At 60.1% G+C, this 115343-nt stretch carries 105 protein-coding genes, 1 pseudogene and 1 riboswitch (1 of these 107 only partly in view); of the genes and pseudogenes, 55 read left to right on the forward strand and 51 right to left on the reverse strand.

Features of this window, described 5'->3' with window-relative positions; translation table 11 throughout:
- From PMA3_RS28135 to PMA3_RS28165, 7 genes are all read left to right on the forward strand, one after another.
- Window positions 1-640 carry the end of a TldD/PmbA family protein gene (locus PMA3_RS28135; protein WP_064680194.1) on the forward strand. The gene continues 803 nt to the left of window position 1, outside the view, so 640 of the gene's 1443 nt are visible here — the last part of the coding sequence; the start codon falls outside the window, past its left edge; its stop codon occupies window positions 638-640.
- Window positions 640-1977, forward strand: a complete 1338-nt coding sequence (locus PMA3_RS28140; RefSeq protein WP_064680195.1) for a TldD/PmbA family protein — start codon at window positions 640-642, stop codon at window positions 1975-1977. Before PMA3_RS28135 ends, PMA3_RS28140 begins: the two co-directional genes overlap by 1 nt.
- Before the next feature lie 148 nt (window positions 1978-2125).
- The gene (gene mdtD, locus PMA3_RS28145; protein ID WP_064680196.1) at window positions 2126-3553 is read left to right on the forward strand and encodes a multidrug transporter subunit MdtD; all 1428 of its coding nucleotides are present in this window, start codon (window positions 2126-2128) and stop codon (window positions 3551-3553) included.
- Between the two features lie 105 nt (window positions 3554-3658).
- Window positions 3659-4996: an ATP-dependent RNA helicase DbpA gene (dbpA, locus tag PMA3_RS28150; protein ID WP_237140749.1), complete on the forward strand. Its 1338-nt coding sequence runs from the start codon at window positions 3659-3661 to the stop codon at window positions 4994-4996.
- A gap of 161 nt (window positions 4997-5157) precedes the next feature.
- Window positions 5158-6336, forward strand: a complete 1179-nt coding sequence (locus PMA3_RS28155) for a BaiN/RdsA family NAD(P)/FAD-dependent oxidoreductase (protein WP_064680198.1) — start codon at window positions 5158-5160, stop codon at window positions 6334-6336.
- 264 nt (window positions 6337-6600) lie between these two features.
- On the forward strand, window positions 6601-8784 hold the full coding sequence (yccS, locus tag PMA3_RS28160; RefSeq protein ID WP_064680199.1) for a YccS family putative transporter: 2184 nt from the start codon (window positions 6601-6603) through the stop codon (window positions 8782-8784).
- A gap of 112 nt (window positions 8785-8896) precedes the next feature.
- Window positions 8897-9349 (forward strand): GNAT family N-acetyltransferase, encoded by a 453-nt coding sequence (locus PMA3_RS28165; RefSeq protein ID WP_064680200.1) that lies wholly within the window; start codon window positions 8897-8899, stop codon window positions 9347-9349.
- Between the two features lie 136 nt (window positions 9350-9485).
- Here the strand turns inward: PMA3_RS28165 and PMA3_RS28170 are convergent, their stop codons facing one another.
- From PMA3_RS28170 to PMA3_RS28180, 3 genes are all read right to left on the reverse strand, one after another.
- A complete protein-coding gene (locus PMA3_RS28170) occupies window positions 9486-9782 on the reverse strand; it encodes a winged helix-turn-helix domain-containing protein (RefSeq protein WP_064680201.1) in 297 nt (98 codons plus the stop codon).
- A gap of 92 nt (window positions 9783-9874) precedes the next feature.
- Window positions 9875-10366, reverse strand: coding sequence for a M48 metallopeptidase family protein (locus PMA3_RS28175; RefSeq protein WP_064680822.1), 492 nt, complete (start codon window positions 10364-10366; stop codon window positions 9875-9877).
- A 46-nt stretch (window positions 10367-10412) separates the two neighbouring features.
- The gene (locus tag PMA3_RS28180) at window positions 10413-12536 is read right to left on the reverse strand and encodes a putative bifunctional diguanylate cyclase/phosphodiesterase (protein WP_064680202.1); all 2124 of its coding nucleotides are present in this window, start codon (window positions 12534-12536) and stop codon (window positions 10413-10415) included.
- 323 nt (window positions 12537-12859) lie between these two features.
- Here PMA3_RS28180 and PMA3_RS28185 point away from each other — a divergent pair, with 323 nt between their 5' ends.
- Window positions 12860-13528, forward strand: a complete 669-nt coding sequence (locus tag PMA3_RS28185) for a polysaccharide lyase family 7 protein (protein ID WP_064680203.1) — start codon at window positions 12860-12862, stop codon at window positions 13526-13528.
- Between the two features lie 79 nt (window positions 13529-13607).
- Here PMA3_RS28185 and fba read toward each other — a convergent pair whose 3' ends face one another.
- The 6 genes from fba to tkt all read right to left on the reverse strand — a co-directional run bounded on the left by fba (window position 13608) and on the right by tkt (window position 19951).
- Window positions 13608-14672, reverse strand: coding sequence for a class II fructose-bisphosphate aldolase (gene fba / locus PMA3_RS28190; RefSeq protein WP_046045276.1), 1065 nt, complete (start codon window positions 14670-14672; stop codon window positions 13608-13610).
- Between the two features lie 232 nt (window positions 14673-14904).
- Entirely contained in the window at window positions 14905-15237 is a 333-nt protein-coding gene (locus PMA3_RS28195; RefSeq protein ID WP_064680204.1) for an MliC family protein, read from the reverse strand.
- A 56-nt stretch (window positions 15238-15293) separates the two neighbouring features.
- On the reverse strand, window positions 15294-15515 hold the full coding sequence (locus PMA3_RS28200) for a hypothetical protein (RefSeq protein WP_064680205.1): 222 nt from the start codon (window positions 15513-15515) through the stop codon (window positions 15294-15296).
- 34 nt (window positions 15516-15549) lie between these two features.
- Window positions 15550-16713 (reverse strand): phosphoglycerate kinase, encoded by a 1164-nt coding sequence (locus PMA3_RS28205; protein WP_052965040.1) that lies wholly within the window; start codon window positions 16711-16713, stop codon window positions 15550-15552.
- 16 nt (window positions 16714-16729) lie between these two features.
- Window positions 16730-17782, reverse strand: coding sequence for an erythrose-4-phosphate dehydrogenase (gene epd, locus PMA3_RS28210; RefSeq protein ID WP_064680206.1), 1053 nt, complete (start codon window positions 17780-17782; stop codon window positions 16730-16732).
- 171 nt (window positions 17783-17953) lie between these two features.
- Window positions 17954-19951, reverse strand: a complete 1998-nt coding sequence (tkt, locus tag PMA3_RS28215) for a transketolase (RefSeq protein ID WP_064680207.1) — start codon at window positions 19949-19951, stop codon at window positions 17954-17956.
- A gap of 273 nt (window positions 19952-20224) precedes the next feature.
- Between tkt and PMA3_RS28220 the strand changes: the two genes are divergently transcribed.
- The 4 genes from PMA3_RS28220 to PMA3_RS28235 all read left to right on the forward strand — a co-directional run bounded on the left by PMA3_RS28220 (window position 20225) and on the right by PMA3_RS28235 (window position 24882).
- Window positions 20225-21220 carry an ArsR/SmtB family transcription factor gene (locus PMA3_RS28220; RefSeq protein ID WP_064680208.1) on the forward strand — a complete coding sequence of 332 codons (996 nt, stop codon included), beginning with the start codon at window positions 20225-20227 and terminating at the stop codon, window positions 21218-21220.
- Window positions 21221-21238: 18 nt separating this feature from the next.
- Window positions 21239-22429, forward strand: coding sequence for a methionine adenosyltransferase (metK, locus tag PMA3_RS28225; protein WP_064680209.1), 1191 nt, complete (start codon window positions 21239-21241; stop codon window positions 22427-22429).
- A gap of 281 nt (window positions 22430-22710) precedes the next feature.
- Window positions 22711-24399, forward strand: a complete 1689-nt coding sequence (ligB, locus tag PMA3_RS28230) for an NAD-dependent DNA ligase LigB (RefSeq protein WP_064680210.1) — start codon at window positions 22711-22713, stop codon at window positions 24397-24399.
- A gap of 87 nt (window positions 24400-24486) precedes the next feature.
- Window positions 24487-24882, forward strand: a complete 396-nt coding sequence (locus PMA3_RS28235; protein WP_064680211.1) for a DUF1090 domain-containing protein — start codon at window positions 24487-24489, stop codon at window positions 24880-24882.
- Window positions 24883-25044: 162 nt separating this feature from the next.
- Here the strand turns inward: PMA3_RS28235 and PMA3_RS28240 are convergent, their stop codons facing one another.
- Window positions 25045-25494, reverse strand: a complete 450-nt coding sequence (locus PMA3_RS28240; protein WP_064680212.1) for a c-type cytochrome — start codon at window positions 25492-25494, stop codon at window positions 25045-25047.
- Window positions 25495-25621: 127 nt separating this feature from the next.
- On the opposite strand from PMA3_RS28240, the gene mltA reads away from it, so the two are divergent.
- Window positions 25622-26803, forward strand: coding sequence for a murein transglycosylase A (gene mltA, locus PMA3_RS28245; protein ID WP_064680213.1), 1182 nt, complete (start codon window positions 25622-25624; stop codon window positions 26801-26803).
- Between the two features lie 140 nt (window positions 26804-26943).
- Here the strand turns inward: mltA and PMA3_RS28250 are convergent, their stop codons facing one another.
- Window positions 26944-27327, reverse strand: coding sequence for an MAPEG family protein (locus PMA3_RS28250; RefSeq protein ID WP_064680214.1), 384 nt, complete (start codon window positions 27325-27327; stop codon window positions 26944-26946).
- A 56-nt stretch (window positions 27328-27383) separates the two neighbouring features.
- Window positions 27384-28217 carry an EamA family transporter gene (locus PMA3_RS28255; RefSeq protein ID WP_064680215.1) on the reverse strand — a complete coding sequence of 278 codons (834 nt, stop codon included), beginning with the start codon at window positions 28215-28217 and terminating at the stop codon, window positions 27384-27386.
- Window positions 28218-28544: 327 nt separating this feature from the next.
- Here PMA3_RS28255 and PMA3_RS28260 point away from each other — a divergent pair, with 327 nt between their 5' ends.
- Window positions 28545-29714 carry an MFS transporter gene (locus PMA3_RS28260; RefSeq protein WP_064680216.1) on the forward strand — a complete coding sequence of 390 codons (1170 nt, stop codon included), beginning with the start codon at window positions 28545-28547 and terminating at the stop codon, window positions 29712-29714.
- 115 nt (window positions 29715-29829) lie between these two features.
- On the opposite strand, the gene PMA3_RS28265 is transcribed toward PMA3_RS28260, so the two are convergent.
- The gene (locus PMA3_RS28265; protein WP_064680217.1) at window positions 29830-30717 is read right to left on the reverse strand and encodes a formate/nitrite transporter family protein; all 888 of its coding nucleotides are present in this window, start codon (window positions 30715-30717) and stop codon (window positions 29830-29832) included.
- A 111-nt stretch (window positions 30718-30828) separates the two neighbouring features.
- Window positions 30829-31233, reverse strand: coding sequence for an acyl-CoA thioesterase (locus tag PMA3_RS28270; RefSeq protein ID WP_064680218.1), 405 nt, complete (start codon window positions 31231-31233; stop codon window positions 30829-30831).
- A gap of 198 nt (window positions 31234-31431) precedes the next feature.
- Window positions 31432-31530: riboswitch (S-adenosyl-L-homocysteine riboswitch) on the forward strand.
- A 23-nt stretch (window positions 31531-31553) separates the two neighbouring features.
- Here PMA3_RS28270 and ahcY point away from each other — a divergent pair.
- From ahcY to PMA3_RS28290, 4 genes are all read left to right on the forward strand, one after another.
- Window positions 31554-32963, forward strand: coding sequence for an adenosylhomocysteinase (gene ahcY / locus PMA3_RS28275; RefSeq protein ID WP_064680219.1), 1410 nt, complete (start codon window positions 31554-31556; stop codon window positions 32961-32963).
- A gap of 154 nt (window positions 32964-33117) precedes the next feature.
- Entirely contained in the window at window positions 33118-33963 is an 846-nt protein-coding gene (metF, locus tag PMA3_RS28280) for a methylenetetrahydrofolate reductase [NAD(P)H] (RefSeq protein WP_064680220.1), read from the forward strand.
- 336 nt (window positions 33964-34299) lie between these two features.
- Window positions 34300-35115, forward strand: coding sequence for a substrate-binding periplasmic protein (locus tag PMA3_RS28285; protein WP_064680221.1), 816 nt, complete (start codon window positions 34300-34302; stop codon window positions 35113-35115).
- A 221-nt stretch (window positions 35116-35336) separates the two neighbouring features.
- Window positions 35337-37217: an RNA helicase RhlE2 gene (locus PMA3_RS28290; RefSeq protein WP_064680222.1), complete on the forward strand. Its 1881-nt coding sequence runs from the start codon at window positions 35337-35339 to the stop codon at window positions 37215-37217.
- Between the two features lie 276 nt (window positions 37218-37493).
- Here PMA3_RS28290 and PMA3_RS28295 read toward each other — a convergent pair whose 3' ends face one another.
- The 3 genes from PMA3_RS28295 to PMA3_RS28305 form a co-directional block, all read right to left on the reverse strand.
- The gene (locus PMA3_RS28295) at window positions 37494-38087 is read right to left on the reverse strand and encodes a YceI family protein (RefSeq protein WP_064680223.1); all 594 of its coding nucleotides are present in this window, start codon (window positions 38085-38087) and stop codon (window positions 37494-37496) included.
- A gap of 32 nt (window positions 38088-38119) precedes the next feature.
- Complete coding sequence (locus PMA3_RS28300; RefSeq protein WP_064680224.1) at window positions 38120-38671, reverse strand: cytochrome b; 552 nt, start codon at window positions 38669-38671, stop codon at window positions 38120-38122.
- 632 nt (window positions 38672-39303) lie between these two features.
- Window positions 39304-41064, reverse strand: a complete 1761-nt coding sequence (locus PMA3_RS28305) for an FAD-dependent oxidoreductase (RefSeq protein ID WP_064680225.1) — start codon at window positions 41062-41064, stop codon at window positions 39304-39306.
- A gap of 222 nt (window positions 41065-41286) precedes the next feature.
- Between PMA3_RS28305 and PMA3_RS28310 the strand changes: the two genes are divergently transcribed.
- Window positions 41287-42693, forward strand: a complete 1407-nt coding sequence (locus PMA3_RS28310) for an adenosylmethionine--8-amino-7-oxononanoate transaminase (protein WP_064680226.1) — start codon at window positions 41287-41289, stop codon at window positions 42691-42693.
- Window positions 42694-42887: 194 nt separating this feature from the next.
- Entirely contained in the window at window positions 42888-43607 is a 720-nt protein-coding gene (locus tag PMA3_RS28315) for a 16S rRNA (uracil(1498)-N(3))-methyltransferase (protein WP_064680227.1), read from the forward strand.
- Between the two features lie 98 nt (window positions 43608-43705).
- Here the strand turns inward: PMA3_RS28315 and trhA are convergent, their stop codons facing one another.
- On the reverse strand, window positions 43706-44323 hold the full coding sequence (trhA, locus tag PMA3_RS28320) for a PAQR family membrane homeostasis protein TrhA (protein ID WP_064680228.1): 618 nt from the start codon (window positions 44321-44323) through the stop codon (window positions 43706-43708).
- 248 nt (window positions 44324-44571) lie between these two features.
- On the opposite strand from trhA, the gene PMA3_RS28325 reads away from it, so the two are divergent.
- Window positions 44572-45486: a LysR family transcriptional regulator gene (locus tag PMA3_RS28325; RefSeq protein WP_064680229.1), complete on the forward strand. Its 915-nt coding sequence runs from the start codon at window positions 44572-44574 to the stop codon at window positions 45484-45486.
- Between the two features lie 153 nt (window positions 45487-45639).
- Here PMA3_RS28325 and madM read toward each other — a convergent pair whose 3' ends face one another.
- The 11 genes from madM to PMA3_RS28380 all read right to left on the reverse strand — a co-directional run bounded on the left by madM (window position 45640) and on the right by PMA3_RS28380 (window position 54218).
- Entirely contained in the window at window positions 45640-46404 is a 765-nt protein-coding gene (gene madM / locus PMA3_RS28330; RefSeq protein ID WP_064680230.1) for a malonate transporter subunit MadM, read from the reverse strand.
- A 1-nt stretch (window position 46405) separates the two neighbouring features.
- Complete coding sequence (gene madL, locus PMA3_RS28335) at window positions 46406-46822, reverse strand: malonate transporter subunit MadL (protein ID WP_064680231.1); 417 nt, start codon at window positions 46820-46822, stop codon at window positions 46406-46408.
- A 64-nt stretch (window positions 46823-46886) separates the two neighbouring features.
- Window positions 46887-47798: a malonate decarboxylase subunit epsilon gene (gene mdcH, locus PMA3_RS28340; protein WP_064680232.1), complete on the reverse strand. Its 912-nt coding sequence runs from the start codon at window positions 47796-47798 to the stop codon at window positions 46887-46889.
- Window positions 47795-48415: a malonate decarboxylase holo-ACP synthase gene (locus tag PMA3_RS28345; protein ID WP_064680233.1), complete on the reverse strand. Its 621-nt coding sequence runs from the start codon at window positions 48413-48415 to the stop codon at window positions 47795-47797. Before PMA3_RS28345 ends, mdcH begins: the two co-directional genes overlap by 4 nt.
- The gene (gene mdcE, locus PMA3_RS28350) at window positions 48409-49212 is read right to left on the reverse strand and encodes a biotin-independent malonate decarboxylase subunit gamma (protein WP_064680234.1); all 804 of its coding nucleotides are present in this window, start codon (window positions 49210-49212) and stop codon (window positions 48409-48411) included. Before mdcE ends, PMA3_RS28345 begins: the two co-directional genes overlap by 7 nt.
- On the reverse strand, window positions 49209-50060 hold the full coding sequence (locus PMA3_RS28355) for a biotin-independent malonate decarboxylase subunit beta (RefSeq protein ID WP_064680235.1): 852 nt from the start codon (window positions 50058-50060) through the stop codon (window positions 49209-49211). The genes mdcE and PMA3_RS28355 overlap by 4 nt, the downstream gene beginning before the upstream one ends.
- Entirely contained in the window at window positions 50053-50352 is a 300-nt protein-coding gene (locus tag PMA3_RS28360) for a malonate decarboxylase subunit delta (protein WP_064680236.1), read from the reverse strand. Before PMA3_RS28360 ends, PMA3_RS28355 begins: the two co-directional genes overlap by 8 nt.
- Window positions 50352-51227, reverse strand: coding sequence for a triphosphoribosyl-dephospho-CoA synthase (locus tag PMA3_RS28365; protein ID WP_064680237.1), 876 nt, complete (start codon window positions 51225-51227; stop codon window positions 50352-50354). The genes PMA3_RS28360 and PMA3_RS28365 overlap by 1 nt, the downstream gene beginning before the upstream one ends.
- Window positions 51227-52897 carry a malonate decarboxylase subunit alpha gene (mdcA, locus tag PMA3_RS28370; protein WP_064680238.1) on the reverse strand — a complete coding sequence of 557 codons (1671 nt, stop codon included), beginning with the start codon at window positions 52895-52897 and terminating at the stop codon, window positions 51227-51229. Before mdcA ends, PMA3_RS28365 begins: the two co-directional genes overlap by 1 nt.
- A gap of 303 nt (window positions 52898-53200) precedes the next feature.
- Window positions 53201-53626, reverse strand: a complete 426-nt coding sequence (locus tag PMA3_RS28375) for a hypothetical protein (RefSeq protein WP_064680239.1) — start codon at window positions 53624-53626, stop codon at window positions 53201-53203.
- Window positions 53589-54218: a nucleotidyltransferase domain-containing protein gene (locus PMA3_RS28380; RefSeq protein WP_064680240.1), complete on the reverse strand. Its 630-nt coding sequence runs from the start codon at window positions 54216-54218 to the stop codon at window positions 53589-53591. The genes PMA3_RS28375 and PMA3_RS28380 overlap by 38 nt, the downstream gene beginning before the upstream one ends.
- A gap of 438 nt (window positions 54219-54656) precedes the next feature.
- On the opposite strand from PMA3_RS28380, the gene PMA3_RS28385 reads away from it, so the two are divergent.
- Complete coding sequence (locus tag PMA3_RS28385; RefSeq protein ID WP_064680241.1) at window positions 54657-55034, forward strand: DUF6124 family protein; 378 nt, start codon at window positions 54657-54659, stop codon at window positions 55032-55034.
- Between the two features lie 62 nt (window positions 55035-55096).
- Here PMA3_RS28385 and PMA3_RS28390 read toward each other — a convergent pair whose 3' ends face one another.
- From PMA3_RS28390 to pilG, 6 genes are all read right to left on the reverse strand, one after another.
- Window positions 55097-55552: a chemotaxis protein CheW gene (locus PMA3_RS28390; RefSeq protein ID WP_064680242.1), complete on the reverse strand. Its 456-nt coding sequence runs from the start codon at window positions 55550-55552 to the stop codon at window positions 55097-55099.
- The gene (locus PMA3_RS33365; RefSeq protein WP_237140677.1) at window positions 55545-61466 is read right to left on the reverse strand and encodes an Hpt domain-containing protein; all 5922 of its coding nucleotides are present in this window, start codon (window positions 61464-61466) and stop codon (window positions 55545-55547) included. Before PMA3_RS33365 ends, PMA3_RS28390 begins: the two co-directional genes overlap by 8 nt.
- Before the next feature lie 49 nt (window positions 61467-61515).
- The gene (locus PMA3_RS28405) at window positions 61516-63573 is read right to left on the reverse strand and encodes a methyl-accepting chemotaxis protein (RefSeq protein ID WP_064680243.1); all 2058 of its coding nucleotides are present in this window, start codon (window positions 63571-63573) and stop codon (window positions 61516-61518) included.
- Between the two features lie 148 nt (window positions 63574-63721).
- Window positions 63722-64255, reverse strand: coding sequence for a chemotaxis protein CheW (locus PMA3_RS28410; protein WP_064680244.1), 534 nt, complete (start codon window positions 64253-64255; stop codon window positions 63722-63724).
- A gap of 10 nt (window positions 64256-64265) precedes the next feature.
- Complete coding sequence (pilH, locus tag PMA3_RS28415) at window positions 64266-64631, reverse strand: twitching motility response regulator PilH (RefSeq protein ID WP_007897961.1); 366 nt, start codon at window positions 64629-64631, stop codon at window positions 64266-64268.
- 56 nt (window positions 64632-64687) lie between these two features.
- Window positions 64688-65092: a twitching motility response regulator PilG gene (gene pilG / locus PMA3_RS28420; RefSeq protein WP_064680823.1), complete on the reverse strand. Its 405-nt coding sequence runs from the start codon at window positions 65090-65092 to the stop codon at window positions 64688-64690.
- A gap of 364 nt (window positions 65093-65456) precedes the next feature.
- Between pilG and gshB the strand changes: the two genes are divergently transcribed.
- The 7 genes from gshB (at window position 65457) to PMA3_RS28455 (ending at window position 71547) form a co-directional block, all read left to right on the forward strand.
- Window positions 65457-66428, forward strand: coding sequence for a glutathione synthase (gshB, locus tag PMA3_RS28425; protein WP_064680245.1), 972 nt, complete (start codon window positions 65457-65459; stop codon window positions 66426-66428).
- 106 nt (window positions 66429-66534) lie between these two features.
- Window positions 66535-67434, forward strand: a complete 900-nt coding sequence (locus tag PMA3_RS28430; protein ID WP_064680246.1) for an energy transducer TonB — start codon at window positions 66535-66537, stop codon at window positions 67432-67434.
- A gap of 194 nt (window positions 67435-67628) precedes the next feature.
- On the forward strand, window positions 67629-68201 hold the full coding sequence (locus tag PMA3_RS28435) for a YqgE/AlgH family protein (RefSeq protein WP_064680247.1): 573 nt from the start codon (window positions 67629-67631) through the stop codon (window positions 68199-68201).
- A complete protein-coding gene (gene ruvX / locus PMA3_RS28440; protein ID WP_005792259.1) occupies window positions 68201-68638 on the forward strand; it encodes a Holliday junction resolvase RuvX in 438 nt (145 codons plus the stop codon). The genes PMA3_RS28435 and ruvX overlap by 1 nt, the downstream gene beginning before the upstream one ends.
- Before the next feature lie 105 nt (window positions 68639-68743).
- Complete coding sequence (pyrR, locus tag PMA3_RS28445; protein ID WP_064680248.1) at window positions 68744-69247, forward strand: bifunctional pyr operon transcriptional regulator/uracil phosphoribosyltransferase PyrR; 504 nt, start codon at window positions 68744-68746, stop codon at window positions 69245-69247.
- Window positions 69248-69274: 27 nt separating this feature from the next.
- Entirely contained in the window at window positions 69275-70279 is a 1005-nt protein-coding gene (locus PMA3_RS28450) for an aspartate carbamoyltransferase catalytic subunit (RefSeq protein ID WP_064680249.1), read from the forward strand.
- Entirely contained in the window at window positions 70276-71547 is a 1272-nt protein-coding gene (locus tag PMA3_RS28455) for a dihydroorotase (RefSeq protein WP_064680250.1), read from the forward strand. Before PMA3_RS28450 ends, PMA3_RS28455 begins: the two co-directional genes overlap by 4 nt.
- A 122-nt stretch (window positions 71548-71669) precedes the next feature.
- On the opposite strand, the gene PMA3_RS28460 is transcribed toward PMA3_RS28455, so the two are convergent.
- Window positions 71670-72101: an NINE protein gene (locus tag PMA3_RS28460; RefSeq protein WP_064680251.1), complete on the reverse strand. Its 432-nt coding sequence runs from the start codon at window positions 72099-72101 to the stop codon at window positions 71670-71672.
- Window positions 72102-72352: 251 nt separating this feature from the next.
- On the opposite strand from PMA3_RS28460, the gene PMA3_RS28465 reads away from it, so the two are divergent.
- Window positions 72353-72988 (forward strand): C40 family peptidase, encoded by a 636-nt coding sequence (locus PMA3_RS28465; protein ID WP_064680252.1) that lies wholly within the window; start codon window positions 72353-72355, stop codon window positions 72986-72988.
- Between the two features lie 172 nt (window positions 72989-73160).
- Here PMA3_RS28465 and PMA3_RS28470 read toward each other — a convergent pair whose 3' ends face one another.
- The gene (locus tag PMA3_RS28470) at window positions 73161-74195 is read right to left on the reverse strand and encodes a type IV pilus twitching motility protein PilT (protein ID WP_064680253.1); all 1035 of its coding nucleotides are present in this window, start codon (window positions 74193-74195) and stop codon (window positions 73161-73163) included.
- 57 nt (window positions 74196-74252) lie between these two features.
- Between PMA3_RS28470 and PMA3_RS28475 the strand changes: the two genes are divergently transcribed.
- The 9 genes from PMA3_RS28475 to PMA3_RS28515 all read left to right on the forward strand — a co-directional run bounded on the left by PMA3_RS28475 (window position 74253) and on the right by PMA3_RS28515 (window position 81000).
- Window positions 74253-74939, forward strand: a complete 687-nt coding sequence (locus PMA3_RS28475; protein ID WP_064680254.1) for a YggS family pyridoxal phosphate-dependent enzyme — start codon at window positions 74253-74255, stop codon at window positions 74937-74939.
- 58 nt (window positions 74940-74997) lie between these two features.
- The gene (proC, locus tag PMA3_RS28480; RefSeq protein WP_064680255.1) at window positions 74998-75816 is read left to right on the forward strand and encodes a pyrroline-5-carboxylate reductase; all 819 of its coding nucleotides are present in this window, start codon (window positions 74998-75000) and stop codon (window positions 75814-75816) included.
- A gap of 10 nt (window positions 75817-75826) precedes the next feature.
- Window positions 75827-76417, forward strand: a complete 591-nt coding sequence (locus tag PMA3_RS28485; RefSeq protein ID WP_064680256.1) for a YggT family protein — start codon at window positions 75827-75829, stop codon at window positions 76415-76417.
- Between the two features lie 227 nt (window positions 76418-76644).
- Window positions 76645-77784: a homoserine O-succinyltransferase MetX gene (gene metX, locus PMA3_RS28490; RefSeq protein WP_064680257.1), complete on the forward strand. Its 1140-nt coding sequence runs from the start codon at window positions 76645-76647 to the stop codon at window positions 77782-77784.
- Between the two features lie 7 nt (window positions 77785-77791).
- Entirely contained in the window at window positions 77792-78412 is a 621-nt protein-coding gene (gene metW / locus PMA3_RS28495; RefSeq protein ID WP_064680258.1) for a methionine biosynthesis protein MetW, read from the forward strand.
- Window positions 78413-78437: 25 nt separating this feature from the next.
- Window positions 78438-78872, forward strand: a complete 435-nt coding sequence (locus PMA3_RS28500; RefSeq protein ID WP_064680259.1) for a DUF4426 domain-containing protein — start codon at window positions 78438-78440, stop codon at window positions 78870-78872.
- Window positions 78869-79465, forward strand: a complete 597-nt coding sequence (gene rdgB / locus PMA3_RS28505) for an RdgB/HAM1 family non-canonical purine NTP pyrophosphatase (protein ID WP_064680260.1) — start codon at window positions 78869-78871, stop codon at window positions 79463-79465. The genes PMA3_RS28500 and rdgB overlap by 4 nt, the downstream gene beginning before the upstream one ends.
- A complete protein-coding gene (hemW, locus tag PMA3_RS28510) occupies window positions 79462-80667 on the forward strand; it encodes a radical SAM family heme chaperone HemW (RefSeq protein ID WP_064680261.1) in 1206 nt (401 codons plus the stop codon). The genes rdgB and hemW overlap by 4 nt, the downstream gene beginning before the upstream one ends.
- A 9-nt stretch (window positions 80668-80676) precedes the next feature.
- Window positions 80677-81000 (forward strand): DUF3392 domain-containing protein, encoded by a 324-nt coding sequence (locus tag PMA3_RS28515; RefSeq protein WP_064680262.1) that lies wholly within the window; start codon window positions 80677-80679, stop codon window positions 80998-81000.
- Between the two features lie 138 nt (window positions 81001-81138).
- On the opposite strand, the gene trmB is transcribed toward PMA3_RS28515, so the two are convergent.
- The 4 genes from trmB to PMA3_RS28535 form a co-directional block, all read right to left on the reverse strand.
- Complete coding sequence (gene trmB, locus PMA3_RS28520; RefSeq protein WP_064680263.1) at window positions 81139-81864, reverse strand: tRNA (guanosine(46)-N7)-methyltransferase TrmB; 726 nt, start codon at window positions 81862-81864, stop codon at window positions 81139-81141.
- A 9-nt stretch (window positions 81865-81873) separates the two neighbouring features.
- Entirely contained in the window at window positions 81874-82668 is a 795-nt protein-coding gene (locus PMA3_RS28525) for a thiazole synthase (protein WP_027926552.1), read from the reverse strand.
- A 60-nt stretch (window positions 82669-82728) separates the two neighbouring features.
- A complete protein-coding gene (gene thiS, locus PMA3_RS28530) occupies window positions 82729-82929 on the reverse strand; it encodes a sulfur carrier protein ThiS (protein ID WP_007897898.1) in 201 nt (66 codons plus the stop codon).
- A 182-nt stretch (window positions 82930-83111) separates the two neighbouring features.
- Entirely contained in the window at window positions 83112-83483 is a 372-nt protein-coding gene (locus tag PMA3_RS28535; RefSeq protein ID WP_064680264.1) for a DUF423 domain-containing protein, read from the reverse strand.
- A 74-nt stretch (window positions 83484-83557) separates the two neighbouring features.
- Between PMA3_RS28535 and mtgA the strand changes: the two genes are divergently transcribed.
- Window positions 83558-84280: a monofunctional biosynthetic peptidoglycan transglycosylase gene (mtgA, locus tag PMA3_RS28540; protein ID WP_064680265.1), complete on the forward strand. Its 723-nt coding sequence runs from the start codon at window positions 83558-83560 to the stop codon at window positions 84278-84280.
- A 172-nt stretch (window positions 84281-84452) separates the two neighbouring features.
- On the opposite strand, the gene rpoH is transcribed toward mtgA, so the two are convergent.
- The 4 genes from rpoH to ftsY all read right to left on the reverse strand — a co-directional run bounded on the left by rpoH (window position 84453) and on the right by ftsY (window position 88703).
- Complete coding sequence (gene rpoH / locus PMA3_RS28545; RefSeq protein WP_007897890.1) at window positions 84453-85307, reverse strand: RNA polymerase sigma factor RpoH; 855 nt, start codon at window positions 85305-85307, stop codon at window positions 84453-84455.
- Between the two features lie 113 nt (window positions 85308-85420).
- Window positions 85421-86443, reverse strand: a complete 1023-nt coding sequence (gene ftsX, locus PMA3_RS28550) for a permease-like cell division protein FtsX (protein ID WP_064680266.1) — start codon at window positions 86441-86443, stop codon at window positions 85421-85423.
- Window positions 86440-87111: a cell division ATP-binding protein FtsE gene (gene ftsE, locus PMA3_RS28555; protein ID WP_064680267.1), complete on the reverse strand. Its 672-nt coding sequence runs from the start codon at window positions 87109-87111 to the stop codon at window positions 86440-86442. Before ftsE ends, ftsX begins: the two co-directional genes overlap by 4 nt.
- Window positions 87108-88703, reverse strand: coding sequence for a signal recognition particle-docking protein FtsY (ftsY, locus tag PMA3_RS28560; RefSeq protein ID WP_064680268.1), 1596 nt, complete (start codon window positions 88701-88703; stop codon window positions 87108-87110). Before ftsY ends, ftsE begins: the two co-directional genes overlap by 4 nt.
- Window positions 88704-89045: 342 nt before the next feature.
- On the opposite strand from ftsY, the gene PMA3_RS28565 reads away from it, so the two are divergent.
- The 7 genes and pseudogenes from PMA3_RS28565 to PMA3_RS28595 all read left to right on the forward strand — a co-directional run.
- Window positions 89046-90401, forward strand: coding sequence for a M16 family metallopeptidase (locus PMA3_RS28565; protein ID WP_064680269.1), 1356 nt, complete (start codon window positions 89046-89048; stop codon window positions 90399-90401).
- On the forward strand, window positions 90394-91884 hold the full coding sequence (locus tag PMA3_RS28570) for a M16 family metallopeptidase (RefSeq protein ID WP_064680270.1): 1491 nt from the start codon (window positions 90394-90396) through the stop codon (window positions 91882-91884). Before PMA3_RS28565 ends, PMA3_RS28570 begins: the two co-directional genes overlap by 8 nt.
- A complete protein-coding gene (rsmD, locus tag PMA3_RS28575; RefSeq protein WP_064680271.1) occupies window positions 91884-92489 on the forward strand; it encodes a 16S rRNA (guanine(966)-N(2))-methyltransferase RsmD in 606 nt (201 codons plus the stop codon). The genes PMA3_RS28570 and rsmD overlap by 1 nt, the downstream gene beginning before the upstream one ends.
- 137 nt (window positions 92490-92626) lie before the next feature.
- The gene (locus tag PMA3_RS28580; RefSeq protein ID WP_064680272.1) at window positions 92627-95041 is read left to right on the forward strand and encodes a M16 family metallopeptidase; all 2415 of its coding nucleotides are present in this window, start codon (window positions 92627-92629) and stop codon (window positions 95039-95041) included.
- A 211-nt stretch (window positions 95042-95252) separates the two neighbouring features.
- The gene (locus tag PMA3_RS28585) at window positions 95253-97679 is read left to right on the forward strand and encodes a M16 family metallopeptidase (RefSeq protein ID WP_064680273.1); all 2427 of its coding nucleotides are present in this window, start codon (window positions 95253-95255) and stop codon (window positions 97677-97679) included.
- 132 nt (window positions 97680-97811) lie between these two features.
- The gene (locus PMA3_RS28590; protein ID WP_064680274.1) at window positions 97812-98810 is read left to right on the forward strand and encodes a hydrolase; all 999 of its coding nucleotides are present in this window, start codon (window positions 97812-97814) and stop codon (window positions 98808-98810) included.
- Between the two features lie 58 nt (window positions 98811-98868).
- Window positions 98869-99222: pseudogene (locus tag PMA3_RS28595) on the forward strand (helix-turn-helix domain-containing protein); the annotation flags it as partial.
- Here the strand turns inward: PMA3_RS28595 and PMA3_RS28600 are convergent.
- Together PMA3_RS28600 and PMA3_RS28605 are read right to left on the reverse strand one after the other, a co-directional pair.
- On the reverse strand, window positions 99185-100039 hold the full coding sequence (locus PMA3_RS28600; RefSeq protein ID WP_064680275.1) for a sulfurtransferase: 855 nt from the start codon (window positions 100037-100039) through the stop codon (window positions 99185-99187). The pseudogene PMA3_RS28595 and the gene PMA3_RS28600 overlap by 38 nt on opposite strands.
- Window positions 100040-100078: 39 nt before the next feature.
- A complete protein-coding gene (locus PMA3_RS28605) occupies window positions 100079-100750 on the reverse strand; it encodes a TetR/AcrR family transcriptional regulator (protein WP_064680276.1) in 672 nt (223 codons plus the stop codon).
- A gap of 145 nt (window positions 100751-100895) precedes the next feature.
- On the opposite strand from PMA3_RS28605, the gene PMA3_RS28610 reads away from it, so the two are divergent.
- The 5 genes from PMA3_RS28610 (at window position 100896) to PMA3_RS28630 (ending at window position 105687) form a co-directional block, all read left to right on the forward strand.
- Entirely contained in the window at window positions 100896-102326 is a 1431-nt protein-coding gene (locus tag PMA3_RS28610; protein WP_064680277.1) for a coniferyl aldehyde dehydrogenase, read from the forward strand.
- Between the two features lie 28 nt (window positions 102327-102354).
- Window positions 102355-102900 carry a hypothetical protein gene (locus PMA3_RS28615; RefSeq protein ID WP_064680278.1) on the forward strand — a complete coding sequence of 182 codons (546 nt, stop codon included), beginning with the start codon at window positions 102355-102357 and terminating at the stop codon, window positions 102898-102900.
- 153 nt (window positions 102901-103053) lie between these two features.
- Entirely contained in the window at window positions 103054-104649 is a 1596-nt protein-coding gene (locus tag PMA3_RS28620) for a GMC family oxidoreductase (RefSeq protein WP_064680279.1), read from the forward strand.
- Window positions 104650-104764: 115 nt separating this feature from the next.
- On the forward strand, window positions 104765-105244 hold the full coding sequence (gene coaD / locus PMA3_RS28625; RefSeq protein ID WP_064680280.1) for a pantetheine-phosphate adenylyltransferase: 480 nt from the start codon (window positions 104765-104767) through the stop codon (window positions 105242-105244).
- 191 nt (window positions 105245-105435) lie between these two features.
- Window positions 105436-105687: a YfhL family 4Fe-4S dicluster ferredoxin gene (locus PMA3_RS28630; protein WP_003195146.1), complete on the forward strand. Its 252-nt coding sequence runs from the start codon at window positions 105436-105438 to the stop codon at window positions 105685-105687.
- A gap of 160 nt (window positions 105688-105847) precedes the next feature.
- On the opposite strand, the gene PMA3_RS28635 is transcribed toward PMA3_RS28630, so the two are convergent.
- From PMA3_RS28635 to PMA3_RS28645, 3 genes are read right to left on the reverse strand one after another with little or no spacing between them, the layout of a single operon-like run.
- The gene (locus PMA3_RS28635) at window positions 105848-106171 is read right to left on the reverse strand and encodes a hypothetical protein (protein WP_064680281.1); all 324 of its coding nucleotides are present in this window, start codon (window positions 106169-106171) and stop codon (window positions 105848-105850) included.
- 52 nt (window positions 106172-106223) lie between these two features.
- Window positions 106224-107036: a bifunctional DNA-formamidopyrimidine glycosylase/DNA-(apurinic or apyrimidinic site) lyase gene (gene mutM, locus PMA3_RS28640; RefSeq protein ID WP_064680282.1), complete on the reverse strand. Its 813-nt coding sequence runs from the start codon at window positions 107034-107036 to the stop codon at window positions 106224-106226.
- Between the two features lie 24 nt (window positions 107037-107060).
- A complete protein-coding gene (locus PMA3_RS28645; protein WP_191637769.1) occupies window positions 107061-107876 on the reverse strand; it encodes an HDOD domain-containing protein in 816 nt (271 codons plus the stop codon).
- Between the two features lie 403 nt (window positions 107877-108279).
- On the opposite strand from PMA3_RS28645, the gene PMA3_RS28650 reads away from it, so the two are divergent.
- The 3 genes from PMA3_RS28650 (at window position 108280) to ilvD (ending at window position 113039) form a co-directional block, all read left to right on the forward strand.
- Complete coding sequence (locus PMA3_RS28650) at window positions 108280-109476, forward strand: class I SAM-dependent rRNA methyltransferase (protein ID WP_064680284.1); 1197 nt, start codon at window positions 108280-108282, stop codon at window positions 109474-109476.
- Window positions 109477-109697: 221 nt separating this feature from the next.
- Window positions 109698-110918 (forward strand): MFS transporter, encoded by a 1221-nt coding sequence (locus PMA3_RS28655; RefSeq protein ID WP_064680285.1) that lies wholly within the window; start codon window positions 109698-109700, stop codon window positions 110916-110918.
- 279 nt (window positions 110919-111197) lie between these two features.
- Entirely contained in the window at window positions 111198-113039 is a 1842-nt protein-coding gene (gene ilvD / locus PMA3_RS28660; RefSeq protein WP_033060521.1) for a dihydroxy-acid dehydratase, read from the forward strand.
- A gap of 565 nt (window positions 113040-113604) precedes the next feature.
- On the opposite strand, the gene PMA3_RS28665 is transcribed toward ilvD, so the two are convergent.
- Entirely contained in the window at window positions 113605-115074 is a 1470-nt protein-coding gene (locus PMA3_RS28665) for a PAAR domain-containing protein (protein ID WP_064680286.1), read from the reverse strand.
- Window positions 115075-115343 lie beyond the last annotated feature (269 nt).

Genomic DNA, 115343 nt, shown 5'->3' on the forward strand with positions numbered 1-115343 from the left:
CGCCGGCACCAGTTTCGTCAAGGCTGAAGACTTCGGCAGCCTGCAATACGGCTCCGAACTGCTGAACGTTACCTTCGATCCGGACATCCCTGAACAGCTCGCCAGTTACGGTCATGACGACGACGGCACCGCCGCCAGCAAGCAATTCCTGATCAAGGAAGGTTTGCTGCTGCGACCACTGGGTGGCGCCCTTTCTCAATTCCGGGCCGGCATGAACGGCGTCGCCAACAGCCGCGCCTGTGGCTGGAATCGCCCGCCCATTGACCGCATGGCCAACCTGAACATCGAGCCCGGCGATCAACCGCTGGAGCAGCTGATCGGCAACATCGAGCACGGCATCCTGATGAGCACCAACCGCTCCTGGTCCATCGACGATGCGCGCAACAAGTTCCAGTTCGGCTGCGAATGGGCTCGGCTGATCGAAAATGGCGAACTCAAGGGCGTGGTGAAAAACCCCAACTACCGGGCAATTTCCGCGCAATTCTGGAAGAGCCTCAGCGCCGTGGGCGACGCCAGCACCGTCAAGGTCCTCGGCACACCGAATTGCGGCAAGGGAGAACCGAATCAGGTGATCCGCGTTGGCCATGCGTCGCCGGCCTGTGTGTTCAGCAATGTGGATGTATTTGGAGGAGACGCCTGATGAGTACGTCCAGCAATCAGGCCGAAGCGTTCAAGGCCTTGGTCCACTGGTTGCGCGATGCTGTGCGCGAACCGGAACAATTCACCCTCAGCTACGCCGCCGAGTCGTCGGCCTTCGTGCGTTTCAACCATGCCAAAGTGCGCCAGGCCGGCCAGGTGCAGCAAGCGAGCGTCGGCCTCAAGCTGATCGACGACGGGCGCCACGCGGACCTGAACATTACCCTCTGCGGTGATGCGCAAGTCGATGTTCAGCGCCTGGCCGAAGGGCTGCAACAGTTGCGCGACACCTTGCCTTTGCTGCCGCAGGACCCGTACCTGCTGCTCAACTACACCGGCTGGCAGAGCAGGAATGTGCAGGACCATCCGCTGCCGGACACCGAGCAAGTGGTCGCGCAAATCACCCAGGCGGCCGAAGGGCTGGACCTGGTGGGCTTCTACGCTGCCGGCCCGATCAGTCGGGGTTTCGCCAGTTCTTCAGGCGCGTTTGGCTGGCATCAGGCCAACAGCTTCAACTTCGATTTCAGCCTGTTCCATGACAATGGCCAAGCCGTCAAAGCCAGCTACGCCGGGCATGACTGGAACAGCGAAGGGTTCGCCAGCCGTTTTGCGCAAGCGCGCGAGCAGCTGGCGTTTCTGGGCAGACCGCAACGCACCCTGGCGCCGGGCCAGTACCGCGCCTACCTGGCGCCGGCGGCCATGGGTGAAATCATGGATATGCTGGGCTGGGGCGGTTTCTCGGCACAGTCGATTGCCAGCAAGAACAGTCCGCTGCAGAAGCTTTACGCAGGCGACAGCTCGTTCAGCCCGCTGGTGTCGCTCGATGAGAAGGTAAGCGGTTCATTGAGCCCGGCGTTTTCCGGCGAAGGTTATCCGCGCAGCGATCTTGGATTGATCGTCAATGGCAAGGCCGGCGCGCAGATGGTCAGTTCCCGCAGCGCTGCGGAATATGGCCTGACGGCCAATGGCGCCAGCGGCGGTGAAATGCCGAGCGCGTTGAACATGGCGGCCGGAGAATTGCCTGAGGCAGAGATTCTCAAGCAGCTGGGCACCGGGTTGTACATCAGCAACCTCTGGTACCTGAACTACTCGGACCAGCCGGCGGCACGCCTGACCGGCATGACGCGATTCGCGACCTTCTGGGTCGAGAACGGCGAGATCCAGGCGCCGGTGAGCACCATGCGCTTTGATGACAGCGCCTACAGTTTGCTGGGGTCGCAGCTGGAAGCGTTGACCGCGGAGCGTGAATTACTGCTGTCGGCCAGCACCTACAGTCAGCGCGCCACGGACTCGGCGTTGCTGCCGGGGGCGCTTGTCAGCCGATTGACGTTGACTCTGTAAACACGCATATCCCTGTAGGAGCGAGCTTGCTCGCGATGAATGTGAAGGCGACGCATTTTTCCAGGCAGCACGCGTCATCGTTCACGTCCATCGCGAGCAAGCTCGCTCCTACAGGATCGGTGGAATGCTCACACTGACAAGAGGCCCCATGCCCAACCGCCAACCTCTCGACGCTGTCACTGCCCGCTGGTTGCCCTGGGTTGTTGCCATCGCGTTCTTCATGCAATCCCTCGACGGGACCATCCTCAACACCGCCCTGCCCGCCATGGCCCGAGACCTGGCCGAAGATCCGCTGCGCATGCAAGGCGTGATCATCGCCTACATGCTCACCGTCGCCTTGCTGATCCCGGCCTCAGGCTGGATCGCCGACCGCTTCGGCACCAAGAAAATCTTCTTCGGCGCGATCCTGCTGTTCAGCATCGGCTCGTTGCTCTGCGCCCTGTCGAACACCTTGAGCATGCTGATCGGCGCCCGGGTGATTCAGGGCCTGGGCGGCGCGCTGATGCTGCCGGTCGGGCGCCTGGTGGTGCTGCGCGCCTACCCGCGCTCGGAGCTGGTGCGGATCATGGGCTTTATCACCATTCCCGGACTGCTCGGCCCCCTGCTAGGCCCGACCATGGGAGGCTGGATGGTGGAATACCTGACCTGGCACTGGATCTTCCTGATCAACCTGCCGGTGGGCGCCATCGGATGCTACGCCGTGTGGAAATTCATCCCTGATCTGCGCGGCACCGAGCGCACCCGTTTCGACAGCCTGGGGTTTTTGCTGTTTGGCGCGGCGATGGTGCTGATCACCATTGCCATGGAAGGACTCGGCGAACTGCACCTGCCGCACTTGCGCGTAATGTTGCTGCTGTTCGGCGGCATGGCCTGCCTGGCCGCGTACTGGCTGCGCGCCGGGCACATCGACAATCCACTGTTCGCACCCTCGCTGTTCAAGACCCGGACGTTTGCCGTGGGCATCCTCGGCAACCTCTTCGCCCGCCTGGGCAGCGGCGCGTTGCCGTTCCTCGTGCCGTTGCTGCTGCAAGTGGCCCTGGGTTATTCGCCCTCCCAGGCCGGGATGAGCATGTTGCCGCTGGCTGCCGCGGCGATGGTCGCCAAGTCGGTGGCCCGACCGCTGATCGAGCGCCTGGGCTATCGCATCGTGCTGACCGGTAACACCCTGGCGCTGGGACTGATGCTGGCGAGCATGGGCCTGGTCAGCGAGCAGACGCCGTACTGGTTGCTGCTGGGAATGCTGGCGATCCTCGGCGCCATCAACTCGCTGCAGTTCACCGCGATGAATACCGTGACCCTGATCGACCTCGACGACGCCAGCGCCAGCAGCGGCAACAGCTTGCTGTCGGTGGTCGCGCAATTGTCCCTCAGCCTGGGCGTCGCCTGCGCTGGCGCACTGCTCGGCGGCTTTACCGCAGAAGCCGGCAATGACGGCGTAGACACTGTTCTGGGTGCATTCCAGCTGACCTTTGTGACGGTTGGAATCATGGCGATGCTGGCCGCGACAATCTTCTCGCAGCTCTCAAAGGAAGACGGACGGCGCGTCAAGCGTCCGGAAGAACACATAGAGCCTTAGGGCGAATGGCCATGGGACTGATACACTGCGCGACATTTTGTTTTGCAGGCCAGTCCCGTGACCACCATCGCCACCGCTTTTAATACTTTGCCGCTGTCCGCCGCCATGCTGGCTAACCTCGACTCCCTCGGTTATGCCCAGATGACGCCGATCCAGGCGCAAAGCTTGCCGGTGATCCTCAAGGGGATGGACCTGATCGCCCAGGCGAAGACCGGCAGCGGCAAGACCGCCGCCTTCGGTATCGGCCTGTTGAACCCGATCAATCCGCGCTTCTTCGGTTGCCAGGCGCTGGTCATCTGTCCGACCCGTGAGCTGGCTGACCAGGTCGCCAAGGAAATCCGTCGCCTGGCCCGTGCCGAAGACAACATCAAGGTCCTGACTCTGTGCGGCGGCGTGTCGTTCGGTCCGCAGATCGGTTCTCTGGAGCACGGCGCGCACATCATCGTCGGCACCCCGGGCCGCCTCCAGCAGCATTTGCGCAAAGGTTCGCTGGTGCTCCATGGCCTGAACACGCTGATCCTCGACGAAGCCGACCGCATGCTCGACATGGGCTTCTACGACTCCATCGAAGAAATCATTGCCCAGACCCCAGAGCGTCGCCAGACCCTGCTGTTCTCCGCCACGTACCCGACGGGTATCAAGCAGTTGGCAGCGAAATTCATGCGCACCCCTCAGATCGTGAAGGCCGAGGCGTTCCACGACGACACGCAGATCGAGCAGCGTTTCTACGAGATTTCCCCAGAAGAGCGCATGGACGCCGTGGTCAAAGTCCTCGGGCATCATCGTCCGGCCTCCTGTGTCGCCTTCTGCTTCACCAAGCAGCAGGTTCAGGAAACCGTTGATCACCTGACCTCCAAAGGTATCTCTGCCGTCGGCCTGCATGGCGATCTGGAACAACGTGACCGTGACCAGGTACTGGCCATGTTCGCCAACCGCAGCACCTCGGTGCTGGTTGCTACCGACGTCGCCGCTCGCGGCCTGGACATCGATGCGCTGGACATGGTGATCAACGTCGAACTGGCCCGTGATTCGGAAATCCACATCCACCGTGTGGGCCGTACCGGTCGTGCTGGTGAGAAAGGTATTGCGATCAGCCTGGTCGCACCGTCCGAAGCGCACCGCGCCCAAGCCATCGAGCTACTGCAGAAGTCGCCGTTGAGCTGGGATCAGCTGGACAACCTCAAATCCCAGGGCGGCGCACCGCTGCTGCCGGTGATGAGCACGCTGGTCATTGGCGCTGGCCGTAAAGACAAGGTTCGTCCGGGCGACATTCTGGGCGCACTGACGGGCGATGCCGGGATTCCGGGGGCCCAGGTGGGCAAGATCGCGATTTTCGACTTCCAGGCTTATGTGGCTGTGGAACGCGGGATCGCCAAGCAAGCCTTGCAGCGCCTGAACGACGGCAAGATCAAGGGTCGTTCGCTGCGCGTGCGTATCCTGTAAAACCGCACCGCCCCCTGTAGGAGCGAGCGATGCGGCGATCCGACTTGCCCGCGAAGAACGATAACTCGGTATACCTGATGCACCGTGTAATCGTTCTTCGCGGGCAAGCCTCGCTCCTACAGGATCTGGGTTAGCCCTGAGATTTATGTGAGGACACCGTTTTGCGCTCTACCGAAGTCGTGATCATTGGCGCTGGCGCCGCAGGGTTGATGTGTGCGCTGACCGCCGCCGGGCGTGGGCGCAAAGTGATGTTGCTCGATCACGCAAACAAGGCCGGCAAGAAAATCCTGATGTCGGGTGGTGGTCGCTGTAATTTCACCAACATGTACACCGAACCGGGCAATTTTCTCTCGCAGAACGAGCATTTCTGCAAATCCGCCTTGGCGCGATACACCCAGTGGGATTTCATCGGCATGGTCGCCAAACACGGCGTGCCGTACCACGAGAAAAAACTCGGCCAATTGTTCTGCGATAACAAATCCAGCGACATCCTCGAGATGCTGCTCAGCGAGTGCGATCAGGTCGGCGTGAGCCTGCATCTGGACACGTCGATCCAGACCATCGAGAAACTCGAACAGGGTTACCTGCTGGACACCACATTGGGCCAGATCACCTGCGAATCGCTGGTGATCGCCACGGGCGGCCTGTCGATTCCGACCTTGGGCGCAACCGGTTTCGGCTATCAGGTGGCCAGACAATTCGGCCACGATTTGCTGCCGACCCGCGCAGGTCTGGTGCCGTTCACCATCACCGATCAGCTCAAGGAGCTTTGCACCGAGCTGTCCGGCACCTCGGTGGATTGCCTGGTGAGCTGTAACGACCAGAGCTTTCGCGAGAACATCCTGTTCACCCACCGCGGCCTCAGCGGCCCGGCGATTTTGCAGATTTCTTCGTTCTGGGAGTCCGGCGACACGGTGGAGATCAACCTGCTGCCGGATCACGACGTGCCGGGCTGGCTGCAACAGCAACAAGCCGAACGCCCGAACAGCGAACTGAAAACCCTGCTGGGTGAAATATTCACCAAGAAGATGGCCAACCTGCTGGCGGACAACTGGTTCGTCTCCAAGCCGATGAAACAGTACACCCATGCGGAAATTGCCGACATCGCGCAGAAACTGGCGAGCTGGACAGTGGTACCGGCCGGCACCGAAGGCTATCGCACGGCCGAAGTGACCCTCGGCGGCGTCGACACCCGCGAGGTTTCGTCCAAGACCATGGAATCGCTGAAAAGCCCTGGCCTTTATTTCATCGGCGAAGTGCTCGATGTCACCGGGCATCTGGGCGGTTTCAATTTCCAGTGGGCCTGGGCCTCCGGGTACGCTGCCGCGCAGTACGTCTGATAGACCGCGTTATCGTTCTTCGCGGGCAAGTCGGATCGCCGCATCGCTCGCTCCTACGGTTTTTGTTTCGTTTGGGATATTGCGTACGACAGAAACCCGTAGGAGCGAGCGATGCGGCGATCCGACTTGCCCGCGAAGGCGTCCGAACAGACAACAGAGAACAATCAAGGAACAGATTTTGCTGTCAGATGTGATCGGCGCCATTGCGTCGACGTCATTACTGGCTCAATTTAGCTTCATTGCCTCGGAAGGCCTTCGCACTTCATGTCATCGACCCCGTTCAGTCAGTCTCTGCGTCGCCTCTGGGCGCTGGATAAATTCAGCTACAGCGTGCGGGTGTTCATCGCCCTGACCGGCAGCATGGCCCTGTGCTGGTATCAGGATGAAATGGCGCTGCTGATCCCGTTGTTCCTGGGCATCATCGCCAGCGCCCTGGCCGAGACCGACGACAGCTGGCAAGGCCGTCTCAACGCCCTGGCCGTGACGCTGGTGTGCTTCAGCGTCGCCGCCGTCTCCGTCGAACTGCTCTTCCCCTACCCCATCGTCTTTGTCATCGCCCTCGCGCTGGCCAGTTTCGGCCTGACCATGCTGGGTGCCTTGGGCGAACGCTATGGTGCGATTGCGTCGGCAACGCTGATCCTGTCGGTCTACACCATGATCGGTGTCGAACAGCGTGGCGGTGCAGTCACTGATTTCTGGCACGAACCGGTGCTGCTGGTGGCCGGTGCGACCTGGTATGGCTTGCTCTCGGTGCTGTGGCAGGCGATGTTCTCCAACCAGCCGGTGCAGCAGAGCCTGGCGCGACTGTTCCGTGAATTGGGTTATTACCTGAAGCTGAAATCGTCGCTGTTCGAGCCGATCCGGCAGATGGACGTGGAAGCTCGCCGCCTGGAACTGGCCCAGCAGAACGGCCGAGTGGTGGCCGCATTGAACGCCGCCAAGGAAATCATCCTGCATCGGGTCGGCAATGGCCGACCAGGGTCAAAAGTCAGCCGTTACCTGAAATTGTACTTCCTCGCCCAGGACATCCACGAGCGCGCCAGCTCCTCGCACTACCCCTACAATGCCCTGGCCGAAGCCTTCTTCCACAGCGACGTGCTGTTCCGCTGTCAGCGCCTGCTGCGCCAGCAAGGCAAAGCCTGCCGCGCGCTGGCCGAGTCGATCCAGATGCGCCAGCCATTCACATATGACGCCAGCTTCGCCGAAGCCCTGAGTGACCTGCACGCCTCCCTCGAACACCTGCGCAACCAGAGCAACCCGGCCTGGCGCGGCCTGCTGCGTTCATTGCGCGCACTGGCGGCCAACCTCGGCACCCTTGACCGTTTGCTCAGCGATGCCAGCAACCCCGACGCGCTGGCCGATGCCACCGACAGCAGCCTGCTCGACCGTTCGCCACGCAGCCTCAAGGATGTGTGGATGCGCTTGCGCACGCAGCTGACGCCGACCTCGCTGCTGTTCCGTCATGCCCTGCGATTGCCCCTGGCCCTGAGCATCGGCTACGGCATGGTGCATTTGATCCACCCGTCCCAGGGTTACTGGATCATCCTCACCACGCTCTTTGTCTGTCAGCCGAACTATGGCGCGACGCGATTAAAGCTGGGTCAGCGGATCATCGGCACCGCCATCGGCCTGACCGTGGCCTGGGCCCTTTTCGATTTGTTCCCCAATCCCCTGATCCAGTCATGCTTCGCGATCGCCGCCGGGGTGGTGTTCTTTATCAGCCGCACCACCCGCTATACCCTGGCGACTGCGGCAATCACCCTGATGGTGTTGTTCTGCTTCAACCAGGTCGGCGACGGGTACGGGCTGTTCCTGCCGCGACTGTTCGATACCTTGCTCGGCAGCCTGATCGCCGGATTGGCGGTGTTCCTGTTTCTGCCGGACTGGCAAGGCCGACGCCTGAACAAAGTGTTGGCCAACACCCTGACCTGCAACAGCGTTTATCTGCGCCAGATCATGCAGCAATACGCTGTCGGCAAAAGCGACGACCTGGCGTATCGCCTGGCCCGACGCAATGCTCACAACGCTGACGCCGCGCTGTCGACCACCTTGGCGAACATGCTGATGGAACCGGGGCATTTTCGTAAGGAAGCGGATGTCGGGTTTCGGTTTCTGGTGCTGTCGCATACCTTGCTCAGCTATTTGTCCGGTCTGGGCGCCCATCGCGACACCCGGCTACCATCGGACGTGCGCGAGCATTTGATCGAGGGTGCGGGGGTGAAACTGGCCGCCAGCATCGATGAAATCGCCCAAGGCCTGGCGACTAAACAGCCGATTGCGATTCAGAGCGATGAGGAAGAGGCCCTGGCCAATGCGCTGGAGCACATGCCGGATGAGATCGATGAAGGGCAACGGCTGGTGCAGACGCAGTTGGGGCTGATCTGCCGGCAGCTGGGGCCGTTGCGCACATTGGCGGCGCATTTGATCAAGGATACGAGCGAGGCGTAGGAGGTGAACAATGACCCGTGACGTTTTGGCCTTTGTCACAGAGTTGTTCGTCATACAGACATCCTTGGCCTGTGCGCTTAGTATCGGAGCGAGTTGATCAAGGAATGTGAAGATGACAATCGATTGGGTCTGCAAACACCACACTGACCTGGGCAAAGAGCAGCTGTATGCCATTCTGCAATTGCGTGCGCAGGTGTTCGTTGTCGAGCAGAAATGCGCCTATCAGGACGTGGATGGCCAGGATCTGGAAGGCGATACCTGCCATTTGATGGCGTGGGACGGGGATCGGCTGGTGGCGTACCTGCGCTTGCTCGACCCGGAGCTACAGGGTGGCGATGTGGTGATCGGGCGGGTCGTAACCGCACCGGAGGCGCGCGGCAAGGGACTGGGTCATGAGTTGATCAACCAGGCATTGAAGCAGGCTGAAAAGCGCTGGCCAGAGGTACCGATCTATCTGTCGGCCCAGTCGCACTTGCAGGGGTATTACGGGCGGTACGGGTTTGTCGTGGCGGGCGAGGAGTTTCTTGAGGATGATATTCCGCATATAGGGATGCGTCGTCCCTGAGGCCCCCTTCGCGAGCAAGCCCGCTCCCACAGGTTCCGGGTTGGATTACAAATTTGTATTCCATCCGCGATCACTGTGGGAGCTGGCTTGTCGGATCGCCGCACCGCAGCGATGGCGTTAGCACAGGCGCCGAATATCAGGGGTAGTCCAACACCGCCTTGATCTGCCGCAAATGACGCTCGATCCATCCCCGGTCAATCGCCCCCCACTCGCGAATCCGATAACGCCCGGCATGATTGCGCGCGCCTTCTTCCTGTTCGAACTCGCAAACAATATCCAGGTCCGCCAGCGCCGCGATGGTGTCCTGCGCCGTGCGCCGGGGCATGCCGGTCACTTCGGTCAACGCCGGGACGCTGCTCGCCAGCCCGCTGTCGATAAGGTACGCCACGTACAACCGGCGGTAGAAGCTGCTCTTGGTCTTGCTGACATCCATCCCTGCGCTCCACATCATTCAGACGATCAAAAGATAGCAGCCCCGCAGGCGCTGCCGAAAGCTCGGGCGCCGTTCGGACGATCTGTTGATCTTTATTGCATATCCCGCCAGGTCAGATAAACCCGCAGGTCAAACTCCACCTGGTGATACCCCGGCAACATGTGTTCGCACAACTTGTAGAACGCCTTGTTGTGATCCGACTCCTTGAAATGCGCCAGTTCATGCACCACGATCATTTTCAGAAACTCGGAAGGTGCCTCCTTGAACAACGAGGCCACGCGAATTTCTTTCTTGGCCTTGAGCTTGCCACCCTGCACCCGGGAGATCGTGGTGTGCAGGCCGAGGGCACGATGGGTCAGGTCCAGGCGGTTGTCGAACAAGACCTTGTCGATGGCCGCAGCGTTACGCAAGAACGCCTGCTTCAAGTCCAGCGCGTACGTATACAGCGCCTTGTCGCTCTGCACGTCGTGCTTCTGCGGGTAACGCTGGCTCAGATAGTCCTCCAGCCGACCTGCGGCGATCAGCTGGCGCACCTGGTCCTGCAATGCAACGGGATAAGCCTGGAGGTATTTCAACACGGTCATCGGGGCGGGCAACATCAGAAACGAACAGGTCGCCAGTGTAGCGAATTCAGCGGACCAGCGTGCTCCAGTCGAACGGCTGCACAAAGTCACCGACGTCCTCGGCCATCATCGGTTGCCCGACCAGAAACCCTTGTACGTACTCGCAGCCATTCGCGTGCAGCCACTCATATTGCGCAACGGTTTCTACGCCTTCGGCGACCACCAGCATTCCGTATTGCCTGCACAGCTCGATCACATTGCGCACCAGTGCCGCATCCCGTGAAGACGCCGGCAGCCGGGAGATCAAATGCCGGTCGAGTTTGAGCGTGTCCAGCTCCAGGTCGCGCAGATGAGACAGCGAGCACGGCCCGGAACCAAAGTCATCCAGGGCGACCCGCACCCCCAGATTGCGCAGCAGGCGCACCTGTTTGCGGGTTTCGTCGGGATTGTGCATCAAGGCCTCTTCGGTGACCTCGACCTCCAGATGGCGTGCCTGCAGACCGTTGCGCTCCAACACCTGACGCAATTCGGTGACCAGATTAGGCATGCCGAACTGCGTGCCGCTCAAACTGACGCCCAGCACCAGGTCCTCGGCAAACAAGGTTTCCCAAGCCTTGCGCTGACCTGCCCCGCACTGGTAAATCCAGCTGCCCAACCGGCTGATTAACCGCGCCTCTTCCAGCAATGGCAAAAACAACCCGGGCGGCACATCGCCGACACTCGGGTGCTGCCAGCGCAGCAGTGCTTCGAAGCCGCGAATCTGTCCGCTGGCAATGGATACCTGGGGTTGATACACCAGATTGAAATCACGGTTATCGATGGCTGTCCGGACACTTTCTTCGAGCATCAAACGCGACCGTGCCCGGCCATTCATGTCGTGATCGTAGAAGCGATACTGTTGTCGGCCGGCACGCTTGGCTTCATACATGGCGATGTCCGACGCTCGCAGCAAGCCGTCGAGATTGGCCCCGCAATCCGGGAAAGTGGCAATACCGATGCTGGCGCCCAGGGCGATATCCAGACCGTCGATCTGCTGACAGATCGACACGCGCTCAATCAGCTTCTCGGCAATCTTTGCCGCTTGCTCGGGGAATTCCAGATCCAGCAACGCCGTGAATTCGTCGCCGCCCATGCGCGCCAGGATGTCGAAAGGTCGCAGACAGGCCTTCAACTGTTCGGAGACCCAGCGCAATACCCGGTCACCGGCATCGTGACCGAGCGAGTCATTGACCCGCTTGAAGCCGTCGAGGTCCAGATAGAGCAATACCCAGACACTGTCAGTACGTTCGCCACGCAGCAGAAGATTTTCCACCGTCTGGTAGAAACCCCGACGATTGAGCAGCCCGGTCAGCGGGTCGGTCACTGCCTGATACTCCAGCTGTTGGTGCAAATGACGCACGACCGACATGTCCAGCACCGTCACCACCATGGCCTGCTGCTCGGCGGGCAGAGGTGCGCAGGACAGCGCGACCGGCACTTGTTGACCCGGTGCCGTGCGCAGCAGCGCATCATGCAGGCGCAGGGTTTCACCGCGCCTGTAACCGTCGAGCAATTCGGAACCGGCCCAGACAGGGATGTGTGGCTTTTGCAGGTAATCCAGGAATTCCTTGCCCTGCAGGTCTTGCACGGTGGCGTTGAGCAGCCGCGACATTGCAGGATTGGCAAAACGGATCAGACCGTCCTCACCGACCACCACAATGCCTTCGGCGGCATTATCCAATACCGATGCATTAAACGCGCGAGCGACCTCCAGATCGTGGCTCAGGCGCTGCAACGCGCGGCGATTGCGCTGATGCTCAAGCACCGCCTGCACTTTCGGCTTGAGTATTTGCGGATCGAAGGGTTTGAACAGGTAATCCACCGCGCCGCTGGCATAGCCCTTGATCACGGCGGCCCGGGACTGTTCGTTGGCGGTGAGGAAAATGATGGGCGTGTGGCAAGTGCGTTGGCTGCCGCGCATCAGACGCGCGACTTCAAAGCCATCCATGCCCGGCATCTGCACATCCAGCAGCACCAGGTCCACATCGTGTTCGAGCAACAGATCGAGGGCTTCGAAGCCCGAGGCGGCGGTCAAGACCTGCCAGCCTGGGCGCTGGAGCAGCGCGCGCATGCTGATCAGGTTTTCCGGGTAATCATCGACGATTAAAAGAATTGAGCTGGCTTCGGCTGGCGTCGCTTGCGCGCATTCCATGCTGCTTCTCTTTTTCGGGGCGGCAGGCCGGCTTCTTGTGAACGCCGGACAAATACTAAGCCTTCACTCTAGTCCCGGATCTGTGAAAGCAGAAGGTGTCAGTACGCCACCATTTAACCATTGCGTACATTGCCGACTAACGGTCGCCCCTACAACCCCCTGAAACCGGGAAAGATGGCATTTCGACAGGATGTTGACGTCAACCATCTGTCAGACCGACATTAACAAATTGGCCGTGTGCGCTTATAAAGACCGCCCTCCAAGGCGTGTGCTAGAGCATCTGGCACGTGCGTGCAGCAAAAAATCGTGGAAGCTTTTTGACTATGATCGATCTCGCAACCTGGAACTTGAGTGTTCCCGTCGGCAATCCGCCGTACACCGTCGACACGCCCAAACTGGTGAACGGCTTCAAGGATAAATACTTCAACTCCGACTCCGGCACGCTTTTTTTCTGGACGCCAGTGACGGGTACTCGCACTGAAAACGCCTCATATCCTCGCACCGAGTTGCGCGAAACCTATAGCAATGGAGAGCTGCGCAATTGGCTGTATCCGGACGCCGATAACTCCTTGCGTGCCACGCTGGCGATCAACCAGGTGCCCAGTTCCGGCAAGATCGTCATCGGCCAGATTCACGCTTACAAAAGCCAGAAGCCCATGGTGAAGGTCGAGTACCAGTACAAGACCGAGACGCAGACAGGCAACATTGTCGCCAAAGTACGCATGCGCCCCGATGACGGCGACAGCCGGGTGATCACCATCGCCACCGGCGTGAAGCTGAATCAGCAATTTGCCTACATGATTCACCTGAGCCCCCACGGCGCACTGGGCATCAGTGCGGCGGGCTACAAGTGGGACACCGACATCAGCAAGACCTGGAGCGTCAAGCCGCTGTACTTCAAGGCCGGGGTGTATGTGCAGGACCACACCGGATACACCAGCGAAGGCGGGGAGGTGACGTTTACCAAGCTTGATATTGATCACGATAAATAACTGAATCGTGACCGGGTAACATCCCCCTCATAAAAAACCCGCCTCTCGGCGGGTTTAATGTCAATCAAACGCTGGAGGCTTAGTTGACCTTAGCGTTCAACTCACCCTTCAGGTAACGCTGATACATCGCTTCCAGCGAGATCGGCTTGATCTTCGAAGCGTTACCAGCCGTACCAAAGGCTTCATAACGAGCGATGCACACATCACGCATCGCAGTCACGGTCGCGCCGAAGAACTTGCGTGGGTCGAACTCGCTCGGGTTGGTGGCCATCAGGCGACGCATCGCACCGGTGGACGCCAGGCGCAGGTCGGTGTCGATGTTGACCTTGCGCACGCCGTGCTTGATGCCTTCGACGATTTCTTCTACCGGCACGCCGTAGGTTTCCTTGATGTCGCCACCGTACTGGTTGATGATCGCCAGCCAGTCTTGCGGCACCGAAGACGAACCGTGCATCACCAGGTGAGTGTTCGGGATGCGCTTGTGGATTTCCTTGATACGGTCGATCGCCAACACGTCGCCGGTAGGTGGCTTGGTGAACTTGTAAGCGCCGTGGCTGGTGCCGATGGCGATGGCCAGGGCGTCGACCTGCGTGCGCTTGACGAAGTCAGCGGCTTCTTCCGGGTCGGTCAGCATCTGGCTGTGATCCAGAACGCCTTCGGCGCCGATGCCGTCTTCTTCACCGGCCATGCCGGTTTCCAGCGAACCCAGGCAACCCAGCTCGCCTTCTACCGATACGCCACAGGCGTGAGCCAGGGCTACGGTTTGTTGGGTGACGCGGATGTTGTAGTCGTAGTCGGTCGGGGTCTTGCCGTCTTCACCCAGGGAACCGTCCATCATCACCGAGCTGAAGCCCAGTTGGATGGAGCGCTGGCACACGTCAGGGCTGGTGCCGTGGTCCTGGTGCATGCACACCGGGATGTGCGGGAATTCTTCGATTGCCGCCAGGATCAGGTGACGCAGGAACGGTGCGCCGGCATATTTGCGAGCACCGGCCGAAGCCTGGACGATCACCGGGGAGTCAGTCTTGTCAGCGGCTTCCATGATCGCGCGCATCTGCTCAAGGTTGTTGACGTTGAAGGCTGGAACGCCGTAGCCGAATTCGGCTGCGTGGTCCAGCATCTGGCGCATGCTGATAAGTGCCATTGTGTGTGTCTCTCCCGGTTTAGGGTCGTTAATCGTGTCAGCCTGCCGTAGCGACGGCGGCTATTCAAGTTATTGCAGATCGGGGGTTGGTCCGGGCTGCGAATTCGGTATTCGATTTCCTGTAGGAGCGAAGCTTGCTCGCGAAAGCGGTCGAACTGCCAACACATGTGTTGAATGTGATGACCTCTTCGCGAGCAAGCTTCGCTCCTACAGGTTTAACGCAATCCATCAATTACTCGGCCTTGCAACCGCGGCCGATCAAATCATTGGTGGCAACCCAGTAAGCCAGGCCTTCCTCACCTTTTATGTGAAATGCCAGTACGTCGTTGCTGTACAGCGAACCTTCGGCGCCCGGTTCAAGCTTCAAAGGGTAGACCTTATCGGTACCACCCAGGCGAACGTCGACGTCCTTGCGAGCGGCATCGGTATAGCGCCAAAGCACCTTGGCCTGGCTGTCGCAGGTCCAGGTGGTCCAGCTGTCCGTCGATTCGGCAGGCTTGAACAGGTTCAGACTGGAGCAACCTGCCAGCAGAGCCAGCGCCGTAATGGCGATAAAACCTTTCATCCATGTTCCTCGACTGACGGCGCACGCCGCCAGCCCTGAGTAAAGTGTCAGACCCGTCAAGGGCAACCATGTTCCTTGGCCGGGGTCTGGGTCTCGTATTTTTCCAGGCCATCAGGCCCGGAACGCTTGTTGATCACCGGGTTGGTTTCAGCCTGCCAGTCGGCCTGGTAGCAGCCTTTGTCCTGTTCAGACGTCTCGTGCACCGGCGGAGCTTTCGGGTTACTACCGCAAGCCGCCAGCACACCCGCCGCGATCAACAGCGCTAACGTCTTGACCATGTGAACACTCCCTTGCCTGGTCAAATGGGCAGCCTCAGGCCTTGGCCCGGCTTTCAAGCACTTCAACGGCCGGCAGCACCTTGCCTTCGACGAATTCGAGGAACGCGCCGCCGCCGGTAGAAATGTAGGAGATTTGATCGGCAACGCCATATTTATCGATGGCTGCCAGAGTGTCACCGCCGCCGGCGATGGAGAACGCCGAACTTTCAGCGATGGCCTGGGCCAGCACTTTGGTGCCATTACCGAACTGGTCGAATTCGAACACGCCCACCGGACCGTTCCACAGGATGGTCTTGGATGACTTCAGCAGCTCGGCGAAATTCGCCGCGGTCTGCGGCCCGATGTCCAGGATCATGTCGTCTGCGGCCACGTCGGCAATCAGCTTGACGGTAGCGGTCGCGCTTTCAGCGAATTCCTTGGCGACCACCACGTCCACCGGCAGCGGAACGCTGACCTTGGCGGCGATTTCGCGAGCGGTGTCCAGCAGGTCCGGCTCGTACAGGGACTTGCCCACCGGGTGACCGGCCGCAGCAAGGAAGGTGTTGGCAATGCCGCCGCCGACGATCAGCTGGTTGCAGATCTGGCTCAGGCTGTTGAGCACGTCGAGTTTGGTCGAAACCTTGGAGCCGGCAACGATAGCGGCCATTGGCTGCGCGGGGGCGCCAAGGGCCTTGCCCAGAGCATCCAGTTCGGCGGCCAGCAGCGGGCCGGCAGCGGCGACTTTGGCGAACTTGGCCACGCCATGGGTCGAACCCTCGGCGCGGTGAGCGGTGCCGAAGGCGTCCATCACAAACACGTCGCACAGGGCCGCGTATTGCTTGGCCAGTTCGTCAGCGTTCTTTTTCTCGCCCTTGTTGAAGCGCACGTTTTCAAACAGCACGATGTCGCCGGCTTTCACGTCGACGCCGCCCAGGTAATCGGACACCAGCGGCACTTCGCGGCCCAGCGCCTTGCTCAGGTAGTCAGCCACTGGCTTGAGGCTGTTCTCGGCCGAGAACTCGCCTTCGGTCGGACGGCCAAGGTGCGAGCAGACCATCACGGCCGCGCCTTTTTCCAGGGCCAGCTTGATGGTCGGCAGCGAAGCCAGGATTCGCGCATCGCTGGTGACAACACCGTCCTTGACTGGGACGTTGAGGTCTTCGCGAATCAGTACGCGCTTACCTTGCAGATCGAGGTCGGTCATCTTCAACACGGTCATGGGTCGCATTCCTGAGTTACTGTTTTTTGGAAATAGCTGCTTGCAGATAGTGTTCTGCAACATCCAGCATTCGATTGGCAAAACCCCATTCGTTGTCGAACCAGGCCAGGATGTTCACCAGCCGCGGGCCGGAAACTCGGGTCTGACTGGCATCGACGATGGCCGAATGTGGGTCATGATTGAAATCACAGCTTGCGTGAGGCAACTCGGTGTAGGCCAGAAGGCCTTTGAGCGGGCCATGGGTGGCGGCCTCGCGCAGAATCCGGTTGACCTCGGTGGCGTCGGTATCGCTCACGGTCTGCATCGTAATGTCGAGGCAAGACACGTTAACCGTCGGCACCCGCACGGCTTTGGCCTGAATTCGCCCGGCAAGTTCCGGCAACAGGCGTTCGATGCCACGCGCCAGACCAGTGGACACCGGAATCACCGACTGGAACGCCGATCGGGTGCGGCGCAGGTCTTCGTGGTGATAGGCGTCAATGACCGGTTGATCGTTCATTGCCGAATGGATGGTGGTGATCGAGACGTATTCCAGACCAATGGCCTGATCCAGCAGGCGCAACAGCGGCACGCCGCAGTTGGTGGTGCAGGAGGCGTTGGATACCAGCAGCTCGTCGCCGGTCAGGCAATCCTGGTTCACCCCATAGACGATGGTGGCGTCGACATCCGCCTCGCTGGCCATCGGCTGGGAAAACAGTACCCGCGGCGCGCCGGCATCAAGGAAACGCTGGCCATCTTCACGGGTGTGGTAAGCGCCGGAGCACTCCAGCACCAGATCGACGCCCAGCGACGCCCAATCGATGCCTTCGGGGGTGGCACTGCGCAGGACCTTCACGCAGTCGCCATTAATATGCAGACAATCGCCTTCAACCCTCACTTCGCCGGGAAAACGCCCGTGGGTGGAGTCGAAGCGTGTCAGGTATTCGATGCTGGCCATGTCGGCCAGATCGTTGATCGCGACAATTTCAAACCCGGCCTTTGCCCCTCGCTCGAACAAAGCGCGCAAGACGCAACGACCAATCCGGCCGTAGCCGTTGAGTGCAACTTTGTAGGGACGCGGTTGAGGCATGGGGTTCTCGATTACCGTGGTGAATCCGTCAGTTCTGCGTTGAATGTTCAATTGCCTTCGCGGGCAAGCCTCGCTCCTACAGGTTTTCGGTTGTTTTGAAAAACAACGCAATCCTTGTAGGAGCGAGGCTTGCCCGCGAAGACGTCAGCCCGGACAACGCAACTGTCGGATTTAGTCTTCCAGCAGCTCTTCAGCCTGACCCAGGATGTTTTCCAGGGTAAAGCCAAACTCTTCGAACAAGGCTGGCGCAGGCGCCGACTCGCCGTAGGTGGTCATGCCGATCACGCGGCCTTCCAGGCCCACGTACTTGTACCAGTAGTCCGCATGGGCGGCTTCGATGGCGATACGGGCGCTGACCTGCAACGGCAGAACCGCTTGCTTGTAGTCGGCATCCTGAGCATCGAACACGCTGGTGCAAGGCATCGAAACAACACGCACTTTGCGACCCTGTTCGGTCAGCTTGTCGTAAGCCTGAACCGCCAGGCCGACTTCGGAACCGGTAGAGATCAGGATCAGCTCAGGCTCGCCGTCGCAGTCCTTCAACACGTAACCGCCACGGGCGATGTCGGCGATCTGGAACGCATTGCGGGTTTGGTGCTGCAGGTTCTGACGCGAGAAAATCAGCGCCGAAGGGCCGTCCTTGCGTTCCAGAGCCATTTTCCAGCACACCGCTGATTCAACGGCATCGGCTGGACGCCAGGTGTCGAGGTTCGGCGTGCTGCGCAGGCTGGTCAGTTGCTCGATCGGCTGGTGAGTCGGGCCGTCTTCGCCCAGGCCGATGGAGTCGTGGGTGTAGACGAACACCACGCGCTTCTTCATCAGCGAAGCCATGCGTACCGCGTTGCGCGCATATTCCATGAACATCAGGAAGGTCGCGCCGTACGGCACCAGGCCGCCGTGCAGGGTCACGCCGTTCATGATCGCGCTCATGCCGAATTCGCGAACGCCGTAGTACATGTAGTTGCCGCTGGCATCTTCAGCCGTGACACCTTTGCAACCTTTCCACAGGGTCAGGTTGGAACCGGCCAGGTCAGCCGAACCGCCCAGCAGCTCCGGCAACAGCGGGCCATAGGCATTCAGGGCGTTCTGGCTGGCTTTACGGCTGGCGATGGTTTCGCCCTTGGCCGCCACTTCAGCGATGTAGGCATCGGCCTTCTCGGAGAAGTCAGCCGGCAGATCGCCGCTCAGACGACGAACCAGCTCGTTGGCCAGTTCAGGGAAGGCAGCGGAGTAGTCCGCGAAACGTTGATCCCACTCGGCTTCCGCCGCGCGACCGGTTTCCCTGGCGTCCCACTCGGCGTAGATATCGGCCGGGATTTCGAACGGACCGTGGTTCCAGTTCAGCGCAGTGCGGGTCAGGGCGATTTCCGCGTCACCCAGAGGGGCACCGTGGCAGTCTTCCTTGCCTTGCTTGTTCGGCGAACCGAAACCGATGGTGGTCTTGCAGCAGATCAGGGTCGGTTGCTCGCTTTTGCGCGCGGTCTCGATCGCGGTCTTGATTTCTTCCGGGTCGTGACCGTCGACGTTGCGAATCACCTGCCAGTTGTAGGCTTCGAAACGCTTGGGCGTGTCGTCGGTGAACCAGCCTTCGACTTCGCCGTCGATGGAGATGCCGTTGTCATCGTAGAAGGCGATCAGCTTGCCCAGGCCCAAGGTACCGGCAAGCGAGCCGACCTCGTGGGAAATGCCTTCCATCATGCAGCCATCGCCGAGGAACACGTAGGTGTGGTGATCGACAACGTTGTGGCCTGGACGGTTGAACTGCGCCGCCAGGACTTTTTCTGCCAGGGCGAAACCCACGGCATTGGCCAGGCCCTGGCCCAGTGGACCGGTGGTGGTTTCCACGCCAGGGGTGTAGCCGAATTCCGGGTGACCCGGGGTGCGACTGTGCAGCTGGCGGAAGTTTTTCAGGTCATCGATCGACAGGTCGTAGCCGGTCAGGTGCAGCAGCGAATAAATCAACATCGAGCCGTGACCGTTGGACAGCACGAAGCGGTCACGGTCGGCGAACGAAGGATTGCTCGGGTTGTGCTTGAGGTAGTCGCGCCAAAGCACTTCGGCGATATCCGCCATACCCATAGGGGCACCGGGATGGCCGCTGTTGGCTTTTTGCACGGCATCCATGCTGAGGGCACGAATGGCGTTGGCACGCTCACGACGGCTAGGCATCGCTGTTCTCCTGCGGGTTCTGAATCGAGAATGAATAAAACGAAACGGAAAAAAGGCGAGCATTTTCCCTCACCCACCGGCCTCGGGGCAATGACAGATAATCATCTGAAGAGGTTTTTCCAATGGATAACCCTGTATTCGACTGATGAAACCTTTCCGCAATTCGTCTGTTGACTGAATCCGGCCCTGAGAAGTGCCATCTATCGTTCAATATCAAAACTTTTTGATATTGCCCTTGCGATGCATTCTGAGCGTCACTAGACTGCTGGCCCTATGAATTTACGCGCGCGCTCCATTCGTCATGACCCTTGCGATGGGCTGTCGGCCCTGTGCAAGGCCGGTGGCGATCCTCTGCGCCTGACAGTATTGCGCGCGCTGGCCAACGACTCGTTCGGCGTGTTGGAACTGGCGCAAATCTTCGGCATCGGCCAGTCGGGCATGAGTCATCATCTCAAGGTACTGGCCCAGGCCGACCTGGTGGCCACCCGCCGTGAAGGCAATGCGATTTTTTACCGCCGCGCCCTGCCCCACACCGATCTGCCGGGTGGCAAGCTGCATGCCGCGCTGCTGGAAGAAGTGGATAGCCTGAGCTTGCCTGCTGACGTGCAGTCGCGCATCGCTCAGGTCCATGGACAACGAGCCGCGGCCAGCCAGGACTTTTTCTCACGGGTGGCGGAGAAGTTTCGTGCCCAGCAAGACTTGATCGCCGGCCTGTCGCAATACCGCGAAAGCGTGGTGGCATTGCTCGACAAGCTGAGTTTCAACCCAGGCGCCACCGCCATTGAAGTCGGCCCCGGCGACGGCGCCTTTCTGCCGGAGCTGGCGCGCCGCTTCACCCAGGTCACGGCGCTGGACAACAGCCCGGCCATGCTCGAACTGGCGCGCCAGGTCTGCGAACGCGAGTCCCTGCCTAACGTCAGCCTGCAACTGGCCGATGCATTGAACGGTGTGAGCCTCAAGGCCGATTGCGTCGTACTGAACATGGTGCTGCACCACTTTGCCGCGCCGGCCGATGCGCTCAAGCACATGGCCGGCCTGCTGCACCCGGGCGGCAGCCTGTTAGTCACAGAGTTATGTAGCCACAACCAGAGTTGGGCCAGGGAGGCCTGCGGTGATCTCTGGTTGGGGTTTGAACAGGACGATCTCGCCCGTTGGGCCACCGCCGCGGGACTCGTTCCCGGGGAAAGTCTCTATGTAGGCTTACGTAATGGTTTCCAGATTCAGGTCCGCCATTTTCAGCGACCGACTGGCGACACTCACCATCGGTAAATTCAGGAAAAAATCGAGATGAGCGAATACTCCCTCTTCACCTCCGAGTCCGTGTCTGAAGGGCATCCGGACAAAATCGCCGACCAGATTTCCGATGCAGTGCTGGACGCCATCATTGCTGAAGACAAGTTCGCCCGCGTGGCGTGCGAAACCCTGGTGAAAACCGGCGTTGCAATCATTGCCGGTGAAGTCACCACCTCGGCCTGGGTTGACCTGGAGCAGATCGTTCGTGACGTCATCACCGACATCGGCTACACCAGCTCCGACGTCGGGTTCGACGGTGCGACCTGCGGCGTGATGAACATCATCGGCAAGCAGTCTCCCGACATCAACCAGGGCGTCGACCGGGCCAAGCCTGAAGATCAGGGCGCCGGTGACCAGGGCCTGATGTTCGGCTACGCCAGCAACGAAACCGACGTGCTGATGCCAGCCCCGATCACCTTCTCTCACCAGTTGGTACAGCGCCAGGCCGAAGCCCGTAAATCCGGCCTGCTGCCGTGGTTGCGTCCGGACGCCAAGTCCCAGGTCACCTGCCGTTACGAAAACGGCAAGGTGGTGGGCATCGACGCGGTCGTACTGTCGACCCAGCACAACCCTGAAGTGTCGTACAAAGACCTGCGCGAAGGCGTGATGGAGCTGATCGTCAAGCACGTGCTGCCTGCCGAACTGCTGCACAAGGACACCCAGTTCCACATCAACCCGACCGGCCAGTTCATCATCGGTGGCCCGGTAGGCGACTGCGGCCTGACCGGGCGCAAGATCATCGTCGACACCTACGGCGGCATGGCTCGCCACGGTGGCGGCGCGTTCTCCGGTAAAGATCCATCGAAGGTTGACCGCTCGGCCGCCTACGCCGGTCGTTACGTGGCCAAGAACATCGTCGCCGCCGGCCTGGCCGAGCGTTGCGAGATCCAGGTCTCCTACGCCATCGGTGTGGCCCAGCCAACGTCGATCTCGTTGAACACCTTCGGCACCGGCAAGATCAGCGATGAGAAAATCATCAACCTGGTCCGCGAAGTGTTCGACCTGCGTCCCTACGCAATCACCACCATGCTCGACCTGCTGCACCCGATGTACCAGGAAACCGCTGCGTACGGCCACTTCGGTCGCACCCCGGACACCAAGACCGTCGGTGACGATACATTCACCACCTTCACCTGGGAAAAAACCGATCGCGTCGACGCCCTGCGTTCGGCTGCCGGTCTGTAAGGCTTTCCTGGCAGTACAAAAGCCCCGCACGGTTCGTCGTGCGGGGTTTTTTATTGTCTTTCGCTTCACATCGTGTCGCCGCTTTCGCCGGAACGCCGCCCGGAGTAAGCCGATCCAGGTGAGCGCTGGATTCGTGGACGACGCAGATCCACTGTGGGAGCGAGCTTGCTCGCGAAGAGGCCAGCCAGATCACCACAGAAACACCAGGCAAAACACCCACCCTGCTCGCCAGCCAATACTGACTAACCTTCGAACATCCCCAACGAGCAAGGACGCTCTAGATGCTCCCCACCCTGCGTGCATTACTCGGTTTCATACTGAGCTTTCTCAGTCTGACCACCCACGCCACCGAATGCCCGGACTGGCCGCCGACTCGCGCCCAAGCCGAAATCAGCACACTGCAAAAACAAATCGACCTCTGGGACGACAGCTATCATCGCGCCGGCCGCTCCCTGGTCGCCGACGAACTCTATGATCAAGCCCGTTTGCGACTGAGCGAATGGCAAGAATGCTTCTCTGCTGGCACCTCCCCCGAACCCTTGCGCACGGCAGGTGGCCCGGTTGCTCACCCCATCGCCCACACCGGCCTGGGAAAGCTCCATGAGGGTCGTGCTGTCGACACCTGGCTCAAAGGTCGAAGCAATGTCTGGATTCAGCCCAAGGTCGACGGTGTGGCGGTGACACTGATCTACCGCAAAGGCCAGTTGGTTCAGGCGATCAGTCGCGGCGACGGGCTCACTGGCCAGGACTGGACCACCCCGGCGCGCCAGATTGCCAGCATCCCCCGGCAACTGTCACAGCCACTGGATCTGCTGGTGCAAGGCGAACTCTATTTGCGCGTGACCGACCACGTTCAAGCGCAGGCCGGCAGCCTCAGTGCCCGCGGCACCGTGGCCGGCTTGATGGCCCGCAAGACGCTGAGTGCCGAGCAAGCTGCCGGGATCGGCCTGTTTGTCTGGGACTGGCCCCAAGGCCCGGCCAGTTTGCCCGCACGCATAGCAGCCCTGGATGAGTTGGGGTTCTCGAGCACTGCGCCTTATAGTCACTCGATCAAGACATTCGCCGAGGCCGAACGCTGGCGCGATCACTGGTATCGCTCGCCCCTGCCCTTCGCCAGCGATGGCATCGTGCTGCGCCAGGACCAACGCCCAGCCGCCGAACGCTGGCAGGCCAAAGCACCTTATTGGATCGTCGCCTGGAAATACCCCGTTGCCCAGGCGCTGGCCGAGGTGCGCAGGGTCGACTTCAAGATCGGCCGGACCGGGCGCATCACGCCGGTGCTGGAATTGACGCCGCTGAGGCTCGATGACCGGCAGATCAAGCGAGTCAGTGTGAGCTCCCTGCAACGCTGGGAAGCGATGGACATCCGGCCTGGTGATCAGGTCGCCATCAGCCTGGCGGGCCTGACCATCCCCAGGCTCGATGGTGTCGTCCTGCGCAGCACCGAACGCGCTGAATTGAACGTGCCGCGGGCAGCGGACTTTCATCCGCTCAGTTGTTGGCAGCCGACACCGGGATGCGAAAGTCAATTTCTTGCACGCCTGGCCTGGCTGAGTGGTAACCAGGGGCTGGCCTTGCCCCATGTCGGTACCGGCACTTGGGAGAAACTTCTCGAAACAGGCCACCTGAACGGACTGCTGGATTGGTTAACCCTCGATGCCCAAGAGCTTGCTAACATTGACGGCTTCGGCGAGCGCAGCAGCGCTCGTCTGTTGAACAGTTTCAGCATCGCCCGGCAACGTCCGTTCGTCCGCTGGCTCAAAGCCCTGGGCATGCCGCCGACCGGCCAGGCACGCCTCGGCGCTTCATGGCAGGCACTGGCGCAACGCAACACTGAACAATGGCAGGCCGAAACCGATATCGGTCCGGGACGCGCAGCGCAATTGAGCGCATTTTTCCGCGACCCGCAGGTCCTGGCCTTGAGTGAAACTTTACGTATGGCGGGGATTGACGGTTTCCAGGGCCGTTGATGCCCGTCCACCTCGGAACCCAATGGTGCCGGCGGGCTCAAACGATCCATCGCCACATCGACCCGATTGCCTTCACATGGAGCTTTTATGAAACTTCTTTCACACCTCGCCCTGTTGACCCTATGCAGTGTGATGGCCGCTCCGCTGATGGCCGCCGAAGAAGCTCCGGGCCTGACCGGATGCGCCGCCAAGAAGCAGGGCATCATCAACCAGATCGAACTGGCCAAATCCCGCGGCAACGCCGATCAACAGGCTGGCCTGGAAACGGCTCTGAGCGAGGTCACCGCCAACTGCACCGATGCCTCCCTGAAGAAAGAGCGGGAGAACAAGGTGCTCGACGCCAAGCACGAAGTCAGCCAGCGCCAGGCCGACCTCGACAAGGCGATGAAGAAGGGCGATGCAGAGAAAATCAACAAACGCAAAGACAAACTCGCAGAGTCCCGCAAGGAGTTGCAGGAAGCGCTCGACGAACTGGATAAGTGACCCCTTGTAGGAGCGAGCGATGCGGCGACCCGACTTGCCCGCGAAGAACGATAACGCGGTGTACCTGACAGACCGGGGCGTTCCTTTCGCGGGCAAGTCGGGTCGCCGCATCGCTCGCTCCTACAGTGGGAAACGATCGACCCGGTCATGAACACCATCAGATCAATGATCCCGAAACTCTTTATGGCAAGCACTGCAGGCATCTTCGACTTTCTGCACGGCCGGCCCCAGGTTACTGGCCTTGTAGGGCTGAACCTTGCTGGCAACCACCAGGTCACCAGTGGCGGCTTCAAGGCTGCGGGCCAATTCCTGGAAGCGTGCCTGCTGCTGCCAGACATCATCCTTGGCGCTGGTGTGATCTTCTTCGCGCACCTGGGGGAAATGTTTCCACGGCTCACGAGACAGGGTATCCAGTTTCACCGCCCCCTCAGCGAATCGCCCGCCGTCGAATGGAATACGGCCACGCAACATGCCGCCAAGGTCTTCACTGGTCTTGAGCATTTGCTTGAAGATCGCCTTGCGCTGGCCCAGCGGCGAATTGGGGTCCACACCGCCGCACGCGGACAAGGTCAGGCAGGCCAGCAATACAATGGAAAGTCTTTTAAAAGTCATGGTGGCTTCAGGTCACTGGAAACGGCGGCCAGTATCCTCGCGTCACCCGCAAACACCAATAGCCCTATTATCAATACGGGTTGCATGAGCGCAGTTAGCACTCAGGCAACCGCAAAGGAATTACTCCATGAACAGCCGTAACACGTCATGGCGTCACCGCCTGACCTGGACCCTTCCAATGGTGGCCGTGCTGGCGGGCTGCACCGGCGGTGAACCCGACAAACCGAAAACCCACGCCCTGGCGACCTACTCCAGCGCCACGTGGGAAGCACTGCCCGCGGTGTCCGACGCCGATCTGGTGGCCGGCTTCGGTTCGTGGCGCAGCGCATGCACCCGACTCAAGGCCGACCCGGTCTGGGGCTCGACCTGCGCCGCTGCCGCCAGCGTGCCACAAACCGCCAGCGAGATTCGCGGGTTCCTCAAGCAGAACCTCGACGTCTATGGCCTGCGCGCAGCCAATGACAACCCTGACGGCTTGATCACCGGCTACTACGAACCGGTTTATCCGGGCAGCCTGACCCAGACCGACGTAGCGAATATCCCGGTGTACGGCGTACCCGAAGACATGATCATCGTCTCCCTGGACAGCATCTACCCCGAACTCAAGGGCAAACGTCTGCGAGGACGGCTCGAAGGTCGCGTGCTCAAGCCCTACGACGATGCGGCAACGATCGAGACCAAAGGGGTCAAGGCACCCGTCGTAGCCTGGCTGACCGATCCGATGAACCTGCAATTCCTGCAGATCCAGGGTTCGGGACGCATTCAGCTCGACAGCGGCCGCCAGTTGCGCATTGCGTATGCCGACCAGAATGGCCATCCGTATCGACCTATCGGTCGCTGGCTCGTAGAACAGGGCGAGCTGAAGAAAGAAGACGTGACCATGGGCGCCATCAGCAATTGGGCCAAGGCCAACCCGGCACGCATTCCCGAACTGCTCGGCAGCAACCCGAGCTACGTGTTCTTCACCCAAAACCCGGACAGCAATGAAGGACCTCGCGGCTCGCTGAACGTACCCCTGACCGCCGGCTACAGCGCGGCAGTGGATCGCAAGGTGATTCCGCTGGGCAGCCTGTTGTGGTTATCCACCACTAAACCGGACGGTTCGGCCCTGGTTCGTCCGGTGGCTGCTCAGGACACCGGCGGTGCGATTGCCGGCGAAGTGCGAGCGGATCTGTTCTGGGGCACTGGCGAGGCGGCCGGGCAGTTGGCCGGCGACATGAAGCAGCAGGGGCAGATCTGGATGTTGTGGCCTAAAGGTGCGGCGTTGCCACAGGTGCCGCAGGTTGCCGATGCGAAGAAAAATCCGTGAGCCATGCTTTGGCAGTCAGATAGCTTTCGCGAGCAAGCCCGCTTGTGGATCTCTTTAGTGCACAAATTCTTTGTTCACCGGAGATCTCCTGTGGGAGCGGGCTTGCTCGCGAAGGGGCCAGAACAAACACCGCAGATCCGTCAGGCAGACACCACAAACAACCCGACAATCAACCCCATCCCCACCAACCACACCAACGACCGCAAAATCGCCCAGTCGACCAGGTAGCAAATTATGTACAGCAGCCGGCTGGTGATGAACAACACCGCCATCACGTCGATTGTCACCAACTCGGCATTGCCCGCCAGATGCGCCACGATCACTGCCGCGGCAAACGCCGGGGTCACTTCGAAACCGTTCAGTTGCGCCGCATAGGCACGCCGGCCCAACCCATTTAACGAATCGAGAAAATCCCGGGGATCATGGTTGTCTTTCAACCTGAACCCGCCACTGATCTTGGCCACGTAAGTGCACAGGTAAGGCAGTAAAAACGCGATCAAAATGCACCACAGAGCAACCGTCATAAAGCCATCCCTTCTTCAAGTTTCGTGCGTCGATGTTTTCGTCGACGGTGAGCCAGTCAAAATTTCATCACCAGCATGCCGATCAACACCAGCCCACAAGCTAAGAGCCGGGGCCCGCCAAAAGGTTCTTTCAGGTAACGCATGCCGAACACCACCACCAGAATCACACTGATCTCGCGCAACGCCGCCGCTTCGGCAATCGAGCCCAGTTGCATCGCCCACAGCACCAGAGCGTAGCTGAACAATACGCAGAACCCGACCGCCAACCCCAGTCGCCATTGTTCCCGCCAGAACAACATGAACGCCGGCCGCTTGCGCACCAACGCCAGCAATGGGAATGGCCAGGCGCTGAGTAAAGTCACCCAGACCAGGTAGTCCAGTGGATGGGACCAGCGCCGCAAAGCCTGGCCATCGATGAAGGTGTAGCAACCGATGCACAGGCCGATCAACGCCACCACCGGCAGCATCGACCATGGCAGCCGTGCGCCGCCACCGCCTTGCCATAGCAGACAAAGCATGCCGAGCGGGATCAAAAGGATTCCGAAAATTTGCTGGTTCGACAGCACCTCCCCGGCAAATATCAGCGTCAACGCCAGCACCACCAATGGCGACAAACCCCGCATCAAGGGATAGACAAGCCCGAGGTCGCCCACCCGATAAGCCTGGATCAGCAGGTAGCGATAGAGCAGTTCGAACGCCGCCGACGCGAAGATCCACGGCCAGAGTTCAAGGGGTGGCCATTCCACGAAGGGCAGCATCAGCGCGACGAAGAGCATCGCCACACTGTCCATGCAGGCCACCACCAACAGGCGTTCGGCACTGAATTTGATCAGGGTATTCCACGCCGCGTGCAGCAGCGCCGCCACCAACACCAAAACCGTTGCAAGCACGGCACACTCCTTTTGTTGTCCCTGCACCCCCCCTGTAGGAGCGAGCTTGCTCGCGATGGTCGTCAACGATAACGCGTGTTTTCTGCTAAAACGCGGTGCCCTGACGTTCTTCGCGAGCAAGCTCGCTCCTACAAGGTCCGGAAGGTCCGGGCAGAGAATTGATTCGCCATATGTCCGCAGCTGTTTATACTGCAAGCGACCACGCCGCACTCAGTTGCGCACAGACTAATTCCAATAATTCCTGCCACCGCCCGCTCTCGTCGAGAACGGTCATCGGCATGCGTATGCCTGATCAAAGCGTCAAGACTACCCACAGAGACCTTGTGCATGCCACTCGCCTTGCTTGCCCTCGCTGTTGCCGCGTTCGGCATCGGCACCACTGAATTCGTCATCATGGGCTTGTTGCCCGATGTCGCCCGGGACCTTGCCGTGAGCATTCCCCAAGCCGGCCTGCTGATCACTGGCTATGCCCTGGGCGTGGTGTTCGGCGCACCGATCCTCGCGGTCGGCACCGCCAATATGCCGCGCAAAGCGACGCTGCTGGGCATGACGCTGATGTTCATCCTGGGCAACATCCTCTGCGCCCTGGCCCCGAACTACGCCACGCTGATGGCCGCGCGCGTGATCACTGCGCTGTGCCATGGCGCCTTCTTTGGCATCGGCTCGGTCGTCGCGGCCGGCTTGGTGGCACCGAACAAACGCGCCCAGGCGATTGCCATGATGTTTACCGGCCTGACCCTGGCCAATGTGCTCGGCGTGCCGCTGGGCACCGCGCTCGGACAATACGCCGGCTGGCGTTCGACCTTCTGGGCCGTGTCAGTGATCGGCGTGATCGCGGCGATCGCACAGTGGGTCTGGCTGCCGAAAGACATCACGATGGAAAAGGCCAACCTGGCCAGTGAGTTCAAAGTGCTGGGCAAGGTTAACGTGTTGCTGGCGCTGGGCATGAGTGTGCTGGCGTCGACCAGCCTGTTCAGCGTGTTTACCTATATCGCCCCTATCCTTCAGGACATCACCGGCGTCAGCCCTCACGGGGTGACGATCATGCTGCTGTTATTCGGGGTCGGGCTGACGGCGGGCAGCATGCTCGGCGGGCGGCTGGCGGACAGTCGTTTGTTGCCGTCACTGGTGGGGATGGCGCTGGCGGTAGTCGTGGTCCTGGCGGCTTTCAGCCAGACCAGCCATTCGGTCATTCCGGCGGCGATCACGTTGGTGTTGTGGGGGATTTTCGCGTTTGCGCTGTGCCCGATCCTGCAACTGCTGATCATCGATGAAGCACATGAGGCGCCGAACCTGGGTTCGACCTTGAATCAGAGCGCATTCAACCTGGGTAATGCGGCGGGCGCATGGATTGGCGGGTTGGTTGTCGCCAGCGGGGCGGATCTGGCGGACTTGCCGTGGACCGGGGCGCTGGTCAGCGGGTTGACGGTGCTGGCGGCGCTTTTCTTTATTTATCTGCAACGTCGCGGTGTCACTGCGGTCAATGTGTCTGGCTGAATAATTACATCGCGCCTGACTCTGCTTTCGCCGGTAAGCCGGTCCTGCTGTCGCGCCTGTCAAACATGTCACCCGTGATGAGCCTGCACCAGTGGCACAGGCCGGGCATCACTGATTACTTCCTGGTCTTCTGCGGGTCAGGCTCCTGGCCTTGATCTGCAGATTTCTTTGGCGGCCCGCTCTCACTGCGAATCTGCGCGTGGCTGATCAGCGCGAAGATAAAGCTGCCGCCGACGATATTGCCCACCAGGGTCGGCCCGGCGAATATCAGCCAGAAGTCCTTCCACGGCAACTCGCCGGCAAACACCAGATACGACACCTCGGCCGAACCGACCACGATGTGGGTGAAGTCCCCCAGCGCCATCAGGTAGGTGATGAGGATGATGATCCACATCTTGGCGCTCTCCATGGATGGGATCATCCAAACCATGGTTGCGATCATCCAGCCTGACACGATGCCCTTGGCGAACATCTGACTGGCGTCGTTCTCCATGATCTTGCGGCCGATATCGAGGAAGGCCAGGTCGGTCTTGCTGTCGAAAATCGGCAGGTGCAGCATCACATACGCCACCAGTATCGTGCCGCACAGGTTGCCCACCAGCACCACCGACCACAGACGCAGCAATCGCCCGAAATTGTTCAATGAAGGTTTGGTCATGACCGGCAACACAGCCGTCAGGGTGTTTTCGGTGAACAATTGCTGGCGGGCGAGAATCACTGCCAGAAAACCCGCGCAGTAACCGAAACTGGCAATCACCTTGAAGCCTTCGCCGTCCGGCAGGCGGGAATTGAGCAGGCCCATGGCCATCAGGGATAGCCCCATGGTCAGGCCGGCAGCGAGGGCCGACCACCATAAGGCGGCGACGCTACGCTCGAGCTCCATATCGCCCTGGGTTCGGATGATTTCGTGCAGTACCGCGGCGCGCGGTGGCTGGCTCTTGTCGACTTCCTTTTTCTCTTGCGCCGAAAGGTTCGGGGTCTTGCCGTCTTTTTGCGTGTCCATATAGCTCCGGAACCGGTGGCGTGCGATGTAGGTAGGACACGCAGGGTACGGAGCTGTTCAGTACCCTGTTAAATCATCATTGCAGGGCCGGCGAAGGGCGCGCCGCCGATCTCATTCGTCGATGCCATCACCCTTGAACTGGTCCTTAACGTACTTGATCTCGGTCTGGCCATGAGGTGCGGGCAAGCCGTCTTCACCCAGGTTGACGAAGACAATCCTGTCCACCGTCAGGATGCTTTTGCGGGTGATTTTGTTGCGCACTTCGCACTTGAGGGTGATCGAGGTGCGACCGAACTCGGTGGCGGTGATGCCCAGCTCGATGATGTCGCCCTGGCGCGAGGCGCTGACGAAGTTGATTTCGGAAATGTACTTGGTGACCACGCGCTGATTGCCCAGCTGGACGATGGCGTAGATTGCCGCTTCTTCGTCGAGCCAGCGCAACAGGCTGCCGCCGAACAGCGTGCCGTTGGGGTTGAGGTCTTCGGGTTTTACCCATTTGCGGGTGTGGAAATTCATGTTCACTCCTGACCGTCTTGCCGATTGATGCCGGCCATCATGGCAGAGCCCGGGCCAGAGCTCTATTGAGCATCGCCTATGGCCTCGATTACCGTTCGGACATTGATCAACAGAAACGCTTTGGAAGATAAGAATAGCCCGCTATAATCGCCACCGTTTCAAAACGGTCATCTCCAGTTGATACCGTTTTCCCGCCACCTGTCCGAGGGGCGCTGCAGCAGGTTCGACCTGTCAGGCTCGGATGGGGCGTTGCCTGGCCACGGCCAGACACTAAACGCACAACGGCGCCCATTCGCATACATTACGAATGGAGGCTCATCATGAGCGCTGTTATCACGCCTGCAGATTTTAACGATTACAAAGTCGCCGACATGTCCCTGGCTGCCTGGGGCCGTCGCGAAACCATCATCGCCGAATCCGAAATGCCAGCCCTGATGGGTCTGCGCCGCAAGTATGCCGGTGAGCAACCGCTCAAAGGCGCGAAGATCCTCGGCTGCATCCACATGACCATTCAGACTGCCGTGCTGATCGAAACCCTGGTTGCCCTGGGTGCCGAAGTGCGTTGGTCGTCCTGCAACATCTTCTCGACTCAAGACCAGGCCGCTGCCGCCATCGCCGCTGCCGGCATCCCGGTGTTCGCCTGGAAAGGCGAGACTGAGCAAGAGTACGAGTGGTGCCTGGAGCAAACCATCCTGAAAGATGGCGCACCATGGGATGCCAACATGATCCTCGACGACGGCGGCGACCTGACCGAGCTGCTGCACAAGAAATACCCGGCGATCCTGGACCGCGTCCACGGCGTCACCGAAGAAACCACCACCGGCGTTCACCGCCTGCTGGACATGCTGGCCAAGGGCGAGCTGAAAATCCCGGCCATCAACGTCAACGACTCGGTGACCAAGAGCAAGAACGACAACAAGTACGGCTGCCGTCACAGCCTGAACGACGCGATCAAGCGCGGTACCGACCACCTGCTGTCCGGCAAGCAAGCGCTGGTCATCGGTTATGGTGACGTGGGCAAGGGTTCGGCCCAGTCCCTGCGTCAGGAAGGCATGATCGTTAAAGTTTCCGAAGTCGACCCGATCTGCGCCATGCAAGCCTGCATGGACGGCTACGAGCTGGTTTCGCCGTTCATCGACGGTATCAACAACGGTACTGAAGCAAGCATCGACAAAGCGCTGCTGGGCAAGATCGACCTGATCGTGACCACCACCGGCAACGTCAATGTTTGCGATGCGAACATGCTCAAGGCCCTGAAGAAGCGTGCTGTCGTCTGCAACATCGGCCACTTCGACAACGAAATCGACACCGCTTTCATGCGCAAGAACTGGGCATGGGAAGAAGTGAAGCCACAGGTTCACAAGATCCACCGTACCGGCCCTGGCGCATTCGACGCCCAGAACGATGACTACCTGATCCTGCTGGCCGAAGGCCGCCTGGTTAACCTGGGTAACGCCACCGGTCACCCAAGCCGCATCATGGACGGTTCGTTCGCCAACCAGGTTCTGGCGCAGATCTTCCTGTTCGGCCAGAAGTACGCCGACCTGTCGCCAGAGCAGAAAGCCGAGCGCCTGACCGTTGAAGTACTGCCGAAAAAACTCGACGAAGAAGTGGCCCTGGAAATGGTCCGCGGTTTCGGCGGCGTAGTGACTCAACTGACCAAGACCCAGGCCGACTACATCGGCGTGACCGTCGAAGGCCCGTTCAAGCCGCACGCTTACCGTTACTGATCGGACCTGCTCGGCTCCCTGTAGGAGCGAAGCTTGCTCGCGAACGCTTCACCGCGGTGTGTCTGAAACACCGCGGTGCCTGCTTCGCGAGCAAGCTTCGCTCCTACGGAGAGCACGGCTCCTGCAAGGCTTATGTGTTTCCAAGGATATGACCATGTCCCAAGACCGTCGCTACAGCTTCGAGTTCTTCCCTACGAAGACCGATGCTGGGCATGAAAAGCTGCTCGCCACTGCTCGTCAGCTGGCCACGTACAACCCTGATTTTTTCTCCTGCACCTACGGCGCTGGCGGTTCGACCCGTGATCGAACGCTCAACACCGTGTTGCAACTCGAAAGCGAAGTAAAGGTGCCTGCCGCACCGCATCTGTCCTGCGTTGGCGACAGCAAGGACGACCTGCGCGGCCTGTTGAAGCAATACAAGGCAGCCGGCATCACCCGTATCGTTGCCCTGCGCGGTGACCTGCCGTCGGGCATGGGCATGGCCAGCGGTGAACTGCGCCACGCCAATGACCTGGTCGAATTCATCCGTGAAGAAACCGGCGATCATTTCCACATCGAAGTCGCCGCCTACCCGGAAATGCACCCGCAAGCGCGCAATTTCGAAGACGATCTGGCCAACTTCGTGCGCAAGGCCAACGCCGGCGCCGACAGTGCGATCACCCAGTATTTCTTCAACGCCGACAGCTACTTCTACTTTGTCGAGCGTGTACGAGCGCTGGGCGTGGATATCCCGATCGTGCCGGGCATCATGCCGATCACCAACTACAGCAAGCTCGCACGATTCTCCGACGCCTGCGGTGCGGAAATCCCGCGCTGGATCCGCAAGCAACTGGAAGCCTACGGTGACGACACCGCAAGCATTCAGCGCTTCGGCGAGCAGGTCATCACTGAAATGTGTGAGCGTTTATTGCAGGGCGGCGCACCAGGGCTGCATTTCTATACCCTGAACCAGGCCGAGGCGAGCCTGGCCGTGTGGAACAACTTGAAGCTACCGCGCTGACAGTGACCACGTCGCACCCAAAGGCCCTCTTCTGAGGGTCTTTTACATTCAACGGCCAACACGGATCACCGGTCATACACCGACCCCTGTAGGAGCGAGGCTTGCCCGCGAAGAACGATGACGCAGTATGTCTGTTAAACCGCGTCATCGTTCTTCGCGGGCAAGCCTCGCTCCTACAAGGGGGGGGTGTTATTTCAGGGCAGCGAGGATCGCATCCGGGTCATTTGCTCAAATCATCTCGCAAATAGAGGCCTTGCGCACAATATCCCTGAAAGTCAGCGTTAAACATGCATGCCAGAGCTTCTCATTAAGCCTTGAGAGTACTAACCTCAGGCCATGCCCCTTTTCTCCCAGTTGCTGACAGTCATGCTTTTTACTTGCCTGAGCTTTGCAGCTCGGGGCGAGAAACTGCGCATTGTCACAGAACCCTGGGCGCCCTACGTGTATGAAGAAAACGGCAAAGCCCTGGGCCTGGACTACGAAACCACGGCAATTGTCTTCAAACGCCTGGGGATAGAAGTCGACTGGCAGTTCCTGCCGTGGAAACGCTGCCTGTCCATGCTCGAACAGGGGCAGGCGGACGGCGCACTGGATATCTTCCACAGCGAGGAACGCGAAGCGACCCTCCTCTACCCCGGCGAACCCCTCTCGGAAGTCGAGTTCGTGATGTTCTATGCCAACGAGCGGCCCCATCCGTTTCAGACCCTGGAAGAACTGCGCGGCCTGACCATCGGCACCTCGCCGGGTTATCTGTACAGCGAGGATTTTCGCGAATCGTCGCTATTCACCCGGGAGCCGGCACCGAGTCATGAGGCCAACTTCGGCAAACTGGTGCGCGGGCGGATCGATCTACTGATCACTGACCGCCGCGTCGGCCAGCATTTACTCGACGAGTTGAACATTCGCCACAAGATCACGGAAAACCCGGTCGTTATCAGCCAGCAAAGCCAGTTCCTGGCGGTGCGTCGCAACGCGGGCATGGACTTGTTGGTACAGCGCTTCGGCGCCGAGCTCAAGCGCTTCAAGCGCGAGCCCGCCTACGCTGAGTTGAGCGCCCGTTACGGTGCAGACCCTGCGACCGGGGCAGAGGCCGTCAAGGCCGCGGTCATGCACCAGAAAACCGTTGAGCAGCAGGAAAGCGGCGCACAGTGATTGCTCTGTTATACTCCGGCCTTCCCGCCAGGCTCACGCCCGGACGCTCGGACTCGTTCAAGGCATCTCGATCCCGCTACAGCGCAGCTTTCAGCCCGCGCGAGCGCTCCAGATGAGCCTTCGAGGCCCAGCAGGACCGGACGGGATTGCGTCCCCTTAAACGCCATTCGCGCCAGGCAAGACTCCCATTGGGCCAAGCCCTAACTAAAACAGGATTACTCATGTCCTTTGCTTCCCTCGGTCTCTCCGAGGCTTTAGTCCGCGCCATCGAGGCAGCGGGCTATACCGAGCCTACTCCGGTGCAACAGCGGGCCATTCCCGCCGTGTTGCAAGGTCGCGACCTGATGGTTGCGGCACAGACAGGTACGGGTAAAACCGGCGGCTTCGCCCTTCCGATCCTGGAACGGTTGTTCCCCAACGGTCATCCGGACAAGTCCCAGCGTCACGGCCCGCGTCAACCGCGCGTACTGGTCCTGACCCCTACCCGCGAACTCGCGGCTCAAGTGCATGAAAGCTTCAAGGTCTATGCCCGTGACCTGAAGTTCGTCAGCGCCTGCATCTTCGGCGGCGTCGGCATGAACCCGCAGGTTCAGGCCATGTCCCGCGGTGTCGACGTGCTGGTGGCTTGCCCCGGCCGTCTGCTCGACCTCGCCGGCCAAGGCAGCGTCGACCTGTCCCACGTGGAAATTCTCGTGCTGGACGAAGCCGACCGCATGCTCGACATGGGCTTTGTCCATGACGTGAAGAAGGTCCTGGCCCGTCTGCCGAGCAAACGTCAGAACCTGCTGTTCTCGGCGACCTTCTCCAAAGACATCACCGACCTCGCCGGCAAGCTGCTGCACAACCCGGAACGCATCGAAGTCACGCCGCCGAACACCACGGTCGAGCGTATCGAACAGCGCGTGTTCCGTCTGCCAGCCAATCACAAGCGTTCATTGCTGGCGCACTTGATCACCGCTGGCGCCTGGGAACAGGTGCTGGTGTTCACTCGCACCAAGCACGGCGCCAACCGTCTGGCCGAATACCTGGACAAACACGGTCTCACCGCCGTTGCCATCCACGGTAACAAGAGCCAGAACGCCCGCACCAAAGCCCTGGCCGACTTCAAGGCCGGTGAAGTGCGCATCCTGGTCGCCACCGACATCGCCGCTCGCGGCCTGGACATCGACCAGTTGCCCCACGTGGTCAACTTCGAACTGCCAAACGTCGACGAAGACTATGTGCACCGTATCGGCCGTACTGGCCGTGCCGGTCGTTCGGGCGAGGCGATCTCGCTGGTGGCCCCGGACGAAGAAAAACTGCTGAAAAGCATCGAGCGCATGACCCGGCAGAAAATCGCCGACGGCGACCTGATGGGCTTCGATTCCAGCGCGGTGGAAGCCGAGAAACCTGAAGTGCGCGAGCGTCCGGATGTGCGTAACCCGCGCAACCCACGTGGCCCGCGCGGCGACGGTCCGAACGGCACTGGCGGTGGCGGCGGTCGTAAAGACAAAGGCAAGGACAAGGGCGGCAAGGAAAAACCTGCGGCCGCTGGCCGTGGCGAGCGTCCGGCCCGTGAACAGAAGCCACGCGAAGGCACTCCGGCTCGCGAACAGCAGCGTCCGGCCCCTCGCGCCGCCGCTGATCGTGCTCCGGACGAGTTCCTGGACGACGATGTCGATAACTTCGGTAACCGTGTCGACTACGTGCCTCAAGCCAAACCGGCTCAAGGCCGCGGTCGCCGTCCGGGTGCTCCGGCACCAGGCGCGGCAGCTGGCGCAGGCGCAGGCGCTCCGCGCGGCGGCAAGCCACAGGGTCGTCAGAGCGGTCCGCGCAGCAGCGACGGTGCTACCACCGGCACGCCGCCGGCCAAGCGCAGCGGCCCGCGCAATGGTGCTCCACGTGACGGCCAGGCCCGTCGCGAAGAGTCCCGCAACCGCCGCCCGGCCCGTAGCGACGACAAGCCGCTCTCGGAACCGGCCGTGCAAAACCCTCGCGGTCCAGCGCCGAAGATCATTCACAAGGAGTCGAAAACCGATCGTTTCCCGACACCTGAACAACTTGATCAACTGCCAGGCCGTCCGCGCGGTGAGAAACCAGCGTTGCTGACGCGCAATCGCTGATTTAGCGCTGCAATAAAAAATGCCCCGGATCTCACAATCCGGGGCATTTTTTTGGACCCACCCAAAACCCTGTGGGAGCGGGCTTGTCGGATCGCCGCACCGCCGCGATGGACGTTAACGATAACGCGTACTACTTGGATGAACGCGTCGCCCTCAGGTTTTTCGCGAGCAAGCTCGCTCCTACAGGGGATTTACGTGGCCGTGCGGATTTCATTCGGCAATAAAAAACGCCCCCGACCGTGAGATCGGGGGCGTTTTTTGTTATAGCGGCGAAAGTTACTTCGCTTTCACACCTTCAAACGTAACGTACAACTCGACCGCATCGGACGCTGGGCCCAGGTCTTTCTGCTTGCCGAAGTCCGAACGCTTGATGCTGGTGGTGCCTTCAAAGCCGGCACGGTAGCCGCCCCATGGATCCTTGCCTTCACCCAGGAAAGTGGCCTTGACCACGATTGGCTTGGTCACACCGGCCAATGTCAGGTTACCGCTTACGTCAGCAGTGTCTTTACCTGCGGCATTTTTACCTGTGGATTTGACGCCGGTGGAAACAAACGTGGCTTTGCCGAATTTGCTCACGTTCAGGAAATCACCGCTGGCGATGTGCTTGTCGCGCTCGGCATGGTTGGTGAACACGCTGGCGGTGTTCACGTTGAACTCGATCTTGCTGTCTTCCGGCTTGGCAGCGTCGAAGCTGAACTTGCCGTCGATATCCTTGAAGGTACCGGTGATGTAGCTGTAGCCCAGGTGGCTGATCTTGAAGTCAACGAAGGCGTGCTGGCCTTCCTTGTCGACGACATAGTCAGCAGCCATTACGTTTGCGGACAGCAGAGCAGAACCAATTGCCAGAGCGGCGAGCGTCTTTTTCAACATGCTTTCTATTCCTTTGGAGTCGAGGTTGAACTTCAAGCTTTGCGACCCAGCATTCGTGTCAGGGTCGCATCACGATCGATAAAGTGGTGCTTCAATGCTGCCAACGCATGGAGGCCGGAAAAAATTACCAGCACCCACGCCAGATAGAAATGAATCACACCGGCGGTGTCTGCCTGGTCCGGCAGTCCGGACACCAGCGCAGGAACTTCAAACAGGCCAAACACCGGAATCCCGACACCGTCTGCGGTGGAAATCAGGTAACCGGCAATCATCACAGCGAACAGACTGAGGTAGAGGAACCCATGGCCGAAGCTGGCGCCGATGCGCGTCATCCGGCTGTAGCTTTGCAATGCCGGCGGCGGTGGGCTGATAAAACGCCACAGCACCCGTAGCAGCATCACGGCCAACAGCACCAGGCCAATGCTCTTGTGCAGGTCCGGCGCGTCTTTGCGCCAGCTGCTGTAGTAGTCGAGACCGACCATCCACAAGCCCAGGGCGAACAGACCGAAGACTGCCAGCGCCACGCCCCAGTGCATGAAGATGCTGACCCAACCGTAGCGCGAAGAAGAATTACGTAGCTGCATTGCCCAAATCCTGTGAGAACTGCGATCAAGACTATCGAGTTATCTATCGATTTAAAGCGGAAAATTTCGCTTTGAAATATCGAGAAATACGATGAAGAGTATGAAACAGGTGAGTTAAGGAAGGATTAAAGGCGAATTTGTGGCCGGATGTTAGCGGTAGTCGAGGAAAAACCTGGTGTTCGGGAAGCCCCCTTCGCCATGGTCGCAGCGGTTACAGCCTTCTGACCGACTTGGCCATCACCGCACTCTAATTATGGAAGACTGAAGGGGGCTGCAAGCAATCATGGTGGTACGGATCTATCTGGCATTTGTGGGCTAGTTCAGTGCCATGATTTGTTGTCATTGGACGACCGTCTACACAGCCAGATACGGTTATTAATATTATTGCCGCCAGTGCTTTCATGATGCTCTCCAGTGTTTTGAAGAACATAGAATTTAAGGTCAGGCGCTATCTATCATTTCGATCTGATTCCCTTGTGGGAAGCATCCGATATATCGCTGAGACGTGTAGGACCCGGATCGTGGATTGCGCGACTTCAGGGCGCCGCGCAGGCAAAGCCGGATGTCACATGCTTGATAAATGAGCAAAAAAAAGCGCGGCCCTTGAGCCGCGCTTTTTTTACGCCTGAACGTTACTGAGCCTTGGTCTCAGTGGTCGCCGCGGGTTTGGTCGCTGGCTTCTTCGCCAATTCAGCCTTTTTCGTCGGAGCCTTTGCCGGAGCCTTTTTAGTCTCGGTTTTCGCCGCAGGTTTCTTCACCGGTGCCTTGGCCGGCGTTTTTTTAGACGGTTCGGCCTTCACAGGTACCGCTGGTTTTGGAGCTTCAACCGCAGCAGCAGGCGTCGGTGCTGGCGCTGGAGCCGGCGTCGGAGCAACCGGAGCTACTGGCTCAGGCGCCTTGACCGGTGCTGGCTTGTCATCCGAACCGCCAAACAGGTTACTGAAGAAGTTGCCCTTCTTCGCCGCCACTGCACCAGCCGCCACAGCGGTCGCTGCCGGAACAATCTTCGCAGGCTCGAAGGATTTGCCCGCCGCCAGGTCTTCCACCTGGCTGGCCGCTCGCTGCCCCGTGCGCAAGGCACCTTCCAGCGTGCCCGGGTACAAGGTGTCCGTGTGTTCGCCCGCGAAAGCTACTCGCTGGATCGGACGTTCCCACAGGCGCCAGTACTTGCTGATCTGCCCCGGACCGAAAGCCAGGTAAGCGCCGCCCATCGACGGATCGGTGCTGTAGCGGCGGATTTCATAACCGGTGAACGAACCGCGCGCCTGTGGATAAAAAGCGTGCAGGCGGATCAATACCTGATCGGCCATCTGCTTGTCGCCGAAGGCCTGCATGACGCGAGCGTTGTCGCCGGACAGGTTGATCACCACGTTGGCGCCGCCCTTCAGCGCAGGTTCGACCCACAACATACCCAGGCCGGTGTTGCTGTAGATTTCGCCGGACATGCGCGCTTTGCTTTCCCACACTGGCGTCTTGAACTTGAGCAGGATCTGGTCGCGCCAGCCGTAGTTGGTGCCTTTGATCGCGGCCAGGTGCTGGGCATCCAGCGCCGGGGTCATCTGGATCTTGTTCAGTGCGCGCAACGGCACGGCCACGACGACGTAGTCGGCCTGATAACCGACGCTGCCGACTTTGACGGTCACGCCGTCCTTCTCCTGGATAATGGCCGAGACCGGGGCGCTGGTCTTGATGGTTTTCAGTTGTTTGACAAAGGCCTGGGCCAATACCGGACTACCGCCGAGCAGGCGTGAGGCGCGCAGGTCACGGTCGGAAAAGCCGCGGTACACCCGGCTCTGCTGTGCGAAGTACAGCAGCGACAGGCGCGAAGGTTCGTCATAGCGGGTACGGATCTGCTGGTTCACCAGCTGGCGGGCGGTCGCTGGCAACGTCAGCCGGTCGAGCCAGTTGGAAACGTTGATCTGATCCAGCGCATGCAGCGTACTGTTTGCCGAGGGGTTCTGCGGGTCTTCGATCGAGCGCGCCAGATCGTCCAGGGTCTTCTCATAGCGCTTGAGCGCTTCGGCCGTGGTCGGGTCCTTGGTGGCCAGATCGGCCGCGGAGTAATACACACCGTCGATCAGGTAGCCCGGCGTGCGCACGAACTCAGGAGCCGGCGTGATGCCCAGCTTGAAGGTCGAGACATATTTGTTCAGTACCGGCTGAGTCTTGTCGTTGCCGATCCACTCGCTGGTGGCCATGCCGGAGCGGCCACCCAGGCTCGACTTGGCTTCGAGCAGAGTGACCTGCCAGCCTTTGTTCTGCAGTTCATAAGCAGCCGTGAGGCCCGACAGGCCGCCGCCGATCACGATCGCCGTTTTATCCTTGGCCAGCGCGGACACGCTGAACAGCCCCATCATCACCAGCGCACAGGCGCGCAGCCAACCAGCAGACATTCAGAGAACTCCGGAAATATACGAGGAAATAGCGGTTTTACGAGTCAGGCGACCCAAAGAACCGCGAAGAATACGTCAGCCATCAAAACGCCGCCACTGACGTATACCGTCCTATACAAAGTAGCTCAAACCACACAATGGGTTGTCCCCGTGACGCGCATTGCATAGGCTTGCCCGATTGTTTGCCCGCGCCTGTCGCGAGCCGCCTCGAGGAGACTGAACATGGGCTTGAATAATCAGTGGATGCAACGCGATCTCGCCGTGTTGTGGCATCCCTGCACCCAGATGAAAGATCACGAACAGCTGCCGCTGATCCCGATCAAGCGCGGTGAAGGCGTGTGGCTGGAAGACTTCGAAGGAAAACGCTACCTGGACGCCGTCAGTTCCTGGTGGGTCAACGTGTTCGGCCATGCCAACCCGCGGATCAACCAGCGCATCAAGGATCAGGTCGATCAACTGGAACACGTGATCCTCGCCGGTTTCAGCCATCAGCCGGTGATCGAGCTGTCCGAGCGCCTGGTAAAAATGACGCCCGAGGGACTGACCCGGTGCTTCTACGCCGACAACGGCTCGTCCTGCATCGAAGTCGCGCTGAAAATGAGCTTTCACTACTGGCTCAACCGCGGCCAGCCTGATAAGAAGCGCTTTGTCACCCTGACCAACAGCTACCACGGCGAAACCATGGCGGCGATGTCGGTGGGCGATGTGCCGCTGTTCACCGAAACCTACAAGGCCTTGCTGCTGGACACCATCAAGGTGCCGAGCCCGGATTGCTACCTGCGCCCCGAAGGCATGAGCTGGGAAGAACACTCACGCACTATGTTCGCCGCTATGGAACAGACCCTGGCCGAGCACCACGACACCGTGGCTGCGGTGATCGTCGAGCCGCTGATCCAGGGCGCCGGCGGCATGCGCATGTACCACCCGGTGTACCTCAAGTTGCTCCGCGAAGCCTGCGATCGCTATGGCGTGCACCTGATCCACGACGAAATCGCCGTCGGCTTCGGCCGCACCGGGACGATGTTCGCCTGCGAACAGGCCGGCATTCGCCCGGACTTCCTGTGCCTGTCCAAGGCCCTGACCGGCGGTTACCTGCCGCTGGCGGCCTGCGTGACCACCGAAGATGTCTACAGCGCGTTCTACGACGACTACCCGACCCTGCGCGCCTTCCTGCATTCCCACAGCTACACCGGCAACCCGCTGGCGTGCGCGGCGGCATTGGCGACGCTGGACATCTTCGAGGAAGACAACGTCATCGAAAACAATAAGGCCCTGGCGCAGCGCATGGCGTCCGCCACCGCGCACCTGGCCGATCACCCGAACGTTTCCGAAGTGCGTCAGACCGGCATGGTGCTGGCTATCGAGATGGTCAAGGACAAGGCCACCAAGGAAGCCTATCCGTGGCAGGAACGTCGCGGTTTGAAGGTGTTCCAGCACGCGCTGGAGCGTGGTGCTTTACTTCGACCGCTGGGCAGCGTGGTGTATTTCCTGCCACCGTATGTGATTACCCCGGAGCAGATCGATTTTCTGGCGGAAGTGGCCAGTGAAGGCATCGACATTGCGACCCGTGATAGCGTCAGCGTTTCGGTGCCGAAGGACTTTCATCCGGGCTTCCGTGATCCGGGTTGATTGATTTCACTTGAGCTTGTGGGTGCCTGGACTGCCGCCTTCGCTGCGGTGCGGCGATCCGACAAGCCAGCTCCTACAGGTTAGATGTCGTGCACAAGATTTTCGGTAGCCACAAATCCATGTAGGAGCTGGCTTGCCAGCGATAAGGTCGGCACGACCTTCAGACGATTACACCTTTTCTCCAGAGAACCCGCATGAGACTGTCCCGCTTCTTTATCGACGCCCCCCTGAGCACCGGCGAGCACGAACTGCCCGAAGCCCAGGCCCATTACATCAGCCGCGTGCTGCGCATGGCCGAGGGCGATGCGTTGCAATTGTTCGATGGCTCGGGCCACGAGTTTCGCGCCACACTGGTAGACGTCGGCAAGAAGCGCGTCGTGGTGCAGATCGATGAAAGCTTCGCCGGGCAAGTCGAGTCGCCGCTGCAGATCCATCTCGGCCAGGGCCTGTCCCGTGGCGAGCGGATGGATTGGGCAATCCAGAAAGCCACCGAACTGGGCGTGACTGAAATCACCCCGATCTTCAGCGACCGCTGCGAAGTCCGCCTCAAGGACGAACGCGCCGACAAGCGCCTGATGCACTGGCGTCAGGTAGCGATCAGCGCGTGCGAGCAGTGCGGGCGTTCACGGGTGCCGGTGATTCATCCGCCGCTGCTGTTGGCGGACTGGTTGAAGCAGACTCAAGCAGAATTGAAGCTGGTGCTGCATCCGGTGGCCGAGCCGCTGGTGAATCATGCGAAGCCCGCGACCCTGGCGTTTCTGATCGGGCCGGAGGGTGGGCTGTCGGATGCCGAGGTCGATCAGGCGCAGTCTGCCGGGTTTCATGCCGCCCGCCTCGGCCCTCGGGTGTTGCGCACAGAGACTGCGCCGGTGGTGGCATTGGCGGTGGCCCAGCAGCTTTGGGGTGACTTTTAAGACGCCACATAACCTGTAGGAGCGAGGCTTGCCCGCGAAGGCCGCACCGCGGTTTTACAGAATCACCGCGGCGCGGCCTTCGCGGGCAAGCCTCGCTCCTACAGGACATAAAACATAATCGCCACAAAGTGCAGCAGACTCCCGGCAATCACAAACAGATGCCAGATCCCGTGCGCATGCCGCAGCCGGTGATCCAGGGCAAAAAAGACAATCCCCACGGTATACAACACCCCGCCCGACGCCAGCCAGGCAAACCCGGTGCTGCCCAGCGCCGCGAGCAGGGGCTTGACCGCCACCAGCACGATCCAGCCCATCACCGCGTAAATCACGATCGACAGGACCCGCGCTTCCGAACGCGGCTTGATCTCTTGCAGGATGCCGATCAGAGCCAGCCCCCAGACAATGCCGAACAAAGTCCAACCCCAGGGCCCGCGCAATGTCACCAGGCAGAACGGCGTGTAGCTGCCGGCGATCAGCAAGTAGATCGAAAAGTGATCGACCTTCTGCATGATCTCTTTCTTGCGCCCGCGCACGCTGTGGTAAACGGTCGACGCGCTGTAGAGCACCAGCAAGGTGAATCCGTAGATCGCCACGCTGACGATTTTCCACGGACTGCCGTCCATCCCGGCGATCACCAGCATCCACACCACCCCGACGCACGCCGCTACCGCGCCGACCAAATGCGTCCAGGCGTTCAATCTTTCCCCGTGATACATGTGTTGCTCACCTCGAAGTTCGTTACAACATTGCACAAGGCTCAGCCCTCAAGGGTAAAAGCGCAATGTTTCAGCATGCAATCAACCCTGTAGGAGCCGGCTTGCTGGCGAAAGGTCCTTGAGATTTGTGGTGTTCTTCAGGACGCCTTCTCTGGCAAGTCGGATCGCCGCACCGCAGCGCCTACAAAGGCCTGCGTGCCCCTGGGGAATTGGGCACAATCGAACCATTCGAACAAGAGTCACGCCACATGCTGATCGACGAAGAGTTGACCCTGAAAAAACTCGAGGTGTTCCTGGCCTTCATGCGCACCGGCAACCTGGCCCGGGCCGCGGCCGAATTGCAGACCAGCAACGTCAGCGTGCACCGGGCGATCCACTCCCTGGAAAGCGCCCTGCGCTGCCCGCTGTTCAAGCACGAAGGCCGCAACCTGACGCCGCTGGAAAGCGCTTATGTGCTGGAAGAACGGGCGCAGAAACTGATTCAGGACGTGCTCGAAAGCGTTCGCCTGACCCGTGAAGCGGCCGGTTTTTCCGCAGAACGCTTCAAGCTCGGCTCGCTGTATTCGCTGACGGTGAAAACGGTGCCGCAGCTGATCATGGGCCTGAAGATCCGCCGCAGCGAGCTCAACATCGACCTGATCCTCGGCTCGAACTTCGACCTGTTGTACAAACTCAAGAACATGGAGGTCGACGCTATCCTGGTGTCCCTGGACGAGAGCATCAACGATCCGGATTGCGAGCAGATCCCGTTATTTTCCGATGATATTTTCCTTGCCACCCCGGCCGACTCGAAGTTCGCCCAACGAACCGAAGTGGATCTGGCCGAAGTGCGCGACGAGACGTTCATTACCCTGACCCAGGGCTTCGCCACGCATCAGGACGGCAAACGGGTGTTCCAGCAGGCGGGGTTCGAGCCCAAGGTGGCGATGCAGGTCAATGACATCTTTACCTTGCTGAGCATGGTCAGTTCGGGGGTGGGTTATGCGTTGTTGCCGGGGCGGATCGCGGCGGTGTACGAGAACCGGGTGAAGCTGATTCCGTTGCAGGCAAAGTATCGGTTGCAGCAGCACATCGGGGTGGTGTTTCTGAAGGCCAAGGAGCGGGATCCGAATCTGCTGGCGTTGTTGGCGGAGTGTCGGATGTATGCCAATCGCCAGGCCTGAGATCGAGTTGCGGCCTTCGCGGGCAAGTCGGATCGCCGCACCGCTCGCTCCTACAGGGATCTTGGGTGTACACACAATCTATGTTCACCTCAAAACCTGTGGGAGCGAGCTTGCTCGCGATGGCGTCATTACAATCAGCGTAGATCCCGCGGTTTAACCAACAATCCCGCGAACAATGAAGTACAACAACGAAGGCCCAAGCAGACACCCAAGCCCGGTATGGAAGGTCGCGGTCAACGCGCCATAAGGCACCAACCGCCGATCCGTCGCCGCCAGCCCGGCCGTCACGCCACTGACGGTACCCGCCAGGCCGCCGAACACCATCGCCGAACGCGGGTTATCCAGGCCCATCCAGCGCGCTGCCATCGGTGTGCCGACCATCACCAGAATCGCCTTGATCAACCCGGTGGCAATCGACAGCGCCATCACATCCGAGCTGGCACCAATCGCCGCGCCGGTCACCGGTCCGACGATGTAGGTCACTGCGCCCGCACCAATGGTGGTCATGCTGACCGCATCGCGATAGCCGAACGCCCAGGCAATGCTCGCCCCGACAATGAACGGCAGAATCGTGCCGAGCAGCAGGGCAATGACGCCGATCAACCCGGCTTTTTTCGCTTCGGTGGCCTGCACTTCAAAGGCCGTGGCCACGATCGCAAAGTCCCGCAGCATGGCGCCGCCCATCAAACCGATGCCGGAAAACAGGGTCAAATCCGCCAAGCCTTTTTGCCCGCCCGTCATGGTGCCGCCGACCCAGGCCAGCACCAGCCCGATCACGATGGCAATCGCCGAACCATGGATGCGTCCGAACGTCAGGCGCTTGGACAAAATCACCGACACCCACATGATTACGCCAACGAACGCGAACGCCGTGACCAGACCGTTATGCTCCAGGCCTTTCTCGATGAGATCCCACATATCAGCGACCTCCTACGGGTGTGCCGGCGGGGGTTATTTCCACCGGTTCATCGGGCAAGGGTTCGCCTTTATGAGTCCGACTGATCAGTGCAATGGTGCCACCGCAAATCACCACCGAACCAATCGCCGCGAGTACCGCCACCGGACCGCCGTGCAGCGCGGTGACGACGTTCTGTTGCGCCGCCATCGCGACCACCACCGGAATGTACATCGCGCCCCAGAAGCCGACGCCCAGCTCGCAATCCTTGGTCATGCCGCCGCGCTTGTGCATCCACAACCGCGCGCAGATCAGCAGGATCATCGCGATCCCGACGCCGCCGACGTTGGACTTCACCCCCAGCAATACGCCGAGCATGTCACCCATGATCACCCCTGCCAGCGTACAGATCGCCAACAGCGCCACACCGTAAATAATCATTCTTGTCGTCCTCAAAATGCATCGTCGAATGTTGTTTTTGTTGTTCGAAGGCCTGAGTCGTGATCTAGGGTTGGCGGCGACCCTCCTCACGCAACAGCGCCTGCAAGGTGTCCAGCCGTGCACCGTCGAAGGCAATCACCGTGCCCTGCTCGAACACCCGGCGCGCCAGCCCGGTCAGCACCGCACCGGGCGGCAGTTCGATCTGTAGCCGTACGCCGCGCTCGTAGGCGCTTTGCACCGTGCCGCGCCAATCCACCACGCGGCACATGTTGAAAGCCAGGTCGTCGCGCAACGCCTCGATGTTGGTCACCGGCCGCGCGCGGCTGCCGCTCAGATAGCCAAGCGCTGGTGTTTTCAACGGCACGTTGGCGAAGGCTTCAGCCAGGGTTTTTGCCGGCGCATCCAACAGTGGACAATGTGACGGCACGCTCACGGCCAGACGTTTGGCCAGTCCTGCACCGCAACCTTTAGCCAGCCCGGCCACCGCGTTCATGGCGTAGTCGCTGCCGGCGATGACCACTTGGTTATCGGCGTTGATGTTGGCCAGGTATACCGGCGTGTCGACGCTGTGAACCTGCGCCAGCAAGCCCTCCACCGTCGCCAGCTCCAGACCGATGATCGCGGTCATGCCATAACCTTGTGGGTAAGCCTGCTGCATCAGCTCACCGCGCAGGCTGACCAGATGCAGCGCATCGCTGAAACCCAACGCACCAGCGACCACCGCCGCAGGATAGGCACCGATGGACAAGCCGGCGACGTAATCCGTCGGCACCCCCAACTGTCGTGATGCAGCCACTCCGGCGACCAGCAGGCAAAGCTGAACCGCTCGTGTCGACGTCAACGCTTGTGCAGTATCCAGAAGCAAAACGTCTTCCCCGAGGACATCACTGGCTTCGCTCACCGTTTCCCGAGGCAAACGATGAAGCATGCCCGGCTGCTGCGCGCCCTGGCCCGGGAACACAAGCAGACTGCTCACGCTGCTTGCTCCCGGGAATGCCAGGGATCAATCACCAGGCAGGCCTGGCGCGCATTTTTCAGCAAGACCCGACGTGCCGGGCGGGCCCATTCGCGCAGCGCGACAGCGCCCAAGGGCGTCTGCAACTGCATGTCCACCCGACACGCAGCGGTGTCGAGAATATTCACCAGCTCCTGCGCTCGAGCACGGCTCAACGGTTGCGGTGTGCGCAGGATCAGGTCGAGGTCGCTGCGCTCGTGCAATGCCGCAAAGCCGCTCGCCAGCTCGAACCCGGCGCTGCCACTGACGCCCCACACCCAGCCACAGCCATCGAGCAGCGGACGCAGTTGATCGAGGGCACGCACCGCCGGCAAATCCCGGTCGATCGCGACATGACAAAGCGCTTCCGGCTGCACCCGACGCTGGATCGCCTCGATCGCCATCGACGTTGCATACCGCTGCTCGCGCAACCGCCCGCGCACGCCGACCGCGATTTGATTGGCCTCGCTCAACGCACGCCGAACCACCACCGGCTGACCCGCGCTGACCGACTCGATCACCCACGAAGGCGCATCCGCAGGCAGCTGCTCCGGGGTCATCCCCCAGAGCAGGTCGTGGGCCAGAAACGTACTCACCACTGCGCCCTCAACAGTTGGCGAACCTTGCTCGACGCCGCGCGGTTGCTCGCGCCCAGGCGGCCGCTGAGGTCGCAACCGGTGGCAGCGACATCGCCAATCGCCTGCTTGAGGCATTCCATTACTCGCGTCAGGTCGGCCGCGGTCGGCTGCTCGATCTGCTCCACCGACAAGGTCTCCCACAACAAGCCCAGGCTGGCATAGCTGTCGATGTCATACGCCATCGGCGGCACGCTGGCGGCCAGGGCTTCGAGTTCTTCGACACTGCGCAAGGTCACCCGCGCCGCCGACGCCTTGCCCATTGCATGCACCATCACCCCCGGATCCCGCAGGGCGATCAGCCGATTGGCCTGATAACCGTGAGCCAGAAACGCCCCGGACATGGCCTTGCCCACCAGCAAACCGATCACCGCGTGACCGGCCAGGCGTGCCCGGGCATAACTGTCCGCCGCGGCGGCCAAGGCCAGATGAATGCCCAGCGCTTCTTCCCGTCGACCGTAAGCCTGGCTGGGTACATCGACGATGGCGATCAAGGCGCGTTTTTGCGGTTGAGCCCGATCGGCAGCGATGACTTCATCCACAGCCTTGGCCAGGCCCCAACCTTCCAGCAGACCAACCTCGCCATTACGGGCGCGGACGAAGCGGTTGTCGGGGTCGGCCACCACCGCGATAAAACGAACGGGCTGGTCACCCAACGCACCGTCGGCCACCTTCAACGAAGCTGGCAAACCCGCCACCGGTTTCGCGCCTGCACTCAAGGCATTGAACCAGTGCAAGCCTCTCAGGGAATACGAACTCATGAGCGCTCTCCTTGATACAGATCGCGAACCGTCGCCGGCTCGATTTGCGGCTCGGCATCCAGGCGGGCCAGCCGTTGCAGGAACAGCTCGGCCAGACGGCTGCGTTGTTGCTCAGGCAGGCCCTTTTGCAGCAACTGGCTGACGTGCTGCTGAATCTGCGCCACATCGTCGGCGACAAAAGCATCGGCCAAGCCACTGGCAAAACGCTGCTCGCCACCGGTCAGGCTCCAGATGAAGGGCCGGTCACGGGAGTCGTATTCCTCAAGCCCGGCTTCCTGTTCGATCACCTGCGGACCGTTCAGGCCGAGACGTGCTTCCTGGGTCACCAGCAAATAGCTGCACAACCCGGCGGCAATCGACATCCCGCCGAAGCAACCGACACTGCCGGCTACAACGCCGACCACCGGTTGGTACTGGCGCAGATCGACAATCGCGGCATGTATATCGGCAATCGCCGCCAACCCGAGGTTGGCTTCCTGCAAGCGCACGCCGCCGGTCTCCAGGAGCAACACGGCGCGGGTGGGAATGCCGTTGCGATTGTCTTCGGCGGCCAATTCCAGTGCGCCGGCAATCTTCGCTCCGCCGACTTCACCGAGGCTGCCGCCCTGGAATGCGCCTTCGATGGCCGCGATCACCACCGGCAGACCGGCGATGCTGCCCTTGGCGATCACCACGCCGTCATCGGCTTGCGGCACCACGCCCTGGCGCGACAGCCATGGCGACATGACGCGCTGAAACGGGTCGAGCAGTTCGCGGAAGGTGCCGGCATCGAGTAAAGCTTTCGCCCGTTGCCGGGCACCGAGTTCGACGAAGCTGTGCTTATTAAGGAGGGCTGCGCTGTCAGTCATGACCAATCTCCTCGAAGCCTTGTTCCAGCCGCAGGCGCACCACGCCAGGGGTCGCGCCGAAATCGTGGATATCGATCGCCATCGCCGGTGGGTTCTGGCCGTCGAACATCCGCGCGAACAGATGCTGCCAGCGCTGTTCGGCGCCATTGACCGAGGTCTGCACCTTGATCGTCAGCGTGCCGGCCTGACCCGGTTCGATCAGCACTTCCAGATCGCCCGAGCCGACACAGCCCACCAGCGTGCGACCGCGTGGCGGCTGCCCGGCGGGGAATTCAAAAGATAAGGTTTCCATCAGAAAACTCCCTGGATGATGCTGTCGCCAGACTCGATACGGTCGAGGAACAGACAGGCTGCGAGCAAGTCGGCAGCGCCGCCGGGCGAGGCATTCAACGCGATTAATTGTTCGTCCAGTCGATGCAAGCGGCGGCGCCCTGCGAGGCTGGCGCTGCCACCCGCCTCGAGCACCGCTTGGGCGCCGAGCTGCATGGTCTGCAGGCCCGTTTCGCCTGCGCGGTAGAGCACGCAGGTGTCGGCCAGGCTGCTCATGATCGCCAGCAAGGCATCGAGCCGGGCGTTCTGCTCGCCATGGCCGGCCGCACGGCTGTGTTTGAGTTGCGGCAACGCCCGTTGAATCACCGCCGGGAAACCCAACTGAGCTTCCTCACGAGCACCGCGCGCGCCGTAACGTTGGGCGACTTGCGCGCCGTGGCTGAGCGGATGCGGCGCGTAACGGTCGTCGAGTAACGCCAGGCGTGCAGCGCGCAAAGCAATCGCGCCTGGGGCCGTGGATTCGGGTTCCAGCGCGGCGGCAGTGACCAACAAGCCCAAGGCCCAGATCGCCCCGCGATGAGTATTCACGCCGTGGGTGGTGGCGAGCATCGCTTGCTCCCCTTCCCGACCGATCAGCCCAATGGCTTCACGCAGCGGCAAACCGACCTCGCCAAACTCGCTGGCCGCTTGCGCCATTTCCTTGAACGCCGGCCACAGCGACAGTGCCGAAGCGTGCATCAGTCCCAGGTGCAAATCGGTATGAGCGCCATTGCCGCGACGGTCGACCAGCGCCGGTTTCGGCGACAGGTCGGCTTCGTCGATCAGCGCGTCCACCGCCATGTCCGCCAGGCGTTCGGCCAGTGACAGCGGTTTGGGTTGCAGGTTGAATGCGTGCATTACCAGCTCCTGAATTTGGCGGGCGGGTTGTACAGGCCACCGGACCACTCGACCAGATCGGCGACGCTTTTGGCGGCGAGCAATTCGCGGGTGGCGTCGGTGCGGCGGATGCCGAGGTCTTCGGGCAAGGCGATCAGGCCTTCGCGGCGCATGCGCGCGGTGTCTTTCGGGTTGTGTCGCAGGCCAATCACAGTCACCCCGGCGACGGCGGCGATCATCGCCTGGCGTTCTTCAAGGGACCGAGCCTTGTACAGATAGGCGATGCCTTCCTCGGTCAGCAGGTGCGTGACGTCGTCGCCGTAAATCATGATCGGCGCCAGCGGCATGCCGCTCTTCTTCGCCACCTCGACGGCGTCGAGGGTTTCGACGAAGGTCGGTTTGCCACCCTCCTGGAAGGTCTCGACCATTTGCACCACCAGCTTTTTGCCGCGTTCGAGCAACGCCTCGGGCGCGTCGTCGTGGCGCATGTCGAGCCAGGCCGGCGTGCCGTGGCGACGACCGCGCGGATCGTGGCCCATGTTTGGCGCACCGCCGAATCCGGCCAGGCGGCCGCGGGTCACGGTGGAGGAATGCCCGTCGCCGTCGACTTGCAGGGTCGCGCCGATGAACAGGTCCACCGCGTATTGCCCGGCCAGCTGGCAGAACATGCGGTTGGAACGCAGGGAGCCATCGCGTCCGGTAAAGAACACGTCGGGCCTGGCGGCGATGTAGTTTTCCATGCCCAGTTCGGTGCCAAAGCAATGCACGCTTTCGACCCAGCCGCTTTCAATCGCGGGGATCAGGGTCGGGTGGGGATTGAGGGTCCAGTTGCGGCAGATCTTGCCCTTCAGGCCGAGGGACTCACCATAGGTCGGCAGGATCAGTTCGATGGCGGCGGTGTTGAAACCGATGCCGTGGTTGAGGGACTGGACGTTGTGCTTTTCGTAGATCCCGCGGATCGCCATCATCGCCATCAACACGTGAACGGGCTTGATGTGCCGCGGGTCGCGGGTGAACAAGGGTTCGATGTAGAACGGCTTGTCGGCCACCACCACGAAGTCGACCCAGGATGCCGGGATGTCGACCCGCGGCAGTTCACTGACATCGTCCACCAACTGATTGACCTGGACGATGACAATGCCGTCGCTGAAGGCCGCGGGTTCGATCAGCGCCGGGGTGTCTTCGGTGCTCGGGCCGGTGTAGATATTGCCGGCACGGTCGGCCATGAAACCGGCCGAGAGCACGACGTTGGGGATCAGGTCCACCACCAGCCGCGCATAGAGCTCGATGTAGGTGTGGATCGCACCGATTTCCAGCAGGCCGTCTTCGAGCAACTGGCTGATGCGCAGGCTCTGGGTGCCGGCAAAGGAGAAGTCGAGCTTGCGGGCGATGCCGCGTTCGAACAGGTCCAGGTGCTCGGCGCGACCGACACTGGGCATGATCATGTGCAGGTCATGCAGCTTGGCCGGGTCAGCCTTGGCCAGGGAGCGCGACAGGAAATCCGCCTGCTTCTGGTTATTGCCTTCCAGCACCACACGGTCGCCTGGCAGGATCAAGGCCTCCAGCGCCGCCACGATTTTGTCGGTGGGCAACACCACACCGTCGGCGAGACCCCGCACCAGCTCGAGACGCCGCTGCTTTTCGCTGCGCCGCCGCGTCCATCGCGAGTCGGGGGATATTGTTGTTGTCATGACCACTCCACGGGTTCGCTGTCGTGGGAGTCACATTAGGAGTGTTGGGTGGGGGCATCAATCAAGCAGGGAGACGGATCGTTACGGTCAGAGTAATGATCGACAGGAGATCTCTGTAGCCGGTACTGCCGTCATCGCGGGCAAGTCGAATCGTCGCACCGCCGCTCCCACAATGTCCGTGCAGCGATTCAATTTTTTGGCCAGACACAAAAACCTGTGGGAGCGGCGGTGCGACGATTCGACTTGCCCGCGAAGGGCCAGTACAGACTCCACATGTTTCGAGATCAGGACGAACGCCAGCCTTTACAATCCAGTCACCTGCTGCTGTACGCGAATCAGAAGCTGCGCGGTGCTTTCCAATAGCTGCGCCAGCAACGCCGGATCTTCATCCATATACCCTTCGTACTCCGCCAGGTTTCGTCGCTCGTGGCACAGCGCGAACAGCCTGACCTGTACTTTGCCAATATCAGCCGTATGAACGAGACACTGGAACACCAGATATCGCTTGTCTGACCGGTAGCCACACAAACGAAGAGCCGTCAGTGCAAGGGCGTGGGCAGCGTTGTAAGCCAGATCGAAACGACTTGCGAAAGACAGCGATGATGTCTGCGCGTCTTTCAATCGATCCACAGCCGAACGCATCAAACCTTCGCATTCCTTGCGATCCGGCGGCTCGGCTTTCAGTCCACCGCTACGTAACAGGTTTTCCAGATTCTCGTTGCTGCCCATCCTTGGACTCCAAAGGGTTTTCCCCCATCAGATTGATCTTGTTCTGCTGCGCAACCCGCACGACAAAATTGTTTTCAGCCGTCAGTTTTGCGGCCCAGTCATCGGGGGTGTAGAGCGTCGGGCTCAGGACTCGGCCCAGTTGCTCCTCCAGAGGCATGAGCCGCTCCATCACTTCACTGTAGTGCAGGCCTTCGCCAATCAGCATGAGATCTATGTCACTGGATGCGTTTGCCTGATCCTTGGCGATGGAACCGTACACAAATGCCCAGGTGATCTGTTCGGCAAAGGGTTGCAGCGCTTGGCGCAGGGGCTCGGCAATACCAAAGGTTTTGCGGGCGATGCCCAACAGTTCGGCATAGATCGGGCAGTCGGGATTGGCTTGGTAGTGAGTCTGGTTACCCTGACGAATCAGGGTCAACACGCCTGCCCGCTGCAATCGGTCCAACTCACGCATGAGGCTGCCTTTACCGATTTGCGCCCAGCGGGCGATCTCGTTGGCGTAAAAACTCCGGTCCGGCTTGCCGAATAATAAGCCCAGTACTTTTTGCTGAGTGGTTGTGAACAAGGCTTCGCTGAGGGAAAGATTTTTCACAATGGCAACCAAAGAGTCCCAAAAAGGGAACGATAGGTCCCTTTTTGGGAATCTTCAACTTTCGCCTGGTGATGGGTTTTGTGTTTAAACATATATCCGCAGGTACGGAGAGAGGCTACGTAGCCTGGCGTCGCTGCCTACAGAAATGCCGGAATCTGCTGACTGGTGCGATTTTGCGTTGATGTTTATCGTTTGTGTGTCGTTGCCAACCTCAGCGACCGGGCCTGGAATCCCGAGGTGTTAACGAGGCAAAAGCGCCTTTCATAACGTATGCTTGCGCACCTTTAATGTGTGCACTCCGTTATGGCGGCTGTGCGCGGGAGACCTTTGTGTCTGCCGGGTTTTGTCCGTTTGCCCGGGTTCCAGCCTGCGTACAGCTGCCACCCCTTTGGCTGGAACCGAATGGAGCAGCTGAAACTCATTAAATAGAGCTTCACTATGTTCAAAGCTACTCCCAATCCCCCGGAAACCGACACCGGTTCCGAAGCTTCCCTCGAAGGCGAAAAACTCAAGGAAGCCGCCGACCGCCTCCTCGCGCACTTCTTCCCCCCGGCTGACGAAAAACCGGCCAAGCACCGAAAATTTCAGCTCTTCACCGTCTCTCCCGATATCAACACCGAAGCCCTTCTGGCCAACGCCTCCGAAGACCTGCTGTCCATCAGCGCCATTGCCGCCGATCTGGCGGACGATGTGGAAGGTTCGCGCCGTTCGGTGGCCTTGGCGCTCAGCCGAATGGCGGATGGTGTGCAGTTGTTGGTGGAGCGGGTGATGGATCATCATGAGGCGTTGCAGATGACAGCTCAGGCCAGCGCTTAGCAGTCAGGTCTGCGGTGAGTTGAAGGCCGCCTTCGCTGCGGTGCGGCAGCGAAGGCGTCCGGTCATATGAGCCCGGCACTCACCAACAACGCCTCCAGCGCCAACAAATCCGGCACCTTCGCCACCTGATCCCCCACCTGCACCGCCGCCTGTTCCAGGGAACACAACGGCACATCCACATAGCTCAATTGACTGTCGAGCTTGTACGAGCGCGGAATCCCCTGCACCAGCAGCGCAATGAACTTCAACTCCGGCCGCCCGCCAAGGGCATTGAGGATGACAATCCGCGCCCGCTCACCAATGACGATCTTGTTGCCACACGCCGACTCGAAACTGAGCAATGGAATCTGCCGGTTACGCCACGCGACCCGCCCGAGATACCAGGGCGGCGTATCAAGATCCAAGGTCCCCGGCTGGTAGTCGATCAGCTCCGCAACGGCGACGTTGGGCAAGATCAGGTGACGGTCGGCCAGGGGCAACAGCAGTCCGGTGAGGTTGCTGGTGCGGTGCTCAAGCATGGGTCTTGCTCCACAGGGCGATGCTTTCGAGCAGTACCGATTCCTGGTACGGCTTGCCGAGGTAGTCGTTGACGCCGATGGCCATGGCGCGGTCGCGGTGTTTCTGGCCGGTGCGCGAGGTGATCATGATGATCGGCAGGTGCTGCAAGCGTTCGTCCGCGCGCACCCGGGTCGCAACTTCGAAGCCGTCCATGCGCGGCATTTCGATGTCCAGCAGCATCAGGTCCGGCTGGTGTTCTTCGAGCAACAGCATGGCGTCGACGCCGTCCTTGGCGGTCAGCACGTTCATGCCGTGGCGTTCGAGCAAACGGCTGGTGACCTTGCGCACAGTGACCGAATCGTCGACCACCAGCACCAGCAACGGCTTGTGCGGTTCGGGTTCCGTGTCCTGAGCCAGTGGTCGTGGCGGCACACGCGCCTGCATGGCGCGGATCGGTGCCAGCAGATCGACAATCAGCACCACCCGGCCATCCCCCAGGATCGTTGCCCCGGACAAACCCTGTACCGCTGCGAACTGCGGACCGAGACTCTTTACCACGATCTCGCGAGTGCCGGCCATGGCATCGACCTGCACGGCAATGTGTCGCTCGTTGCACTGCACCAGCAACACCGGCAGCGGCAGGCTCTGGCCCAGCAGCTTCGGCCGGCTGGTGGTCTTGAGCAATTCACCGAGGTAGCGCAGCTCGTAGTGTTGCCCGGCGTATTTGTAGGTCGGCGGATCGAGCCGGTAATGCCCTTCCAGTTCGTTGGGCAACACGCGCACGATACCGTCGATGGTATTCAGCGGGATCGCATATTGATCCTCCCCGCACTGCACCATCAGCGCCCGGTTGACCGATACGGTGAACGGCAAGCGAATGCGAAAGTGCACGCCCTGCCCCGGCACGGAGTCGATGCTCATCGTGCCGCCAAGTTGCCGGACTTCTTCGTGAACCACGTCCATGCCGACGCCCCGCCCGGAAATCTGGGTGATTTTCTCTGCGGTGGAGAACCCCGGCTGCAGGATGAATTGCAGCACGTCGCGGTCGCTGATGTCGCTGTCCGGCGCCAGCAGGCCGCGCTTGATCGCCTTGCGCCGGACCGCGTCCAGCGGCACACCGGCACCGTCGTCGCGGATGTCGAAAATGATGTCGCCGCCCTCTCGCGACAGGTCGAGGGTGACCCGTCCCTGAGCCGGTTTACCCGCCGCGATACGCACCTCGGCGGACTCCAGACCGTGGTCCACGGCATTGCGCAGCATGTGCTCCAGCGGCGGCGCCATGCGTTCGAGCACGTTGCGGTCCATCTCGCCTTCAGGGTTGCCGACGACGAACTCCACGTCTTTGCCCAGTTCGCTGGAGACTTGACGGACGATGCGTTTCAAGCGCGGCAGCATGCGCTCGAACGGCACCATGCGCGTACGCATCAGGCCTTCCTGCAGTTCGGTGTTGATGCGGCCCTGCTGTTGCAGCAGGTTGTCCGCGTCCTGATTGCGCCGGTCGAGCGTTTCCTTGAGGTCGAGCAGGTCGGAGGCGGATTCGAACAGCGCACGCGACAGTTGCTGCAACTGCGAATGACGGTCCATTTCCAGCGGATCGAATTCTTCGTAGCCCAGGCGTTCGGCGTCGACCTGCTGACGGCTGAGAATCCGCCCCTGGGTTTCGGTATCGAGGCGGCGCAACTGGTCGCGCATGCGCTCGATCGTGGTTTCCATCTCGCTCAAGGCCACGCGCGCATCGTTGACCTGTTGCTCGATCCGGCCCCGGAAGATCGACGTTTCGCCGGCCAGGTTGACCAGGTCGTCGAGCAGTTCCGCCGAGACCTTGACCATGTCGGCGCCGGCCTCTGGCGGCAGCGCGACGGGCTCGGGCTTGGGCGTTGCGAGTGCTGCAACCGACGCTTCAGGCACGGCTGGGTGGCTGAAATTCCTGATCGCGTCGATCAGTTGATCGGCCGCGGGCAACGGGGTCCCGGCGCGAGTTGCGTCGAGCATTTGCGCCAGGCGGTCATGGCTGCTCTGCAGCAGCGCGAACAAGGCGGGGGTGGGTTGCAGCACGCCAGTGGACAGGCCTTCGTAGAGAAATTCCAGCTCATGGGCGAGGTCGCCGATCGGGACGATCTCCACCATCCGCGCGCCACCCTTGAGGGTGTGCAGGTCGCGCAACAGGGTTTCCACTTCCTGATGATGGGTCGGTTCGGCTTGCCAGCGCGCCAATGCCGCGCCAGAGTTTTCAATGATGTCGAAACCTTCCTCGAGGAAGATGTCCTGCAGCTCGGGGTCATGGGCGGCCGAATCATTCGCCGGCTCGGGCTCGACCCGCTCGAGGGTACTGACATTGTCCTGACGGAATTGGCGTATGAGGTCGATCAGTTCGCCCGGATCGGCCAATGGCTGCTGGTTTTGTAATTGTTCAAGCATCGCTGCGAGCCGGTCATGGCTGTGTTGCAGCAGTTGCGCCAACACGTCGCCATGACTGAAACGGCGATCGACCAGGCCTTGGTAAAGGTTTTCCAGCTCGTGGGCCAGGTCTCCGACGGGCTCGACTTCGGCCATTCGCGCACCGCCCTTTAGGGTGTGCAGGTCTCGCTGCAGGGACAACAGCGGCGCGGCGTTGTCCGGGTCGCCCAGCCAGCGCTGCAGGGCCTGGCCGGCGCTTTCGAGGATGTCCACCGCTTCTTCGAGGAAGATGGCGACGATCTCATCGTCCAGCTCGACTCCGCGACCCCCTGTAGGAGCTGGCTTGCCAGCGAAGGTCTCAAAGGCACCGCGTTTATCCACTAAAAACGCGTCATCGTTAACGCCACGATCCCCTGTAGGAGCTGGCTTGCCAGCGAAAGGCTCACAGTCGCCGCGTTTGTCCATTAAAAACGCGTCATCGTTAACGCCACGATCCCCTGTAGGAGCTGGCTTGCCAGCGAAGGACTCACAGTCGCCGCGTTTATCCATTAAAAACGCGTCATCGTTAACGCCACGATCCCCTGTAGGAGCTGGCTTTCCAGCTCCTACAGGGGTCTGTGCCAGTTCAGCCGTGACGCTGCCGAGCTCGCGAATGCTCAGGGTCCGGCTGCCGTCGCTACGGATCAGGCCCATGGCCGAGGGATCGAGGCTCTCATCGAGCAAGCCGCGCAAGGCCTGGATCCGCTCTGGCTGCGGGCTGACTTCCTGGCCCGCGGCCAGCTCGTCGAGCATGTTGATCAGCGCTTCGTGGGCACTTTGTGCCTCGTGAAAAAACCGCTCACTGACCGCCAGGCTGCTTTCCTCCACCGCACCGTAGAGGTCGAGCAAGGCTTCGCAGAGTTCATCCACCGGGTGCAGATCGGCCAGGTGCGCGCCTTCCCCCAGGGTGGTCAATTCGTCCAGCAGTGCGCTGAGTTCCTGGCGCTCGCCGGGATGTTGCTGCCAACGCCGCAACAGGCTTTCGGCGTCCAGCAGAATGTCCATGCCCTGGGCGAGAAAGTTGTTGATCAATTGCGGATCACGCTTGATGCGCAGCCTGGTATTGGGTGCGCTCGACAGGCTTTGCAGACGCTCGGCCAGCAACGCCTGGGTGCGCTCGATCAATGAGGAGGCTCCGGCAATCCCGGCCAATGGATTGCGCTTGAGTTGCCGCAGCCCGAGACGGAACAATCCTTCAGCCTCCCGCAACAGCTCGATTTCATCCAGATCCAGCGCGAGCAGGTGTGCCTTGTACTCCCTGGTCAGTTGATCCAGCGGCGCCGCCAGCTCGGCAATCGGCAAAACGCCGGCCATCGAGGCACTACCCTTGAGGGTGTGCAAGGCCCGCTGCAACTCATCGCTGGCCTGCAGCGGCAGCTGCTCGGCGGCCCGATCGAGAAAGCGGTTGAGGCTGCCCAAATGGGTTTGCGCTTCGTTGCGGAAAATCTCCAGCAACACCGGATCAAGGGCCGCAACCTCCTGCGTGATCTCATCCGCCGGTGGTTCATCGCCCTTGACCGGTGCTTGGGCAGGCGCGGCCAACTGATCGAAATCGTTGCGATGGCGCTGCTCCAGGACCTCGGCGGTTTCGTCGAGGAACACTTCCCGCCGCTCTTCATCCACCCGCTCTTCGCCGACCGGCGGCGGCAACAGGCTGCCGGGGGTGGTCAAGGCAGGCGGGTTGACGGCAGATACGGGACTGGCCAGCACATCGGCCAGGGTCTGCAGGATGGCAGGATCGTCCAGTTCCTGATGATCGCGCATGAGCCGTGCCTGCGTCGGGCTGAGCACCTCTTCGAGCACCGGCACCTGTTGCTCGCTGGGGAAAAAGCCGAGGGAGGCCAGGCTTTTTTGCGCGACGTCGAGCAGGTGTTCGCCCGGCGCCTCCGGGTCGTCGCCAAGGCGCTCCAGGTAGTAATCGATGCTGGTCATGACGTCAGCCAGGCTGTCGAGATCCTGCCATCCAGGGTGACCCGGATCCAGCAACAAATGCTCGTGGATAAACTGGTTGCAGGTTTCGATCAGGCTCGCCGCGCGGCTCAATCGAATCATCGCCAGCGCGCCGCGAACCTGGGTCAGCAAGGCTGGCAATGCCTGCAGGTGCTGGCGATCCCAATCGGCGTCGATGTAGTCGACGATCATGTCCTTGGCCTGTTGCAGGCAAATGCGCGCTTCCTTGATCACGATCTGGTGGATCTGCGTCAAATCGGTGGTCGGCAGGCGGCTTTCTTCCTGGCTTTGCGGCTCGACGGTGCCGACCATGCCGGCCAGGGTCGCTTCGACGTAGAGCAAGGCGCCGGCGACGTCCATCAGGATCGCGTCATTGGGCTCACGCTGGCCTTGGGCAAGGCTCAGCACCACCGCCAACTGATCGATGATGACCTTGCGTGGCTGGCCGAAACCAAGCACCGCCAGGGTGTCGGCGATTTGCCGCAGCGGCGCCAGCAAGCTGTCGAGGTCCGAGGTGTGCTGGCGGTCGCTGCGCACAAACAGGTCGAGGCGCTCCTTGACCCGCACCAGTTCTTCGCACAACGCCGCCAACACCGAGCGCATGGCGTCGCGGTCGGGGCCGGCCAGCCGTGCCCGTTCTTCTTCGACCATTGCACTGTCAGGCAGCGCATCGTCCAGTCCGTAGCGATCTTTCATGGTCAGCATCTGCCCGGTGGGATGTTCGGTCTTGGCAATGTAAAACAGCAAACGCTTGAGCAACGCCGGCGGTGCCGGCTGATTGATGCCGGGCATGCCTTGTTCAAGCAGGCGTTTGAGCTCCAGGTCGGTCTCCTTGAACAGGCTACGCAAGGCCGGGCTGTTGGCAATCACCCCGGCGCGCATGCCTTCGACCAGCGCCGAAGCGACTTGCCACAACGGCCCCAGGGGCGCAGCGCCACACAGCCCTTCCAGACGCGAAAACACCTTGGTCAGATACCCGAGAACAGTCTCGTCATCCTGCTCGCGCAGCAATCCGGTCAGGGCCATCTGCAACATCTGCCGCAGCTTGCGTAGCACATCAGGTAAATCCGCCGGTTCCAGCAAGGCCAGAGCCTCTTCATCCAATGGCGGCAGGTCCGGCAATTGCGCAAGGAACAGACTGGTTTCCGATAACAGGCTTTCGCCTCGGGCGCCACGCAGATCGTTGATCAGCGGCAACATCACCAGCGGCAGGTCCCGACGGGCGCCCTGCACCCGGTCGAGGTAGATCGGCAGTTGCCCGAGGGCCTGCAGCAACAGATGGATCGCCTCATCGCGATGGCCGACGCGGTTATGCAACAGGGCACTGGTCAATTGCTCCATTTCTTCGGCGAACAGCGCCGCGCCGTAGAACTCGACCATCCGCAAGCTGCCATGAACCTGATGGATGCAGGCCAGGCATTCGCTCAGGGCGTGCGTCGCCTGCGGATCATCCAGCAAGGTCACGATCGCCTGATGCGCCACTTTCAACGTTTCGGCAATCTCGCCCTTGACCCACTCGAGGGCCACATAGTCGTGCCGATCACCCATAACCACTCCACTTTGCACCCCAATCAGGAATCAAATGCCCCAGGGCCCTTCACACTTTATCAGCAGGCTGCGTCCTGGTGGCCGGCAAGGTGAAACCGGATACCGAACGCCGCAACTGACTGGCCATTTTCGCCAGGTTGCCGATGCTTTCGGCGGTGGCCGTGGAGCCGGACGACGTCTGCGTGGTGATCTGCTGGATCACGTTCATCGTCAGGGAAATCTGCCCGGCCGAAGAGGTCTGTTGCTGCGCCGCGTTGGAAATACTCTGGATCAGCGCCGCAAGGGTCTTCGACACCCCTTCGATTTCTTCCAGGGCCACGCCGGCATCCTGCGCCAGACGCGCGCCACGCACCACTTCGGTGGTGGTCTGTTCCATGGAAATCACGGCTTCGTTAGTGTCCGCCTGGATCGCTCGCACCAGGGTTTCGATCTGGCGGGTCGCGGCGGACGAACGCTCGGCCAATCGTTGCACTTCATCAGCCACCACTGCAAAACCGCGCCCGGCGTCACCCGCCATGGACGCCTGGATCGCCGCATTCAGGGCGAGGATGTTGGTCTGGTCGGCAATGTCATCGATCAGGCTGACTATATCGCCGATTTCCTGGGAAGACTCACCTAGTCGCTTGATGCGCTTAGCGGTGTCCTGGATCTGTTCGCGAATGTTGTCCATGCCGTGGATGGTGTTGTGCACCACCTCGTTGCCCTTGTTGGCGATCTCCACCGAACGCTCGGCCACCGCCGAGGATTCGGCCGCGTTGGCAGAGACCTGGTCGATGGACTCGGCCATGTCATTAATCGCCGTGGACGCTTCGGCAATCTGCTGGGCCTGATGCTCCGAGGCCTGAGCCAGGCGCATGGCGGTGGCCTGGGTTTCCTGCACGGCGGCGGCAACCTGGCCGGCCGTGAGGTTGATCGTCGCCACCAGGTCCCGCAATTGATCGACCGAGTAGTTGATCGAGTCTGCGATGGTCCCGGTAAAGTCTTCGGTCACCGTAGCGGTCACGGTCAGGTCGCCGTCGGCCAGGTCTTCGATTTCATCCAGTAGCCGCATGATGGCGGTCTGATTGCGCTCGTTCTTCTCGGCAGTCTCGCGCAGCTGACGATTGGTTTCGCGCACCATCACCAGCCCGATGAGGATGATCGACATCAGTGCCGCCAGGCCCAGTACATAGCCGCCAATGGTGTCGGTGTTGCGCCCGCCGGCGAGGTTTTCGAACCCGGTGGCCAGGAGCGAGGCTTCGTCGAGCAGGGTTTGCGACAAGGTAAAAATGTTGCTGGCCGACTCCCGGACCTTGAACAGCTCTGGCGAGGTTTCGAGGATTTCGTCCACTGAACCGGAGACGAACTGGAATAGCTCGGAAATCTCGATCAACCGGGCGCGGGCATCGCGGTCTTCTACCTGGCTCACCTTCAGCGCGGGGTTGCCGTGAAGCATGCCGGTCAGCACCTGGCCGAATCGCGCGGCGTCGCGACCGAACGCGTCGGCGGCCTGTTGCGAGTTTTCGTCTCCGGAGAGCACGGTGTTCACCGCGCCGAGGATACGTTCAGCCAGCAGGGTCTGCCGCTGGGCCATCGCCACCTGAGCGGCCGGCGCACCGCGTAGCAGGAGGATTTCGACCACCTTTTCGTATTCGACCTGCAGCTGCGGCACGGTTTCGGCCAGGGTGGCGGCGACCTGATGCAGGGATAGCACGGTCTGTTCGCTTGCGAGGATCGTGTCGGTGTTTTTCAGCAGGCGCTCCCAATCCAGCTGCACGGCGCGCATTTCCGGGCGCACGGTGGATGGCGCCGGCGGCAGGCCGGTGGAAGGGTCGCCATTCTTCAAATAGCCCCAACGCCGGGCAAAATCATTGCGCGCGTCGCTGAGCAGCTTGAACGCCGCCGCCTTGCCCGCCGCCGCTTCAGTGGCATTCTTGGCAATGCGCTGGGACAGCACGCGCAGCTCGCCGGCGTGGCCGATGTACTGCTTGTCGTACGTGGCCTGGGTATTGAGGTAAGCAAAGTGGGCGAACAGCAGCATAATGAAGACGATCAGCGCGATGAACAACGCGATGATCTGCGAGCGGCTGCGCGACGCTTCGGGCTTGGCTGTTTTTGCTTTTGTCATCGGTTCTCGCCTTTAACCACCTTTAGAACCCACCGAAGATCCCTTGTGGGAGCGAGCCTGCTCGCGATGAACCTGAGAACACCGCGGGGTGTCAGGCTTGCAGCGTTATCGTTGACGACCATCGCGAGCAAGCTCGCTCCTACAGGGGTCAAACGGCGACGTTCAGGAAACTTTGCGACTGCACCAACGCAAACGGGCTGAACACCTGCCAGCTCTGCTCGCGTTGGAATTGGCCGGTGACGAACGCCGAAACAGGCCCGTGCTCATTGTCCACTGGCTCCAGGCTGTCCTGGGCGAAGTGTTGCAAGCCGAAGACCTCATCGACCAGCAACCCGGCGAACATATCGCCATGCTCGACCACCAGCACCCGCCGCTGCTTGCGCAGAGGCGACAGTTCATGACCGAAGAAGCCACACAAATCCATGATCGGCAGCAATCGTCCGCGCAAGTTGGCGACGCCCTTGACCCAGGGCTTCACGCCCGGCAGCTGAGTGCACCGCGGCTCGTGCAACACTTCGCTGACTTCGCCCATGGGCGCGACGTACCAGCGCTCGCCCAGGCGAAAACCGATACCGCTCCAGCTGTCCTGTCGGAACGGCTGGGACGGCAGATCCGCCGCCAGCAGACGACAACGCCGATCGATCTGCAGCAGCAGCTCGAAGGCGGTCAGCGACTCGGTCATGGCCGGACTATCAACCGGCCAGCACGTTGTTCAGGGTCTTGATCAGGGTGTCTTCGTCGACCGGCTTGGTCAGGTAATCCTTGGCCCCCTGGCGCGTGCCCCAGACTTTGTCGGTTTCCTGATCCTTGGTGGTGATGATGATCACTGGAATGTGTCCGGTTTCCGGGTCTTTGGTCAGCTGACGGGTTGCCTGAAAACCGTTGAGGCCGGGCATGACGATATCCATCAGCACCGCGTCGGGTTTTTCCTGGCGGGCCAGGGCCACGCCGTCGGCGCCGTTTTCGGCTTTCAACACTTCATGACCGTGCTTTTCCAGCATGCCGGTCAGTTTGTACATTTCGGTCGGCGAATCATCGACGATCAGAATACGTGCCATGGTCTTCCCCATTCTTGTCGACACCGGGCCCGCTGGCCGAGCGTCACTGTGGTGTCTTACTGCGGCAAAACGGCGGCGAAGCCCGGTACATGGGCCTGGATCGCGTTCAGCAGTTCTTCCTTGCTGAAAGGTTTGGTCAAAAACTGGTCGGAGCCGACGATGCGCCCCTTGGCCTTGTCGAACAGCCCGTCCTTGGACGACAGCATGATGACGGGTGTGGACTTGAACGCGCTGTTGTTCTTGATCAAGGCGCAGGTCTGATAACCATCCAGACGCGGCATCATGATGTCGACGAAGATGATGCCGGGGTGATTGTCGGCAATCTTGGCCAGGGCATCAAAACCATCGATGGCCGTGATGACCTCACAACCGGCGTTTTTCAACAGCGTTTCGGCGGTGCGGCGAATCGTCTTCGAATCGTCGATCACCATGACCTTCAAGGCGCTGGAATGCTGTTCCATAAATGCTCTACCGTCGCCTTTGCGAATCAAATTGTCCATTTGCGCCAACCGCAGGCTTCAAACCCTTGATGCTCAAGGCCCAGCACGATATGGCAGCCTTTTTAGCACAGTCTCCAAATCCAATCTATCGGGCGACTGGCGCGGCGGTTTTTCCTTGACCCGGAACCCACTCGGCGCCACTCTGACGCCACTTTTATACGGTCCTGTGGATTGATCTTTGTAGGAGCGAGGCTTGCCCGCGAAGCAGGCGGCACGGTTTTGCAGGCACACCGCGTCATCGTTCTTCGCGGGCAAGTCGGATCGCCGCACCGCTCGCTCCTACAAGAGGATCGGCATAGCCCCCCAAATCTTCGAGGAAACACCCATGAGCGTTCGCGTCGGGATTGTCATGGATCCCATTGCCAGCATCTCCTACAAGAAGGATAGCTCGCTGGCCATGCTGTTGGCTGCGCAGAAGCGCGGCTGGGAACTGTTCTATATGGAACAGCGGGATTTGTACCAGGCCGAAGGCGAAGCGCGGGCGCGGATGCGCCCGCTGAAAGTCTTCGCCAACCCGGAAAAATGGTTCGAACTGGACGCCGAGCAGGATTCGCTGCTGAGCGATCTGGACGTGATCCTGATGCGCAAGGACCCGCCGTTCGACATGGAGTTCGTCTACTCCACGTACCTGCTTGAGCAGGCCGAGCGCGCTGGCGTCCTGGTGGTCAACAAACCGCAGAGCTTGCGCGACTGCAACGAAAAACTGTTCGCCACGCTGTTCCCGCAGTGCACGCCGCCGACCATCGTCAGTCGTCGCCCGGACGTATTGCGTGAGTTCGCCGATCACCACGGCGATGTGATCCTCAAGCCGCTGGACGGCATGGGCGGTTCGTCGATCTTCCGTCACACCGCCGGCCACCCGAACCTGTCGGTGATCCTCGAAACCCTGACCCTGCATGGCAACCAGCAGATCATGATCCAGGGTTACCTGCCGGCCATCGTCGATGGCGACAAGCGCATCCTGATGATTGACGGCGAACCGGTGGATTACTGCCTGGCGCGAATCCCGGCGGCGGGCGAAACCCGGGGCAACCTGGCCGCCGGTGGGCGTGGCGAAGCGCGTCCGCTGACCGAAAAAGATCGCTGGATCGCCGCGCAAGTCGGCCCGACCCTGCGCGAAAAAGGCCTGCTGTTCGTCGGCCTGGATGTGATCGGCGAGCACCTGACGGAAATCAACGTCACCAGCCCGACCTGCATTCGCGAGATTGATAACGCGTTCGGCACCGACATCGGTGGCCTGCTGATGGATGCCATTGCGAAGAAGCTGCAAGCTGCAAGCCTCAAGCCGCAAGTTTGAAGCAAGCGGTCTACAGTTTGTCGCTCGAAGCTCGTCGCTTGAAGCTACAAACCAACATTGCGTTATCATGCCGTGCCCGTAAAAACGCGATGTTGGTTTTTTTGTCATGACGCTTCCGTCCGATCTGCCCGCTGAACTCGCCCATCGTGGTGTGCGCCCGGCCGATCGCCTCGGTTTTACCCTGTTCCTTGCAGCGCTGATTCACCTGGCCTTGCTCCTGGGTGTCGGCTTTACGATGGTCGAACCCAAGCAGATCAGCAAAACCCTGGAAATCACCCTCGCCACCTTCAAAAGCGAAAAAAAGCCGGAAAAAGCCGATTTCCTTGCCCAGGAAAACCAGCAAGGCAGCGGCACCCTGGATAAAAAGGCGATTCCCAAGACCACCGAAGTCGCGCCGTTCCAGGACAACAAGGTGCAGAAAGTCACCCCACCGCCAGCGGCCAAGCCTGAAGTGCGCAAAGCCCCGCCCAAGGCAGCCGTGACGACCGTCGCGCCGAAGCCGAAAAAAGCCCCGGCGAAAACCGCAGAACCCAAGACCGACACCAAACCCAAGGTGGCGGCGCCGACGTTCGACAGTGAACAGCTGTCCAGCGACATCGCCAGCCTCGAAGAAGAACTGGCCAACGAACAACAGCTGTACGCCAAGCGCCCGCGCATCCACCGCCTGAGCGCCGCCTCGACCATGCGCGACAAGGGCGCCTGGTACAAGGACGAATGGCGCAAAAAGGTCGAGCGCATCGGCAACCTCAACTACCCGGACGAGGCCCGCCGCAAACAGATTTACGGCAATTTGCGCCTGATGGTCTCGATCAACCGCGACGGCTCGCTGTATGAAGTGCTGGTGCTTGAGTCTTCCGGGCAACCGTTGCTGGACCAGGCAGCGCAACGCATCGTGCGGCTTGCAGCGCCGTTCTCGCCGTTTACCGGGGACTTGTCGGACATCGACCGGCTGGAAATCATCCGCACCTGGAAGTTTGCCCGCGGCGACAGGCTCTCCAGCAACTGACCAGCGCAGAACCCCTGTAGGAGCGAGCTTGCTCACGATGGTCCTGAGAACACCGCGGGGTGTCAGGCGTTCAGCGTTATCGTTGACGACCATCGCGAGCAATCGAGCGTCGACCGGCTGCTCCTACAGATTTACGGTATTTCCTGTGCATCCCCGGCTTGTCAGTTCGCCCCTCCAACGCCACACTAGCGCTCATGAAGAACGTCAGCCCCAGTTACCTCAAGCATCACTTCCTGATCGCCATGCCTCACATGGCCGACCCGAACTTTGCGCACACCTTGACCTACATCGTCGAGCACACGGCCAATGGTGCCATGGGGCTGGTGGTCAACCGTCCGCAAGACCTCAACCTGGCCGATATCCTCGAGCAACTGCGCCCCGACATCGAGCCCCCGGCCCTCTGCCAGCATGTGCCGATCTTTATCGGCGGGCCGGTGCAGACCGATCGCGGCTTTGTCCTGCATCCGTCGGGAAAAACCTTTCAGGCGACCGTTGATCTGGAAGGCGAGCTGTCTCTGTCGACCTCCCAGGACGTGCTGTTCGCCATCGCCGACGGCGTCGGTCCCGCGAAAAGCGTGATCACCCTGGGCTACGCCGGTTGGGAAGCCGGGCAACTGGAAGCCGAACTGGCCGCCAATGCCTGGCTGACCTGCCCGTTCGACGCCGACATCCTGTTCAATACCAGCAGTGAATTGCGCCTGGAAGCGGCGGCCAAACATCTGGGCGTCAATCTCAGCCTGCTGACCAGCCAGGCGGGGCACGCCTGATGGCCCTGCGGTTGATTCTGGGTTTTGACTATGGCACCAAACAGATCGGCGTCGCGGTCGGCCAGGTGATTACCGGCCAGGCCCGCGAGCTGTGCACACTGAAGGCACAGAACGGCATCCCCGACTGGAACCAGGTCGAAGCGCTGATCAAGGAGTGGAAACCCGATGCCGTCGTAGTCGGGCTGCCATTGAACATGGACGGCACGCCGAGCGACATGTGCCTGCGCGCGGAAAAATTCGCCCGGCGCCTGAACGGCCGCTACAACCTGCCCTTCTATACCCACGACGAACGCCTGACCACCTTCGAAGCCAAGGGGGAGCGGCGTGATCGCGGCGGGCAAAAGGGCAGTTACCGCGACAACCCTGTCGACGCCATCGCGGCCGCCCTGTTGCTGCAAGGCTGGCTCGACGAAAACACCGCGCTGTTCGAATCCTGACTGCAACACATCCTGATGAGCCGCTGCGCGTCTCTTTTAGCTACAACCCGAGCCCGACCAAGCGCTATCCCAAAAGCCGGGTTCGGGCCGAAGAAGGAGCAAACCATGAGCCTGCCTAATCCCGGCGAACTGATCAGCCAGATGGCGATACGCCTCAAGGACCATCTGGAACACCGTGGCATCGTCGAACCGCGTTACATCGGCATTCGCACCGGCGGCATCTGGGTCGCCCAGGCGCTGCTCGATGAACTGGGCAGCGATTCACCCTTGGGCACGCTGGACGTTTCCTTCTACCGGGACGACTTCAGCCAGAACGGCCTGCACCCGCAAGTGCGCCCGTCTGCCCTGCCGTTCGAGATCGAAGGCCAGCATCTGGTGCTGATCGACGACGTGCTGATGAGTGGCCGAACCATCCGCGCCGCCCTGAACGAACTTTTCGACTACGGCCGCCCGGCGAGCGTGACCTTGGTCTGCCTGCTGGATCTGGACGCTGGCGAGTTGCCGATTCGCCCGGATGTGGTGGGCGCGACCCTGTCGCTGGCCGCCCACGAGCGGGTGAAGCTGTCCGGTCCGGAACTCAAGCTCGAACTGCAAGACCTCGCCTTTTAATTTGCCCTATTGAGAGTCCCCCTCGCGATGACGCCTCTAGAAACCAAGCGCCCGCTGCAGCTCAATGATCAGGGCCAGCTGCGCCACTTCCTCTCGCTCGACGGTCTGCGCCGAGAGTTGCTGACGGAAATCCTCGACACCGCGGACTCGTTCCTCGAAGTCGGTGCCCGGGCGGTCAAGAAAGTCCCGCTGCTGCGTGGCAAGACCGTGTGCAACGTGTTCTTCGAGAACTCCACCCGCACCCGCACCACCTTCGAACTGGCGGCACAGCGGCTGTCGGCCGACGTCATCACCCTGAACGTGTCGACATCGTCGGCGAGCAAGGGGGAAACCCTGCTCGATACCCTGCGCAACCTGGAAGCCATGGCCGCCGACATGTTCGTCGTGCGTCACGGCGACTCCGGCGCAGCCCACTTCATTGCCGAGCACGTCTGCCCGCAAGTGGCGATCATCAATGGTGGCGACGGTCGGCATGCCCACCCGACCCAGGGCATGCTCGACATGCTCACGATTCGTCGACACAAGGGCGGTTTTGAAAACCTTTCGGTGGCCATCGTCGGCGATATCCTGCACTCGCGGGTGGCGCGCTCGAATATGCTGGCCCTGAAAACCCTCGGCTGCCCGGACATCCGCGTGATCGCACCGAAAACCCTGCTGCCGATCGGCGTCGAGCAATACGGGGTGAAGGTCTACACCGACATGACCGAAGGGCTGAAAGACGTCGACGTGGTGATCATGCTGCGCCTGCAACGCGAGCGCATGACCGGCGGCCTGCTGCCGAGCGAAGGCGAATTCTACCGCCTGTTCGGCCTGACCACCGCCCGCCTGGCCGGCGCCAAACCGGATGCCATCGTCATGCACCCGGGGCCGATCAATCGTGGGGTGGAGATCGAGTCCGCCGTGGCGGACGGCCCGCACTCGGTAATCCTCAACCAAGTGACCTATGGCATCGCCATTCGTATGGCCGTGCTGTCCATGGCCATGAGCGGGCAGACTGCGCAACGTCAATTCGAGCAGGAGAACGCCCAGTGAAGCTCAGCATTCTCGGCGCCCGCGTTATCGATCCAAGCAGCGGCCTGGATCAAGTGACTGATATCCACGTCGAAGCCTGCAAGATCGTCGCCCTTGGCGCCGCACCAGCGGGCTTTGTCGCCGTCGACACCATCGACGCCCAAGGCCTGGTGGCCGCGCCTGGCCTGGTTGACCTTAACGTCGCCCTGCGCGAACCGGGCTACAGCCGCAAAGGTTCGATCATCAGTGAAACCCGCGCCGCCGCAGCCGGCGGCGTGACCAGCCTGTGCTGCCCACCGAAGACCAAACCGGTGCTGGACACCTCGGCCGTGGCCGAACTGATCCTCGATCGCGCCCGCGAGGCCGGCAACACCAAGGTGTTTCCGATTGGCGCCCTGAGCAAAGGCCTGGACGGTGAACAGCTGGCAGAGCTCGTGGCGTTGCGCGATGCCGGCTGCGTGGCATTCGGCAACGGCCTGGAGAGTTTCCGCAATACCCGCACCTTGTGCCGGGCGCTGGAATACGCTGCGACGTTCGACCTGACGGTGATTTTCAACTCCCAGGACCATGACTTGGCCGAAGGCGGCCTGGCCCATGAAGGCCCGACCGCCAGCTTTCTCGGTTTGCCCGGCATTCCGGAAACCGCCGAGACCGTGGCTCTGGCCCGGGACCTGTTGCTGGTCGAGCAAAGCGGCGTGCGCGCACACTTCAGCCAGCTCACCAGCGCCCGCGGCGTCGCCCTGATCGCAGAGGCCCAGAAACGCGGCTTGCCCGTAACGGCCGACGTCGCGCTGTACCAGCTGATCCTGACCGACGAAGCCCTGATCGACTTCAGCAGCCTCTATCACGTCCAGCCGCCGTTGCGCACCCGCACCGACCGCGATGGCCTGCGTGAAGCGGTGAAGACGGGCGTGATCTCGGCTATTTCCAGCCATCATCAGCCACATGAGCGGGATGCGAAGCTCGCGCCATTCGGCGCCACCGAGCCGGGCATCAGCAGCGTTGAGCTGTTGCTGCCACTGGCGATGACGTTGGTGGAAGATGGTTTGCTGGATTTGCCAACGTTATTGGCGCGCCTCAGCGCCGGACCTGCCGAGGCCTTGCGCCTGCCGGCGGGCAAGTTGGCGGTGGGTGGTGCGGCGGATATCGTGCTGTTCGACCCGGCGGCTTCGACCGTGGCCGGTGAAACCTGGCTGTCCAAGGGTGAAAATTGCCCGTTCATGGGGCACAGTTTGCCGGGTGTGGTGCGCTATACCCTGGTGGATGGGCGTATCAGTCACCAGGCTTAAAACCGCGTCGCCTGCATTCGCGAGCAAGCCCGCTCCCACAGGGTTTGAGTTGACCGCAAATCTGCGGTCAACCAATAAACCTGGGGGAGAGGGCTTGCTCCGGGCGGCGTTCCGACGAAGACTTACTGGAAGGCGCCTCTGTTCTGGGCATTGCGAATCGACACCTGGTCATTCAGCGTCCAGAAGTCATACAATACCCCCAGAAAGAACAACCCGCCCGTCAACAGGTACAACAACCCGCTGATCCACTTGCCCTGATACATCCGGTGTACGCCGAACACCCCAAGAAACGTCAGCAGAATCCAGGCGACGTTGTACTCGATAGGCCCGGCGGTAAATCGCAGGTCCGCTTCACGGTCCATGGCCGGGATCAAAAACAGATCGATCAGCCAGCCGATACCCAACAAACCCAAGGTGAAGAACCAGATCGTCCCGGTCACCGGCTTGCCGTAATAGAAGCGGTGAGCCCCGGTGAAGCCGAAAATCCACAGGAGGTAACCGACCACTTTGCTGTGAGTGTCCTGATGCGGAACGGGGTGTCGATAGGTGTTCATGGAGGACCTCGATTCACACGATAGATAAATATTCTTTAAAACTTTGTGACTTTTTTACAGGCGGCCGACGCATGGCATCCGGCCATGTCATTTTGCGCCAAAGCCTTGTTCGCAAAAGGATTCTTGCAAAAAACCGCGTCAACTTTTTGCTTATTTGGTTCCGCTTCGACCCTGCGGAATCGACCAACGGACTTAAAAAAGACCAAAAAGCTGTTATAAAGTTGCGCGTTCACCCATATGAGCCCTGCCTAATGCGTCCATTTTTCAAGACATGGCTAACCATTTGCCTATTATTGCCCCTGGCCGCCCACGCCACCAACCGTGAGCAACGTCTTCCAAACGTTAATGGTTACACCACTAAATCCCATGTATCTGTTCCTTCGAGCAAGTACAAGAAAGCCGGACCACGGTCCCCTTACCTGAACGTCAGCAAGACCAGCAAGAACAAAAGCAGCCTGGTTCCGCCAATGGCGAGCAAGGAAAGCAGCAATGTGTTGAGCCGCGCGGTCAACGTGCTCGGCACTCCGTACCGTTGGGGCGGCAGCAGCCCAAGCAAGGGTTTCGATTGCAGTGGCCTGGTGAAATACGCGTTCAACGACGCCACTTTTGACCTGCCGCGCACGTCGAATGCCATGGCCAGCGGTCATGGAGAGAAAGTCGATCGCAAGGATCTGAAGCCTGGCGACCTGATTTTCTTCAACATCAAGAGCCGCAGGGTCAATCATGTTGCCATCTACCTGGGCAACGACCGTTTCATCCACGCACCGCGCCGTGGCAAATCGGTCAGCATCGACACCCTGAACAAACCGTATTGGGAAAAACACTACGTGGTTGCCAAGCGGGTTCTGCCGAAAGAGCAGAACACCATACAGGTTGTTCAGCGCTGATCTGAAGTATCGTGTTCTGATCCAGAACACGCTTCGATCATGATGACCCCTTCGCGGGCAAGTCGAATCGTCGCACCGCCGCTCCCACAGGATCGATGCAGTCCTTGTGGGAGCGGCGGTGCGACGATTCGACTTGCCCGCGAAGAGGCCCTTGAAAGCGCCACAAATCCCCTCAAAAACTATCCGGCGACCGCGCCTTCTCCCGCGCATGCTCCCGGCTGATCAAGCCCTTGTTCACCAGATCCTTCAAACACATATCCAGTGTCTGCATCCCGATCGATCCCCCGGTCTGAATCGACGAGTACATCTGCGCCACCTTGTCTTCGCGGATCAGGTTACGAATCGCCGAGGTGCCCAGCATGATTTCGTGGGCCGCTATCCGCCCGCCACCGATCTTTTTCACCAGGGCCTGGGAAATCACCGCCAGCAGTGACTCGGACAGCATCGAACGCACCATCGACTTCTCATCCCCCGGAAACACATCCACGATCCTGTCGATGGTTTTTGCCGCCGACGTGGTGTGCAGTGTGCCAAACACCAGGTGACCGGTCTCGGCAGCCGTCAGCGCGAGACGGATGGTCTCCAGGTCGCGCATCTCCCCCACCAGAATCACGTCCGGGTCTTCCCGCAGCGCCGAGCGCAGGGCCGTGGCGAAACTGCGGGTATCGCGATGGACCTCGCGCTGGTTGATCAGGCATTTGCGCGATTCGTGAACGAACTCGATCGGGTCTTCGACAGTAAGAATGTGATGGTGGCGATGGTTGTTCAGGTAATCGATCATCGCCGCCAGGGTGGTGGACTTGCCGGACCCGGTCGGGCCGGTCACCAGCACCAGGCCACGGGAGGATTCTGTAATCTTGCGAAACACTTCCCCCATCCCCAGGTCTTCCATGCTCAGCACTCTGGACGGGATGGTCCGAAACACCGCGCCAGCACCGCGGTTCTGATTGAACACATTGACGCGAAAACGTGCCACACCAGGCACTTCAAAGGAAAAATCGGCCTCCAGGTGCTTTTCAAACTCCACCCGCTGGACATCGTTCATGACATCGTAGATCAACTCATGGACCTGCTTGGCGTCCAGTGCCGGCAGATTGATGCGCCGCACATCGCCATCGACGCGAATCATCGGTGGCAGGCCGGCCGACAGGTGCAGGTCGGATGCACCTTGTTTGGCGCTGAAGGCCAGCAGCTCAGTGATATCCATAGCGCTCCTCAATTCCAGTAGAATGCCGCGACCCTCAGACCCGCTGGCGCCTTTTGAATGTCCACGATAGCAGACAACGTCACTCAGGTTAGTTCACGCATCCACGCCGCGGCTGTCGCCGCCCATCGTGACGAACACAGCGTCCAGTTGCTGGCTGTGAGCAAAACCAAGCCCGCTGCAGCAGTGCGCGAAGCCTATGCCGCCGGGATCCGCGACTTTGGCGAAAACTACCTGCAGGAAGCCCTGGGCAAACAGCTCGAATTGGCCGACCTGCCCTTGATCTGGCACTTCATCGGCCCCATTCAATCGAACAAGACTCGCGCTATCGCCGAGCACTTCGACTGGGTGCACTCCGTGGATCGTTTGAAAATCGCACAACGCCTGTCCGAACAACGTCCCGCCGATTTACCGCCACTGAACATCTGCATCCAGGTCAACGTCAGCGGCGAAGCGAGCAAATCCGGCTGCACCCCGGCCGACTTGCCAGCCCTGGCCAACGCCATCAGTCAGCTGCCACGGCTCAAGCTGCGCGGGTTGATGGCGATTCCCGAGCCTACCGAAGATCGCGCCGCCCAGGACGCTGCTTTTGCTGCGGTACAAAGCCTGCAAGCCGGTCTCGATCTGCCGCTCGACACACTTTCCATGGGCATGAGCCACGACCTTGAGTCGGCCATCGCCATGGGCGCCACCTGGGTCCGTATCGGTACGGCCCTGTTCGGTACCCGTGATTACGGCCAGCCCTGAACATGAACATGAACATGAACATGAACATGGCTGACACCCCTCTCTATAAGGACCTGACATGAGCAAGACTCGTATTGCCTTTATCGGTGCCGGCAACATGGCCGCCAGCCTGATCGGTGGCCTGCGCGCCAAAGGTCTGGAAGCGGCGCACATCCGCGCTAGCGATCCAGGCGCTGAAACCCGCGCCAAAGTGAATGCCGAGCACGGCATCGAAGTCTTCGCCGATAACGCCGAAGCCATCCAGGGCGCCGACGTCGTCGTGCTGGCAGTCAAACCCCAGGCGATGAAAGCCGTCTGCGAAGCCATCCGCCCAAGCCTGCAACCGAATCAACTGGTGGTCTCGATCGCTGCGGGCATTACCTGCGCCAGCCTGAACAACTGGCTCGGCGCCCAGCCGATCGTGCGCTGCATGCCCAACACCCCGGCGCTGCTGCGTCAGGGCGTAAGCGGCCTGTTTGCCACCGCACAAGTCACCGCCGAACAACGTCAGCAGGCCCAGGAACTGTTGTCGGCCGTCGGCATCGCCCTGTGGCTGGACGAAGAACAGCAACTGGACGCGGTGACGGCCGTTTCCGGCTCGGGCCCCGCGTACTTTTTCCTGCTGATCGAAGCCATGACCGCCGCCGGCGTGAAACTCGGCCTGCCGGCGGACATCGCCGCCCAACTGACCCTGCAGACCGCCCTGGGCGCCGCGCACATGGCGGTCGCCAGCGATGTCGACGCCGCCGAACTGCGTCGCCGCGTGACGTCCCCTGCGGGCACCACGGAAGCGGCCATCAAGTCGTTCCAGGCCGGGGGCTTCGAAGCCCTGGTAGAACAAGCACTCGGCGCCGCTGCGCACCGCTCGGCCGAGATGGCCGAACAATTGGGTCAATAAGGAGCCTTACATGATTGGATTGAACACTGCAGCGGTCTACGTGCTGCAAACCCTCGGCAGCCTGTACCTGCTGATCGTACTGCTGCGCTTCGTGCTGCAACTGGTCCGCGCGAACTTCTACAACCCGCTCTGTCAGTTCGCCGTCAAAGCCACCCAGCCGCTGCTCAAGCCGCTGCGCCGGATCATCCCGAGCATGTTCGGCCTGGACATGTCCTCGCTGGTGCTGGCGATCCTCGTGCAACTGGCGCTGATGGCCCTGACCCTGTTGCTGACCTATGGCACCATCGGTAACCCCCTGCAATTGCTGCTCTGGTCGCTGATTGGCGTGACGGCGCTGTTCCTGAAGATTTTCTTCTTCGCGTTGATCATCAGCGTGATCCTGTCGTGGGTCGCACCGGGCAGCCATAACCCTGGCGCCGAGCTGGTGAACCAGATCTGCGAGCCGGCCCTGGCGCCGTTCCGCAAGATCGTGCCGAACCTGGGTGGCCTGGATATTTCGCCGATCCTGGCATTCGTGGTGCTCAAGCTGATCGACATGCTGGTGATCAATAATCTCGCCGCCATGACGATGATGCCGGAAATCCTGCGGCTGTTGATGTAACCCTGACCTTCAGCGCTCGGCAGGCTGACAGCGTCATCGTTCTTCGCGGGCAAGTCGGGTCGCCGCACCGCTCGCTCCTACAGGGATCACATCAATCCTGTAGGAGCGAGGCTTGCCCGCGAAGAACGATGACGCGGTCTGACTGAATGAAATCAGGCCCGGCCTTTGCTTGCCGCTAACCCCACCGGTCTTTAGACTTACGCCTCATTTCAACGAGAGCAGGGTCGATGCCAGCTGCCTTTCCCCCCGATTCTGTTGGTCTGGTGACGCCGCAAGTGGCGCACTTCAGCGAACCCCTGGCCTTGGCCTGCGGCCGTTCGCTCCCGGCATATGACCTGATATACGAGACCTACGGCACGCTGAACGCCACGGCGAGCAACGCCGTGCTGATCTGCCACGCCTTGTCCGGCCACCATCATGCCGCCGGTTTCCACAGCCCCGACGACCGTAAACCCGGTTGGTGGGACAGCTGCATCGGCCCCGGCAAACCGATCGACACCAATACGTTCTTCGTGGTCAGCCTGAACAACCTCGGCGGCTGCAACGGCTCCACCGGACCGAGCAGCATCAACCCGGAGACCGGCAAACCGTTCGGTGCCGACTTCCCGGTATTGACCGTGGAAGACTGGGTGCACAGCCAGGCGCGCTTGTCCGACCTGCTCGGCATCAGCCAATGGGCGGCAGTGATTGGCGGCAGCCTCGGCGGCATGCAGGCCATGCAGTGGACCATCACGTATCCGGACCGCGTGCGGCACTGCCTGGCCATCGCCTCGGCACCCAAGCTGTCGGCGCAGAACATCGCGTTCAACGAAGTGGCGCGCCAGGCGATCCTCACCGACCCCGAATTTCACGGCGGCTCGTTCCAGGAAGCAGGCGTGATCCCCAAGCGCGGGTTGATGCTGGCGCGGATGGTCGGGCATATCACTTACCTGTCCGACGACTCCATGGGCGAGAAATTCGGCCGCGGCCTGAAGAGCGAAAAGCTCAACTACGACTTCCACAGCGTCGAGTTCCAGGTCGAAAGCTACCTGCGCTATCAAGGCGAAGAGTTTTCCGGACGTTTCGACGCCAACACTTACCTGCTGATGACCAAGGCGCTGGACTATTTCGATCCGGCAGCGAATTTCGACGATGACCTGGCGAAAACCTTCGCCGGCGCCACCGCCAGATTCTGCGTGATGTCGTTCACCACCGACTGGCGCTTCTCCCCCGCCCGTTCGCGGGAATTGGTGGACGCGCTGATGGCCGCCAAAAAAGACGTCTGCTACCTGGAAATCGACGCGCCGCAAGGCCATGACGCCTTCCTGATTCCGATTCCGCGCTACCTGCAGGCGTTCAGCAACTACATGAAACGTATATCGCTTTGAGGAAGACATGAGAGCCGATCTGGACATCATCCAGGAATGGATCCCCGCCGGCAGCCGCGTGCTCGACCTCGGCTGCGGTAATGGAGAGCTGCTGACCTGGCTGCGGGACAACAAGCAAGTGACCGGTTATGGCCTGGAAAACGACCCGGACAACATCGCCGAATGCGTAGCCAAGGGCATCAACGTCATCGAGCAGGACCTGGACAAGGGCCTCGGCAACTTCGCCAGCAACAGCTTCGACATCGTGGTCATGACCCAGGCGCTGCAAGCCGTGCATTACCCGGACAGGATCCTCGAGGAAATGCTGCGCGTCGGGCGCCAATGCATCATCACGTTCCCCAACTTCGGCCACTGGCGCTGCCGCTGGTACCTGGCGAGCAAGGGGCGGATGCCGGTTTCCGACTTCCTGCCCTACACCTGGTACAACACGCCGAACATCCACTTCTGCACCTTCGCCGACTTTGAAGCCTTGTGCCGCGAACGTGAGGCCAAGGTCATTGATCGGCTGGCCGTGGATCAACAGCATCGGCACGGGTGGGCCAGTAAGCTATGGCCTAATCTGTTAGGTGAGATCGGTATTTACCGCGTCAGCAGCCCGGGGCTGCAAGACCACAAGGTCGCGGTCTGAACAGCGACACTACGAGGAGAACATCATGGGTCGTCTAGCGCTGTTTTTACTCACTGCCTGCCTGAGCGTCACAGCCATAGCCGCCGACGTCATCAAGGGCGAGCGCAAAGAAACCTTTGGCGACGTGACGGTGCATTACAACACGTTCAATTCCACCTTCCTGACACCCGATATCGCCAAAGCGGCCGGGCTGACGCGAAGCAAGAACCAGGGTGTGATCAACGTCTCCGTGCTCAAGGATGGCAAGCCTCTGACCGCTGAAGTCAGCGGATCGGTGAAAGACCTGACCAGCCAGACCGTACCTTTGAAGTTCAAACAGATCACTGAACAAGGCGCGATCTACTACATCGCCCAGTTCCCGGTCGATCAGCAGGAAATCCGGACCTTCGACATCAAGGTGCAGAACGGCGATAAAATCAACACCATCAATTTCAACCAAGAGCTCTTCCCCGGCGAATGATCAATTTCACGCAACTCGTACTGGCCAGCCATAACGCCGGCAAACTCAAGGAACTCCAGGCCATGCTCGGCGAATCGGTGCACCTGCGCTCGATCGGCGAGTTCAGCAGCGTCGAGCCTGAAGAAACCGGCCTGTCGTTCGTCGAAAACGCCATCCTCAAGGCACGCAATGCCGCGCGCATCTCCGGCCTGCCGGCGCTGGCCGACGATTCGGGGCTGGCGGTGGATTTCCTCGGCGGTGCGCCAGGCATTTATTCGGCCCGTTACGCTGACGGCCAGGGCGATGCGGCGAACAACGCCAAACTCCTCGACGCCTTGAAAGACGTGCCTGAAGCCGAGCGTGGCGCACAGTTCGTCTGCGTGCTGGCGTTGGTGCGGCATGCCGAGGATCCGTTGCCGATCCTCTGCGAAGGCCTGTGGCACGGCCGCATCCTGCCGGCAGCCAGCGGTGAGCACGGTTTTGGCTACGACCCGCTGTTCTGGGTGCCGGAGCGCGATTGCTCCAGCGCCGAGCTGAGCCCGAGCGAAAAGAACCTTATCAGCCACCGCGCCCGTGCAATGGATCTGCTGCGCCAGCGTCTGGGCTTGAAATGACCCTTGAATCGCCCGCGTCGCCACTGATTTTCGGTGGCGCCGCACAATCGCCCCGGGCGGCCCTGCCTGTGCTGCCACCCCTGGCGTTGTACATCCACATCCCGTGGTGTGTGCGCAAATGCCCCTATTGCGACTTCAACTCCCACACCGCCAGCCCGGTGCTGCCGGAAGAAGAGTATGTGGACGCCTTGCTGGCCGACCTCGACCAGGACCTGCACGCCGTTTATGGCCGTGAACTGAGCTCGATCTTCTTTGGTGGCGGTACGCCCAGCCTGTTCAGCGCCGAAGCGTTGGGCCGCTTGCTCAAAGGCGTCGAGCAACGCATCCCGTTTGCCGCCGACATCGAAATCACCCTGGAAGCCAATCCCGGGACGTTCGAGCAGGAAAAGTTCGTCGCCTACCGAAAGCTGGGGATCAATCGCCTGTCGATCGGCATCCAGAGTTTTCAGGAAGAGAAACTCAAGGCCCTGGGACGGATTCACAACGGCGATGAAGCCGTGCGTGCCGCCGGCATGGCCCGGCAGGCTGGCTTCGACAACTTCAACCTGGACCTGATGCACGGGTTGCCCGATCAGTCCCTGGACGACGCCTTGGGCGACCTGCGCCAGGCCATTGCCCTGAAGCCGACCCACCTGTCCTGGTATCAGCTGACGCTGGAGCCGAACACGGTGTTCTGGAACCAGCCACCGACGCTGCCGGAAGACGATACTTTGTGGGACATCCAGGAAGCCGGCCAGGCCCTGCTGGCCGAACACGGTTACGCGCAATACGAAGTCTCGGCCTATGCCCAGCCCGGTCGTGCGGCACGGCATAACCTCAATTACTGGAGTTTCGGCGACTTCATCGGCATCGGCGCCGGTGCCCACGGCAAGCTCAGCCATCCGGACGGACGTATCGTGCGCACCTGGAAGACGCGCCTGCCGAAGGACTACCTCAATCCGGCCAAAAACTTCCAGGCGGGCGAAAATGCCCTGACCAACGCAGAGCTGCCGTTTGAATTCCTGATGAACGCCTTGCGCCTCACCGAGGGCGTCGAGTCGCGCTTGTATCCGCAACGCACCGGGCTGACCCTGGAAAGCCTCGCCGAAAGCCGTCGCGAAGCCGAACAAAGCGGCCTGTTGCAGGTCGAACCGTCACGTCTGGCGGCTACCGAGCGCGGACAACTCTTCCTCAACGACTTGCTGCAGAAATTTCTGACCTAAGGAAATCGAATGGATTTGGTACTCGACCTGCTCGCCACGGCGTCCCGCTGGAGTCGCAGCAATCTCTCGGAAATCGCCCTGGCCCTGGTGGGCTGCCTGCTGGTGCTGTTTGGCGCGGATATCAAAGGCTGGGTCGACCAGCGCCTGGGCAGCATCGCCGGCGCCCTGCGCGTGCCGCTGATGGCCCTGGTGTGCATGGTCGGCAGCGGCATGGCGCTGATCTACGCCACACCGTGGATCATCAAAGGCCTGAGTCAGTTCAACAACTACAGCCTGGCGCCGGTGTTGCTGGTGGTGCTGGTGCTGATCGGCGTAGTAGCCGACCGCCGCTGACACTCAGGACAACACACATCCCGTAGGAGCGAGCGGTGCGGCGATCCGACTTGCCCGCGAAGGGAACGCTGCGGTGTACCTGATACACCGTGTCATCGTTCTTCGCGGGCAAGCCTCGCTCCTACAGTTTTATGTCGTTCAGGACTGTTTTTCGAACTTCAGGTCCCAAACCCCATGCCCAAGCCGTTCGCCGCGGCGTTCGAACTTGGTGATCGGGCGTTCGGCCGGGCGCGGCACGCATTTGCCGTCTTCCGCCAGGTTGCGATAACCCGGCGCAACGTTCATCACTTCCAGCATGTACTCGGCATAGGGTTCCCAATCGGTGGCCATGTGCAGCACACCGCCGACCTTCAACTTGCTGCGCACCAGTTCCGCGAACGACGCCTGAACAATGCGGCGCTTGTGGTGGCGGCTCTTGTGCCACGGGTCCGGGAAGAACAGCATCAGGCGATCGAGACTGTTGTCGGCCACGCAACGGTTGAGCACTTCGATCGCATCGCAATCGTAGACCCGCAGGTTGGTCAGCCCCTGGGTCAGTACGCCATTGAGCAGCGCGCCAACCCCCGGACGGTGTACTTCCACGCCAATGAAATCCTGTTCCGGCGAGGCGGCGGCCATTTCCAGCAGCGAATGGCCCATGCCAAAACCGATTTCCAGCGAGCGCGGCGCCGAACGACCGAACACCTGGTCGAAGTCCATCGGCGCATCGGCCAAAGGCAGCACGAACAGCGGCGTGCCCTGGTCCAGACCGCGTTGCTGGCCTTCGGTCATGCGCCCGGCGCGCATCACGAAACTCTTGATGCGGCGATGTTGGCGCTCTTCGCCTTCTTCCGTCTGGATAGGCGTTTCGTTCGATTCAGTCATCAATGGCTCTTACTTGATCAGACCATCCAGCGGCGAGGAGGCGCTGGCATAGAGTTTTTTCGGCATGCGGCCGGCGAGGTAGGCCAAGCGACCTGCAACGATCGCATGTTTCATGGCTTCAGCCATCATGACCGGCTGTTGGGCATGGGCGATGGCCGAGTTCATCAGCACTGCTTCGCAACCCAGTTCCATGGCGATGGTGGCGTCGGAAGCGGTACCGACACCGGCGTCCACCAGCACTGGAATCTTGGCTTCTTCGAGGATGATCTGCAGATTGTACGGGTTGCAGATCCCCAGGCCCGTGCCAATCAGGCCGGCCAGCGGCATCACCGCGATAACACCGATTTCCGCCAGTTGCCGGGCAATGATCGGGTCATCGCTGGTGTAGACCATCACGTCGAAGCCTTCCTTGACCAGCACTTCGGCGGCCTTGAGGGTTTCGATCACGTTGGGGAACAGGGTTTTCTGGTCCGCCAGCACTTCCAGTTTCACCAGGTTGTGACCGCCGAGCAGCTCACGGGCCAGGCGACAGGTGCGCACAGCCTCGGTAGCGTCGAAGCAACCGGCAGTATTCGGCAGGAAGGTGTAGCGATCCGGCGACAGGACTTCGAGCAGGTTCGGTTCGCCCGGGTTCTGGCCGAGATTGGTGCGGCGCACGGCGAAGGTGACGATCTCGGCACCCGAAGCTTCGATGGCCAGGCGGGTTTCTTCCATGTCGCGGTACTTGCCGGTGCCTACCAGCAAACGCGACTGGTAGGTACGACCGGCCAGGACGAAGGGCTTGTCGCTACGAACGATGCTCATGGGAAATCCTCTGTAGGGGTGAGGTTCTTGCAGAATTCTGTGCCCTTGCGGGCCGGGCGACTAGCCGCCGCCGATGGCGTGCACGACTTCGACGCTGTCGCCGTCGTTCAGCGTGGTTTCAGCATGTTGGCTGCGCGGCACGATATCCAGATTGAGCTCGACCGCTACCCGTCGTCCGGTCAGTTCCAGACGGGTCAGCAGGGCCGCAACGGTTTCACCGTCGGGCAGTTCAAGGGATTCGCCGTTCAATTGAATGCGCATACCGGATGGCCGCCATCATTTTTAGGGGCAGGCATTCTAGCCCGATCAGTCTTGGCGACCCAAGCCATTCGTCTTGAAACACGATTCTGTAGGAGCGAGGCTTGCCCGCGAAGGCGCAGCGTCAGTTGATAAAGATGGCGCCTGACACTACGCCTTCGCGGGCAAGCCTCGCTCCTACAAGGTCAGCTCAGCCGCCAGGCGGCGAGGCCCAGGCAGAACCAGCCGACCAGGAATGCCAGGCCACCGAAAGGCGTGATGATGCCCAGCTTGCTGATACCGGTCATCGTCAACAGGTACAAACTGCCGGAAAACAGCAGAATGCCAATGGCAAAAGACGCCCCGGCCCAGGTAATCAGGCGACCGGGCATCTGCGAGGCCAGCAGCGCCACGCCCAGCAGCGCCAGGGTGTGCACCAGTTGATAGGTGACGCCGGTGTGGAAGATCGCCAGGTATTCGGCCGTCAGGCGGCTTTTCAGTCCGTGAGCGGCGAACGCGCCAAGGGCAACGCCGGTGAAACCGAAGAAAGCGGCCAGCATCAGAAAGCCACGCAGCATGAAGAACTCCAGTCAGACTCAATCCACAGGGTCTGTATAATGGCCCGCTCGACGGGTTCGGCCAAGCCATCTCTATGCTGCGTATATTTTTGCGACGATTCACGAAGGCCCTGCTCTGGTTCGCGGGCGGCAGCGTAGTGCTGGTCCTGATTTTTCGCGTGGTGCCACCGCCAGGGACCACGCTGATGGTCGAGCGCAAGATCGAATCCTGGATCGACGGCGAGCCGATAGACCTGCAACGCACCTGGAAGCCCTGGGATGAAATCTCCGACGACCTGAAAGTCGCGGTGATTGCCGGTGAGGATCAGAAATTCCCGGAACATTGGGGTTTTGACTTTGGCGCGATCCAGAAAGCCCTGGCCCACAACGAGCTCGGCGGCACGATCCGGGGTGCCAGCACCCTGAGCCAGCAGGTCTCGAAAAACCTGTTCCTGTGGTCCGGCCGCAGCTGGCTGCGCAAAGGCCTGGAAGCCTGGTTTACCGGGTTGATCGAAGTTCTTTGGCCCAAGCAGCGGATTCTTGAGGTGTACCTCAACAGCGTGGAGTGGGATGAAGGGGTATTTGGTGCCGAAGCGGCGGCCAGGCATCACTTTGGCGTAAGCGCCAAGGGTCTGAGCCGACAGCAATCAAGTTTGTTGGCGGCCGTACTGCCCAACCCGCGCGTGTGGAGCGCCAGTCATCCGACCAACTACGTAGCCCGGCGGGCGGGGTGGATTCGGCAGCAGATGAGCCAGTTGGGTGGCGACAGCTATCTGGTTGGCATCAACGATTCGCGCCGGGCGCCTTGGTCTCAATGAATTGACGCGATCCCTGTAGGAGCGAGGCTTGCCCGCGAAGGCGTCGTGTCAGTCATGACGATGGCGGCTGATACGACGCCTTCGCGGGCAAGCCTCGCTCCTACAGGGGACGACGCGAAAAAAAACGCCCCGATCATCTCTGATCGGGGCGTTTTTTATTGCCGTTCGCAGATTACGCCGCAATCGACAACTTGAGCTTGTTCATCGCGCTCTTCTCGAGCTGACGAATACGCTCGGCCGACACGTTGTACTTCTGCGCCAGGTCGTGCAGCGTGGCTTTTTCTTCTGCCAGCCAGCGCTGATAGAGGATGTCGCGGCTGCGGTCGTCCAGCACTTCCAGCGCTTCGTGCAGGTTGTGGTTGGAGTTGTCGCTCCAGTCGGCATCTTCCAGTTGACGGGCCGGGTCGTACCGGTGGTCTTCCAGATAGTTGGCCGGCGATTGGAAAGCACTGTCGTCGTCCGCTTCCGCGGCCGGGTCGAAGGCCATGTCGTGGCCGGTCAGGCGACTTTCCATCTCGCGCACTTCCCGCGGTTCAACACCGAGGCTTTCCGCCACACGGTGGACTTCCTCGTTGTTCAGCCACGCCAGACGTTTCTTTTGGCTGCGCAGGTTGAAGAACAGCTTGCGCTGGGCTTTGGTGGTCGCGACTTTCACAATGCGCCAGTTGCGCAGGATGAACTCGTGGATTTCCGCCTTGATCCAGTGCACGGCGAAGGACACCAGGCGCACACCCATTTCCGGGTTGAAGCGTTTCACCGCCTTCATCAAGCCGACATTGCCTTCCTGGATCAGGTCAGCCTGAGCCAGACCGTAGCCGGAATAGCTACGGGCGATATGTACAACAAAACGCAGGTGGGCGAGCACCATCTGCCGAGCCGCCCCCAAATCCTGCTCATAATAGAGACTCTCGGCCAGTTCACGCTCCTGCTCCGGCGTCAGCAATGGAATGCTGTTTACCGTGTGCACATAGGCCTCCAGGTTCGCACCCGGGACCAGAGCATATGCAGGTTGCAAAGAATTGGTCATACGAAAAAACCTCCGACTTACATAACTCGTGCAGTTCAGCACTGCGAAAATTGACCGGAAACCGAAAGACAAGTTCCCATAAACGCTGAAAGGTCAATACGAGCAAAATGATATTACTTTGGCGCAAGCTCCCTCAGGTGGCGTGCGACTGCAATCCATGCACCGATATACCCCAACAGCACCGCGCCAAGCAAGAGCGACAGACCGTCGGCAACCGGCACGCCGGCCAGTGCGAAATCACTGCCGTACAACCCGGCCAGTCCGACTACCGCGTCGTTCAGCCAATCCAGACCGAACGCCAGCAAGCCCCATGAAAAAATCCCCGCACCAAAGCCATAAAGCGCCCCCATATACAGAAAGGGCCTGCGCACATAACTGTCAGTGCCGCCGACAAGTTTAATCACTTCTATCTCTGTGCGGCGGTTTTCAATATGAAGACGAATGGTATTGCCTATCACCAAAAGTAATGCAGAAACCAGAAGCACGGTCAGACCGAAGACAAAACGGTCACCCAGCTTGAGGATCGCCGCCAAACGCTCGACCCAGACTAGATCAAGTTGCGCCTGTTGTACCTTCGGCAACTCGGAAAGTTTTTGTCTTAATGCTTCAAGGGCCGGCTTGTCGACTTGGTCCGGGGTCACCAGCACCACGCCTGGCAAGGGGTTGTCCGGCAACTCCTTGAGCGCTTCGCCCAGGCCGGACTGTTGCTGGAACTCTTCCAGCGCCTGATCGCGGCCGACATATTCGGCCTCCGCGACACCGGGCATACCCTTGATCTGCTCGCGCAACGCCTCGCCCTCGGTCGGGCTGGCGTCGATTTGCAGGTAGAGGGAAATCTGCGCCGCACGCTGCCAGGAACCGCCGAGACGGTCGACGTTACCTAGCAGAAGTGACAGGCCCATGGGCAGGCTGAGGGCAACCGCCATCACCATGCAGGTGAAAAAACTGCCGACCGGTTGCTTGCCCAAGCGACGCAAACTATCGAGCAGGCTGGCACGATGGCTTTCGATCCAGGCGCGCAACAGCGTGGCGAAATCCGGACCATCGTCATCGTCGCGTTTTTTCTTCTGCGGTTGCGGATCGGCACCCTTGGGCGCTACGCGCTCGGACACCTTGGGGCTGCGTGTCGCACTCATACAGCGGCCTCCCCATCGCCGATCAATCGGCCGCGTTGCAGGGTCAGCATGCGGTGACGCATGCGAGCGATCAGCGCCAGGTCGTGACTGGCGATCAGTACGCTGGTACCCAGACGGTTGATGTCTTCGAAGACGCCCATGATTTCGGCTGCCAGGCGCGGGTCGAGGTTACCGGTCGGTTCGTCCGCCAGCAGCAAGGCCGGGCGGTGGACGATGGCACGGGCGATGCCGACGCGCTGTTGCTGCCCGGTAGACAGATCGCCCGGGTACAGATCGGTCTTGTCCGACAGCGCCACGCGCTCCAGGGCCGAATCCACGCGCTTGACGATCTCGGCCTTGGACAGACCAAGAATCTGCAACGGCAATGCGACGTTGTTGAACACCGTGCGATCGAACAACAGTTGGTGGTTCTGGAACACCACGCCGATCTGCCGACGCAGGAAAGGTATCTGCGCGTTGCTGATGGTGGCCAGGTCTTGCCCGGCCAGCAGCAATTTGCCCGTGGTCGGGCGCTCCATGGCCAGCAGCAGCCGCAACAAGGTGCTTTTACCGGCGCCGGAATGGCCGGTCACAAACAAGAATTCGCCCCGACGGACTCGAAAGCTCAGCTCATGCAAGCCGACGTGACCGTTCGGATAGCGTTTACCGACCTGTTCGAAACGAATCATGAACGCTCCCGCTCGGCAAACAGTGCCTGGACAAAGGGTTCTGCTTCAAAAGTACGTAAATCATCGATGCCTTCACCGACACCGATATAGCGGATCGGCAGGCCAAACTGCTTGGCCAGGGCGAAAATCACCCCGCCCTTGGCGGTGCCGTCCAGTTTAGTCAATGCCAGGCCGGTCAGTTCGACGGTCTGATTGAACTGCTTGGCCTGGTTGATGGCGTTCTGGCCGGTGCCGGCATCCAGTACCAGCAACACTTCGTGGGGCGCGTCGGCATCGAGCTTGCCGATCACCCGGCGCACCTTCTTCAGCTCTTCCATCAAGTTGTCTTTGGTGTGCAGGCGACCGGCGGTGTCGGCGATCAAAACGTCGATGCCACGGGCCTTGGCGGCCTGCACGGCGTCGAAGATCACCGAGGCCGAGTCGGCGCCGGTGTGCTGGGCAATCACCGGGATCTTGTTGCGTTCGCCCCAGACCTGCAATTGCTCGACCGCTGCGGCGCGGAACGTGTCACCCGCCGCCAGCATGACTTTCTTGCCTTCGAGTTGCAGCTTCTTCGCCAGCTTGCCGATGGTGGTGGTCTTGCCGGCGCCGTTGACGCCGACCACCAGAATCACGAACGGCTTGTTCTGCGAGGTGATCTTCAGCGGCTGCTCGACAGGTTTGAGCATGGCCGCGAGCTCGGCCTGCAGGGACTTGTAGAGCGCGTTCGCATCAGCCAGCTCTTTGCGTGCCACCTTTTGCGTCAGGCGCTGGATGATCACCGAAGTGGCTTCGACGCCCACGTCAGCGGTCAGCAGACGGGTCTCGATGTCTTCGAGCAGCTCGTCATCGATGATCTTCTTGCCCAGGAACAGGCTGGCCATGCCTTCGCCGATGCTGGCGCTGGTCTTGGACAGGCCTTGCTTGAGGCGGGCGAAGAAACCGGCTTTGGTTTCCTCGGCACGCGCAGGCTCTGCGGGGGCCTCGACGGGCACGACAGGTGCCGGGGCAACGGGCGCAACAACGGGAACGGGGGCCGGAGCAACCGGAGCGGTAACCGGAACGGGAGCTGGAACAACCGGGGCAGGAACAGGAGCGGGTGCTGGAGCAACTGGAGCAACTGGAGCAACAAACCCTGGCGCTACAGGCTCCGGCATCGACCGAACAGGCTCAGCCACCACGACTGGCGCGATCACCGGCACGACCACCGGTGGCTGAACCGGCTCGGGCGCAAAAGCAGTCGGGGCTGGAATCGGCGGCGCAATGTGCGGCGCCAGCTCATCTTCGACCAAGGCCACCGGTTCTTCCGCCACAGGCAACGTCAGCCATGGCTCGGCAGCGGGGGTCAGCGGCAACGGGGGCACCGTTTCGGCCACAACACGGGGCCCGGGCTCGGTGACCGGTTGCAGCACCGGTTCGGCGATCGGCAAGACCGTCGGCGCGGGCTTTTCATCGATGACCGGCGCAGGTGTTGGCTCAGGCTGCTCAGGAAGAGGCTGGGGCTGTGGCTGTTCGACGACGGGTTCCTGCGGCTTTTTGCGCAGCCATCCGAACAGGCTTTTTTTCTCGCCAGCCGCAGCTGGGGCTTTCTTGTCGTCGTTGGAACCAAACATGGAGGACGGCTATCTCACAGTAGCGACGCGCCAACGGCGCCCCGGCAAATAAATATTCGATGCAGAACAGACTGCGATTGATCCAGCTTGTTCACGCGCAACATTTTATCGAGGTGCAAACGGCACCTTACAAAATCGATTTCACGAAGGACTGAAGCGGTAAAATCGGCGAAAAAGCTCAGTCTAGTCGATAAAACACAGCCTTTTGCCGCAAACCCATACAACCTGATCAAACGCAAAGGCCTGATAGGCGTGGCCGCCAGTAAAACGGATCAGTATCCTAGCACCCTCTCGCCCGCTGACGCTAAGAACAAGCGGGCAGCCCCAAAGGTTTAAAAACGAATGAATGCTCTAGCCCGCCGCGCTGCAGGCCTGCTGCTCAGCACAGTTTGCCTGCCCCTCTCGGCCCTGGCTGCCGACCCGCAACCCACCCACGAATTCACCCTTGATAACGGTCTGAAGGTCGTCGTGCGCGAAGACCATCGTGCACCGGTGGTGGTATCCCAAGTCTGGTACAAGGTCGGCTCCAGCTACGAGACCCCGGGTCAGACCGGTCTGTCCCACGCCCTGGAACACATGATGTTCAAGGGCAGCGAGAAAGTCGGCCCAGGCGAGGCTTCACTGATCCTGCGCGACCTCGGCGCCGAAGAGAACGCGTTCACCAGCGACGACTTCACCGCTTATTACCAGGTGCTGGCCCGCGACCGCCTGGGCGTAGCTTTCGAGCTGGAAGCCGACCGCATGGCCAGCCTTCGCCTGCCGCCGGACGAGTTCGCCCGCGAGATCGAGGTCATTAAAGAAGAACGCCGCCTGCGCACCGACGACAAGCCGATGTCCAAGGCCTACGAACGTTTCAAGGCCATGGCCTACCCGGCCAGCGGTTACCACACGCCGACCATCGGCTGGATGGCGGACCTCGACCGCATGAAGGTCGAAGAACTGCGCCACTGGTACCAGTCCTGGTACGTGCCGAACAATGCCACCCTGGTGGTGGTTGGCGACGTGACGCCGGATGAAGTCAAAACCCTGGCCCAACGCTACTTCGGCCCGATCGCCAAGCGAGACGTGCCCGCGGCGAAAATACCGCTGGAGCTGGCCGAACCCGGCGAACGCCAGATCACCTTGCACGTGCAGACCCAACTGCCGAGCCTGATGCTGGGCTTCAACGTGCCCAGCATTGCCACCGCCGAAGACAAGCGCCCGGTGAATGCCTTGCGCCTGATTTCGGCCCTGCTCGATGGCGGCTACAGCGGTCGCATCCCGACTCAACTGGAACGCGGCGAAGAACTGGTCTCCGGCGGCTCGTCGAGCTACGACGCCTATACCCGTGGCGACAGCCTGTTCACCCTGTCGGCGACGCCGAACACCCAGAAAAACAAAACCATGGCCGAGGTTGAAGCCGGCCTGTGGAAGCTGCTCGAACAGCTGAAAACCACGGCGCCGTCCACCGAAGAACTCGAACGCGTCCGCGCGCAGGTCATTGCAGGCCTGGTCTACGAGCGCGACTCGATCACCAGCCAGGCCACCGCTATCGGTCAACTGGAAACCGTGGGCCTGTCCTGGAAGCTGATGGACACCGAACTGGCCGACCTGGAAAGCGTCACTCCGCAAGACATCCAGAACGCCGCCAAGCTGTACTTCACCCGCGAACGTCTCAGCGTCGCCCATGTACTGCCACAGGAGACGACTCATGAGTGAGCGTAAAAAAACCCGCCTGGCGCTGGCCGGCCTGATCGTCGTCGCACTGATCGGGTCTGCCGCCTTTTACTTTGCCAAGACCGACGATTCAAAGGCCGGCGAAGCCCTGGACAAGGCCAAGGCCAGCCAGAAACTGCAATCGCTGGCCGAGCTCGATGGCAAGGCCCCCAGCCGCCGCAGTCTGGATGTGCAGACCTGGAACACCGCCGAAGGCGCCAAGGTGCTGTTCGTCGAGGCTCGCGAATTGCCGATGTTCGACCTGCGCCTGATCTTTTCCGCCGGCAGCAGCCAGGACGCCGACGCGCCGGGCCTGGCCGTACTGACCAACGCCATGCTCAACGAAGGCGTGGCCGGTAAAGATGTCGGCGCCATCGCCCAGGGCTTCGAAGGCCTGGGCGCGGACTTTGGCAACGGCGCATTCAAGGACATGGCCCTGGCGTCCCTGCGCAGCCTCAGCGCCGCGGACAAACGCGAACCCGCGCTGAAGCTGTTCGCGGAAGTGGTCGGCAAACCGACCTTCCCTGCCGATTCGTTCGCGCGCATCAAGAACCAGATGCTCGCCGGTTTCGAATACCAGAAGCAAAACCCCGGCAAACTGGCCAGCCTGGAACTGATGAACCGGCTCTACGGCGATCACCCGTACGCCCACTCCAGCGATGGCACGGCGAAAACCGTACCGGCGATCACCCTGGCCCAACTGAAGGCGTTCCATGAAAAAGCCTACGCCTCCGGCAACGTGGTGATTGCGCTGGTAGGCGACCTGTCCCGCGCCGAAGCCGAGGCGATTGCCGCCCAGGTGTCCGGTGCGCTGCCCAAAGGACCGGCCCTGGCGAAGATCCCGCAGCCGGCAGAACCCAAAGCCAGCATCGGCCACATCGAGTTTCCGTCCAAGCAGACCAACCTGATGCTCGCGCAATTGGGCATCGACCGTGACGATCCGGACTATGCGGCGCTGTCCATGGGCAACCAGATCCTTGGCGGTGGTGGCTTTGGTACGCGGTTGATGAGCGAAGTGCGCGAGAAGCGTGGCCTGGCCTACGGCGTATACTCGGGCTTCACTCCGATGCAGGCGCGCGGCCCGTTCATGATCAATCTGCAAACCCGCGCCGAGATGAGCGAAGGCACACTGAAACTGGTGCAGGATGTACTCGCCGATTACCTCAAGACCGGCCCGACGGAAAAAGAGCTCGACGACGCCAAGCGCGAACTGGCCGGCAGCTTCCCGCTGTCCACCGCCAGCAACGCCGATATCGTTGGCCAGCTCGGTGCCATGGGCTTCTACAACCTGCCATTGAGCTATCTGGAAGACTTCATGCAGCAGTCCCAGAGCCTGACCGTCGAACAGGTCAAAACCGCACTGAACAAACACCTGAGCACGGATAAACTGGTCATCGTCAGCGCCGGCCCGACCGTGCCACAAAAGCCGTTACCGGCCCCTTCTGATAAACCTGCCGAGCAACCGCTCGGGGTTCCGGAGCATTAATGGCCACTCGCCCTAAAAAACCCGTCCACAACGTGCATAACGGTGTGAATCAACTGCGCATCATCGGTGGCGAATGGGGCAGCCGAAAGCTGAGCTTCCCCGACGCACCGGGTTTGCGCCCGACCCCGGACCGGGTGCGTGAGACCCTGTTCAACTGGCTCGCGCCTTATGTCGCCGGCGCCAAGGTACTTGATCCATTTGCCGGTAGCGGCGCGTTGTTTCTCGAGGCTTTGTCCCGCGGCGCGGCAATGGGCCAGGCGCTGGACGCCAGCAATATTGCGGTAGCAAGCATCAAGGAGCATCTGGGTACCCTGCGCTGCACCACCGGCCAGATTCAGACGGCCGATGCCTTGCGTTATCTGGAAACCCAGACAGCTGTCGAATACGACCTGGTGTTTCTTGATCCGCCGTTCAACCAGAACCTGCTGCCGACCGTCTGCACGCTGCTGGAAGAGCGCAAGTGGCTGGCCGACGACGCCTGGATCTACACCGAAAGCGAAAACGCGCCATCGTCCCTTGGCCTGCCTGGCAATTGGCGCCTGCACCGGGAGCAAAAATCCGGACGGGTGTACTACGCGTTGTGGCAGCGCGCTCAGATATCTTGATGCTGAATCGACGCCGCCCCCGTTGAGGGCGCGGCGGACGATTTAATCAGAAAAGTTTATTCGCTAGTTTTAACAGACAGTCCATTAGTATCCTTTTCAAGCGAAATGACTCGCGCTCAACGAAAAGGAATTTACACATGACACTTAACACAACACCAATAGAAACAACCTTAAATAATGGACTAAAAATCATTATTCTGGAACTGCCTCTAGCAGCCGGCGTTACCTGCCTGATCAATTATAACGTCTCCAGCCGTGATGAATCCGTTGAAAATGCCGGTATCAACATTGCATTCATCAACACAATGAGCATTGACAACTACGACAATAAATTTGATCGCCCTCGCGTGTTGAACTACGTTAATCACACTGCGCTCAATTTTTCCTTGAACCCTGATCAACTGAGTCAATGCTTCGAACTGAATGCCAGGATGATGACGGCTCCCGTCCTTACCGAAAGCACCCTGAAGCGAGGAATTAAATCTCATCTCAAATATCGAGCAGATAAACGGCATTTCATGTCGGATGAGTGGATCCCCGTCGAGTTTGATTCAAAGTGTCACCCGATTGGCTATACCTTCGCCCCAATGGTAACTCCTGAAAGCGCTGCTCGCATGGACATCACGCAATTGCGCCAATGGCATCAACAGTATTACTCACCTGGCAACGCATGCCTGGTCATCGCTGGAAACGTGAAAGCAGATGAGGTCACGCATCTGGCGAAGCAGCATTTCGATGTTATCCCTTCCAGACCGAAACCTCCGGTTCAGGCGTTGCCACAGCCATGCGAACTGGACAGGCGTCATGTGCTGTACAAGGTCACATCGAAGCCCAGGCTGTTGCTGGTGCCTTACATGGCAGGAATGAGCGACGCTTTAGCTGATCAATCAGGCGGCGCATTGAGCATCCTGTCCATGCTGCTTGATCAAAAACTCGGTACCCTCCCTTCCGTTTCTCACGGGATCTGTCGCTACGAACAAGACAAATACGCAAGTCTTTTCAGAATTTCCGTCACGGCAAGTACGCGCGATCAATCCCTGGAAGCACTCGAAGCAGACATTGAAACACTGTGGGATGAAATCAAATTCAATCCGCTGCCCGCGGATGAACTGGAAATGGCCCGCCAACGAGCGCTCGAAAATCTTGCAAAAAGTGATGACCACGAGGGGCTTGCCCTCGAACTGGGTCAACTGGAGAATTACCAGATTCCCTTCAGCACGCTCGACCAGAGACAACGTGATTTGCTGAATGTCACGGCGCAGGATATTCAGCGCATCGCGCGCACTTGTTTTTCACCGCAACGAACGACAGTCGTACATATTTTGCCACTGCAGACGCCCTCATTGGCGACAACGACTAAATTGACACTGGCCAACGGCCTGAAGATCATTACGCTAGAGAACCCTCGTTCAACCAACGTTGTCTGTGCCATGAATTACAAGGTCAGCAAGCGCGACGAGACCACCGACAACTCGGGGATCACCACTCTTCTTTATGGCATGTTGGTCAAAGACCCTCATTTCGTAGCGGCGAGGCAATTCGTATTCTGGAATTACAATGATTTCACCCAATGCATTGGTACGTCGGACGTCGACCAACTGGAGACAAACTTTAAATCTCTCGCAGGAATAATGAGCACTCCCACCCTGACCGATGAATCCATGAGGCAAGTAATCGATACCGACCTGGAACGGCGAGCGCGAAATATTTTATTTACTTCCAACTATGCAACGCCCGAATCGTTTGACGCACTGACATTTCCTGTCAGTGGTTATGGCAACCCTGACATGACGCCTGCAAGCGCTGCACAGATTGATCTCCAACAAGTACAGGATTGGCATCAGAATTTCTTTACTGCCGGTAATTCCTGCCTGGTCATTGTCGGAAACGTGAAAGCCGCAGCCGTCGAGGCGTTGGCGCGCAAGTATTTCGATGCATTGCCCTGCAGGACCACGACATCTGTTCCAAAGGGGCAGGAAGTCAGTGAGCCGGGCGAGCGTCGCACTACGCTGCGCATGAACACCAAAACACCCCGACTGTTAGTAGCCTTCAACGTGCCCGGACTGATCGAAGGCGCCACCGATCATTCGGCTGCCACACTGCAGATTCTTTCTGCGCTGTTCGAGCTTAAATACGCTGGCCTCCTTCCCGTCTCCAGCGGTGCTTGCATCTTCACTCGGGAGAAGCATGCGGGTCTTTTCAGGATTTCGCTGACAGCCAACCATGCCGATCAATCCCTGGAAGAACTCGAAACAGCGCTGCTGCAAATCATCGAAGCATGCAAGTTAAGCGGCATCCCTCAAGAAGAACTGGAGCTGGCGCGCGAGCACGCCATTGCGAAGATCATCTCATTGGCAAGCGATGACGAAATGGTTGCCTATCATCTTTTCCAACTAGAGGACAGCCAACTTCCGTTAACGCTTCTGGATCAGAAACAGGACAATTTACTGGCTGTCAGCAGTGAGCATATTCAGCGTGCAACCAGCACCTGGCTTACGCCTGAACGTATGACGGTTGCACACATCTTGCCTATGCAAGCCCCGAAGCAGTAGTTTGGTCCACAGGCCGGGAGCAAAAATCCGGGCGGGTGTACTACGCGTTGTGACGGCGCGCTCAGATGTCTTGATGGTGAATCGACGCCGCACCCTTTGAGGGCGCGGCGGACGACTTAATCAGAAAAGTTTATTCGCTAGTTTTAATAGACAGTCCATTAGTATCCTTTTCAAGCGAAATGACTCGCACCCAACGAAAAGGAATTTGCACATGATCCTTAACACAACACCAATAGAAACAACCTTAGATAATGGGCTAAAACTCATTATTCTGGAACTGCCTCAAGCAACCGGTGTTACCTGCCTGGTCAATTACAACGTCTCCAGCCGTGATGAGTCCGTTGAAAATACCGGTATCAATCAGGTATTCATCAGCACGATGAACAGTGACAATGACGATATTGAATCTCATCGCCCCCAAATAGTGTATTACGTTAATCACACTTCGCTCAGTTTTTCCATGAAGCCTGATCAACTGAATCATTGCTTCGAACTGAATGCCAGGATGATGACGGTTCCCGTCCTCACCGAAACAACCATGGGGGAAGTGATAGACATTCACCTCAGATACCGAGCAGACAAACGGTATTTCCTGTCGGACGAGGGGGTTCCCGTCGAATTTAAATCAATATTTGAAACAATGAATCACCCGAATGGTTATGCCTACACCCCAATGGCAACCCCTGAAAGCGCTGCTCGCATTGACATCACGCAAATGCGCCAATGGCATCAACGGTATTACTCGCCTGGTAATGCATGCCTGATCGTCGCTGGAAACGTGAAAGCAGATGAGGTCACGCATCTGGCGAAGCAGCATTTTGATGTTATCCCTTCCAGACCAAAACCTCCGGCTCAGGCGTTGCAACAGCCATGCGAACTGGACAGGCGCCATGTGCTGTACAAGGACACATCGAGGCCTAGACTGCTGATGGTACCTTACATGGCAGGAATGAGAGACGCGTTAGCTGATCAATCAGGCGGCGCGTTGAGCATCCTGTCCACCCTGTTTGAGCAAAAACTCCGTACCCTCCCTTCCGTTTCTCACGGAACTTGCCGCTACGACCAAGACAAATACGTAAGTCTTTTCAGTATCTCCGTCTTTGCAAGTACACCCAATCAATCCCTGGAAGTACTCGAGGCAGACATTAAAACACTGTGGGATGAAATCAAATTCAATCCCCTGCCCGCAGATGAACTGGAAATAGCCCGCCAACGAGCGCTCGCAACTCTTGTCAAGAGTGATGACCACAAGGGGCTTGCCCTCAACATGGGTCAACTGGAAAATTACCAGATTCCCTTCAGCGCGCTCAACCAGAGACAACGTGATTTGCTGAATGTCACGGCGCAGGACATTCAGCGTATCGCGCGCACTTGTTTTTCACCCCAACGAACGACAGTCGTGCATATGTTGCCACTGCGGATGCCCTCATTGACGACAACCGCCGAGCTGACATTGAGCAATGGTCTGAAGGTCATGACGCTAGAGAACCCTCACTCAACCAAAGTTGTCTGTGCAATGCATTACAGGGTGAGCAAGCGTGACGAGTCCACCGACAATTCGGGAATCACCGAGCTTGTTGGCCGAATGCTGGCTACAAACAAACAATACATGGGGACAAAAAAATTCCGATTCTGGAATTACGATGATTTCATTCTCTGCGTCATTACCGTCGACCCCGACGAACTGAACAACGCTTTCAAGAGTCTCGCTGGAATAATGGACGCTCCTACCCTGACCATTGAGGCGATGGGGCAAGTGATGGAAGCCAGCCTGGCGCAGCGAGAGCGAAATCTTTCACTCATTTCTGATTATTCGATTCCCGAAGAGTTTGCAGCACTGGCTTTCCCGTCAAGTGGCTATGGCAACCTTCCATTAACACCTGAAAGCGCCGCCCAGATTGACCTCAAGCAGGTGCAGGATTGGCATCGAAATTATTTTTGCGCAAGTAATGCCTGTCTGGTCATTGTCGGAAACGTGAAAGCGGCTGCCGTCGAGCAATGGGGGCAGGAGCATTTCGGTGCCTTGCCCTTGAGGTCGACAACATCGGTTCCAAAGGTGCAGGAACTCAGTGAGCCGGGCGTGCGTCGTACTACGTTACGCCTGAACACCAAAGTGCCCTGTTTGTTGGTAGCGTTCAACGTGCCCGGGCAGATTGACGCCGCCACTGACCCTTCAAGTGCGGCACTGCAAATTATTTCCGACCTGTTCGAACTTAACGGTACGAGGCGTCTTCCTGTTGCTAGAGGCGCATGCGTCTTCCACCAGGACAAACATGCGGGTGTTTTCCGGATTTCGCTGACAGCAAAGAATGCCGATCAATCCCTGGAAGAACTTGAAACAGCGCTGCTGCACGTCATTGAAGCCTACAAGTTAAACGGCGCATCTGCAGAAGACCTGGAAATGGTGCGTAGACGAGCGGTTACAAAGATTTTCAGAAGGGAAACCAATGACGAAGCTGTAGCCTTTGATCTCTTCCGGCTAGAGGATAGCCAGCTCCCCTTGACACTGCTGGATCAGAGATACGACCGTTTAATGGAGGTCACCAACGAAGACATCCAGCGTGCCGCCAACACTTATTTCACTCCCGAACGCATGACCGTTGCACATATCTTGCCAATGCAAGCCCCGATGCAATAATTTGATCCGGGCTGGAAGCAAAAATCCAGATGCAACCCTGACTCGTTGTGGCAACGTATGTCAGAGATCGCCGGTTAACCGACCGACCTGGAAGGTGCGCGCAGGCTGCGCACCGCTGTATTGAGAGCAATCGTGTCCTTTTCGTCAGAACGTTTCAGCCCCGCCTTCGGCCTTGGCAATCCTCACTTGCAGACCTTGTGGGGACCCTTGTGGCGCAAAACCACCCACATCGAGCGCGAGCGGGAACGATTATGGCTCGAGGACGGGGACTTCCTCGACCTGGACTGGCACGGCCCGCACAGTGCCAAGGCGCCGTTGGTGCTGGTGCTTCACGGGCTGACCGGTTCGTCGAACTCGCCTTATGTGGCCGGATTGCAAAAGGCCCTGAATGGCCAAGGCTGGGCCAGCGTTGCGCTGAACTGGCGCGGCTGTTCGGGTGAACCGAATCTGCTGCCACGCAGTTATCACTCCGGTGCCAGTGAAGACCTCGCTGAAGTGATCAAACACTTGCAGGCCAAGCGGCCGTTAGCCCCCTTATATGCGGTCGGCTATTCCCTGGGCGGCAACGTCTTGCTCAAGCATCTGGGCGAGAGTGGCCGTGACAGTGGCGTGCTCGCTGCCGTAGCGGTGTCGGTGCCGTTTCGCCTCGATCAGTGCGCCGACCGTATCGGCCAGGGCTTCTCGAAGCTCTATCAGGCGCATTTCATGCGGGAGATGGTGGCCTACATCAAGAATAAGCAACGGCAATTCCAGCAGGACGAGCGCAAGGAGGGGCTGGCGGCCCTGGCGGCCCTGGGCTCACTGGAAAACATGCGTACGTTCTGGGATTTCGATGGCCGGGTGACCGCACCGCTGCATGGATTTGTCGATGCCCAGGATTATTATCGTCGCGCTTCAAGCCGTTATTTCCTTGGGGAAATTCGCACGCCGACCCTGATCATCCAGGCAGCTGACGACCCTTTTGTCTTCCCCCATAGCCTGCCGCTGGCAGAAGAGTTATCCGACTGCATTCAATTCGAGCTGCAGGCCAAGGGCGGGCATGTCGGCTTCGTCGATGGCTCGCTAAGGCAGCCGGGCTACTATCTGGAACGACGCGTTCCTCAGTGGCTGACCGCTGTGGGGCGTGAGTAAGCCGATGCCTACCGAGCAAGGTGAGTCGATACATTTTTGGCAAACGCCACCGCTGGCCGGCAAGGAACACCGGGCGGTGACCTTGGCCAAGGAGCTGCTGCAAGCGCAATTGTCGGCACCACCCTCCCTGGAAGAGCTCGCTGCAGCGGTGAACCTCTCACCTTTTCACTTCGTCAGGGTGTTCCGCCGCGCCACCGGCATGCCGCCGCATACCTGGCTGATGCAGCAGCGCATCGCCCGGGCGCGGGCGTTGCTGCAGGGCGGTTGCTTGCCTTTGGCAGTGGCCACGCAGTTAGGCTTTGCCGACCAGAGTCACCTGAGTCGGCAGTTCAAACAGGTGTACGGGGTCGGGCCGGGGGCGTATCGCAGTGCGTTTATTCGCCGGTGGCGACTCCCCGCGCCGGATCGTTGATCCACTCGCTCCACGATCCCGCATACAACGCCCCCAACGGATAACCCGCCAGGCACAAGGCGAACAGGTTGTGACAAGCCGTCACCCCGGAGCCGCAATACGCCACCAGATCAGTCGGCGAACGATTGCCGAGTTTCGCGGCAAACCGCTGCTTGAGCTGATCGGCCGGCAGGAAACGCCCGTCGCTGCCCAGGTTGTCGGTGAACGCGGCACATTGCGCACCCGGGATGTGTCCGGCAATCGGGTCTATTGGTTCCACTTCACCCTTGAAGCGCGGCAAGGCGCGGGCGTCGAGCAAGGTCAGCGCAGGCTGGCCGAGACGTTGCACAAGTGCTTCGGCGTCTAGGACGAGCGCGTTGTCCGGCACCCCGGTGAAGGTCCCGCGTTCGATATCGGGCGTATCCAGACTCAGCGGCAAACCTGCCGCGTGCCAGGCCTTGAGCCCGCCATCAAGAATAAACACGCCATCGCGCTTGCCCAGCCAGGCCAGCAACCACCAGGCCCGCGCCGCGTAGGCACCAGGACCGTCGTCATACAAAACCACATCGCTATCGGCATTGATGCCCCAGGCTTGCAGGCGTTCGATCAAGTCTTCGGGTTCAGGCAACGGATGACGACCCGTCACGCCTTTGACCACCGTCCCGCTCAAATCACGCTCAAGATCGGCAAAGCTCGACCCTGCAATATGCCCTTCGGCATAGCTGCGTTGACCGTAGTCCGGGTCTTCCAGGGAATAACGACAATCCAGAATCACCAGCCCTGGCTGCTCCTTTTTCAGGTCCAACGCTTGCGGGCTGATCAGTTGCGCAATGGGCATAACGGGCTCCTGTGATGGCGGTATTCAATCCTGCACTTTCTATCCCACTTCTTCCAGCGCCTGGGCCAGTGGCACATAAAACTCCTCGAACAGCGCGTTGACCGCCTCGCGGGACTGATCCGTGACGAAGCCGGCTTCCAGCACCAGCACCTGATAAACACCACGTTTAATAGCTTGTTCGCTCAAGTGGTTGGAGTTTTCCCGCGTGGTACACAGAAAACGCACCCAGGACGTGAGAATGATCCAGGCGTTGAGGGTCAGGGATTCGATCTGCACCCGGTCCATCTTCAAGATGCCGGCGTCGACGAATCCCTTGTAGATGGCCGTTCCCTGAATCACGCAGCGCTGGGAAAAGCGTCGGTAACGGGCGGCCAGTTCCGGATCGCTGTCAAGCAAGTGCTCGAGGTCTCGATGCAGAAACCGATAGCGCCACATGGCCGCCAGCAATTCCTTGAGGTAGTAACGCTTGTCCTCGACCGTCGCGGCACGGCCCTGGGGCGGGCGCAGGAAACTGTCCACCAGACTTTCGTACTCGCTGAACAGCACGGCGATGATCGCCTGCTTGTTAGGGAAGTGGTAGTACAGGTTGCCGGGGGAAATTTCCATGTGGGCGGCAATGTGGTTGGTGCTGATACTGCGCTCGCCCTGCTGATTGAACAGCTCCAGGCTGTTCTGCACGATGCGCTCGCTGGTTTTGATCCTTGGGGCCATGGCTTGAGCTTAAATTCAGAGTGCGGTGACGGGCATCTTACGACCTATCCGGACGCGGATAAAAGAAAGCTGCGTCAGATGCCATTTGACTTTATAGAGTATAGACTCTAAAAAGTTCCTCATAAAAAATAATCCGGAGCCGACAATGACTGCTGACATTGCCTACCTGCAGAACCTACAGCAGCCCCTGGAAGAACTCCAAGTTTTGTTCGACGCCCAACGTGCGGCGTATGCCGGCAATCCCATGCCGCCAGCGGCGCAACGCCAGCAATGGCTCAAGGCGCTGCGGGATCTGCTGAGCAACGAACGCCAGGCCTTGATCGATGCGATCGACCAGGACTTCAGCCATCGCAGCGCCGATGAAACCCTGCTCGCCGAACTGATGCCCAGCCTGCACTGCATCCATTACGCCAGCCAGCACCTCAAAAGCTGGATGAAAGCGTCACGGCGCAAGGTCGGCGTTGCCTTTCAACCGGCCTCGGCCAAAGTCGTTTATCAACCCTTGGGCGTGGTGGGCGTAATCGTGCCGTGGAACTACCCGTTGTACCTGGCTATCGGTCCGCTGGTGGGCGCGTTGTCGGCGGGCAATCGAGTGATGCTCAAGCTCAGCGAATCGACCCCTGCCACCGGCTTGCTGCTCAAGGAACTGCTGGGGCGTATCTTTCCCCAGGACCTGGTTTGCGTGGTGCTGGGCGAAACCGACATCGGCGTGGCCTTCTCCCGGCTGCGCTTCGATCACCTGCTGTTCACCGGCGCCACCAGCGTCGGCAAACAGGTGATGCGCGCGGCTGCCGAGAACCTGACACCGGTGACCCTTGAGCTGGGCGGAAAGTCTCCGGCCATCGTCTCTCGCGATGTGCCCCTCAAGGATGCCGCCGAACGCATCGCTTTCGGCAAGACGCTCAACGCTGGACAAACCTGCGTGGCCCCGGACTACGTGCTGGTGCCGGAAGATCGCGTGGGTTCCTTCGTCGAGGCCTATCGCCAGGCCGTTCGCGGATTTTATCCGACCCTGGTGGACAACCCGGACTACACCGCGATCATCAATGAACGACAACTGCAGCGGCTCAATGGATACCTGAGCGACGCCACCAGCAAAGGCGCGTTGCTCATTCCTTTGTTCGATCAGGGCCAGGGCCGGCGCATGGGCCACAGCCTGCTGCTCAACGTCACTGACGAAATGACGGTGATGCAAGACGAGATCTTCGGCCCGTTGCTGCCGATCGTGCCCTACAAGGATCTGGACGAAGCGTTTGCCTACATCAATCGACGACCTCGTCCTCTGGCCCTGTATTACTTCGGCTACGACAAGCGTGAGCAAAACCGCGTGCTCAGCGAGACCCATTCCGGTGGGGTCTGCCTGAACGACACGCTGCTGCATGTCGCTCAGGACGATATGCCCTTCGGCGGCATTGGTGCTTCCGGCATGGGTCATTACCACGGCCACGAAGGTTTCCTGACCTTCAGCAAGGCCAAGGGAGTGCTGATCAAACAACGCTTCAACGCGGCGAAACTGATCTACCCGCCCTACGGCAAATCCATTCAAAAACTGATTCAGAAGCTGTTTATCCGCTAACGATCCTTACTGCCGGGTAATAAAAATAATGAGCCTCAGTCTGTCCGATACCTGCGCGCTGTCCCGGCGCGGCCTGCTCAAATTCAGCCTGGGTGCCAGTGCCTTTCTGACCACGGTCGGGCTCGGCGCCAGCCTCAGCGGTTGCTCATCGAGCATGCCGGCCAGTGGTTACGCCATGCTGCGCAGCGCCGACTTGCTGTTTCTGCGGGCGCTGCTTCCGGTGATGCTCGAGGACGCCGTGACCGTTGAGAAAATGCCCAGCGCGGTCGCTGATACCCTCCAGACGCTTGATAACGGCCTTGCGCACCTGTCGCCGGAAATGCTCAAGCTGACCCGGCAATTGTTCGATGTGCTGGGGATAACCGTGACTCGCGGGCCGCTCACCGGGATCTGGGGAAGCTGGGAAAATGCCAGCAGCGAAGACATCCGGGAATTTCTAGATCGCTGGGAAAACAGTTCATTGAGCTTGTTGCGCATGGGGCACAGCTCGTTGCAGCAAATGGTGATGATGGCGTGGTACAGCCGCGCGCAATCGTGGGCGCATTGCGGGTATCCGGGGCCGCCTAACATCTGAGACCGAGTCGACCCCATCGCGGGCAAGCCCGCTCCCACAGGATTTGAGTCGTTCGCAAAAGGGGGGTCCACCTCAAAACCTGTGGGAGCGAGCTTGCTCGCGAAGACGTCAGCCGTATCACCACCAAATCCAAAACAATAAGAGAACCCGAAGATGCCCGTACCCGACCCATTCCGCGAAGGCCTGGCCCGTGGCTGGAAAACCTATAACGGTTCAAAGTTGATCCAGAACCTGACCCTCGAAGCGGACGTAGCCATCATCGGCAGCGGCGCCGGTGGCGGGACCACAGCGCAAATCCTCAGCGCCGCTGGCTACAAGGTGCTGCTGATCGAAGAAGGCCCGCTCAAGACCAGCAGCGACTTCAAGATGCTCGAAGACCAGGCGTATACCAGCCTCTACCAGGAAGGCATCGGCCGTATGAGCAAGGATGGCGCGATCACTATTCTCCAGGGGCGGGCGGTGGGCGGTACGACCCTGATCAACTGGACTTCCAGCTTTCGCACCCCCGATCCGACCCTCGAACACTGGGCGAGGGAGCATGACGTCAAAGGCCACACACCGGCCGAGATGGCACCCTGGTTCGAGAAAATGGAACAACGTCTGGGCGTAGCTCCCTGGTTGGTTCCACCAAATGCCAACAACGACGTGATCCGCAAAGGCTGCGAAAAACTCGGCTACGCCTGGCATGTCATCCCGCGCAACGTGCGTGGCTGCTGGAACCTGGGCTACTGCGGCATGGGCTGTCCGACCAATGCCAAGCAATCGATGCTGGTCACCACCATTCCCGCCACCCTGGAAAACGGTGGCGAACTGCTCTACCTCGCCCGAGCCGAAAAACTGTTGATCGCGGATGGCAAGATCACTGGCCTGCAATGCGTGGCGATGGATGAGCGTTGCGTCGCCCCCACGGGCCAGACGATTACGATCAAGGCCCGGCATTACGTGCTGGCCGGCGGCGGCATCAACAGCCCCGCGCTGCTGTTGCGCTCCGATGCGCCCGATCCACACAAGTGTCTGGGCAAGCGGACGTTCCTGCACCTGGTCAACATGTCTGCCGGTCTGTTCGACGAAGTGATCAATCCGTTCTACGGCGCGCCGCAGTCGATCTACTCCGACCATTTCCAATGGCAGGACGGCACCACCGGCAAGATGTCCTACAAACTGGAAGTGCCACCGCTTCACCCTGCGCTGGCTACGACCCTGCTCGGCGGTTTCGGCAAGGAAAACGCCCGCCACATGGAGCACCTGCCCCACACTCATGCGATGTTGGCGTTACTGCGCGACGGCTTTCACCCCGACAGCCCCGGCGGCAGCGTCGAGTTGCGCGGTGACGGTACGCCAGTGCTCGACTATCAGGTGTCGCCCTACGTCTGGGACGGTTTGCGCCGGGCTTTCCACAGCATGGCCGAGATCCAGTTCGCTGGCGGCGCCAAGGCAGTGATGCCAATGCACGCCGACGCTCGCTACGTGAAGACCCTGGCCGAAGCGCGGACGCTGATCGACGGTTTGAGCCTTGAGCTCTACCGCACACGCTTGGGCAGTGCCCATGTGATGGGCGGCTGTGCCATGGGTGAAGATCCGAAAAACGCCGTCACCGATAGCCTTGGCCGACATCATCAGCTAGGCAATCTATCGATCCATGACGGCTCGCTATTCCCCACCAGCATTGGCGCAAACCCGCAACTATCGGTCTATGGATTGACGGCGCAACTGGCCACTTCCTTGGCCGAACGTTTGAAAAACCCATGAAAAAGGAGAATATTGCGATCGTCTATAGTGCTTTCTTACCCAAAAGGCGACTTGGCCGACCGGGAAGGCTGCGATACCATCCGAGTCCCCAACGGACTCCCGCCAGGACGACGCGATGAACCGAGTGTTGTACCCAGGTACCTTCGACCCTATTACCAAGGGCCATGGCGATCTGGTCGAACGCGCCTCGCGCCTGTTCGATCATGTGATCATCGCCGTCGCTGCCAGCCCGAAGAAAAACCCGTTGTTTCCCCTGGAACAGCGAGTGGCAATGGCACGCGAGGTCACTAAACATTTACCCAACGTAGAAGTCGTCGGTTTCTCCTCGCTGCTGGCGCACTTCGCCAAAGAGAAGAACGCCAACGTGTTCCTGCGTGGCTTGCGTGCGGTGTCGGACTTCGAATACGAATTCCAGCTGGCTAACATGAATCGCCAGCTGGCACCGGATGTGGAGAGTCTGTTTCTGACCCCTTCCGAGCGTTATTCGTACATTTCGTCGACGCTGGTGCGTGAAATTGCCACCTTGGGCGGTGATATCACCAAGTTCGTCCACCCGGCGGTGGCGGACGCGCTTAACGAGCGGTTCAAGAAATAAACTCCGCATCTGTAGGAGCGAGCTTGCTCCGGGCGGCGCTCCGACGAAGGTTTGCAACGATGACGCAGGCTGCCTGGATGAGCGCGGCGCCCTTACGTTCATCGCGAGCAAGCTGGCTCCTACAGCGCCAATGCGGCACAATTGCGCATTGATTTATTGCGCCCGGGTATTGCGCCCTGGCTGGAGTTAGCATGTCCCTGATCATCACCGACGATTGCATCAACTGCGACGTCTGCGAACCCGAGTGCCCGAACGCCGCCATCTCCCAGGGCGAAGAGATCTACGTGATCGACCCTAACCTGTGCACCCAGTGCGTCGGCCACTATGACGAACCGCAGTGCCAGCAGGTTTGCCCAGTGGATTGCATTCCGTTGGACGAAGCGCATCCGGAGACTGAAGAGCAGTTGATGGAGAAGTACCGGAAGATTACCGGCAAGGCGTGAGCCTGATGTTTTTGTAGCGCTTGTGCCGGCCCCTTCGCGAGCAAGCTCGCTCCCACATGGGTTCTGCTGCGTTTTCAACATCTGATTAACAACACAGATCAATGTGGGAGCGAGCTTGCTCGCGAAGAGGCCATCAGCCACACCAAAGATGCGACTGACCTCACTCCCGCTGCTCAAACCCCTCCCCGATACACCCCAGGCACCGCACAAACGCCGCTTTCGCCGGGTCGACCACCAACGCCCGACCGGCATCGCCAACGCCGCCACCCAGCACGGTGAACGGCAACGACACCACAAACACGCCGGCACCGATCACCGTCGCCGCGACCAGCAAGGGTCGGGCGATCAGTAAATCACCGATCATGGCGTACGCAGGGGGATTCTGGATGGTGTAACGCGGGTCGCCGCTACCCGTGTTCGCCGCCAGCACGGGCGTACCGCAGCTCAGCAGCAGAACGACGACAAGGGTTCGATACAGGTTCATGGCACGGTCCTTCGGCTAGGCAGTGAGTACTGACTATAGCCCCAAGGACCTGTCAGCTTTGACAACGCGGGCAAAACACACTGGCACGCTGCCCGAGTTTTACTTCCCGCAATTGCGATGCGCAGATCTTACAATGCTCGTTACCGCGACCGTAAACGAACAATTCCTGCTGGAAGTAACCGGGCTGGCCGTCACCGCCGATAAAATCGCGCAATGTGGTGCCGCCGCGCTCAATGGCGTGTGCAAGTATGCGTTTGATCTCTATCGCCAACTTCAGATAGCGCGCCCGGGAAATGCTTTTCGCCTCCCGGCGCGGATCGATGCCGGCGGCGAACAGCGCTTCGGTTGCGTAGATATTGCCGACACCGACCACGACCGCGTTGTCCATGATGAACGGCTTGACTGCCATGGAGCGCGCTCGCGACAGCTGAAACAAGCGCTCGCCATCGAACAGGTCAGTCAAGGGCTCCGGCCCCAGGCGAATCAGTAATTCGTGGTTGAGCGGATCGAGACTCCAGAGCATCGCACCAAACCGGCGCGGGTCGGTATAGCGCAGGGCCAGGCCCGATTCCAGCTCGATATCCACATGTTCATGCTTGGCCGCCGGCAGGCCGGCTTCCACCAGACGTAAATTGCCCGACATCCCCAAATGACTGATGAGCGTGCCGACTTCGGCATTGATCAGCAAATACTTGGCCCGTCGCTCCACCAACACGATGCGCTGGCCGGACAGCCGCACATCGAGGTCTTCCGGGATCGGCCAACGCAGACGACGATCCCGCACGATGACCCGGCTGACGCGCTGGCCCTCAAGGTGTGGCGCAATCCCGCGGCGGGTGGTTTCGACTTCCGGCAGTTCAGGCATGGGGCTCTCGAATCAGGCTGTCGCTCAGCGATGAGCGCTAAGGTCGCGAAGCGTTTGTTTGAGGGTCTCGAAGTCGTAGTCCGAGAGGCCGACGTGATCGAGAACCAAAGGCCCGATGCTGTTCCACTCGTGGTCCTCGACCTGGTTGCCCAGCACCCGACAGGACGCACAGATGTGCTCGGCCATTTTCAGGATCCCCAGCAGATTTTTCAGCTGGCTGTTGCGCGACGACTCATCGGTGAAGATCGCCAGGGCATTGTGGTGATTGGCGATGGCAGCGGTCACGTGCTCCGGCAGGCGCCAGGACTTGGCCGTGTAATAACCGACCACCGCGTGGTTAGTGTTGAACATTCGGTTCTCGGTGTCCACCACCCGGCATTGCGCACTCGCGCTAGCGTAGGCCTCTTCCAGAACGCTCATGTAGTTCGGGAAACGCTGGAGCATCAAGGGTACGCCACAATCGTGGAACAGGCCCAGGGCGTATGCTTCATCGCCGGCCTGGATGCCGATACGCTCGGCCAGGGTCAGGCAGGTCATTGCCACGTCCTGTGCGGTGTCCCAGAAACGGTTCAAGGTGACGATGGTGTCGTCGTTCATTTCGCCTTTGATCGACTGCGCGTTGATCAGGTTGATGATTGAACGGCTGCCCAACAGATTCACCGCCCGCTTGATCGAGGCGATCTTGTTGCTCAAACCGAAATACGGCGAATTGACGATTTTCAGTAACGAGCCAGAGAGGCCGGGGTCTTGGGAGATCAACCTGGCGATCACGTCCAGATCCGGGTCGGGCATGTACTGCTCCATCTGCAAATCCACCATGATTTGCGGTTGGGCCGGCACGCTGATGCCTTGCAAGGACTGTCGGATCTGTTCAGTGGTCAGCTCTTGGAACATAAATGCGCACTCAGGGTCAGGCGGCAATTCTAACCTTTATGAAGTTGGATCCGACATCCCGGCGGGCCATTCGAAGTTGATATTGCTGCGTTTGATCGTGGGTTGATAAATGAGCTGACTGCGTGACATTCGAAATCGCTTTCGCGGGCAAGTCGGATCGCCGCACCGCTCGCTCCTACAGTGGATCTGCGATGAACACATCATTTTGTGTGCGACGCAGATCCACAGTAGGAGCGAGCGGTGCGGCGATCCGACTTGCCCGCGAAGGCGTCTTCCGCGTTTCATCGCCACCCGGCCCGCCACCAGTCGCAACACGCTATACTCCCGCTCTTTTTTCCGGAGCGACGTCATGTCCCTGCCTAGCCTGCGCCTCAAAGCCAACGCCGACCGTCGCCTGCGAAACGGCCACCTGTGGGTCTACAGCAACGAAATCGATGTCGCCGCCACCCCGTTGCACGGCTTCAAGCCCGGTGATCAGGCGATCCTCGAAGCCGCCAGCGGCAAGCCGCTGGGCATCGTCGCCATGAGCCCGAACAACCTGATCTGCGCCCGCCTGCTGTCGCGCGACATCAAGTTGCCGCTGGACAAATCGCTGCTGGTGCACCGCCTGAACGTGGCCTTGTCCCTGCGCGAGCGCCTGTTCGACAAGCCGTTCTACCGTCTGGTCTACGGCGATTCCGACCTGTTGCCAGGCCTGGTGGTCGACCGTTTCGGCGACATCCTGGTGGTACAGATCGCTTCGGCGACCATGGAAGCCCATAAAGAAGACGTGATCGCGGCGCTGACTCAAGTCATCAAGCCAAGCGGCATCCTGTTCAAGAACGATTCCGCCGCACGCGATGCCGAAGGCCTCAACCGCTACGTCGAAACCGTCTTCGGCCTGGTGCCGGAGTGGGTCGCGCTGGAAGAGAACGGCGTGAAATTCGAAGCGCCCGTCATCCAGGGCCAGAAGACCGGCTGGTTCTATGATCACCGCATGAACCGCGCACGCCTGGCCCCCTATGCCAAAGGCAAACGCGTGCTGGACCTGTACAGCTACATCGGCGGCTGGGGCGTGCAAGCCGCCGCGTTCGGCGCCAGTGAAGTGTTCTGCGTCGACGCTTCGGCCTTCGCCCTCGACGGTGTCGAGCGCAACGCCGCGCTGAATGGCTTCGCCGAGAAGATGACCTGCATCGAAGGCGACGTCTTCGAAGCCCTGAAAGAACTGAAAGCCAGCGAAGAACGCTTCGACGTGATCGTCGCCGATCCTCCTGCCTTCATCAAACGCAAGAAAGACATGAAGAACGGCGAAGGCGCCTACCGCCGCCTGAACGAGCAAGCCATGCGCCTGCTCAGCAAGGACGGCATCCTGATCAGCGCTTCGTGCTCGATGCACCTGCCGGAAGACGATCTGCAGAACATCCTGCTGACCAGCGCCCGCCACCTGGACCGCAACATCCAGATGCTGGAACGCGGCGGCCAAGGGCCGGATCATCCGGTTCACCCGGCGATTGCTGAAACCCGCTACATCAAGAGCATCACCTGCCGGTTGCTGCCAAACAGCTAACAACACGGACCTCTGTAGGAGCCAGGCTTGCCGGCGAAGGCGTCCTTCTGGGCGCTGCAAGCCTCAAGGTTGCCTTCACTGTGGTGGGGCGATCCGACAAAGTCGGATCTCCCCACCACAGCCCCTACAGCAGTTTCAGAAGAGTCCTACACCCACCCGCATTGACTTCCCCTTGCATCAAATCAATCCTCGGCCCCCCCTCACGGATCGAGAGTGCTTTGATGACTCACGCCCTACCTGCCGCCGAAAAGTCGTCCATCATCCTGTTGCTGATGACCATGACGTTGCTCGCTGTATTCCCCCTCGACGTCGTCCTGCCCTCCTTCCCAGCCCTCACCGACCACTTCCAGATCTCGCCGCCTGACACTGCCCTGTCTGTCAGTCTGTTCGCCGTTAGCCTGGCGATGTCCGTCATGCTGGTAGGACCTCTGTCGGACATGTGGGGCCGCAAGAAGCTGCTGCTGGGCGGTATAGCTATCGCAGCAATTGGCGCGCTTGGCTGCGTAGTCGCCAGCGACTACCGCTGGTTTCTGGGGTTTCGCATGCTCCAGGCGATTGGTTGCGGGGCATTTTCCTTGTCTCAGGCGCTGATACAGGATCTATTCGCGGGTCGCGAACGGGAGCGCCTCAGGATCTGGATGGTGACGGCGGGCGGAGTATTCATTTCTATTTCGCCGCTGCTGGGAACCTGGCTGCAGTCGCATCTTGGCTGGCAGGGCAGTTTTTATGTATTCATCACACTGGCGGTTATTGTCTGGCTCGGTGCCTATCGGCGGCTCAACGAAATCCCGCCTGTCCACCTGACACCAAGCAAGGGTTTTTTCAGTGCTTATTGGCGCTTATGTTCGGATGTGCGCTTCATGGGTTACTGGTTGATCTCGGCACTGGCTTTCGCCTGTCATTTTTCGTTCATCGTTTCTTCACCGATCATTTTTATGGAGCGTCTGGCGCTCTCGCCGTATGAATTCGCCTGGGCGTTGTTGCTCTATGGCGTGGCGTATGTATTGGGCGGAGTACTGGCCAGCGTGCTGCATCGACACCTTCAAGCCAACACCCAGATCATTATTGGCCTGGGCCTGATCGCCATTTCAGGCGGGGTTATGCTGTTACTGACTCGCCACTTCGGCGTTTCTGCGGTTACGGTGCTGATCTCCATGCTGATCTGTACCATCGGAACCACCATTGCCAGACCCATCGTCAATTCCAAAGCCATGAATCTGTTCCCCGAGAATGCCGGGGCGTCCACCTCGGTTGGCGCCATGCTGATTTTCATGTTCGGCGGTGTGATCAGCCTGGTGATCAATCGAATACCAGAAGACCTGACCACGACTCTGGCCCTTGGCTTTCTGACGCTGAGCATTACAGGTCTTGGACTGAACGCGTTGATCAGCCGCCGGACATCCCGTAGGAGCGAGCTCGCTCGCGATGGTCGTCAACGATAACGCTGGCAACCTGACACCCCGCGGCGCTCTCAAGTTTCTCGCGAGCAATCGAGCGTCAACCGGCTGCTCCTACAACCATTCCCTCCAGCCGCCAGCCGTGTAGAATCGCCACATTCATCGCCAGTCATCCCCCGGCGGGTTTATGAGCTCAAGCTGAAGCGCGCGGCGATCCCGCAAAGTTATCGGCAAACATCAGGACACACGGCCATTTCCGGTGTTCCAGACGTCAATAGAAGCTCACTTCCCTTTTGATACCTGATTAGCCGCCTGGAGTGCTTCATGCCTGATTACCGCTCGAAAACATCCACCCACGGCCGCAACATGGCCGGTGCCCGCGCATTGTGGCGCGCCACGGGGATGAAAGATGACGACTTCAAAAAGCCGATCATCGCCATTTCCAACTCCTTCACCCAGTTCGTACCGGGCCATGTGCACCTCAAGGACCTGGGCCAGCTGGTCGCCCGCGAGATCGAACGCGCTGGCGGTGTAGCGAAAGAATTCAACACCATCGCCGTGGATGACGGCATCGCCATGGGCCACGATGGCATGCTGTATTCGCTGCCGAGCCGCGAGATCATCGCCGACTCCGTCGAATACATGGTCAACGCCCACTGCGCCGACGCCATTGTCTGCATCTCCAACTGCGACAAGATCACCCCTGGCATGCTGATGGCCGCCCTGCGCCTGAACATTCCGGTGATCTTCGTTTCCGGCGGCCCGATGGAAGCCGGCAAGACCAAACTGGCCAGCCACGGTCTCGACCTGGTCGACGCCATGGTGATCGCCGCCGACTCCAGCGCTTCTGACGAGAAAGTCGCTGAGTACGAGCGCAGCGCTTGCCCGACCTGCGGTTCGTGCTCCGGCATGTTCACCGCCAACTCGATGAACTGCCTGGTCGAAGCCCTGGGCCTGGCGTTGCCGGGCAACGGTTCGACACTCGCTACCCACAGCGACCGCGAGCAGCTGTTCCTGCAGGCCGGCCGCACCATCGTCGAGCTGTGCAAGCGTTACTACAACGACAACGATGAGTCGGTGTTGCCGCGCAATATCGCCAACTTCAAGGCATTCGAAAACGCCATGACCCTGGACATCGCCATGGGCGGTTCCACCAACACCATCCTGCACTTGCTGGCCGCGGCCCAGGAAGCCGAGATCGATTTCGACCTGCGCGACATCGACCGTCTTTCCCGTCACGTGCCGCAACTGTGCAAAGTCGCGCCGAACATCCAGAAGTACCACATGGAAGACGTGCACCGTGCCGGCGGGATCTTCAGCATCCTCGGTTCGCTGGCCCGTGGCGGCCTGCTGCACACCGACCTGCCGACCGTGCACAGCAAGACCCTGGCCGAAGGCATCGCCAAGTGGGACATCACCCAGACCGACGACGAAGCGGTGCATCACTTCTTCAAGGCCGGCCCTGCGGGCATCCCGACGCAAACTGCGTTCAGCCAGTCGACCCGCTGGGAGACCCTGGACGACGACCGTGAAAACGGCTGCATTCGCAGTGTCGAGCACGCTTACTCGAAAGAAGGCGGCCTGGCCGTTCTCTACGGCAACATCGCGCTGGACGGCTGCGTGGTGAAAACCGCCGGCGTCGACGAGTCGATCCATGTCTTCGAAGGCAACGCGAAGATCTTCGAAAGCCAGGACAGCGCCGTACGCGGCATCCTCGCGGATGAAGTGAAGGCCGGCGACATCGTGATCATCCGTTACGAAGGCCCGAAAGGCGGCCCGGGCATGCAGGAAATGCTGTACCCGACGTCCTACCTGAAATCCAAAGGCCTGGGCAAAGCCTGCGCATTGCTCACCGATGGCCGTTTCTCCGGCGGCACCTCGGGCCTGTCCATCGGCCACGCTTCGCCGGAAGCGGCTGCTGGCGGCGCAATCGGTCTGGTGCAGGACGGCGACAAGGTGCTGATCGACATTCCGAACCGCTCGATCAACCTGTTGATCAGCGATGAAGAGATGGCTGGTCGCCGGGCTGAGCAGGATCAGAAGGGTTGGAAGCCGGTGGAGAAGCGTCCGCGTAAGGTGACTACCGCGTTGAAGGCCTATGCTCTGTTGGCCACCAGTGCCGACAAGGGTGCGGTGCGTAACAAGGCGATGCTTGATGGACTGTAAGGCTTAAGCGTTGAACAAAAACTGCCCCGCCATGTGCGGGGTATTTTTTTGGATCAATTATCAGTCGATCATATCGGTGATTGGCACTTCTAACTTTCCATATAAAAACACCCTATATCAGGGAATTAAAAAGCAAGAGATCCTTATTCGCGGGAGCGAGAGCTCCGTGCAACTTGCCACAGGTAGTGAAGCGCTAACAATGTCGGCCCAAGAACTACCGCACCAAACCACATCTTGCTGCTAGGGTGAGCTAATGAATATATCAGGACAGGAAATATTACAATCAAGCCTATTACCAACATTACTGATATAACCAGCCTGCGACACGGCCTGATGCCACTAGGCCAGTTGAACGACGCCAATAAAAGCCCGATAGTTCCCAGCCATGCGAGTGTGCTTAGCAATATGCCAAACAGGTCACCAAACATCGTAAAAAACAGACTGAGTAGAGCCAACCCAACAGCAGGCAGAACACCTCCAACCAAATATATAGCCGACCAAAGAATGCGTACCACCATGTACATCTACTCCATTAAAGTAACTCGCCGAGTTAAATAATCTGACCTCATCGCACGCCCCGGCCTGCGGCAATGTCAAGAATCGCCTGTTCGATGAGGTGGCGATCAGAGCGCCGCAGCAGCTCATCAAATTGCGTCGCGGCCTTAAGTACGAAGGGCATGCGTTGATGGATGTCGGCCAGATTGGCAAAGTAATCGCTGCTGAAACCAACTGTACGTCCATCGTCACTGGGACGGCATTGGCTGGCCAGGGTCAGCTCGACGGCTGCAGCGGCACCGGACGGTAAGTTCGTAACATAAGAGAACTGATTGCCAAGTAGCAAAGCCACCAGATTCAGGTCACTGTACATTGCTGGCTGCAGGATGTTCCTCTGTTCATGTTCGGCAAGAAAAACAACACTCTCGGTGATGTTGCCTGCATCAATGGCTTCGAAGGCTTGCAGGATTTCCTTGTGGTTATAACCAAATGTCACCTTCTTCTGCTCGATCGGCCACAGGACTGGATACTGATCATGTTCATAAATATCTTGACGAGCGCCCAAGCAAGTCCTGAGCGCCGACAACCCACGCTCTTTGTAAAAAGCGTGTAGCGGAAACACATCCAAAAACAGCGTGGTATTGCCAAGCGCCAGCATGTCGTGCACGTAATGGAGCTGCTTCTGCACATACGACAACGACTCACCCTCGTTCCGCTTACCGCCAGGCAGCGGGTTGTTGCGGCGGGCTTGTTCGTATTCTTGCCGCGCTTTCTCACTTCGTTGAGCGCTCTGCTGCCGTTCATGCTCGCTTCGCTTGTCGAACAACCCGGAAAATCCTCTCCTGATCGCATCCTTCCAGCGTAATTGCGCGTCATGTTCGGTCTGGATCTTGTAGATCGAATCAGCCGCATGCAGCAATCCACAACCCACCTGCTTGGAGGCGAACGCCGCGAGGCCCGCCCATTGGAAACGCTGGTCCTCAAGCCACATGTTGGCGTACGCCGCATTAATCGCTCGATTACGTGCCTTTGGGTCAGCAATCAGGATGCCGCCTGGTGCCACGACGGCCTCGGCTCTTTGTTGGTAGCCACGCCACAGGTTCTGGCAGATTACCCCCGGCAGCTCGCTGAACGAAGGTGTCGCGGAGCTCGCGGAAGGTGCAAATCCGGAGAAGCGCGGTTCTGTCGGTTGTCGCGCTTGGGCCGGTGTCGCGGGTTGAGCCGCGGCCCGGGCAGGCGGCGCAATGCCGCCGCCTTCAATCGTTTGGCACCTGATGGTCTGATTGGCGATCAACTTGGGCGATGGATCGCACTTGCACTTGCACAGGTCGCCATCCAGCGCGGGCTTGCGTCCTTCCCAATCCTCCGACAGGCGTGGGCCGACGCAGACGATTGTCCCGGTGCTGTCGCATTCAGGGCATGTGACCTCATCGCCTTCGCGGGCCATGGCCTGGCCATTGATGCTGCCGCGATGCCAACCGCTGACGACCGTGCCGTCGACGGTGGTTTTGGCCCCGACGGTGATGTTGTAGCGCTTCATGCGAAATATGTCCTTGTCAGAGCGAAAGGACGCAAGTTAGAAGAGGCGAAGCGGAGGGAAAATCAGATGCTTCTTTGATTGATGTAGGGCATTTCTGAATATGAGGCTGGATGCCCGTCGGTATGCTGGCGATAAAGCGAGGGAATGCCCCGCCACGTGCGGGGCATTTTTGTTTGCGTCTATCTCTTGTAGGAGCGAGCTTGCTCGCGATGGACTTCCAGACAATGCGGGCATTCAGACTGCCCGCGTCATCGTTGACGTCCATCGCG

It is taken from the genome of Pseudomonas silesiensis, from assembly GCF_001661075.1.
Taxonomy (GTDB): Bacteria; Pseudomonadota; Gammaproteobacteria; order Pseudomonadales; family Pseudomonadaceae; genus Aquipseudomonas; species Aquipseudomonas silesiensis.

Bases quoted from the DNA above. Each gene is read 5' to 3' on its own strand.
- PMA3_RS28535 (WP_064680264.1), bottom strand. From the start codon at position 83,483: ATGCTGCGTGGCTTTCTGATGCTGGCCGCTTTCTTCGGTTTCACCGGC.
- PMA3_RS28390 (WP_064680242.1), bottom strand. From the start codon at position 55,552: ATGCTTGAGCACCGCACCAGCAACCTCACCGGACTGCTGTTGCCCCTG.
- PMA3_RS28300 (WP_064680224.1), bottom strand. From the start codon at position 38,671: ATGCAGCTACGTAATTCTTCTTCGCGCTACGGTTGGGTCAGCATCTTC.
- PMA3_RS28515 (WP_064680262.1), top strand. From the start codon at position 80,677: ATGGATTTGGTACTCGACCTGCTCGCCACGGCGTCCCGCTGGAGTCGC.
- trhA (WP_064680228.1), bottom strand. From the start codon at position 44,323: ATGTATCACGGGGAAAGATTGAACGCCTGGACGCATTTGGTCGGCGCG.
- yccS (WP_064680199.1), top strand. From the start codon at position 6,601: ATGTCATCGACCCCGTTCAGTCAGTCTCTGCGTCGCCTCTGGGCGCTG.
- PMA3_RS28600 (WP_064680275.1), bottom strand. From the start codon at position 100,039: ATGCCCATTGCGCAACTGATCAGCCCGCAAGCGTTGGACCTGAAAAAG.
- proC (WP_064680255.1), top strand. From the start codon at position 74,998: ATGAGCAAGACTCGTATTGCCTTTATCGGTGCCGGCAACATGGCCGCC.
- PMA3_RS28385 (WP_064680241.1), top strand. From the start codon at position 54,657: ATGTTCAAAGCTACTCCCAATCCCCCGGAAACCGACACCGGTTCCGAA.
- PMA3_RS28665 (WP_064680286.1), bottom strand. From the start codon at position 115,074: ATGAAGCGCTACAACATCACCGTCGGGGCCAAAACCACCGTCGACGGC.
- PMA3_RS28410 (WP_064680244.1), bottom strand. From the start codon at position 64,255: ATGACCGAGTCGCTGACCGCCTTCGAGCTGCTGCTGCAGATCGATCGG.
- trmB (WP_064680263.1), bottom strand. From the start codon at position 81,864: ATGACTGAATCGAACGAAACGCCTATCCAGACGGAAGAAGGCGAAGAG.
- PMA3_RS28175 (WP_064680822.1), bottom strand. From the start codon at position 10,366: ATGACCGTGTTGAAATACCTCCAGGCTTATCCCGTTGCATTGCAGGAC.
- PMA3_RS28185 (WP_064680203.1), top strand. From the start codon at position 12,860: ATGATCGATCTCGCAACCTGGAACTTGAGTGTTCCCGTCGGCAATCCG.
- PMA3_RS28195 (WP_064680204.1), bottom strand. From the start codon at position 15,237: ATGAAAGGTTTTATCGCCATTACGGCGCTGGCTCTGCTGGCAGGTTGC.
- PMA3_RS28615 (WP_064680278.1), top strand. From the start codon at position 102,355: ATGAGCCTCAGTCTGTCCGATACCTGCGCGCTGTCCCGGCGCGGCCTG.
- mdtD (WP_064680196.1), top strand. From the start codon at position 2,126: ATGCCCAACCGCCAACCTCTCGACGCTGTCACTGCCCGCTGGTTGCCC.
- ilvD (WP_033060521.1), top strand. From the start codon at position 111,198: ATGCCTGATTACCGCTCGAAAACATCCACCCACGGCCGCAACATGGCC.
- PMA3_RS28405 (WP_064680243.1), bottom strand. From the start codon at position 63,573: ATGACAAAAGCAAAAACAGCCAAGCCCGAAGCGTCGCGCAGCCGCTCG.
- PMA3_RS28260 (WP_064680216.1), top strand. From the start codon at position 28,545: ATGCCACTCGCCTTGCTTGCCCTCGCTGTTGCCGCGTTCGGCATCGGC.
- mtgA (WP_064680265.1), top strand. From the start codon at position 83,558: ATGCTGCGTATATTTTTGCGACGATTCACGAAGGCCCTGCTCTGGTTC.
- metW (WP_064680258.1), top strand. From the start codon at position 77,792: ATGAGAGCCGATCTGGACATCATCCAGGAATGGATCCCCGCCGGCAGC.
- pilG (WP_064680823.1), bottom strand. From the start codon at position 65,092: ATGGAACAGCATTCCAGCGCCTTGAAGGTCATGGTGATCGACGATTCG.
- PMA3_RS28435 (WP_064680247.1), top strand. From the start codon at position 67,629: ATGAAGAACGTCAGCCCCAGTTACCTCAAGCATCACTTCCTGATCGCC.
- PMA3_RS28610 (WP_064680277.1), top strand. From the start codon at position 100,896: ATGACTGCTGACATTGCCTACCTGCAGAACCTACAGCAGCCCCTGGAA.
- metK (WP_064680209.1), top strand. From the start codon at position 21,239: ATGAGCGAATACTCCCTCTTCACCTCCGAGTCCGTGTCTGAAGGGCAT.
- PMA3_RS28605 (WP_064680276.1), bottom strand. From the start codon at position 100,750: ATGGCCCCAAGGATCAAAACCAGCGAGCGCATCGTGCAGAACAGCCTG.
- epd (WP_064680206.1), bottom strand. From the start codon at position 17,782: ATGCCTCAACCGCGTCCCTACAAAGTTGCACTCAACGGCTACGGCCGG.
- tkt (WP_064680207.1), bottom strand. From the start codon at position 19,951: ATGCCTAGCCGTCGTGAGCGTGCCAACGCCATTCGTGCCCTCAGCATG.
- PMA3_RS28580 (WP_064680272.1), top strand. From the start codon at position 92,627: ATGACACTTAACACAACACCAATAGAAACAACCTTAAATAATGGACTA.
- PMA3_RS28655 (WP_064680285.1), top strand. From the start codon at position 109,698: ATGACTCACGCCCTACCTGCCGCCGAAAAGTCGTCCATCATCCTGTTG.
- PMA3_RS28630 (WP_003195146.1), top strand. From the start codon at position 105,436: ATGTCCCTGATCATCACCGACGATTGCATCAACTGCGACGTCTGCGAA.
- PMA3_RS28430 (WP_064680246.1), top strand. From the start codon at position 66,535: ATGACGCTTCCGTCCGATCTGCCCGCTGAACTCGCCCATCGTGGTGTG.
- PMA3_RS33365 (WP_237140677.1), bottom strand. From the start codon at position 61,466: ATGGGTGATCGGCACGACTATGTGGCCCTCGAGTGGGTCAAGGGCGAG.
- rpoH (WP_007897890.1), bottom strand. From the start codon at position 85,307: ATGACCAATTCTTTGCAACCTGCATATGCTCTGGTCCCGGGTGCGAAC.
- PMA3_RS28620 (WP_064680279.1), top strand. From the start codon at position 103,054: ATGCCCGTACCCGACCCATTCCGCGAAGGCCTGGCCCGTGGCTGGAAA.
- ahcY (WP_064680219.1), top strand. From the start codon at position 31,554: ATGAGCGCTGTTATCACGCCTGCAGATTTTAACGATTACAAAGTCGCC.
- pilH (WP_007897961.1), bottom strand. From the start codon at position 64,631: ATGGCACGTATTCTGATCGTCGATGATTCGCCGACCGAAATGTACAAA.
- PMA3_RS28570 (WP_064680270.1), top strand. From the start codon at position 90,394: ATGAGTGAGCGTAAAAAAACCCGCCTGGCGCTGGCCGGCCTGATCGTC.
- mdcE (WP_064680234.1), bottom strand. From the start codon at position 49,212: ATGAGTTCGTATTCCCTGAGAGGCTTGCACTGGTTCAATGCCTTGAGT.
- PMA3_RS28290 (WP_064680222.1), top strand. From the start codon at position 35,337: ATGTCCTTTGCTTCCCTCGGTCTCTCCGAGGCTTTAGTCCGCGCCATC.
- ligB (WP_064680210.1), top strand. From the start codon at position 22,711: ATGCTCCCCACCCTGCGTGCATTACTCGGTTTCATACTGAGCTTTCTC.
- PMA3_RS28465 (WP_064680252.1), top strand. From the start codon at position 72,353: ATGCGTCCATTTTTCAAGACATGGCTAACCATTTGCCTATTATTGCCC.
- metF (WP_064680220.1), top strand. From the start codon at position 33,118: ATGTCCCAAGACCGTCGCTACAGCTTCGAGTTCTTCCCTACGAAGACC.
- PMA3_RS28460 (WP_064680251.1), bottom strand. From the start codon at position 72,101: ATGAACACCTATCGACACCCCGTTCCGCATCAGGACACTCACAGCAAA.
- PMA3_RS28310 (WP_064680226.1), top strand. From the start codon at position 41,287: ATGGGCTTGAATAATCAGTGGATGCAACGCGATCTCGCCGTGTTGTGG.
- mltA (WP_064680213.1), top strand. From the start codon at position 25,622: ATGAACAGCCGTAACACGTCATGGCGTCACCGCCTGACCTGGACCCTT.
- fba (WP_046045276.1), bottom strand. From the start codon at position 14,672: ATGGCACTTATCAGCATGCGCCAGATGCTGGACCACGCAGCCGAATTC.
- PMA3_RS28470 (WP_064680253.1), bottom strand. From the start codon at position 74,195: ATGGATATCACTGAGCTGCTGGCCTTCAGCGCCAAACAAGGTGCATCC.
- mutM (WP_064680282.1), bottom strand. From the start codon at position 107,036: ATGCCTGAACTGCCGGAAGTCGAAACCACCCGCCGCGGGATTGCGCCA.
- PMA3_RS28635 (WP_064680281.1), bottom strand. From the start codon at position 106,171: ATGAACCTGTATCGAACCCTTGTCGTCGTTCTGCTGCTGAGCTGCGGT.
- ftsY (WP_064680268.1), bottom strand. From the start codon at position 88,703: ATGTTTGGTTCCAACGACGACAAGAAAGCCCCAGCTGCGGCTGGCGAG.
- PMA3_RS28205 (WP_052965040.1), bottom strand. From the start codon at position 16,713: ATGACCGTGTTGAAGATGACCGACCTCGATCTGCAAGGTAAGCGCGTA.
- PMA3_RS28360 (WP_064680236.1), bottom strand. From the start codon at position 50,352: ATGGAAACCTTATCTTTTGAATTCCCCGCCGGGCAGCCGCCACGCGGT.
- PMA3_RS28650 (WP_064680284.1), top strand. From the start codon at position 108,280: ATGTCCCTGCCTAGCCTGCGCCTCAAAGCCAACGCCGACCGTCGCCTG.
- ruvX (WP_005792259.1), top strand. From the start codon at position 68,201: ATGGCCCTGCGGTTGATTCTGGGTTTTGACTATGGCACCAAACAGATC.
- PMA3_RS28485 (WP_064680256.1), top strand. From the start codon at position 75,827: ATGATTGGATTGAACACTGCAGCGGTCTACGTGCTGCAAACCCTCGGC.
- PMA3_RS28240 (WP_064680212.1), bottom strand. From the start codon at position 25,494: ATGACTTTTAAAAGACTTTCCATTGTATTGCTGGCCTGCCTGACCTTG.
- PMA3_RS28265 (WP_064680217.1), bottom strand. From the start codon at position 30,717: ATGGACACGCAAAAAGACGGCAAGACCCCGAACCTTTCGGCGCAAGAG.
- pyrR (WP_064680248.1), top strand. From the start codon at position 68,744: ATGAGCCTGCCTAATCCCGGCGAACTGATCAGCCAGATGGCGATACGC.
- PMA3_RS28450 (WP_064680249.1), top strand. From the start codon at position 69,275: ATGACGCCTCTAGAAACCAAGCGCCCGCTGCAGCTCAATGATCAGGGC.
- dbpA (WP_237140749.1), top strand. From the start codon at position 3,659: ATGCTGGCTAACCTCGACTCCCTCGGTTATGCCCAGATGACGCCGATC.
- PMA3_RS28140 (WP_064680195.1), top strand. From the start codon at position 640: ATGAGTACGTCCAGCAATCAGGCCGAAGCGTTCAAGGCCTTGGTCCAC.
- PMA3_RS28235 (WP_064680211.1), top strand. From the start codon at position 24,487: ATGAAACTTCTTTCACACCTCGCCCTGTTGACCCTATGCAGTGTGATG.
- coaD (WP_064680280.1), top strand. From the start codon at position 104,765: ATGAACCGAGTGTTGTACCCAGGTACCTTCGACCCTATTACCAAGGGC.
- PMA3_RS28165 (WP_064680200.1), top strand. From the start codon at position 8,897: ATGACAATCGATTGGGTCTGCAAACACCACACTGACCTGGGCAAAGAG.
- mdcA (WP_064680238.1), bottom strand. From the start codon at position 52,897: ATGACAACAACAATATCCCCCGACTCGCGATGGACGCGGCGGCGCAGC.
- rdgB (WP_064680260.1), top strand. From the start codon at position 78,869: ATGATCAATTTCACGCAACTCGTACTGGCCAGCCATAACGCCGGCAAA.
- rsmD (WP_064680271.1), top strand. From the start codon at position 91,884: ATGGCCACTCGCCCTAAAAAACCCGTCCACAACGTGCATAACGGTGTG.
- PMA3_RS28295 (WP_064680223.1), bottom strand. From the start codon at position 38,087: ATGTTGAAAAAGACGCTCGCCGCTCTGGCAATTGGTTCTGCTCTGCTG.
- PMA3_RS28525 (WP_027926552.1), bottom strand. From the start codon at position 82,668: ATGAGCATCGTTCGTAGCGACAAGCCCTTCGTCCTGGCCGGTCGTACC.
- PMA3_RS28325 (WP_064680229.1), top strand. From the start codon at position 44,572: ATGCTGATCGACGAAGAGTTGACCCTGAAAAAACTCGAGGTGTTCCTG.
- PMA3_RS28365 (WP_064680237.1), bottom strand. From the start codon at position 51,227: ATGCACGCATTCAACCTGCAACCCAAACCGCTGTCACTGGCCGAACGC.
- PMA3_RS28565 (WP_064680269.1), top strand. From the start codon at position 89,046: ATGAATGCTCTAGCCCGCCGCGCTGCAGGCCTGCTGCTCAGCACAGTT.
- metX (WP_064680257.1), top strand. From the start codon at position 76,645: ATGCCAGCTGCCTTTCCCCCCGATTCTGTTGGTCTGGTGACGCCGCAA.
- thiS (WP_007897898.1), bottom strand. From the start codon at position 82,929: ATGCGCATTCAATTGAACGGCGAATCCCTTGAACTGCCCGACGGTGAA.
- madL (WP_064680231.1), bottom strand. From the start codon at position 46,822: ATGATTATTTACGGTGTGGCGCTGTTGGCGATCTGTACGCTGGCAGGG.
- PMA3_RS28285 (WP_064680221.1), top strand. From the start codon at position 34,300: ATGCCCCTTTTCTCCCAGTTGCTGACAGTCATGCTTTTTACTTGCCTG.
- PMA3_RS28375 (WP_064680239.1), bottom strand. From the start codon at position 53,626: ATGGGCAGCAACGAGAATCTGGAAAACCTGTTACGTAGCGGTGGACTG.
- PMA3_RS28475 (WP_064680254.1), top strand. From the start codon at position 74,253: ATGTCCACGATAGCAGACAACGTCACTCAGGTTAGTTCACGCATCCAC.
- PMA3_RS28500 (WP_064680259.1), top strand. From the start codon at position 78,438: ATGGGTCGTCTAGCGCTGTTTTTACTCACTGCCTGCCTGAGCGTCACA.
- PMA3_RS28250 (WP_064680214.1), bottom strand. From the start codon at position 27,327: ATGACGGTTGCTCTGTGGTGCATTTTGATCGCGTTTTTACTGCCTTAC.
- PMA3_RS28585 (WP_064680273.1), top strand. From the start codon at position 95,253: ATGATCCTTAACACAACACCAATAGAAACAACCTTAGATAATGGGCTA.
- ftsX (WP_064680266.1), bottom strand. From the start codon at position 86,443: ATGAGTGCGACACGCAGCCCCAAGGTGTCCGAGCGCGTAGCGCCCAAG.
- PMA3_RS28170 (WP_064680201.1), bottom strand. From the start codon at position 9,782: ATGGATGTCAGCAAGACCAAGAGCAGCTTCTACCGCCGGTTGTACGTG.
- PMA3_RS28315 (WP_064680227.1), top strand. From the start codon at position 42,888: ATGAGACTGTCCCGCTTCTTTATCGACGCCCCCCTGAGCACCGGCGAG.
- ftsE (WP_064680267.1), bottom strand. From the start codon at position 87,111: ATGATTCGTTTCGAACAGGTCGGTAAACGCTATCCGAACGGTCACGTC.
- PMA3_RS28355 (WP_064680235.1), bottom strand. From the start codon at position 50,060: ATGACTGACAGCGCAGCCCTCCTTAATAAGCACAGCTTCGTCGAACTC.
- PMA3_RS28220 (WP_064680208.1), top strand. From the start codon at position 20,225: ATGAATTTACGCGCGCGCTCCATTCGTCATGACCCTTGCGATGGGCTG.
- madM (WP_064680230.1), bottom strand. From the start codon at position 46,404: ATGTGGGATCTCATCGAGAAAGGCCTGGAGCATAACGGTCTGGTCACG.
- gshB (WP_064680245.1), top strand. From the start codon at position 65,457: ATGAGCGTTCGCGTCGGGATTGTCATGGATCCCATTGCCAGCATCTCC.
- hemW (WP_064680261.1), top strand. From the start codon at position 79,462: ATGACCCTTGAATCGCCCGCGTCGCCACTGATTTTCGGTGGCGCCGCA.
- PMA3_RS28200 (WP_064680205.1), bottom strand. From the start codon at position 15,515: ATGGTCAAGACGTTAGCGCTGTTGATCGCGGCGGGTGTGCTGGCGGCT.
- PMA3_RS28305 (WP_064680225.1), bottom strand. From the start codon at position 41,064: ATGTCTGCTGGTTGGCTGCGCGCCTGTGCGCTGGTGATGATGGGGCTG.
- PMA3_RS28270 (WP_064680218.1), bottom strand. From the start codon at position 31,233: ATGAATTTCCACACCCGCAAATGGGTAAAACCCGAAGACCTCAACCCC.
- PMA3_RS28180 (WP_064680202.1), bottom strand. From the start codon at position 12,536: ATGGAATGCGCGCAAGCGACGCCAGCCGAAGCCAGCTCAATTCTTTTA.